Origin of the sequence: Streptococcus pseudopneumoniae (assembly GCF_001074565.1) — a bacterium.
Lineage (GTDB): Bacteria > Bacillota > Bacilli > Lactobacillales > Streptococcaceae > Streptococcus > Streptococcus pseudopneumoniae_J.
Genome location: NZ_JUQX01000034.1, coordinates 1 through 115,343, shown reverse-complemented (window position 1 = coordinate 115,343; position 115,343 = coordinate 1). Strand labels below are relative to the sequence as shown.

Annotated in this window: 108 protein-coding genes, 1 tRNA gene, 3 pseudogenes and 1 riboswitch; of the genes and pseudogenes, 88 read left to right on the top strand and 24 right to left on the bottom strand. The window is 39.7% G+C overall.

The annotated features are described in order from the left end of the window. Window positions 1–81: 81 nt before the first annotated feature. Window positions 82–882: a glycoside hydrolase family 25 protein gene (locus ADI74_RS05710; protein WP_049537639.1), complete on the bottom strand. Its 801-nt coding sequence runs from the start codon at window positions 880–882 to the stop codon at window positions 82–84. Window positions 883–1,037: 155 nt separating this feature from the next. On the opposite strand from ADI74_RS05710, the gene glmU reads away from it, so the two are divergent. The 7 genes from glmU to ADI74_RS05675 all read left to right on the top strand — a co-directional run bounded on the left by glmU (window position 1,038) and on the right by ADI74_RS05675 (window position 7,019). Further along, window positions 1,038–2,417 carry a bifunctional UDP-N-acetylglucosamine diphosphorylase/glucosamine-1-phosphate N-acetyltransferase GlmU gene (gene glmU / locus ADI74_RS05705; RefSeq protein WP_049537637.1) on the top strand — a complete coding sequence of 460 codons (1,380 nt, stop codon included), beginning with the start codon at window positions 1,038–1,040 and terminating at the stop codon, window positions 2,415–2,417. Window positions 2,418–2,426: 9 nt separating this feature from the next. Then, window positions 2,427–2,972 carry an NUDIX hydrolase gene (locus ADI74_RS05700; protein ID WP_049537635.1) on the top strand — a complete coding sequence of 182 codons (546 nt, stop codon included), beginning with the start codon at window positions 2,427–2,429 and terminating at the stop codon, window positions 2,970–2,972. 11 nt (window positions 2,973–2,983) lie between these two features. After that, entirely contained in the window at window positions 2,984–3,295 is a 312-nt protein-coding gene (gene macP / locus ADI74_RS05695) for a cell wall synthase accessory phosphoprotein MacP (protein ID WP_049537633.1), read from the top strand. A gap of 15 nt (window positions 3,296–3,310) precedes the next feature. Beyond that, window positions 3,311–4,003 (top strand): 5'-methylthioadenosine/adenosylhomocysteine nucleosidase, encoded by a 693-nt coding sequence (locus tag ADI74_RS05690; protein WP_049537631.1) that lies wholly within the window; start codon window positions 3,311–3,313, stop codon window positions 4,001–4,003. Window positions 4,004–4,079: 76 nt separating this feature from the next. Continuing rightward, on the top strand, window positions 4,080–4,574 hold the full coding sequence (gene rocS / locus ADI74_RS05685; RefSeq protein ID WP_000021247.1) for a chromosome segregation protein RocS: 495 nt from the start codon (window positions 4,080–4,082) through the stop codon (window positions 4,572–4,574). An 81-nt stretch (window positions 4,575–4,655) separates the two neighbouring features. Continuing rightward, window positions 4,656–5,246 carry a 3'-5' exonuclease gene (locus ADI74_RS05680; protein ID WP_049537629.1) on the top strand — a complete coding sequence of 197 codons (591 nt, stop codon included), beginning with the start codon at window positions 4,656–4,658 and terminating at the stop codon, window positions 5,244–5,246. Window positions 5,247–5,255: 9 nt separating this feature from the next. Further along, complete coding sequence (locus tag ADI74_RS05675; protein WP_049537627.1) at window positions 5,256–7,019, top strand: glycerophosphoryl diester phosphodiesterase membrane domain-containing protein; 1,764 nt, start codon at window positions 5,256–5,258, stop codon at window positions 7,017–7,019. 37 nt (window positions 7,020–7,056) lie between these two features. On the opposite strand, the gene ADI74_RS05670 is transcribed toward ADI74_RS05675, so the two are convergent. After that, window positions 7,057–7,356, bottom strand: a complete 300-nt coding sequence (locus ADI74_RS05670) for a YbaB/EbfC family nucleoid-associated protein (RefSeq protein WP_049537625.1) — start codon at window positions 7,354–7,356, stop codon at window positions 7,057–7,059. Window positions 7,357–7,543: 187 nt separating this feature from the next. Between ADI74_RS05670 and efeO the strand changes: the two genes are divergently transcribed. The 22 genes from efeO to lacG all read left to right on the top strand — a co-directional run bounded on the left by efeO (window position 7,544) and on the right by lacG (window position 28,189). Further along, complete coding sequence (efeO, locus tag ADI74_RS05665) at window positions 7,544–8,416, top strand: iron uptake system protein EfeO (protein ID WP_049537624.1); 873 nt, start codon at window positions 7,544–7,546, stop codon at window positions 8,414–8,416. Window positions 8,417–8,421: 5 nt separating this feature from the next. Next, window positions 8,422–9,636 (top strand): iron uptake transporter deferrochelatase/peroxidase subunit, encoded by a 1,215-nt coding sequence (efeB, locus tag ADI74_RS05660; RefSeq protein ID WP_049537622.1) that lies wholly within the window; start codon window positions 8,422–8,424, stop codon window positions 9,634–9,636. Then, entirely contained in the window at window positions 9,611–11,299 is a 1,689-nt protein-coding gene (locus ADI74_RS05655) for an FTR1 family protein (RefSeq protein WP_049537620.1), read from the top strand. The genes efeB and ADI74_RS05655 overlap by 26 nt, the downstream gene beginning before the upstream one ends. Next, window positions 11,300–12,031, top strand: a complete 732-nt coding sequence (tatC, locus tag ADI74_RS05650; protein WP_049537618.1) for a twin-arginine translocase subunit TatC — start codon at window positions 11,300–11,302, stop codon at window positions 12,029–12,031. Then, complete coding sequence (locus tag ADI74_RS05645) at window positions 12,015–12,185, top strand: twin-arginine translocase TatA/TatE family subunit (RefSeq protein WP_000512108.1); 171 nt, start codon at window positions 12,015–12,017, stop codon at window positions 12,183–12,185. Before tatC ends, ADI74_RS05645 begins: the two co-directional genes overlap by 17 nt. Before the next feature lie 363 nt (window positions 12,186–12,548). After that, window positions 12,549–13,256: an IspD/TarI family cytidylyltransferase gene (locus ADI74_RS05640; protein WP_000638516.1), complete on the top strand. Its 708-nt coding sequence runs from the start codon at window positions 12,549–12,551 to the stop codon at window positions 13,254–13,256. 4 nt (window positions 13,257–13,260) lie between these two features. Next, window positions 13,261–14,283: a ribitol-5-phosphate dehydrogenase gene (locus ADI74_RS05635; protein ID WP_049537616.1), complete on the top strand. Its 1,023-nt coding sequence runs from the start codon at window positions 13,261–13,263 to the stop codon at window positions 14,281–14,283. Between the two features lie 16 nt (window positions 14,284–14,299). Further along, window positions 14,300–15,157, top strand: a complete 858-nt coding sequence (locus tag ADI74_RS05630) for a phosphotransferase family protein (protein ID WP_049537614.1) — start codon at window positions 14,300–14,302, stop codon at window positions 15,155–15,157. Window position 15,158: 1 nt separating this feature from the next. Further along, a complete protein-coding gene (locus tag ADI74_RS05625; RefSeq protein WP_049537612.1) occupies window positions 15,159–16,037 on the top strand; it encodes a DMT family transporter in 879 nt (292 codons plus the stop codon). A gap of 11 nt (window positions 16,038–16,048) precedes the next feature. Continuing rightward, window positions 16,049–16,738: a CTP--phosphocholine cytidylyltransferase gene (locus ADI74_RS05620; protein ID WP_049537611.1), complete on the top strand. Its 690-nt coding sequence runs from the start codon at window positions 16,049–16,051 to the stop codon at window positions 16,736–16,738. A 193-nt stretch (window positions 16,739–16,931) separates the two neighbouring features. Continuing rightward, window positions 16,932–17,408 (top strand): PTS sugar transporter subunit IIA, encoded by a 477-nt coding sequence (locus ADI74_RS05615; RefSeq protein WP_000521966.1) that lies wholly within the window; start codon window positions 16,932–16,934, stop codon window positions 17,406–17,408. 37 nt (window positions 17,409–17,445) lie between these two features. Continuing rightward, window positions 17,446–17,751: a PTS sugar transporter subunit IIB gene (locus ADI74_RS05610; protein WP_000590551.1), complete on the top strand. Its 306-nt coding sequence runs from the start codon at window positions 17,446–17,448 to the stop codon at window positions 17,749–17,751. Between the two features lie 54 nt (window positions 17,752–17,805). Then, window positions 17,806–19,281 carry a PTS galactitol transporter subunit IIC gene (locus ADI74_RS05605; RefSeq protein WP_049478022.1) on the top strand — a complete coding sequence of 492 codons (1,476 nt, stop codon included), beginning with the start codon at window positions 17,806–17,808 and terminating at the stop codon, window positions 19,279–19,281. 107 nt (window positions 19,282–19,388) lie between these two features. Continuing rightward, window positions 19,389–20,285, top strand: coding sequence for an aldose 1-epimerase family protein (locus ADI74_RS10825; protein ID WP_080980361.1), 897 nt, complete (start codon window positions 19,389–19,391; stop codon window positions 20,283–20,285). Between the two features lie 284 nt (window positions 20,286–20,569). Further along, window positions 20,570–20,995 (top strand): galactose-6-phosphate isomerase subunit LacA, encoded by a 426-nt coding sequence (gene lacA, locus ADI74_RS05595; protein WP_049537609.1) that lies wholly within the window; start codon window positions 20,570–20,572, stop codon window positions 20,993–20,995. 148 nt (window positions 20,996–21,143) lie between these two features. Continuing rightward, a complete protein-coding gene (lacB, locus tag ADI74_RS05590; protein WP_001216921.1) occupies window positions 21,144–21,659 on the top strand; it encodes a galactose-6-phosphate isomerase subunit LacB in 516 nt (171 codons plus the stop codon). 10 nt (window positions 21,660–21,669) lie between these two features. After that, window positions 21,670–22,599, top strand: a complete 930-nt coding sequence (locus tag ADI74_RS05585; RefSeq protein ID WP_042902323.1) for a tagatose-6-phosphate kinase — start codon at window positions 21,670–21,672, stop codon at window positions 22,597–22,599. Window position 22,600: 1 nt separating this feature from the next. Further along, on the top strand, window positions 22,601–23,581 hold the full coding sequence (gene lacD, locus ADI74_RS05580) for a tagatose-bisphosphate aldolase (protein WP_042902322.1): 981 nt from the start codon (window positions 22,601–22,603) through the stop codon (window positions 23,579–23,581). Window positions 23,582–23,818: 237 nt separating this feature from the next. After that, window positions 23,819–24,655, top strand: a complete 837-nt coding sequence (locus tag ADI74_RS05575; protein ID WP_049537608.1) for a PRD domain-containing protein — start codon at window positions 23,819–23,821, stop codon at window positions 24,653–24,655. A 35-nt stretch (window positions 24,656–24,690) separates the two neighbouring features. Further along, window positions 24,691–25,008, top strand: a complete 318-nt coding sequence (locus tag ADI74_RS05570) for a PTS lactose/cellobiose transporter subunit IIA (RefSeq protein WP_001078327.1) — start codon at window positions 24,691–24,693, stop codon at window positions 25,006–25,008. After that, the gene (locus ADI74_RS05565) at window positions 25,008–26,702 is read left to right on the top strand and encodes a lactose-specific PTS transporter subunit EIIC (RefSeq protein ID WP_049537607.1); all 1,695 of its coding nucleotides are present in this window, start codon (window positions 25,008–25,010) and stop codon (window positions 26,700–26,702) included. Before ADI74_RS05570 ends, ADI74_RS05565 begins: the two co-directional genes overlap by 1 nt. Before the next feature lie 80 nt (window positions 26,703–26,782). Beyond that, window positions 26,783–28,189 carry a 6-phospho-beta-galactosidase gene (gene lacG / locus ADI74_RS05560; RefSeq protein ID WP_042902320.1) on the top strand — a complete coding sequence of 469 codons (1,407 nt, stop codon included), beginning with the start codon at window positions 26,783–26,785 and terminating at the stop codon, window positions 28,187–28,189. 39 nt (window positions 28,190–28,228) lie between these two features. Here the strand turns inward: lacG and ADI74_RS05555 are convergent, their stop codons facing one another. From ADI74_RS05555 to nrdH, 5 genes are all read right to left on the bottom strand, one after another. Next, window positions 28,229–28,996: a DeoR/GlpR family DNA-binding transcription regulator gene (locus ADI74_RS05555; RefSeq protein WP_042902319.1), complete on the bottom strand. Its 768-nt coding sequence runs from the start codon at window positions 28,994–28,996 to the stop codon at window positions 28,229–28,231. A gap of 140 nt (window positions 28,997–29,136) precedes the next feature. Then, the gene (gene nrdF / locus ADI74_RS05550; RefSeq protein ID WP_000451378.1) at window positions 29,137–30,099 is read right to left on the bottom strand and encodes a class 1b ribonucleoside-diphosphate reductase subunit beta; all 963 of its coding nucleotides are present in this window, start codon (window positions 30,097–30,099) and stop codon (window positions 29,137–29,139) included. A 2-nt stretch (window positions 30,100–30,101) separates the two neighbouring features. After that, window positions 30,102–30,332, bottom strand: a complete 231-nt coding sequence (locus ADI74_RS05545) for a hypothetical protein (RefSeq protein ID WP_049537606.1) — start codon at window positions 30,330–30,332, stop codon at window positions 30,102–30,104. Between the two features lie 57 nt (window positions 30,333–30,389). Further along, complete coding sequence (nrdE, locus tag ADI74_RS05540; RefSeq protein ID WP_044020835.1) at window positions 30,390–32,549, bottom strand: class 1b ribonucleoside-diphosphate reductase subunit alpha; 2,160 nt, start codon at window positions 32,547–32,549, stop codon at window positions 30,390–30,392. Between the two features lie 80 nt (window positions 32,550–32,629). Then, the gene (nrdH, locus tag ADI74_RS05535; RefSeq protein WP_000259240.1) at window positions 32,630–32,848 is read right to left on the bottom strand and encodes a glutaredoxin-like protein NrdH; all 219 of its coding nucleotides are present in this window, start codon (window positions 32,846–32,848) and stop codon (window positions 32,630–32,632) included. A 362-nt stretch (window positions 32,849–33,210) separates the two neighbouring features. Here nrdH and ADI74_RS05530 point away from each other — a divergent pair, with 362 nt between their 5' ends. The 5 genes from ADI74_RS05530 to ADI74_RS05510 all read left to right on the top strand — a co-directional run bounded on the left by ADI74_RS05530 (window position 33,211) and on the right by ADI74_RS05510 (window position 42,119). Continuing rightward, complete coding sequence (locus ADI74_RS05530) at window positions 33,211–33,474, top strand: phosphocarrier protein HPr (RefSeq protein ID WP_000146948.1); 264 nt, start codon at window positions 33,211–33,213, stop codon at window positions 33,472–33,474. A gap of 5 nt (window positions 33,475–33,479) precedes the next feature. After that, window positions 33,480–35,213: a phosphoenolpyruvate--protein phosphotransferase gene (gene ptsP / locus ADI74_RS05525; protein WP_000138129.1), complete on the top strand. Its 1,734-nt coding sequence runs from the start codon at window positions 33,480–33,482 to the stop codon at window positions 35,211–35,213. Between the two features lie 246 nt (window positions 35,214–35,459). Next, complete coding sequence (locus tag ADI74_RS05520; protein ID WP_049537603.1) at window positions 35,460–37,964, top strand: pneumococcal-type histidine triad protein; 2,505 nt, start codon at window positions 35,460–35,462, stop codon at window positions 37,962–37,964. Window positions 37,965–38,161: 197 nt separating this feature from the next. Further along, the gene (locus tag ADI74_RS05515; protein ID WP_049537601.1) at window positions 38,162–39,079 is read left to right on the top strand and encodes a metal ABC transporter solute-binding protein, Zn/Mn family; all 918 of its coding nucleotides are present in this window, start codon (window positions 38,162–38,164) and stop codon (window positions 39,077–39,079) included. Between the two features lie 7 nt (window positions 39,080–39,086). Next, window positions 39,087–42,119 carry a pneumococcal-type histidine triad protein gene (locus ADI74_RS05510; RefSeq protein ID WP_049537600.1) on the top strand — a complete coding sequence of 1,011 codons (3,033 nt, stop codon included), beginning with the start codon at window positions 39,087–39,089 and terminating at the stop codon, window positions 42,117–42,119. 36 nt (window positions 42,120–42,155) lie between these two features. Here ADI74_RS05510 and pepT read toward each other — a convergent pair whose 3' ends face one another. Then, a complete protein-coding gene (gene pepT / locus ADI74_RS05505) occupies window positions 42,156–43,379 on the bottom strand; it encodes a peptidase T (protein ID WP_049537598.1) in 1,224 nt (407 codons plus the stop codon). Window positions 43,380–43,734: 355 nt separating this feature from the next. Between pepT and pitA the strand changes: the two genes are divergently transcribed. The 6 genes from pitA (at window position 43,735) to hemH (ending at window position 51,277) form a co-directional block, all read left to right on the top strand. Then, window positions 43,735–46,293, top strand: a complete 2,559-nt coding sequence (gene pitA, locus ADI74_RS05500) for a PI-2 pilus tip adhesin PitA (protein WP_049537596.1) — start codon at window positions 43,735–43,737, stop codon at window positions 46,291–46,293. Further along, entirely contained in the window at window positions 46,293–46,844 is a 552-nt protein-coding gene (sipA, locus tag ADI74_RS05495; protein WP_049537594.1) for a PI-2 pilus system signal peptidase SipA, read from the top strand. Before pitA ends, sipA begins: the two co-directional genes overlap by 1 nt. A gap of 92 nt (window positions 46,845–46,936) precedes the next feature. Next, window positions 46,937–48,142 (top strand): DUF7601 domain-containing protein, encoded by a 1,206-nt coding sequence (locus ADI74_RS05490; RefSeq protein WP_152906310.1) that lies wholly within the window; start codon window positions 46,937–46,939, stop codon window positions 48,140–48,142. A gap of 16 nt (window positions 48,143–48,158) precedes the next feature. Then, on the top strand, window positions 48,159–49,157 hold the full coding sequence (gene srtB / locus ADI74_RS05485) for a class B sortase (RefSeq protein ID WP_049537592.1): 999 nt from the start codon (window positions 48,159–48,161) through the stop codon (window positions 49,155–49,157). Window positions 49,158–49,238: 81 nt separating this feature from the next. Beyond that, entirely contained in the window at window positions 49,239–50,105 is an 867-nt protein-coding gene (gene srtB / locus ADI74_RS05480) for a class B sortase (RefSeq protein ID WP_414717541.1), read from the top strand. A gap of 77 nt (window positions 50,106–50,182) precedes the next feature. Continuing rightward, window positions 50,183–51,277 carry a ferrochelatase gene (gene hemH, locus ADI74_RS05475; protein WP_049537591.1) on the top strand — a complete coding sequence of 365 codons (1,095 nt, stop codon included), beginning with the start codon at window positions 50,183–50,185 and terminating at the stop codon, window positions 51,275–51,277. A gap of 41 nt (window positions 51,278–51,318) precedes the next feature. On the opposite strand, the gene mscL is transcribed toward hemH, so the two are convergent. Beyond that, on the bottom strand, window positions 51,319–51,699 hold the full coding sequence (gene mscL / locus ADI74_RS05470) for a large conductance mechanosensitive channel protein MscL (RefSeq protein ID WP_000910210.1): 381 nt from the start codon (window positions 51,697–51,699) through the stop codon (window positions 51,319–51,321). Between the two features lie 79 nt (window positions 51,700–51,778). After that, window positions 51,779–52,216, bottom strand: a complete 438-nt coding sequence (locus ADI74_RS05465) for a GtrA family protein (RefSeq protein ID WP_049537654.1) — start codon at window positions 52,214–52,216, stop codon at window positions 51,779–51,781. A 28-nt stretch (window positions 52,217–52,244) separates the two neighbouring features. Next, window positions 52,245–52,341, top strand: a riboswitch (PreQ1 riboswitch). Between ADI74_RS05465 and ADI74_RS05460 the strand changes: the two genes are divergently transcribed. The 4 genes from ADI74_RS05460 to dapA all read left to right on the top strand — a co-directional run bounded on the left by ADI74_RS05460 (window position 52,339) and on the right by dapA (window position 55,429). Continuing rightward, window positions 52,339–52,848: a QueT transporter family protein gene (locus ADI74_RS05460; protein WP_049537589.1), complete on the top strand. Its 510-nt coding sequence runs from the start codon at window positions 52,339–52,341 to the stop codon at window positions 52,846–52,848. It overlaps the preceding riboswitch by 3 nt. A gap of 105 nt (window positions 52,849–52,953) precedes the next feature. Further along, window positions 52,954–53,026 (top strand) — tRNA-Thr (locus ADI74_RS05455). A gap of 339 nt (window positions 53,027–53,365) precedes the next feature. Next, window positions 53,366–54,442 carry an aspartate-semialdehyde dehydrogenase gene (locus tag ADI74_RS05450; protein ID WP_049537587.1) on the top strand — a complete coding sequence of 359 codons (1,077 nt, stop codon included), beginning with the start codon at window positions 53,366–53,368 and terminating at the stop codon, window positions 54,440–54,442. Window positions 54,443–54,493: 51 nt separating this feature from the next. Further along, on the top strand, window positions 54,494–55,429 hold the full coding sequence (dapA, locus tag ADI74_RS05445; protein ID WP_049537585.1) for a 4-hydroxy-tetrahydrodipicolinate synthase: 936 nt from the start codon (window positions 54,494–54,496) through the stop codon (window positions 55,427–55,429). A 44-nt stretch (window positions 55,430–55,473) separates the two neighbouring features. Here dapA and mnmE read toward each other — a convergent pair whose 3' ends face one another. Beyond that, window positions 55,474–56,847: a tRNA uridine-5-carboxymethylaminomethyl(34) synthesis GTPase MnmE gene (mnmE, locus tag ADI74_RS05440; protein ID WP_049537583.1), complete on the bottom strand. Its 1,374-nt coding sequence runs from the start codon at window positions 56,845–56,847 to the stop codon at window positions 55,474–55,476. Window positions 56,848–56,978: 131 nt separating this feature from the next. Next, window positions 56,979–57,161: a 4-oxalocrotonate tautomerase gene (locus ADI74_RS05435; protein WP_001117401.1), complete on the bottom strand. Its 183-nt coding sequence runs from the start codon at window positions 57,159–57,161 to the stop codon at window positions 56,979–56,981. A 133-nt stretch (window positions 57,162–57,294) separates the two neighbouring features. On the opposite strand from ADI74_RS05435, the gene ADI74_RS05430 reads away from it, so the two are divergent. The 35 genes and pseudogenes from ADI74_RS05430 to ADI74_RS05275 all read left to right on the top strand — a co-directional run bounded on the left by ADI74_RS05430 (window position 57,295) and on the right by ADI74_RS05275 (window position 87,903). Beyond that, the gene (locus ADI74_RS05430; RefSeq protein WP_049537581.1) at window positions 57,295–57,894 is read left to right on the top strand and encodes a thymidine kinase; all 600 of its coding nucleotides are present in this window, start codon (window positions 57,295–57,297) and stop codon (window positions 57,892–57,894) included. Next, window positions 57,884–58,363, top strand: coding sequence for a GNAT family N-acetyltransferase (locus ADI74_RS05425; RefSeq protein WP_049537580.1), 480 nt, complete (start codon window positions 57,884–57,886; stop codon window positions 58,361–58,363). The genes ADI74_RS05430 and ADI74_RS05425 overlap by 11 nt, the downstream gene beginning before the upstream one ends. 9 nt (window positions 58,364–58,372) lie before the next feature. Then, the gene (prfA, locus tag ADI74_RS05420) at window positions 58,373–59,452 is read left to right on the top strand and encodes a peptide chain release factor 1 (RefSeq protein WP_001028810.1); all 1,080 of its coding nucleotides are present in this window, start codon (window positions 58,373–58,375) and stop codon (window positions 59,450–59,452) included. Continuing rightward, window positions 59,452–60,288, top strand: coding sequence for a peptide chain release factor N(5)-glutamine methyltransferase (prmC, locus tag ADI74_RS05415; RefSeq protein WP_049537578.1), 837 nt, complete (start codon window positions 59,452–59,454; stop codon window positions 60,286–60,288). The genes prfA and prmC overlap by 1 nt, the downstream gene beginning before the upstream one ends. Then, entirely contained in the window at window positions 60,272–60,874 is a 603-nt protein-coding gene (locus ADI74_RS05410; RefSeq protein ID WP_049537576.1) for an L-threonylcarbamoyladenylate synthase, read from the top strand. Before prmC ends, ADI74_RS05410 begins: the two co-directional genes overlap by 17 nt. Window position 60,875: 1 nt before the next feature. Beyond that, the gene (locus ADI74_RS05405) at window positions 60,876–61,307 is read left to right on the top strand and encodes a GNAT family N-acetyltransferase (RefSeq protein WP_049537575.1); all 432 of its coding nucleotides are present in this window, start codon (window positions 60,876–60,878) and stop codon (window positions 61,305–61,307) included. Between the two features lie 60 nt (window positions 61,308–61,367). Further along, the gene (gene glyA, locus ADI74_RS05400; RefSeq protein ID WP_049537573.1) at window positions 61,368–62,624 is read left to right on the top strand and encodes a serine hydroxymethyltransferase; all 1,257 of its coding nucleotides are present in this window, start codon (window positions 61,368–61,370) and stop codon (window positions 62,622–62,624) included. A 7-nt stretch (window positions 62,625–62,631) separates the two neighbouring features. Next, complete coding sequence (locus tag ADI74_RS05395) at window positions 62,632–63,606, top strand: nucleoid-associated protein (protein WP_049537572.1); 975 nt, start codon at window positions 62,632–62,634, stop codon at window positions 63,604–63,606. Beyond that, entirely contained in the window at window positions 63,606–64,208 is a 603-nt protein-coding gene (locus ADI74_RS05390) for a lysozyme family protein (RefSeq protein ID WP_049537570.1), read from the top strand. Before ADI74_RS05395 ends, ADI74_RS05390 begins: the two co-directional genes overlap by 1 nt. Before the next feature lie 87 nt (window positions 64,209–64,295). Next, window positions 64,296–65,270: a DUF1002 domain-containing protein gene (locus ADI74_RS05385; RefSeq protein ID WP_049537568.1), complete on the top strand. Its 975-nt coding sequence runs from the start codon at window positions 64,296–64,298 to the stop codon at window positions 65,268–65,270. A 74-nt stretch (window positions 65,271–65,344) separates the two neighbouring features. After that, window positions 65,345–66,700, top strand: coding sequence for a 23S rRNA (uracil(1939)-C(5))-methyltransferase RlmD (gene rlmD / locus ADI74_RS05380; protein WP_049537567.1), 1,356 nt, complete (start codon window positions 65,345–65,347; stop codon window positions 66,698–66,700). 396 nt (window positions 66,701–67,096) lie between these two features. Continuing rightward, the gene (locus ADI74_RS11415) at window positions 67,097–67,225 is read left to right on the top strand and encodes a hypothetical protein (protein ID WP_275043588.1); all 129 of its coding nucleotides are present in this window, start codon (window positions 67,097–67,099) and stop codon (window positions 67,223–67,225) included. Between the two features lie 96 nt (window positions 67,226–67,321). After that, on the top strand, window positions 67,322–67,921 hold the full coding sequence (locus ADI74_RS05370) for a hypothetical protein (protein WP_049537565.1): 600 nt from the start codon (window positions 67,322–67,324) through the stop codon (window positions 67,919–67,921). A 251-nt stretch (window positions 67,922–68,172) separates the two neighbouring features. Continuing rightward, entirely contained in the window at window positions 68,173–68,697 is a 525-nt protein-coding gene (locus tag ADI74_RS05365) for a hypothetical protein (RefSeq protein WP_049537563.1), read from the top strand. Window positions 68,698–68,699: 2 nt separating this feature from the next. After that, complete coding sequence (locus tag ADI74_RS05360; RefSeq protein WP_049537561.1) at window positions 68,700–70,061, top strand: hypothetical protein; 1,362 nt, start codon at window positions 68,700–68,702, stop codon at window positions 70,059–70,061. 242 nt (window positions 70,062–70,303) lie between these two features. Next, window positions 70,304–70,439 (top strand): annotated as a pseudogene (locus tag ADI74_RS10815) (DUF4343 domain-containing protein); the annotation flags it as partial. Between the two features lie 130 nt (window positions 70,440–70,569). Continuing rightward, the gene (locus ADI74_RS05355; RefSeq protein WP_049537559.1) at window positions 70,570–71,187 is read left to right on the top strand and encodes a hypothetical protein; all 618 of its coding nucleotides are present in this window, start codon (window positions 70,570–70,572) and stop codon (window positions 71,185–71,187) included. 176 nt (window positions 71,188–71,363) lie between these two features. After that, window positions 71,364–71,981, top strand: coding sequence for an SAP domain-containing protein (locus tag ADI74_RS05350; protein ID WP_049537557.1), 618 nt, complete (start codon window positions 71,364–71,366; stop codon window positions 71,979–71,981). A 17-nt stretch (window positions 71,982–71,998) separates the two neighbouring features. Further along, window positions 71,999–72,104, top strand: a pseudogene (locus tag ADI74_RS11470) (hydrolase); the annotation flags it as partial. A gap of 113 nt (window positions 72,105–72,217) precedes the next feature. After that, a complete protein-coding gene (locus tag ADI74_RS05345) occupies window positions 72,218–73,099 on the top strand; it encodes a diacylglycerol/lipid kinase family protein (RefSeq protein ID WP_049537555.1) in 882 nt (293 codons plus the stop codon). A gap of 63 nt (window positions 73,100–73,162) precedes the next feature. Further along, on the top strand, window positions 73,163–73,654 hold the full coding sequence (locus tag ADI74_RS05340; protein WP_049537553.1) for a phosphoribosylanthranilate isomerase: 492 nt from the start codon (window positions 73,163–73,165) through the stop codon (window positions 73,652–73,654). Window positions 73,655–73,818: 164 nt separating this feature from the next. Then, complete coding sequence (locus ADI74_RS05335) at window positions 73,819–75,558, top strand: glycoside hydrolase family 13 protein (RefSeq protein ID WP_049537552.1); 1,740 nt, start codon at window positions 73,819–73,821, stop codon at window positions 75,556–75,558. 156 nt (window positions 75,559–75,714) lie between these two features. Next, window positions 75,715–76,590 (top strand): annotated as a pseudogene (locus ADI74_RS05330) (DUF4300 family protein). Window positions 76,591–76,611: 21 nt separating this feature from the next. Continuing rightward, the gene (locus ADI74_RS11215; protein WP_192833031.1) at window positions 76,612–76,764 is read left to right on the top strand and encodes a hypothetical protein; all 153 of its coding nucleotides are present in this window, start codon (window positions 76,612–76,614) and stop codon (window positions 76,762–76,764) included. 98 nt (window positions 76,765–76,862) lie between these two features. Beyond that, window positions 76,863–77,369, top strand: coding sequence for a YfbM family protein (locus ADI74_RS05325; RefSeq protein WP_049537549.1), 507 nt, complete (start codon window positions 76,863–76,865; stop codon window positions 77,367–77,369). A gap of 101 nt (window positions 77,370–77,470) precedes the next feature. After that, window positions 77,471–78,025 (top strand): hypothetical protein, encoded by a 555-nt coding sequence (locus tag ADI74_RS05320; RefSeq protein ID WP_049537547.1) that lies wholly within the window; start codon window positions 77,471–77,473, stop codon window positions 78,023–78,025. A gap of 641 nt (window positions 78,026–78,666) precedes the next feature. Next, window positions 78,667–80,127, top strand: coding sequence for an aminotransferase class I/II-fold pyridoxal phosphate-dependent enzyme (locus tag ADI74_RS05315; protein ID WP_049537545.1), 1,461 nt, complete (start codon window positions 78,667–78,669; stop codon window positions 80,125–80,127). Beyond that, window positions 80,128–80,988 carry a polyamine aminopropyltransferase gene (speE, locus tag ADI74_RS05310; RefSeq protein ID WP_000366713.1) on the top strand — a complete coding sequence of 287 codons (861 nt, stop codon included), beginning with the start codon at window positions 80,128–80,130 and terminating at the stop codon, window positions 80,986–80,988. After that, window positions 80,985–82,244, top strand: a complete 1,260-nt coding sequence (locus ADI74_RS05305; RefSeq protein ID WP_000088769.1) for a saccharopine dehydrogenase family protein — start codon at window positions 80,985–80,987, stop codon at window positions 82,242–82,244. Before speE ends, ADI74_RS05305 begins: the two co-directional genes overlap by 4 nt. Further along, window positions 82,244–83,371 carry a carboxynorspermidine decarboxylase gene (nspC, locus tag ADI74_RS05300; protein ID WP_049537543.1) on the top strand — a complete coding sequence of 376 codons (1,128 nt, stop codon included), beginning with the start codon at window positions 82,244–82,246 and terminating at the stop codon, window positions 83,369–83,371. Before ADI74_RS05305 ends, nspC begins: the two co-directional genes overlap by 1 nt. Then, window positions 83,368–84,453 (top strand): agmatine deiminase, encoded by a 1,086-nt coding sequence (aguA, locus tag ADI74_RS05295; RefSeq protein ID WP_049537541.1) that lies wholly within the window; start codon window positions 83,368–83,370, stop codon window positions 84,451–84,453. Before nspC ends, aguA begins: the two co-directional genes overlap by 4 nt. 9 nt (window positions 84,454–84,462) lie before the next feature. Next, window positions 84,463–85,338, top strand: a complete 876-nt coding sequence (gene aguB / locus ADI74_RS05290) for an N-carbamoylputrescine amidase (protein ID WP_049537539.1) — start codon at window positions 84,463–84,465, stop codon at window positions 85,336–85,338. A 144-nt stretch (window positions 85,339–85,482) separates the two neighbouring features. Continuing rightward, the gene (locus tag ADI74_RS05285; RefSeq protein WP_049537537.1) at window positions 85,483–86,220 is read left to right on the top strand and encodes a TraX family protein; all 738 of its coding nucleotides are present in this window, start codon (window positions 85,483–85,485) and stop codon (window positions 86,218–86,220) included. Between the two features lie 106 nt (window positions 86,221–86,326). Continuing rightward, window positions 86,327–87,025, top strand: coding sequence for a response regulator transcription factor (locus ADI74_RS05280; RefSeq protein WP_049537535.1), 699 nt, complete (start codon window positions 86,327–86,329; stop codon window positions 87,023–87,025). Continuing rightward, the gene (locus tag ADI74_RS05275) at window positions 87,025–87,903 is read left to right on the top strand and encodes a sensor histidine kinase (RefSeq protein ID WP_049537533.1); all 879 of its coding nucleotides are present in this window, start codon (window positions 87,025–87,027) and stop codon (window positions 87,901–87,903) included. Before ADI74_RS05280 ends, ADI74_RS05275 begins: the two co-directional genes overlap by 1 nt. A 38-nt stretch (window positions 87,904–87,941) precedes the next feature. On the opposite strand, the gene ADI74_RS05270 is transcribed toward ADI74_RS05275, so the two are convergent. The 3 genes from ADI74_RS05270 to ADI74_RS05260 form a co-directional block, all read right to left on the bottom strand. Continuing rightward, on the bottom strand, window positions 87,942–88,697 hold the full coding sequence (locus tag ADI74_RS05270) for an ABC transporter permease (RefSeq protein WP_049537531.1): 756 nt from the start codon (window positions 88,695–88,697) through the stop codon (window positions 87,942–87,944). 10 nt (window positions 88,698–88,707) lie between these two features. Beyond that, window positions 88,708–89,616, bottom strand: a complete 909-nt coding sequence (locus tag ADI74_RS05265; RefSeq protein ID WP_049537529.1) for an ATP-binding cassette domain-containing protein — start codon at window positions 89,614–89,616, stop codon at window positions 88,708–88,710. A 144-nt stretch (window positions 89,617–89,760) separates the two neighbouring features. Next, window positions 89,761–90,570, bottom strand: a complete 810-nt coding sequence (locus ADI74_RS05260; RefSeq protein WP_049537528.1) for a Cof-type HAD-IIB family hydrolase — start codon at window positions 90,568–90,570, stop codon at window positions 89,761–89,763. 253 nt (window positions 90,571–90,823) lie between these two features. On the opposite strand from ADI74_RS05260, the gene ADI74_RS05255 reads away from it, so the two are divergent. The 9 genes from ADI74_RS05255 to xerS all read left to right on the top strand — a co-directional run bounded on the left by ADI74_RS05255 (window position 90,824) and on the right by xerS (window position 105,178). After that, window positions 90,824–91,045 (top strand): hypothetical protein, encoded by a 222-nt coding sequence (locus ADI74_RS05255; protein WP_007521927.1) that lies wholly within the window; start codon window positions 90,824–90,826, stop codon window positions 91,043–91,045. Window positions 91,046–91,097: 52 nt separating this feature from the next. Then, complete coding sequence (locus ADI74_RS05250) at window positions 91,098–91,769, top strand: CPBP family intramembrane glutamic endopeptidase (protein WP_049537526.1); 672 nt, start codon at window positions 91,098–91,100, stop codon at window positions 91,767–91,769. A gap of 128 nt (window positions 91,770–91,897) precedes the next feature. Continuing rightward, window positions 91,898–95,173, top strand: coding sequence for an ATP-dependent nuclease subunit B (gene rexB / locus ADI74_RS05245; protein ID WP_049537525.1), 3,276 nt, complete (start codon window positions 91,898–91,900; stop codon window positions 95,171–95,173). Next, window positions 95,170–98,823 carry a helicase-exonuclease AddAB subunit AddA gene (gene addA, locus ADI74_RS05240; RefSeq protein ID WP_049537524.1) on the top strand — a complete coding sequence of 1,218 codons (3,654 nt, stop codon included), beginning with the start codon at window positions 95,170–95,172 and terminating at the stop codon, window positions 98,821–98,823. Before rexB ends, addA begins: the two co-directional genes overlap by 4 nt. Window positions 98,824–98,945: 122 nt before the next feature. Then, on the top strand, window positions 98,946–100,124 hold the full coding sequence (locus tag ADI74_RS05230) for a hypothetical protein (protein ID WP_049537523.1): 1,179 nt from the start codon (window positions 98,946–98,948) through the stop codon (window positions 100,122–100,124). Window positions 100,125–100,327: 203 nt separating this feature from the next. Then, on the top strand, window positions 100,328–101,179 hold the full coding sequence (gene ylqF, locus ADI74_RS05225; RefSeq protein WP_049537522.1) for a ribosome biogenesis GTPase YlqF: 852 nt from the start codon (window positions 100,328–100,330) through the stop codon (window positions 101,177–101,179). Further along, window positions 101,166–101,945: a ribonuclease HII gene (locus ADI74_RS05220; RefSeq protein ID WP_049537520.1), complete on the top strand. Its 780-nt coding sequence runs from the start codon at window positions 101,166–101,168 to the stop codon at window positions 101,943–101,945. Before ylqF ends, ADI74_RS05220 begins: the two co-directional genes overlap by 14 nt. 16 nt (window positions 101,946–101,961) lie before the next feature. After that, window positions 101,962–103,512, top strand: a complete 1,551-nt coding sequence (locus ADI74_RS05215; protein WP_049537649.1) for a ClC family H(+)/Cl(-) exchange transporter — start codon at window positions 101,962–101,964, stop codon at window positions 103,510–103,512. A gap of 595 nt (window positions 103,513–104,107) precedes the next feature. Further along, on the top strand, window positions 104,108–105,178 hold the full coding sequence (gene xerS, locus ADI74_RS05210) for a tyrosine recombinase XerS (RefSeq protein WP_049537518.1): 1,071 nt from the start codon (window positions 104,108–104,110) through the stop codon (window positions 105,176–105,178). A 73-nt stretch (window positions 105,179–105,251) separates the two neighbouring features. On the opposite strand, the gene ADI74_RS05205 is transcribed toward xerS, so the two are convergent. From ADI74_RS05205 to ADI74_RS05165, 9 genes are all read right to left on the bottom strand, one after another. After that, a complete protein-coding gene (locus tag ADI74_RS05205; protein WP_049537517.1) occupies window positions 105,252–106,241 on the bottom strand; it encodes a lipoate--protein ligase in 990 nt (329 codons plus the stop codon). 203 nt (window positions 106,242–106,444) lie between these two features. Continuing rightward, window positions 106,445–108,148: a dihydrolipoyl dehydrogenase gene (gene lpdA / locus ADI74_RS05200; protein WP_049537515.1), complete on the bottom strand. Its 1,704-nt coding sequence runs from the start codon at window positions 108,146–108,148 to the stop codon at window positions 106,445–106,447. A gap of 45 nt (window positions 108,149–108,193) precedes the next feature. Continuing rightward, window positions 108,194–109,237, bottom strand: coding sequence for a dihydrolipoamide acetyltransferase (locus tag ADI74_RS05195; RefSeq protein WP_049537512.1), 1,044 nt, complete (start codon window positions 109,235–109,237; stop codon window positions 108,194–108,196). Window positions 109,238–109,561: 324 nt separating this feature from the next. Beyond that, a complete protein-coding gene (locus ADI74_RS05190) occupies window positions 109,562–110,554 on the bottom strand; it encodes an alpha-ketoacid dehydrogenase subunit beta (RefSeq protein ID WP_000448724.1) in 993 nt (330 codons plus the stop codon). 16 nt (window positions 110,555–110,570) lie between these two features. Continuing rightward, window positions 110,571–111,539 (bottom strand): thiamine pyrophosphate-dependent dehydrogenase E1 component subunit alpha, encoded by a 969-nt coding sequence (locus ADI74_RS05185; RefSeq protein ID WP_049537510.1) that lies wholly within the window; start codon window positions 111,537–111,539, stop codon window positions 110,571–110,573. A 174-nt stretch (window positions 111,540–111,713) separates the two neighbouring features. Next, on the bottom strand, window positions 111,714–113,054 hold the full coding sequence (locus ADI74_RS05180; RefSeq protein ID WP_049537508.1) for an MATE family efflux transporter: 1,341 nt from the start codon (window positions 113,052–113,054) through the stop codon (window positions 111,714–111,716). A gap of 41 nt (window positions 113,055–113,095) precedes the next feature. Then, the gene (locus ADI74_RS05175) at window positions 113,096–114,364 is read right to left on the bottom strand and encodes a dihydroorotase (RefSeq protein WP_049537507.1); all 1,269 of its coding nucleotides are present in this window, start codon (window positions 114,362–114,364) and stop codon (window positions 113,096–113,098) included. A 12-nt stretch (window positions 114,365–114,376) separates the two neighbouring features. Next, complete coding sequence (locus ADI74_RS05170) at window positions 114,377–114,841, bottom strand: NUDIX hydrolase (RefSeq protein WP_001135768.1); 465 nt, start codon at window positions 114,839–114,841, stop codon at window positions 114,377–114,379. Between the two features lie 9 nt (window positions 114,842–114,850). Then, window positions 114,851–115,343, bottom strand: a 493-nt coding sequence (locus tag ADI74_RS05165; RefSeq protein ID WP_049537505.1) for a uracil-DNA glycosylase, incomplete at its 5' end; no start/stop codon positions are given.

Here is a 115,343-nt window from a genome sequence, read left to right as displayed (position 1 = left end):
AATCTTCTCTATTCTAACAATTATAACACAGACGGCAAAAAAATGAAAAAACAAGTGAAAAAGTTACGATTTTCACTTGTTTTATGGTCTTAAAAATAGCTTTCTGAAGGTTTCTTCTTTTTCCTTCAAAGTAGAAATCAGGTTAATATCTAAATGATGTTCAAATCCAGCAATTCTTCCTTTTGAAGTGTATTGATGGAGGTCGTAGTCTAAACTGGTATTGGGTGTTGTTTCAAAGTAACCTGAATCCGTCCCATAGGAAGGAATCCAAATAGCAGTAAACTTATCTGTATTGATACTGTGTTCTTGCATGAAGTAAACTCCAATATAGATGCTGATGTTTTTAGCACCTAAAGATTCCAGTTTAGCACGAAAGGCTTCAACCCCTTCGTTCATATCAGACATTGTTTTTTCTTCCACGTCCAACCAATAGTAACTAGGGTTGTAAGGAGAAGCAGCATTATAGAAAACTTCAGCGGCTTTTTCCATTTCTTCCTTGCTGGGGCTAGCTAGATAGGCATAGACTCCAACTGGGACATTACGCTTTTGAAATTCTGTAATATGACTTTTATAGGCTTTATCGATACCATTGGCATAAGCCGCATCATTTTTTTCAGTATGTTGAGCCCCATTGTGGACACGAACAATAACACCTGAAATATTTTGAGACAAGGTATCGTAGTTGATTTCCTCAGGTCTTTGCCAACCAGAGACATCAATAATAGGTTTGTCAAGATTATGCAAGGCCTGATTTTCAACCTGGACAGCATTTGGTTTTGACTTGACGGGATGGTCTTCATAAGTTGGTTTATTGAGGATCAAAATAGCTATAAATATAGTAAATAAAGTAAAAATAATAGCTGGATTAATCTTTTTTCTCATATCTAAATAGTTTAACGTAAATAGATAAAAAAATCAAAGAAAACATCAGAAAAAGTGAATATAACAGTCTCTTATCTCTATTTCCTTGTTTGTTTACTCCTTAGAAAATAAATTATGGTATAATATAAGGGAATTTTTACAGAAAAGAGAATAGTATGTCAAATTATGCCATTATTTTAGCAGCGGGTAAGGGTACTCGCATGAAATCAGATCTTCCCAAAGTACTTCATAAAGTAGCAGGAATTTCGATGTTGGAACACGTTTTTCGTAGTGTTGGTGCTATTCAACCTGAAAAAACAGTTACTGTAGTTGGTCACAAGGCTGAGCTGGTTGAGCAAGTATTGGCTGGTCAGACAGACTTTGTTACCCAATCAGAACAACTAGGAACTGGGCATGCTGTCATGATGGCAGAGCATATTCTCCAAAATCGCACTGGCCACACCTTAGTTATCGCTGGAGATACTCCTCTGATTACAGGTGAAAGCTTGAAAAACCTCTTGGATTTCCATATCAATCACAAAAATGTTGCGACTATCCTGACAGCTGAAGCAGCAAATCCTTTTGGATACGGTCGAATTGTTCGAAACGATAATGCAGAAGTTCTTCGTATTGTTGAGCAAAAGGATGCGACTGATTTTGAAAAACAAATCAAGGAAATCAATACTGGAACTTACGTATTTGACAATGAACGTCTTTTTGAAGCCCTTAAAAACATCAACACTAACAATGCCCAAGGTGAGTACTATATTACTGATGTGATTGGTATTTTCCGTAATGCGGGTGAGAAGGTTGGGGCCTATACTCTCAAGGATTTTGATGAAAGTCTTGGGGTAAATGACCGTGTAGCTCTTGCGACTGCGGAAGCAGTGATGCGCCGCCGTATCAATCAAAAGCACATGGTTAATGGTGTTAGCTTTGTCAATCCAGAAGCAACATACATCGACATTGATGTTGAGATTGCTCCTGAGGTCCAAATCGAAGCCAACGTTACCTTGAAAGGTCAAACGAATATTGGTGCGGAGACTATTTTAACAAATGGAACTTATGTAGTGGATAGCACTATCGGAGCAGGAGCTGTGATTACCAACTCTATGATTGAGGAAAGCTTGGTAGCAGACGGAGTGACTGTTGGTCCTTATGCCCACATTCGTCCAGGTTCAAGCCTAGCTTCCCAAGTACACATTGGAAACTTTGTTGAAGTAAAAGGATCTTCAATCGGTGAAAATACCAAGGCGGGTCATTTGACTTATATCGGAAATTGTGAAGTGGGTAGCCATGTTAACTTCGGTGCAGGTACGATTACAGTGAACTATGATGGGAAAAATAAGTACAAAACTGTTATCGGTAACAATGTCTTTGTTGGCTCAAACTCAACCATTATTGCTCCTGTAGAACTTGGGGATAATTCTCTTGTTGGAGCGGGTTCAACCATTACCAAGAATGTTCCTGCTGATGCCATTGCTATCGGTCGTGGACGACAAGTTAACAAAGATGAGTACGCAACTCGCTTGCCTCATCATCCCAAGAACCAGTAGGAGTTTGTCATGGAATTTGAAGAAAAAACGCTTAGTCGAAAAGAAATCTACCAAGGTCCTATTTTCAAACTGGTACAAGACCAGGTGGAACTACCAGAAGGAAAGGGAACTGCCCAACGTGACTTGATTTTTCACAATGGAGCTGTTTGTGTACTAGCCGTGACGGCCGAGGACAAAATTGTCCTCGTTAAGCAATACCGAAAGGCTATTGAGACGGTCTCTTATGAGATTCCTGCAGGTAAACTGGAAATTGGTGAAAATGCAGATCCAATGGCAGCGGCACTTCGTGAATTGGAAGAAGAGGTTGCCTACACAGCTAAGTTAGAACTCTTGTATGATTTCTATTCTGCGATTGGTTTTTGCAACGAAAAACTAAAACTCTACCTTGCTAGTGATTTGGCTAAGGTAGAAAATCCTCGTCCACAAGATGATGATGAAACCTTGGAGGTCCTAGAAGTAAGTCTAGAGGAAGCCAAGAACCTGATCCAGTCAGGTCATATCTGTGATGCCAAGACCATCATGGCAATCCAGTACTGGGAACTACAAAAGAAATAGAGGAGCAACCCATGGGAAAACCTTTATTAACAGACGAAATGATTGAACGTGCCAACCGCGGTGAGAAAATATCAGGACCACTCCTTCAAGATGATGAGGAAACAAAGATCCTACCAACGTCTTCACAACATTTTGGTTATTCACGTTCTAGAGACCACGGTTTTAGTCAAGATACACTTACAATCGAAGTAGAACCAACGATTCATAAGAGTCGTCGCATTGAGAACACTAAGAGAAATGTTTTTAATTCGAAACTCAATCGCATCTTATTTGCAGTCATCCTACTCTTGATTTTGTTAGTGTTGGCGATGAAACTCTTGTAATTGAAAGGACATGAAATGAAAATTGGAATCATTGCTGCCATGCCAGAAGAGCTCCTACACTTGACTCAGAATTTAGATAGAGCACAAGAAGTCCAAGTCCTCGGAAATACTTACTACACTGGCACTGTTGGCAAGACAGAAGTTGTCCTAGTTCAGAGTGGGATTGGAAAGGTCATGTCAGCTATGAATGTAGCGGTGTTAGCTGACCATTTCCAAGTGGATGCCGTTATCAATACAGGATCAGCAGGTGCAGTTGCAGAAGGGATTGCCGTTGGAGATGTAGTGATTGCGGATAAATTGGCTTACCATGATGTGGATGTAACTGCTTTTGGCTATGCTTATGGTCAGATGGCTGGTCAACCTCTTTACTTTGAATCCGATAAGAACTTTATCGCTAGGATTAAAGAGAATTTATCTCAATTAGAACAGAACTGGCACCTAGGATTGATTGCCACAGGGGATAGCTTTATAGCTGGAGATGATAAGATTGCTAGTATCAAATCCCACTTTCCGGATGTTTTAGCAGTTGAAATGGAAGGGGCAGCGATTGCACAGGCAGCTCAGGCTCTTGGCCTACCTTTCCTAGTCATTCGTGCCATGAGCGACAATGCCAATAACGAGGCTTCTATCTCTTTTGATGAGTTTATCATTGAAGCTGGACGTCGTTCTGCCCAAGTTTTACTGGCCTTTTTAAAGGTTATGGATTAAGCGGAAATTTGACAGTTTATTTAGCTTATGATAAGATTTAAATAAAGAAAAGCTAGAAAACGTTTCAGAGGATATTATGAGTATTGAAATGACCGTCAGCGAGATTGCAGAGGTCTTAGGACTATCTCGTCAGGCAATCAACAATCGTGTCAAAGAACTTCCCGAAGAGGACACGAAAAAAAATGACAAAGGTGTAACAGTAGTTACTCGAAGTGGCTTGATTAAGCTAGAAGAAATCTATAAAAAAACGATTTTTGAAGATGAACCAGTCAGTGATGATGTCAAACAACGCGAACTGATGGAAATCTTGGTCGATGAGAAAAATGCTGAAATTCTTCGTTTGTACGAGCAACTCAAGGCCAAGGACCAGCAACTGGCAGAAAAAGATGAGCAGATGCGCATCAAAGACCGCCAGATTGCAGAAAAGGACAAACAATTGGACCAGCAGCAACAGTTAACTCTTCAAGCTATGAAGGATCAAGAAAGCTTGAAACTCGAGTTGGACCAAGCAAAAGAAGAAGTCCAAGCAACCAAAAAAGGCTTTTTTGCTCGCCTGTTTGGAGGAAAATAAAGAAGCTGTTTGGGTTATTCACTAACCTAATAGCTTCTTTTCTTATTTATAGTTTAAATTGAGTCGGAATTGAGGTAAAAGATGGAAAAATTAAGAGATTATATCGCCTTTGACTTAGAATTCAATCAACACGAAGGAGTTACCCATTTAATTCAGGTATCAGCAGTTCGTTTTCAAGATGGTCAAGAGATAGGTGCCTTTGATTCTTATGTCCATACCAGCGTGCCTTTAAAGAGTTTTATTAATGGTTTGACAGGAATTACAGCTGAAACCTTGAAAGATGCGCCAAAAGTAGAACAAGTTTTACAGGACTTTCAGGCATTTGTTGGCAATTCACCTATCGTTGGTTACAATGCAGCTAATAGTGATTTGCCTATTCTCTTGGAGCATGGCTTGGACTATCGTGACCAGTACAAGGTCGACCTATATGATGAGGCTTTTGAACGTCGTAGTTCCGACCTACACGGCATAGCTAATCTCAAATTGCAAACTGTGGCGAATTTCTTAGGCTTTAAAGGTCAATCGCATAATAGTTTAGAAGATGCCCGCATGACGGCGCGTGTTTATGAAGCCTTTTTGGAATCGGATGAAGGAAAACTATTGTTAGAAGAACAAAGTAATCTATCTATGAATCCCTTTGGCGTGTTAGATTTATCTCAATTTCTAGACTAGGAGTGCCTAATGAAACCTGAAAAACCTAAAAAGCTAGGTTTTAGGAAGATATACTATAACCTAGATAAGATTTTATTTCTATTTTTCTTGATATTTATGATGGTAGAGTTTGTCTGGTTGCCATTGAATTCTTGGATTGCAGGGATGTTGCTCAGACAAACAGGATATTTGTTTATTTCTTACAATAACTTTCTTGCTATTGTTCAAGGCTCACCTTTTGTCAGTTTAGCCTTTCTCATCTTAATTGCAATCAATCTCTTGGTCGCTTATTTTCAGATTTGTCTTTTATTCATTGGGGCGCGTCACCTTCTCTACCATGAAAAGAGAACCTTGATTGAGTATAGTCGAAAAGTCTTTCAACAGAGTTTTCTATTTATGAAACGATTCAGTTTCTGTAAAATGGCCTTTGTCTTCTTTTACGTCGCTATGCTTTTTCCTTTCATCAGAAAAATTTTAAAAATCTACTACCTTAATAAGATTATTATTCCAGATTTTATCGTTACCTACCTTGAAGATAAGCATTGGCTAGTTGGTCTGCTGATTCTGTCCTCTGCTTGGATTTTACTCTATATTTCAGTTCGTTTCATGTTTGCTCTTCCCAAGATTCTCTTTGAAAAGAAAACAGTGAGAGAGGGAGTGAAATATAGCCTGCAAAAGACAAAAAAACACGTTATCTTTTATTCTTGGAACTTGCTTCTCATTATCATTAAAACCTACCTCTTTTTCTTTCTACTCTTAATTCCCATATTGTTTGCTCAAGTTGCAATGGATGAATTAACTCATAAAGAATCCCTAGTCCTAGGGGTAATCAATTATGTTTTGATTAAGAACTTCCATTATATGACCTTGACTTATTTTCTCGTTAAATTCGTTTCATTTTTAACTGGTGAAGAACTTGAAATCATGCCAAGAAGGAAGAAAGACCATTTGATGAGATGGGGAGTAATGGGCTGCGCTAGTATCGTTTTTGCTTTAGAGGGTTATATCTATCTTGAGTCTCCTGACACGAGTACCCCTTTGGTTATTTCTCACAGAGGAGTTTCCAATAAAAATGGAGTTCAGAATACAGTCGAGTCGTTAGAGAAAACAGCTCAACTAAAACCAGATTTGATTGAAATGGATATCCAGGAAACCAAGGATGGTCAGTTTGTAATGATGCACGATGCCAATCTCAAAAATTTAACAGGTATTAGTGCTACGCCGCAAGATTTGACTCTAGATGAATTAACAAATACAGATATTTACGAGAATGGTTATCAGACAAAGATTTCCAGTTTCGACGCTTATCTGGAACGCGCCAATGCATTAAACCAAAAATTGCTGATTGAGATTAAAACCAGTAGAAAAGATAGCCCTCAAATGATGGAACATTTCCTTGAAAAATATGGGACGACCATCAAAAAATATGGGCACCAGATTCAATCCCTTGATTACCAAGTGATTGATAAGGTTTTGAATTATGATTCTGAGATTCCGTCCTACTTTATTATGCCTTATAACAGTATCTTCCCAAGAACCAAGGCAACTGGTTATACCATGGAATATTCAACCTTGGATGAGTACTTTGTTAATAAACTTTGGACAACAGATCAAAGGTTATATGTATGGACTGTTAATGGTTCTGACGCTTTCGACAAAGCCATTCGTCTAGGAGCCAACGGTATGATAACAGATGACCTAGAAATGGTACAGTCACAGGTATTGATGGCTCAGGATGACCCTGAATACACTGATTTGATTCTTAAGAAAGCCATGGAATTTTTTGACTTCTAAGAAAAAAGAGAAACATTCGTTTCTCTTTTCTTATGGATTAGAAAGGCAATTTTCCAGCGAAAGCACCAAGTTTCTTCTTAGTCGTTTCGTCGATTTGGTCTAGCGCAGCATTGATAGCTTGAACAGTCATGTCAGAAAGAGTTTCGAGGTCTTCTGGGTCAACAACGGCTGGGTTAAAGTTGATGCTTACAACTTTCTTATCTCCAGTTAAGGTTGCTTGGACAAGGTCTTGAGCAGATTTTCCAACAAATTCCATAGCAGCAAGTTCTGCTTGACTTTGTTCCATTTGTTTTTGAAGTTTTTGTGCTTGACGCATCATGTTTTGCATATTCATCATAGTGGGTTACTGTTTCCTTTTTTCTATTTATTTTCTTACCTATTTTAACAATTTTAGGATTAAAAGTCTAATATTAGTTTAAAACTAAAACATTAAATTTTCTGACAATTTATTGAAAAATGAGTAAAGACATGTTATAATGGAACGAAAAATAAATTCAGGATTCCTGAACTGATAGGAGTAAATAATGAAAAAACTAGGTTTCGTTCTTTTATCTTCAGCCTTGCTATTGACTGCTTGTGCTAATAATCAATCTAAGCCAAGCAACACAAGTGATTCCTCTAAGGTAACAGCCTTGTCTGAAGACAAGCAAAAAATGCTTGATAAGGCAACCGCAGATTATAAGACTTTTGTACAAGAGCAAATTGATAAACTTTTGACAGATACGGAAGGCTTTGTCCAGCTTTTGAAAGACGGAAAACTTGAGGAAGCCAAGAAAGCTTATCCGCTTGTTCGTATGGCTTACGAACGCTCCGAGCCGATTGCTGAAAGTTTTGGTGAGTCAGATGTCAAGATTGACTTCCGTCTAGCAGACTATGTTGATGAAAATAAGACTGAAGAAGGTTGGTCTGGTTTCCACCGTATCGAGCGTATCCTTTGGGAAGATAATACAACTAAAGGAACTGAAAGTTATGGCGATCAATTAGTCAATGATATCAAAGAATTGAAGGCTAAGATTGCAACTGTGGATGTGGACTACAAGGTTATGTTGACTGGAGCAGTTGACTTGCTTAATGAAGTAGCGACAAGCAAGATTACAGGTGAAGAAGAAATTTATTCTCACACAGACTTGTATGACTTCCGTGCCAATATTGAAGGTGCTGAGAAGATTTTCCAACTCTTTAAACCTTTACTAGAAAAATCAGATGCTAATTTAGTTAAAGAATTAGAAGCTGATTTCAAATCTGTTAATAGCTTGTTGGACAAACATATGACGGACAAGGAGCACTACAAACTTTATACAGACTTAACAAAGGAAGACACCAAAGAATTGGCTGAAGCCGTGACAAAACTTGGTGAACCTCTATCACAAATGGGTAAATTTCTTGATGGAGAATAAGCAGTATGACTAAGAAAGACGAAAATTTTTTTGAGAAAAAAATGGACCGTCGAGAATTTCTAAAAAAAGCGGGTATTGGAGGTGCTGGACTAGCACTAGGTCTCTCCGGTGCCTCCGCTTTTTTAGCACCTAGGTTAGATAAGCAGGAAAAAATCTCGTACGGAAATGAAAAAATTGCTTTTTATGGCAAGCATCAAGCTGGGATTAGTACGCCCATGCAAAAAAATATCTATTTTGTCGTTTTGGACTTGCATACGACGGATAAGGATAAGATTATCCAGTTGTTCAAGGATTGGACGGATTATAGTGCCAAGTTGGTCGAGGGGGCATTGGTTAAAAAAGATGGTCAGAATGCCCTCTTGCCACCTAGCGATACGGGAGAAACCGTGGGGCTAAATCCTCATCGTTTAACGCTGACTTTTGGTGTGTCTGCTAGTTTCCTGAAAAAGATGAAATTAGAGCAAAAACGTCCTCAACTTTTTAAGGATTTACCTCCCTTCCCAAAAGAGCAACTACGTGAAAAATATACTGGGGGAGATATTGTTATCCAAGCCTGTGCAGATGACGAGCAAGTTGCTTTTCATGCTATTCGCAATCTTATCCGTAAAGGGAGAAATGCGGTGATTCTCCGTTGGAGCCAATCTGGTTTTGCTGCTATTGGAGATCGTCTGGAGACACCACGTAACCTTTTTGGTTTCAAGGATGGAACAGCTAATGTGACCAAAGAGAAGGATTTTGACCGAGTTGTCTGGGCTGATAGCAAGGACTGGATGGAAAATGGATCCTATATGGCCGTTCGCCGCATCCAAATGTTTCTCGATACTTGGGATCGAACCAATCTTGAAGAGCAAGAAAATACCTTTGGTCGCTACAAGGAAAGTGGGGCTCCCTTTGGTAAGAAGAATGAATTTGATGAAGTAGATTTAAGTCTTTTGCCAGATGATTCGCATGTTCGATTAGCCAAAGAGGTAGAGAAGCCACTCTTACGACGATCCTATTCATACTCAGATGGCATTGATGAAAAGACTGGACAATTTAACACGGGTTTACTCTTTATTTCTTTCCAAAAGGATCCAGATCATTTTGTCAAGGTTCAAACCAACCTCGGAGCTACAGACAAGATGAATGAGTATGTAACCCACATCGGTAGTGGTCTTTTTGCCTGCTTTGGTGGAGTAGAGAAAGGAGGCTATATTGGTCAGAAATTATTGGAAGACTAGTATTTGTTTCTTGACTTTGTCTTTTCTCTTGCTAGCTATCTTTCCTGTTAGTGCTAAGGAAAGTCTAAGTTCTTATTTTGTAAAGATTACGGATGCCTCTCAGGCTATAAAAAATGGAAATCAGTCACATGCTAAGGCTCTAGTTAGAGAAATGGCATCGGATTTTGAAAAAGTAGAACATGCTGATTCAGAAGCTGGAAAGGTTGTCAAGGAGAAACTTGCTCTGTCAGGAGAGATTAGTGAAGAAAATCTGACACAAATCTCTTCTGCCCTTCTAGCTTTTGAAAAAGAACAAAATCCGGTAGATCTTGATGCTGAAAAAGAAAAGCTTGTTAGTCGACTAAAACCACGTTTTGAGACTTTGGATAAGGCAATTTCTTCCAAAGACATAGAGCAAATTCGAGAAGCCTATAAAAAGATGAATTCCACTTGGACCATCAATGAAAGTGTGGTTCGTGACAATAGTACGGCCCATTATGGACTTGTTGAAACAGCTATCTCCTTCTTGCGTAGTAGCATAGAAACTGAGCCTACTGATTTTAACTCCATCCAGACTTCCTTTGAGGACTTAAAAAAGGCTATTAATGATTTTGTAACTGGAAAAGAAGTCGCAGAAGCATCCTCTGATTTAAGTCTCAAAGACGGTATTGCCCTTTTGAAGAAGGCTTTGGGACAATTTAAATCTGGAGATCAGACTGCAGGGGCAGCTACCATGAAAGAGTTTATCACAATTTGGCCAACAGTTGAAGGAACCGTTAGAACAACCAAACCTGCGCTCTACACCCGAGTGGAAAGCGAAACTCCTGTAATCATGGTCAAGGGAAGTGAGAAGGAATATCAAGAAAAATTAGAAAAACTGATTGCAGATTTATCACAAATTGATACCAGCGCAAGTTACAATTCCTTTGATGCTATGCTCATTCTCCTGAGAGAAGGGGTAGAGGCTCTCTTAATCGTCATGGCCTTGGTGACGACCTTGAAAGCAGCTAAGATGCGCAAAGGACTCAAGTGGGTATATGGTGGAGCACTATCAGGAATAGTTGCGAGTCTAGTGATTGCATTTATACTCCAAATTGCCTTTCCTGCTGTAACATCGGGGGCTAATCGTGAAATCATCGAAGGAGTTGTTGGGATTTTTGCGGTAGTGATGATGATTTTGATCGGAATCTGGCTTCACAGTAAATCCTCGGTCAAAAAATGGAATGACTTTATGGATTCCCAGATGAAAACGGTGACCAAGACAGGTTCATTCATTTCCATGTTTGCTCTAAGTTTTCTAGCTGTTTTTCGTGAAGGGGCAGAGACCATTCTTTTTTACGTAGGAATTTTACCGAGAATATCTCGTTTTGAGTTTATCCTAGGAATTTCTCTAGCTTTGTTAGTCTTACTGATTATTGCATTTCTGATGAACAAGGCGAGTCAATTCTTCCTACCTCATAAGGTCTTCTTCCTACTGACGTGGATGATTTATGCTCTTGCTTTCAAGATGCTAGGTGTTAGCCTACATGCTCTCCAGCTGACCAATATGGCACCTAACCACTTATTGCCAGGTTTCCCTACTATCGACCTCTTGGGCATCTATCCAAGTTGGGAAGGTTTAGGAAGTCAGCTAGTCTTTTTGATAATTGTTTTGGTTGTCACATTGAGACAGGGTGAAAAGTAGATGGATACAAAAGAATTGACAATTATTGAACATCTGGTAGAATTTAGAAAGAGATTCATTGCTGTTATAGCCTGCTTTTCTTTAGTCTTCTGTGGATCTTTATTGTTTGCAGATCAGCTTTACTATTATCTAACTCAGTCCTTTAATCAAAAGTTGATTGTATTAGGTCCAAATGATATTTTGTGGATTTATTTTCGTTTAGCGAGCCTAATGTCCTTTACTATTACGCTACCTTTTACAATTTATCAGATTTGGAGTTTTGTCAAACCAGGGTTGAAAATCGAAGAAGCAAGAGCAATCTTTGCCTATATTCCAGCTAGTTTTATTTGCTTTCTACTTGGATTAGCCTTTGGATTCTACTTTGTAACGCCTGCCTTACTTCAAGTGCTTTTAGGACTTGGGGAAGGATTATTTGAAACTCAATTAACAGCGCAGAACTACTTAGACTTTGTCTTCCAAACAACTATTCCTTTGGCTTTCATCTTTGAATTGCCAGTCATCATCGCTTTTTTAACGTCGATCGGCTTGATTGGACCAGGGCTCTTAGTTACCTATAGACGTTATGCCTACTTTATTTTATTGGTACTAGCTGTTATTTTGACACCAGCTGATTTTATTAGCGATCTAGCCATGACAATTCCTTTAATCTCGCTCTATGAGCTTAGTATTGTAATTAGCAAGAGGATAATAAAGAAAAAAATGAAAGGAGAAAAGAATGGGAATCTTACGTGATATCGGTGCTCCAGGATTGATTATCATCGTTCTAGGTGCGCTCTTAATCTTTGGACCAAAACGTTTACCAGAACTGGGTGAATCAATTGGTAAAATGCTGTCTGAGTTTAAAAAGGCAGTTAAAGGAGCTGGTGACCAAGATCAGGAAAAGTAACCTATTCCATAATCATACATAAAAACAAGAAAGTTAGGAACTGTAGCTGTGTAGACAAATTTGAACAGTTTCCTAGCTTATTTTTGTATTCTAAAAAATGTGTTTAAGTTTTCTTTAAGGTTTGTATTATATTCTAAAGAACTATATGTTAACCGAACGTTAAACGGAGAATATAGAGGATAATCTATTTTTATTTCTTAATCTGTTATGATATTTCCAGATTTAGTTACAAATTGTTCACTTTTTACGTTAAATAGTGTGTTAGTTCAACTAAATGGTGCTCTATCTTTTCTTCATGATGGAGGCAGATTATGATATAATAGATGGTAATGAGTTTTTAGAATAAACTAAAGGAGAACATAAATGATCTATGCAGGAATCCTAGCCGGAGGAACTGGCACACGCATGGGAATCAGTAATTTACCAAAACAATTCCTGGAGTTGGGTGATCGACCTATTTTGATCCACACAATTGAAAAATTCGTCTTAGAACCAAGTATTGAAAAAATTGTGGTTGGAGTTCATGGAGATTGGGTCTCTCATGCTGAGGACTTGGTTGACAAGTATCTTTCTCTCCACAAGGATCGTATCATCATTACCAAGGGTGGTGCTGATCGCAATACCAGTATTGAGAAGATTATAGAAGCCATTAATGCCTACCGTCCAATCACTCCAGAAGATATTGTGATTACCCACGACTCTGTTCGCCCCTTTATCACACTTCGCATGATTCAGGACAATATCAAACTGGCCCAAAATCATGATGCGGTTGACACAGTAGTAGAAGCGGTTGATACCATTGTTGAAAGCACCAATGGTCAGTTTATCACTGATATTCCAAATCGTGCTCATCTTTATCAAGGTCAAACACCTCAAACCTTCCGTTGCAAGGATTTCATGGATTTGTATGGTTCCCTATCTGATCAAGAAAAGGAAATCCTAACGGATGCATGTAAGATTTTTGTTATAAAAGGGAAAGACGTTGCCCTAGCTAAAGGGGAATATTCAAACCTTAAAATCACAACTGTGACGGACTTGAAAATCGCGAAAAGCATGATTGAGAAAGACTAAGGCTATGATTAATCAAATTTATCAACTGACCAAACCAAAGTTTATCAATGTAAAATACCAAGAAGAGGACATTGATCAGGAAAATCATATCCTGATTCGTCCAAATTATATGGCGGTTTGTCATGCGGATCAACGTTACTATCAAGGGAAGCGTGATCCAAAGATATTGGCTAAAAAACTTCCTATGGCGATGATTCACGAGTCTTGTGGAACTGTTATTTCAGATCCAACTGGGACTTACAAAGTCGGTCAAAAGGTAGTTATGATTCCAAATCAACCGCCTATGCAGAGTGACAAAGAGTTCTACGAAAACTACATGACTGGAACTTACTTCCTATCTAGTGGTTATGATGGTTTTATGAGAGAATTTGTCTCTCTACCAAAAGATCGTGTTGTGTCTTATAATGACATTGAGGACACAGTTGCTGCCATTACCGAGTTTGTGAGTGTGGGTATGCATGCGATGGATCGTTTCTTAAATCTTGCCCACAGCAAACGAGAGCGAATCGCTGTTATTGGAGATGGTAGTTTGGCTTTTGTGGTTGCCAATATTATCAATTACACTCTACCAGAAGCAGAGATTATCGTCATTGGCCGTCATTGGGAAAAACTAGAACTCTTCTCTTTTGCAAAAGAGTGCTACATTACTGATAATATTCCGGAGGATTTGACCTTTGATCATGGATTTGAGTGTTGTGGTGGTGATGGTACAGGCCCAGCTATCAATGATTTGATTCGTTACATTCGACCTCAGGGAACGATTCTCATGATGGGAGTGAGCGAGTACAAGGTTAATATCAATACGCGAGACTCTTTAGAAAAAGGTTTATTATTGGTCGGTTCGTCTCGATCTGGACGGATTGATTTTGAAAATGCAATACAGATGATGGAAGTTAAAAAGTTTGCAAATCGTCTGAAAAATATCCTTTATGTTGAAGACCCAGTGAGAGAAATCAAGGACATTCATCGTGTCTTTGCTACAGACCTAAATACTGCTTTCAAAACAGTGTTTAAGTGGGAAGTGTAAGAGATGGAGGCTAATTGTGGAGAAAATCATCAAAGAAAAAATTTCTTCTTTACTATCTGAAGAAGAGGAAGTCCTCAGCGTTGAACAACTGGGAGGCATGACCAACCAAAACTATTTGGCCAAGACAACCAATAAGCAGTATATCGTTAAATTTTTCGGAAAAGGGACCGAAAAGCTCATCAATCGTCAAGATGAAAAATACAATCTTGAATTGTTGAAAGATTTGGATCTTGATGTCAAGAATTATCTTTTTGATATTGAGTCAGGAATCAAGGTAAATGAGTACATTGATTCTGCCACAACGCTTGATTCCACTTCAATTAAGACCAAGTTTGAAAAGATTGTCCCGATTTTACAGACCATTCATGCATCAGGTAAAGAACTAAGAGGGGAATTTGCACCTTTTGAAGAAATAAAAAAATACGAATCCTTGATTGAGGGAAATATCCCTTACGCCAATTATGAAGCTGTGAGAAAAGAAGTATTCTTGCTAGAGAAAAGATTGGCTGATTTGGGTGTTGACAGAAAGTCTTGTCATATCGATTTGGTTCCAGAAAACTTTATCGAGTCACCTCAAGGTCGCTTGTATTTGATTGACTGGGAATACTCTTCCATGAATGATCCAATGTGGGACTTGGCAGCTCTCTTTTTGGAGTCTGAATTTACAAAGCAAGAGGAAGATGATTTCCTTTCCTACTATGAAAGTGACAAAACGCCTGTATCACGTGAGAAGATTCGTATCTATAAAATCTTGCAAGATACTATCTGGAGTTTGTGGACAGTGTACAAAGAAGCTCAAGGGGCTGATTTTGGAGATTACGGTGTCAATCGTTACCAAAGAGCTGTCGAAGGTTTGACTTATTATGGAGGTTAGGATGAAGAATAAAAATGGTGTTTCCTTTGGTCTGCTCTCTGGTATCTTCTGGGGATTAGGTCTAACAATTAGTGCTTATATCTTTTCAATTTTTACAAATCTTTCACCTTTTGTGGTGGCTGCTGCTCATGATTTCTTGAGTATCTTTATCTTGTTAGCTTTTCTTTTGGTAAAAGAAAGAAAAGTTCGTCTCTCGATTTTCTTAAATATTCGAAATGTCAGTGTAATTATCGGTGCTTTACTAGCAGGACCTATTGGTATGCAAGCCAATCTTTATGCAGTTAAGTATATAGGTAGTTCACTTGCGTCTTCAGTATCAGCTATCTATCCAGCAGTTTCAGTTTTGCTAGCCTTCTTCATTTTGAAACACAAGGTTTCAAAGAATACAGTATTCGGTGTTTTCTTGATTATTGCAGCGATCATTGCTCAAACCTACAAGGTTGAACAAGTAAACTCGTTTTACATTGGAATTCTTTGTGCCCTTGTCTGTGCCATCGCCTGGGGAAGTGAAAGTGTTCTTAGTTCCTACGCCATGGAAAGTGACTTGAGTGAAATTGAAGCACTATTAATCCGCCAAGTAACCTCATTCTTGTCATACCTTGTCATTGTCCTCTTTTCTCACCATTCATTTGTAGAAGTGGCAGATGGGCAATTGCTCGGTTTGATGTTAGTCTTTGCAGCATGTAATATGATTTCATACTTAGCTTACTATATTGCTATCAACCGTTTACAACCTGCAAAAGCAACTGGATTAAACGTAAGCTATGTCGTATGGACAGTATTGTTCTCAGCAATGCTTTTAGGTACACCACTCGATATGGTGACCATTATTACATCGCTTGTTGTTATGGCTGGTGTTTATATTATTATTAAAGAATAAAGGAGAATAGCGTGAAAGCAATTATCTTGGCAGCGGGGTTGGGAACTCGTCTGCGCCCTATGACTGAAAATACCCCTAAAGCCTTGGTTAAGGTCAACCAAAAACCTTTGGTAGAATACCAAATTGAATTTTTGAAAGAGCGTGGAATTGATGAGATTATCATTGTTGTCGGCTATCTCAAAGAACAATTTGACTACCTAAAAGAAAAATATGGTGTTCGTTTAGTCTTTAATGACAAGTACGCAGATTACAACAATTTTTACTCACTTTATCTCGTTAAAGAAGACTTAGCTAACAGCTATGTCATTGATGCGGATAACTATCTCTTCAAGAATATGTTTAGAAACGATCTAGAACGTTCTACCTATTTCAGTGTTTATCGTGAAGACTGTACAAACGAATGGTTCCTAGTTTATGGTGATGACTATAAGGTTCAAGATATCATTGTTGACAGTAAGGCAGGCCGTATTTTGAGTGGTGTATCATTCTGGGATGCTCCAACTGCAGAGAAGATTGTTGGCTTTATTGACAAAGCTTATGAAAGTGGAGAATTTGTTGATCTCTACTGGGACAATATGGTTAAAGATAACATTAAAGAACTAGATGTATATGTAGAAGAATTAGAAGGCAATAGCATCTATGAAATCGATAGTGTCAAAGACTATCAAAAACTAGAAGAGATTTTATCTTCTATTAACTAAGTAATCCCAAAAAAGAAGGCTGAGCCTTCTTTTTTTGTAGTTGAAATGGAGGGGTGTTTGATATTGATTGTATTTATCAAACAAAACACAATTTATAAAAAAATGAACAAAATAAAACAAAAAATCATTGACAACGATTTCATATAGTGTTATACTTATAGCATAAAAGTTAATTGAAAGAAGGGAAAACGTTATGGGATTAGATCATTTCTTTGACAAAGACCTCGTGTTTTGCTTAGAAGCGGATAATCAAGAACAACTCTTTGATCAGGTAGCAACCCTGTTGGAAGAACGAGAAATTGTAACTCCAACTTATCGTGAAGCCTTGATCACGCGTGAAAAGTCATTTCCAACTGGCTTAGATATGGAATTTCTGGGCAAGGATTTGCCAAATGTAGCGATTCCTCATACAGATATTGTTCATAATCTAGCTGAAAAAGTGGTGGTTGTTCGACTAGAAAAACCGGTAACTTTTCACAATATGATTGCTCCTGATAAGGAAGTAGCAGTATCCCTACTCTTCTTTATCATTAACAATTCAAGTTCGAGTCAAACCAATATTCTTGCTCAGTTGATGGACTTCTTTACTGGAAATGGTCACTTAGAAGATCTGGCAAAAATTTCTGAACCAGAAGCTCTCTACACTTACATTTCTGAAGCAACTGCTTAAATCGTACATTAAAATTACTAAATCGGAGGAAATCCTAATGATTAAAATTCTTGCTGCCTGCGGTGCAGGTGTTAACTCAAGTCACCAAATTAAAAGTGCTCTAGAAGAAGAACTTTCAAACCGTGGTTATGATGTTCACTGTGATGCCGTCATGGTGAAAGATGTAAACGAAGACCTTATCAAGGGCTACGATATCTTTACACCAATCGCTGCAACTGACCTTGGTTTTGAACCTGGTATTCCAGTAATTGAAGCTGGACCAATCTTGTTCCGTATTCCAGCAATGAGCGCTCCAGTATTTGACAATATTGAAGCAGCTATCAAAGAACACGGACTAAGCTAATTTATTCTTTATCTTGTTAACATTCATATAACTAAAAAAACGGGAGGAACTATTATGGATGTCATTATCGAACTAGCCAATAAGATTTTCAAGCCAGTCTTGGAAATGGGTGGTCCTATCATCATGCTGATCATCTTGACAGTATTGGCCTTACTATTTGGAGTGAAATTCTCCAAAGCGCTTGAAGGTGGTATTAAACTTGCCATCGCCCTTACTGGTATCGGTGCCATCATCGGTATGCTCAACGGAGCTTTCTCAGCATCACTTGCGAAATTCGTTGAAAACACAGGTATTCAGTTAAACATCACTGACGTTGGTTGGGCACCACTTGCTACGATTACTTGGGGATCTGCCTGGACACTTTACTTCTTGCTTGTGATGTTGATTGTCAACGTTGTGATGCTTGCAATGAAGAAAACGGACACACTTGACGTTGATATCTTTGATATCTGGCACTTGTCAATCACTGGTCTTTTGATTAAATGGTATGCAGACAACAACGGTGTAAGCCAAGGGGTTTCACTCTTCATCGCAACTGCAGCAGTTGTCCTTGTAGGTATTTTGAAAATCATCAACTCTGATTTGATGAAACCAACTTTCGACGACCTTCTTAATGCACCAAGTTCATCACCAATGACTTCAACTCACATGAACTACATGATGAACCCAGTTATCATGGTCTTGGATAAAATCTTTGATAAAGTATTGCCTGGTCTCGATAAATATGACTTTGACGCTGCAAAATTGAACAAAAAAATCGGTTTCTGGGGATCTAAATTCTTTATCGGTTTCATCCTTGGTATTGTTATTGGTTTGATGGGGACTCCACACCCAGTTGCTGGAGTAGAAGGAGCTGATAAATGGGAACTTGTTATTAAAGGTTGGTTGAGCCTTGGTTTGACTGCCGGTGTAGCTTTGGAACTCTTCTCACTTATCGGATCATGGTTCATCGCAGCCGTAGAACCACTCTCACAAGGTATTACAAACGTTGCTACTAAACGTCTTCAAGGACGTAAATTCAACATCGGTCTTGACTGGCCTTTCATCGCTGGTCGTGCTGAAATCTGGGCTTGTGCTAACGTACTTGCTCCAATCATGCTAGTAGAAGCTGTGCTTCTTTCAAACGTCGGTAATGGTATCTTGCCACTTGCAGGTATCATCGCTATGGGTGTGACTCCAGCTCTCTTGGTTGTTACACGTGGTAAATTGCTCCGTATGATTATCTTCGGAACACTCTTGTTGCCTCTCTTCCTTCTTTCTGGTACTCTTATCGCTCCATTTGCAACTGAACTTGCTAAAGGTGTAGGTGCCTTCCCAGAAGGTGTGAGCCAAACTCAATTGATCACTCACTCAACTCTTGAAGGACCAATTGAAAAACTATTTGGTTGGGCAATCGGTAATGCTACAACAGGTGATATCAAAGCAATCCTTGGTGCAGCAGTCTTCCTTGTATTCTATGTAGGTATCTTTGCTTGGTATAGAAAACAAATGATCAAACGTAACGAAGAATACGCAGCAAATGCTAAATAATTCGCTCCTATAAAATGTAAATTGTGAAAACTAGGTTGTTAATTTCCTACATTGGGAGTGACAACCTAGTTTTTCGTATAAAAATCTAAAAATAGTTGGAGAATATTATGGTAATTGAAATCAAATCAGATCAGTTAACGGTTCAGTTTAAAACCTTAGGTGGCGCCTTGTCGTCAATCAAGGACCGAGAAGGCATTGAGTATTTGTGGCAAGGTGATGCCACTTACTGGAGTGGACAAGCCCCAGTACTTTTTCCAATCTGCGGCTCTTTAAGAGAAGATACAGCCTTCTACAGTCATGAAGATGGAACGGAGACGAAAGGAAACATTCCTCGTCACGGTTTGGTCCGTAAAAAAGAATTTGAATTAGTTGATCAAACAGAAAACAGCGTAACCTTTGCTATCGAAGATGATGTGAATACTTATCAAAACTACCCTTATCATTTCCGTCTTGAAATCACTTATAAGGTTACTGGCAAGACAGTTCGTACTCAATACAAGATTTTCAATAAAGAAACCAGCAAGGTCCTGCCATACTTTATTGGTGGACATCCAGGCTTTAATTGCCCTCTACTAGATGGCGAAACTTATGAAGATTACTATTTAGAGTTTGAGAAAGAAGAGACTTGCTCTGTTCCACGTCCTTTCCCAGAAACAGGAATGTTAGACTTCCAAGATAGAAGTCCATGGTTGGATTCACAAAAGGAAGTGGCCCTCAGTTATGATCTGTTTAGTGTTGATGCAGTGACTTTGGATGAGTTGCAATCTAAAACAATTGCCCTTCGTTCTCGTAAGCATGAGAAGGGATTAAAAGTACACTTCCAAGAGTTTTCAAATCTCATCATTTGGTCAACTTTGAATAAGGGACCATTCATTGCATTTGAACCTTGGTCTGGATTATCTACATCTCTTGAAGAAGGAGATCATTTAGAAGATAAGAAAAACGTTCGTCTCTTGGAAGCTGGTCAAGTAGATCAGATTGGCTTTGATATTGAAATATTTTAGTTAAAAAACCACAAAAACAAACATTTACTGTTGACTTTTTATAAAAATAGGAGTATATTATGTTTGTAAGCAACAAATGATGTTTGTAACAAACAAACAATCACTTGTTATATTCTCTTTCGAGGAGAAAGTTTGTTTCCAGGAACTTGATATCCTAGACTTGGATAAGCTATCGAACAGCTTATTCAATTAAGTTGTCAATAAACTGCTAGAAAGTCTTTTGTACTTATAATACTAGTTATAAAGTCTTTACTGGCCTAGAAAAATAAAAAGGAGTATACAATATGTCTATTGTTATCGGTGCAGATGCTGCAGGTTTAAGATTGAAAGAAGTTGTGAAAGACTTCCTAGAAAAAGAAAACTTCCACGTAGTGGATGTTACAGCAGAAGGCCAAGACTTTGTCGATGTGACTCTTGCAGTTGCTGCAGAAGTGAACAAAGAAGAACAAAATCTTGGTATCGTGATTGACGCTTATGGTGCTGGTCCTTTCATGGTTGCAACAAAAATCAAAGGAATGGTTGCTGCAGAAGTATCTGACGAACGTTCAGCTTATATGACTCGTGGTCACAACAACTCACGTATGATCACTATGGGTGCACAACTTGTTGGTGATGAATTGGCTAAAAACATTGCTAAAGGTTTTGTTCATGGTAAATACGACGGTGGTCGTCACCAAATTCGTGTCGATATGTTGAACAAAATGTGCTAATACTCTTCAAAAATCAAGATAATCTGTTGTCAGCTCACTTTAGCTAACCTCAGTTATGCTTGCAGCTCGCTTCCTAAGCTAATCTTGATTTTTATTGAGTAAGGATAAATGATATTAGATTTATATAATTAATCGGAGGGAATAACTAATGAGAATTGCAATTGGATGTGACCACATCGTAACAGATGAAAAAATGGCGGTTTCAGAATTTTTGAAATCAAAGGGATATGAAGTCATCGACTTTGGTACCTATGACCACACACGTACTCACTACCCAATCTTTGGTAAAAAAGTTGGTGAAGCCGTTACAAGCGGTCAAGCTGATCTTGGGGTATGTATCTGTGGTACTGGTGTTGGTATCAACAACGCTGTAAATAAAGTTCCAGGAGTTCGTTCTGCCTTGGTTCGTGATATGACAACAGCTCTTTATGCAAAAGAACAATTGAATGCTAACGTTATCGGTTTTGGTGGTAAGATCACTGGTGAATTGCTCATGTGCGACATCATTGAAGCTTTCATCAATGCTGAATACAAACCATCAGAAGAAAACAAAAAATTGATTGCGAAAATTGAGCACGTTGAAACTCACAATGCTCATCAAGCAGATGCAAACTTCTTTACAGAATTCCTTGAAAAATGGGATCGCGGTGAATACCACGACTAAGAGGTGACGCATGATTTTAACAGTCACAATGAATCCATCCATTGATATTTCTTATCCTTTGGATGAATTAAAAATTGACACTGTCAACCGTGTGGTGGACGTGACCAAGACAGCTGGTGGTAAAGGTCTCAATGTTACACGAGTTCTTTCAGAATTTGGTGATTCTGTTGCTGCTACTGGTTTGGTCGGTGGTAAACTTGGTGAGTTTTTAGTAGAGCATATCGATGATAAAGTAACGAAACGTTTCTTCTCGATTCAAGGAGAGACTCGTAACTGTATCGCTATTCTACACGGTGAAAACCAAACAGAAATCCTTGAAAAAGGTCCCGAAGTTCTTGAACAAGAAGGGCAAGATTTCTTGGCTCATTTCGAAAATCTCCTTGACACTGTGGAAGTAGTCGCTATCTCAGGTAGTCTGCCAGCTGGGCTTCCAGTTGACTATTATGCAAGCTTAGTAGAACTTGCTAATCAAGCAGGCAAACCAGTTGTTCTAGACTGCTCAGGTGCAGCTCTTCAGGCTGTCCTTGAATCACCACACAAACCAACAGTTATTAAACCAAATAACGAAGAATTGTCTCAGCTTCTTGGGAAAGAAGTTTCTGAGGATTTGGATGAATTAAAAGAAGTTCTTCAAGAGCCTCTATTTGCAGGGATTGAGTGGATTATCGTGTCACTTGGTGCAAATGGTGCTTTTGCAAAACATGGTGACACTTTCTACAAAGTAGATATTCCTAGAATTCAAGTTGTCAATCCTGTTGGATCTGGTGATTCTACTGTGGCAGGGATTTCATCAGGACTTCTTCATAAGGAATCGGATGCAGAACTCCTCATCAAGGCAAATGTCCTTGGTATGCTTAATGCTCAAGAAAAAATGACAGGTCATGTGAATATGGCCAACTATCAAGCTCTATATGATCAATTAATAGTAAAAGAGGTATAAAATGGCTTTAACAGAACAAAAACGTGCACGCTTAGAAAAACTCTCTGACGAGAACGGCATTATCTCAGCCCTTGCCTTTGACCAACGTGGTGCTTTGAAACGCCTCATGGCTCAATACCAAACAGAAGAACCAACAGTGGCTCAAATGGAAGAACTCAAAGTCTTGGTTGCAGATGAATTGACTAAATACGCTTCTTCTATGCTTCTTGACCCAGAGTATGGTCTTCCAGCTACTAAAGCCCTTGATCCAAATGCCGGCCTTCTCCTAGCTTATGAGAAAACTGGCTATGACACAACTAGCACTAAACGCTTGCCTGACTGCTTGGATGTTTGGTCTGCAAAACGCATCAAAGAACAAGGCGCTGACGCTGTCAAATTCTTGCTTTACTATGACGTAGACAGCGCTGACGAACTAAACCAACAAAAACAAGCCTATATCGAACGCATCGGTTCAGAGTGTGTGGCAGAAGACATTCCTTTCTTCCTTGAGATCTTGGCTTACGATGAAAAGATTGCTGATGCAGGTTCAGCAGAATACGCAAAAGTGAAGCCACACAAGGTTATTGGTGCTATGAAGGTCTTCTCAGACCCACGCTTTAACATCGATGTCTTGAAAGTAGAAGTTCCAGTCAATGTGAAATACGTTGAAGGATTTGGTGAAGGTGAAATCGTGCATACACGTGAAGAAGCGGCAGCTTTCTTCAAAGCGCAAGACGAAGCAACAAATCTTCCTTACATCTACTTAAGTGCAGGTGTATCAGCTAAACTCTTCCAAGAAACCCTTGTCTTTGCTCACGAATCAGGCGCAAACTTCAACGGTGTTCTTTGCGGCCGTGCAACTTGGGCTGGATCAGTTGAAGCCTACATCAAAGATGGTGAGGCAGCAGCTCGTGAATGGCTACGCACAACTGGATTTGAGAACATTGACGAACTCAACAAAGTTCTTCAAACAACAGCGACTTCATGGACTGAACGTGTATAAGTTTTCCCCCCTAATCTTAGGAACATTGATCTAAATAAAAATTTTAAAAAAAGTTGAATGTAAAGGTTTACAAAAAAACTGACTTGTGCTATACTTAAATCACAAGTTAATACAAGGTGAGTGTTACTAAGTAATATTAGGCATGATCACAGGTGAATTAGAAATCAAAGGATTTTCTAGTTCATTTGTGGTCATTTTTTATACTCATATACCTTTAAGATATAAAAGGAGGTTGACATGTATCGAATTCTAAACCCAATGAATCACAATGTCTCGCTTGTCAGAAATGACAAAGGAGAAGAGGTGATTGTGATTGGTAAGGGGATTGCATTTGGGAAAAAGAAGGGGGATTTGATTGCTGAAGAACAAGTTGAGAAAATCTTTCGGATGAAGACAGAAGAGTCCAGAGAAAATTTTATGGCTCTCCTCAAAGATGTTCCGCTGGATTTTATCACAGTGACTTATGAAATCATTGATAAGCTATCAAAGAAATATCATTATCCGATTCAAGAGTATCTCTACGTAACCTTGACAGATCATATTTACTGTTCTTATCAAGCTCTAGCACAAGGAAGGTACAAGGATAGCAATCTGCCAGATATTTCTGCCAAGTATCCTATCGCTTTTCAAATCGCAAAGGAAGCTTTTGAAATCTATCGTCAGAAGTTGACAGATCATTTCCCGGAGGATGAAATTATTCGGATTGCTTATCATTTCATTAATGCCGAAGGTGAAAATGAAGTGGAACTTGTGGAGTCGATTGATAAGAGGAAAGAAATTCTCAGGAATGTCGAAGAAGTACTAAAGAGTTATGCAATTCAACGAACCAAAGAGAATAATCATTTCTATGATCGTTTTATGATTCATTTGAATTATTTCTTGGATTATTTAGACAGATCTAGAGATGATAACCAATCACTTCTGGATATGGAAGATCATATTAAACAATCCTATCCAAAAGCGTTCGAGATTGGTTCCAAGATCTATGATGTGATTACGCAATATACGGGTCTTGATTTGTATAAAAGTGAACGAGTTTATCTAGTTCTACATATCCAACGTTTATTGTCATAAAAATTTAATTAAAAATACATAAGGAGAATTCTATCATGAATAGAGAAGAAGTAACATTGTTAGGTTTTGAAATTGTTGCCTATGCTGGCGATGCTCGATCAAAACTATTGGAAGCCTTGAAGGCTGCTGAAGCTGGTGATTTCGCGAAAGCGGATACTCTCGTGGAGGAAGCAGGTGGTTGCATCGCGGAGGCACACCACGCGCAAACAAGTCTATTGACTAAGGAAGCAGCTGGTGAGGACTTAGCTTATAGTGTAACCATGATGCATGGCCAAGACCACTTGATGACAACTATCTTGTTAAAAGACTTGATGCACCATTTAATCGAACTCTACAAGAGAGGAGTTAAGTAATGAACAAACTAATTTCATTTATCGAGAAAGGAAAACCTTTCTTTGAAAAACTGTCTCGTAATATCTATCTTCGTGCTATTCGTGATGGTTTCATTGCAGGGATGCCTGTTATTCTCTTCTCAAGTATCTTTATCTTGATTGCTTTTGTACCAAACTCATGGGGCTTTAAATGGTCTGATGATGTTGTTAATCTCCTCATGAAACCTTATAGCTATTCAATGGGGATTCTAGCTCTCTTGGTAGCTGGCACAACAGCTAAGTCATTGACCGACTCAGTAAACCGTAGCATGGAAAAAACCAATCAAATCAACTATATGTCAACATTGTTGGCAGCGATTGTTGGTTTGTTGATGTTGGCAGCTGATCCGATTGAAGGTGGCTTTGCGACAGGTTTCCTTGGGACAAAAGGTTTGCTTTCGGCCTTTCTTGCTGCCTTTGTAACCGTAGCTATCTATAAGGTTTGTGTTAAGAACAACGTCACTATTCGCATGCCTGACGAAGTTCCACCAAATATCTCACAAGTCTTTAAAGATGTGATTCCATTCACTCTATCAGTGGTTTCTCTTTATGCTCTTGATTTACTAGCTCGTCATTTTGTTGGTGCAAGTGTAGCTGAATCAATCGGTAAATTCTTTGCACCATTATTCTCTGCTGCTGATGGTTATCTAGGTATTACCATTATCTTTGGTGCCTTTGCCTTCTTCTGGTTTGTTGGTATCCATGGTCCATCTATCGTTGAACCAGCAATCGCAGCTATTACCTATGCAAATGCTGAAGTCAACTTGAACCTTCTCCAACAAGGTATGCACGCTGACAAGATTCTTACTTCTGGTACACAAATGTTTATCGTTACCATGGGTGGTACTGGTGCGACACTGGTTGTTCCATTCATGTTCATGTGGTTAACAAAATCAAAACGTAACCGTGCAATCGGACGTGCGTCTGTTGTTCCAACATTCTTTGGAGTAAACGAACCAATCCTGTTTGGTGCGCCACTTGTCTTGAACCCAATTTTCTTTATTCCATTTATCTTTGCTCCAATCGCAAACGTATGGATCTTTAAATTCTTTATTGAAACGCTTGGCATGAACTCATTTACTGCCAACCTTCCTTGGACAACACCAGGTCCGCTCGGTATTGTTCTCGGTACAAACTTCCAATTCTTGTCATTTGTACTTGCTGCTTTGTTAATCCTTGTTGACGTAGCCATCTACTATCCATTCCTCAAGGTTTATGATGAACAAATTCTTGAAGAAGAACGTTCCGGTAAAGCCAATGATGAATTGAAAGAAAAAGTAGCAGCAAACTTCAATACTGCTAAAGCAGATGCTATTCTTGAAAAAGCAGGTGTAGAAGCAACGCAAAACACAATCACAGAAGAAACAAATGTTCTCGTTCTCTGTGCAGGAGGAGGTACAAGTGGTCTCCTCGCAAATGCTTTAAATAAAGCAGCGGAAGAATATAAAGTTCCTGTCAAGGCAGCAGCTGGTGGCTATGGAGCTCACCGTGAAATGTTGCCTGAGTTTGATCTGGTTATCCTTGCTCCTCAAGTTGCTTCTAACTTTGAAGACATGAAAGCAGAAACCGACAAACTTGGTATCAAACTTGCCAAGACAGAAGGTGGCCAATACATTAAATTGACTCGCGATGGAAAAGGCGCTCTTGCATTCGTACAAGCTCAATTTGAACAATAAAATTTTAGAAGTGAGATGGAGAATTAAGCCTCACTAGCCTCCTCTCCATCTTATTTCTTTTTAATTGAAAGGTGAAATACATGTCAAAAACATTACCAAAAGACTTTATTTTCGGTGGCGCAACAGCTGCCTATCAAGCAGAAGGTGCTACACATACTGATGGTAAAGGACCAGTAGCGTGGGATAAATATCTTGAAGATAACTACTGGTACACTGCAGAACCAGCCAGTGATTTCTATCACAAATACCCAGTTGACCTCAAACTTGCAGCAGAGTATGGTGTCAATGGTATCCGTATTTCAATCGCTTGGTCACGTATCTTTCCAACTGGTTATGGGAAGGTTAATGACAAGGGGGTTGAGTTCTATCATAATCTATTTGCAGAGTGCCACAAACGCCATGTTGAGCCCTTCGTGACTCTCCATCACTTTGATACGCCAGAAGCTCTACATTCAAATGGAGACTTCTTAAACCGTGAAAACATTGAACACTTTGTAGACTATGCGGCTTTCTGTTTTGAAGAATTCCCAGAAGTAAACTATTGGACAACCTTTAATGAAATTGGGCCAATTGGTGATGGTCAATACTTGGTTGGGAAATTCCCTCCAGGTATTCAGTACGACCTTGCCAAAGTATTTCAATCTCACCACAATATGATGGTTTCTCATGCGCGTGCAGTCAAGCTATATAAAGATAAAGGATGTAAAGGTGAAATTGGTGTGGTTCATGCCCTGCCTACTAAATATCCTCTAGATCCTGAAAATCAAGCAGATGTTCGCGCTGCTGAGCTGGAAGATATCATCCACAATAAATTTATCTTGGATGCAACTTATCTTGGACGCTATTCAGATGAAACGATGGAAGGCGTCAACCATATTTTATCCGTCAATGGTGGTAGCTTAGATCTTCGTGAAGAAGATTTCACAGCATTAGAAGCTGCAAAAGACTTGAACGACTTCCTTGGAATCAACTACTATATGAGTGACTGGATGGAAGCCTTTGATGGAGAAACTGAAATTATCCATAATGGTAAAGGTGAGAAAGGAAGCTCTAAGTACCAAATCAAAGGTGTTGGTCGTCGTGTAGCTCCTGATTATGTACCACGTACGGATTGGGATTGGATTATCTACCCTCAAGGTTTGTATGACCAAATCATGCGTGTGAAGAAAGATTATCCTAACTACAAGAAGATTTACATTACTGAAAATGGTCTCGGCTATAAAGATGAGTTTGTTGATAACACTGTTTACGATGATGGTCGTATTGATTACGTGAAGCAACACTTGGAAGTTTTGTCTGATGCGATTGCAGATGGAGCTAATGTAAAAGGATACTTCATCTGGTCATTGATGGATGTCTTCTCATGGTCAAACGGCTATGAAAAACGTTACGGTCTCTTCTATGTTGATTTTGAAACCCAGGAGCGTTATCCTAAGAAATCAGCTCACTGGTACAAGAAACTAGCTGAGACACAACTTATTGAATAAAATTCAACAAAAATTCCCCGCCAAAAGGCAGGGGAATTTTTATGGTTTTGATAAAAGAATGGTTGTTTGTTTCGACAAATCTTCAAATGTTTCCTGACTCAGTTTGGAATCTGAAACGATGGTATCAATCTCTGAGATATTGTAGAAAGTGTAAAAATCAAACTTATTAAACTTGCTGTGGTCTGCCAGTAAGTATTTTTTATTGGCATTGTTCAAGGCGATTCGTTGAACCTCGCCCTCTTCTTCACTGAAAGTAGCAATAGCTTTATCCTTGATACCATTACAACTTACAAAAGCTTTAGAAAACTGAAGATTGGCTAAATCCTGCAGGGTAAGTGTTCCCACAAAAGCTCCAGTGATAGAGCGATAATTTCCACCAATCAAAATCAAATCTGTTAGTTTTCGTTCGTTTAGGATGAGAAAAACAGGAAGGCTGTTTGTTACAACACGAATATTATCTATAGGGAGCTCGCGAGCAAAACATTCTAAGGTTGTTCCTGGCCCGATAAAAATAGTTTCACCTTCGTCAATCAAATGACCTGCAAAACGGCTAATTTCTTGTTTTTCAGCAATCTGCAAACCTTGTTTTTCGACGTTTGAGCGTTCGTTGTTTAAGAGAGAACCTGTACGAAGTTTTTCAGCGCCACCGTGCACACGAACCAGCAAATCCTTATCTGCCAATTCTTGTAAGTAGCGACGGGCTGTCATATCTGACACATCAAGACTCTCCATAATCTCTTTTACAGTAATAGTGCCTTTTGTGTTTACTGCTTCTAGAATACTATCTAGTTTTTCTTGCTTTAGCATCCTTATCACCTCGATTTCTACTATTATTATCTTACCATAAAACGCTCAATCAATCAAATAGAAAAAAAACAAAATAAAACAAAAACAAAAATATCATGGTTGTTTTAAACAAACCATGATATTTTGAATGATTGGTCAAATTAGTCTAAACCGTAGTTGTAGTCCTCGTCTTGCATGGCTTCAACTTCACCAAGGAGGTAACCATTTCCGACTTGAGAGAAGAAGTCGTGGTTAGAAGTTCCTGTTGAAATACCGTTCATAACGATTGGGTTGACATCATCAGCTGAATCTGGGAAGAGTGGATCTTGTCCTAGGTTCATAAGAGCCTTATTGGCATTGTAACGAAGGAAGGTTTTAACTTCTTCGGTCCAACCAACACCGTCATAGAGACTTTCTGTATAACCTTCTTCGTTCTCATAGAGGGTATAGAGCAGGTCGTACATCCACTCTTTGAGCTTTTCTTGCTCTTCTTCAGGTAATTCATTGAAACCAAGTTGGAATTTGTAACCAATGTAAGTTCCGTGAACAGACTCATCACGAATGATCAGTTTGATGATTTCCGCAACGTTGGCCAATTTGTTGTTACCGAGATAGTAGAGTGGGGTGAAGAAACCAGAGTAGAAGAGGAAGGTTTCAAGGAAGACACTGGCAACTTTCTTTTCTAGTGGGCTACCATTGAGGTAGATTTCATTGATAATTTCTGCTTTTCTTTGTAGGTAGGGATTAGTGTTGGTCCATTCAAAGATTTCTTCAATTTCAGCCTTGGTATTCAAGGTTGAAAAGATAGAAGAGTAAGATTTTGCGTGGACAGATTCCATAAACTGGATGTTGTTGAAAACAGCTTCCTCATGCGGTGTACGGATGTCCGAGCGAAGTGCTTGAACCCCTGTTTCAGATTGCATGGTATCCAAAAGGGTCAAACCACCAAAGACTTTTCCAACCAAGTCTTTTTCTTTGTTTGATAGTTTTCTCCAGTCGTCTAGGTCATTTGACAAGGGAATACGCGTATCGAGCCAGAATTGCTCTGTCAGTTTTTCCCAAGTTGATTTGTCGATGACATCTTCGATAGCATTCCAGTTAATGGCTTTGTAGTAAGTTTCCATGTTTATAATCTCTCGTTTTTTTGAATTCTTTTTTGAGACAAATACTTTCCTGCTACTGAACTACCTTTTCGTAGTGCATCAGAAGCGATTGTATTAGTTTCGTTTTCTAAATTTTCTTTATCTTTTTTAAGATCTGAGATTCTCTTTTTATCTTGTGAGTGTAACTTATTTAAAACAGAGTTTTTAAATCTCAAACTATCATTTTCTTTTTTTGTTTTACTGAATCCAAACATATACTTCTCCTAATTTGAAAAGTTAAGCTATAAATTTGAACAATTTAGAATAAAAAATTAAATCACACAGCTTTCACATTGGTTAGCACCAACTTCCCCACCGTCGTCTGTAAAGGTACGGACGTAGTAAATGGACTTGATTCCCTTGTTAAAGGCATAGTTACGAAGAATAGACAAATCACGTGTCGTTTGTTTGTTTTCTTTCTTCCATTCGTAAAGACCTTTTGGAATGTCACTACGCATGAAGAGAGTGAGCGAAAGCCCTTGGTCCACGTGCTCTGTTGCAGCAGCATAAACATCAATCACCTTACGCATATCCATGTCGTAAGCAGAAGTGTAGTAAGGGATAGTATCTGTTGACAAACCTGCAGCAGGATAGTAGATTTTACCGATTTTCTTCTCTTGACGTTCTTCGATACGTTGTGTAATCGGGTGGATAGAAGCAGAAACGTCGTTGATGTAGCTGATAGAACCATTTGGAGCAACAGCTAGACGGTTTTGATGGTAAAGTCCATCTGCTTGAACCTTTTCGCGAAGTTCAGTCCAATCAGTAGCACTTGGAATAAAGACATCTTTAAAGAGTTCTTTAACACGGTCTGATTTTGGAACAAACTCGCCTGTCACATACTTGTCAAAGTAGCTACCGTTAGCATAGTCTGATTTTTCAAAGTTGTGGAAGGTAATACCACGTTCGCGAGCGATATTGTTTGACTCCACTAAGGTCCAGTAGTTCATAAGCATAAAGTAGATGCTTGTAAATTCAATTGACTCAGGTGATCCGTACTCAATCAGTTGTTGCGCAAGGTAGCTATGAAGTCCCATGGCACCAAGACCAAAGGTGTGAGCCAAACTGTTTCCGTGGTCGATAGTAGGGACAGCTACGATGTGTGAACTATCTGTAACGAAAGTAAGGGCACGAACCATAGCACGAATAGAACGACCAAAGTCAGGTGAAGTCATCATGTTGACCACGTTGGTTGAACCAAGGTTACATGAAACGTCCGTTCCCATTTGAAGGAATTCTTGAGCATCGTTGATTAAGCTTGGTTCTTGAACTTGAAGAATCTCAGAACACAAGTTACTCATGATAATCTTTCCATCAACAGGATTTGCACGGTTAGCCGTATCAATGTTGACGACATAAGGGTAACCAGATTCTTGTTGCAATTTAGAGATTTCAGTTTCCAAATCACGCGCCTTGATTTTTGTCTTGCGGATATTTGGATTTGCGACCAATTCATCGTATTTTTCAGTGATGTCGATGTAGTTGAACGGTACACCATACTCAAGCTCTACAGAGTATGGGCTGAAGAGGTACATTTCTTCATTTTTACGAGCCAATTCGTAGAACTTATCGGGTACTACAACACCAAGTGAGAGGGTCTTAACACGAACCTTTTCATCGGCATTTTCTTTCTTAGTTGAAAGGAAAGCGATGATATCTGGGTGAAAGACATTGAGGTAGACAACCCCAGCACCTTGACGCTGACCCAATTGGTTAGAGTAAGAGAAACTGTCTTCGAAGAGTTTCATAACTGGTACGACACCAGAAGCAGCACCTTCATAACCTTTGATAGGAGCTCCGGCTTCACGAAGGTTGCTGAGGGAAATTCCCACACCACCACCGATACGTGAAAGTTGAAGGGCAGAGTTGATGGAACGTCCGATAGAGTTCATATCATCCGTCACTTGGATCAAGAAGCAAGATACCAACTCTCCACGACGCGCACGACCAGCATTCAAGAAGGAAGGAGTAGCAGGTTGGTAGCGTTGGTGGATGATTTCATTAGCAATATCAGTCGCAATCGCTTCATCCCCGTCAGCAAAATAAAGTGCGTTAAAGAAGACACGGTCTTCCATACTTTCAAGATAGTATTCACCGTCGTTAGTCTTCAAGGCATACTGGTTGTAAAACTTATAGGCAGCCATGAATGATTTGAATTGGAAGTTTTGGTCCTTGATAAATTGATGCAATTCTTCCAAAAACTCTGGACGGTATTTCTTAAGAAATGCAGTTTCAATGTAGTTGTGTTCAATGAGGTAGTTGATTTTATCAGTAATTGAATCAAAAACCATTGTATTTGGAACCACATTTTCTTTAAAGAAGGCATCCAAGGCTTCCTTATCTTTATGAAGCATGATTTGTCCATTAACAGGACGGTTGATTTCGTTATTGAGACGGAAGTAAGTTACGTCCTCAAGATGTTTTAATCCCATAAAATTTCCTTTATCTAATTACAAAAGAAAGGCCTCTAAGTTAACCCTAGAAGCAATCTCTTCTGGATGATGTACTAAGATTATGCTAATTGTTTCAGTTTTCCTGGTTGGAAGCCTGAAAAGACTTCAGTTGGTGTTTGGATAACAGGAGCAGCGCTGAAACCGAGCTCTTTAACTTGATCGATGTACTCTGGTTGCTCGTCGAGATTGATCTCACGATAAGCGACATTGTTGCTGTCCAAGAAACGCTTGGTCATCTTACATTGGACACAGTTGTTTTTAGAATAAACGGTTACCATTTTCGTAACTCCTCTTTCAAAATAGATTACTTTCTTAGTATATCAGAAAAAAAAACTTTGTCAAACTTTTTAAACTAAATCTTGTGCTAAAAAGTTACAGTTTCAAAAACAAAGCACAAGATATAGTGTTTTGTCAGAGTGTAAAATTGGTTTTTCATTGAACTATCAAAGTTTATCAAAACAAAAAAACTATATACTGTATATTGGTAAGATAAATAGAAGATTTTCAGCAAGTTATCAGAAAGGAAATAGAAGAAAGTCCATAAAATACTTGAAAAATTATCTAGAAGGTGATATAATACAGTCTTGTAAGGGTTATCACATATAATCCAAAAAAGAAATAACTAAAGGAGAGTCAAACTATGGCTTCTAAAGATTTCCACGTAGTGGCAGAAACAGGTATTCACGCACGTCCAGCAACATTGTTGGTTCAAACAGCTAGCAAATTTGCTTCAGATATCACTCTTGAATACAAAGGTAAATCAGTAAACCTTAAATCTATCATGGGTGTTATGAGTCTTGGTGTTGGCCAAGGTGCTGACGTTACAATTTCAGCTGAAGGTGCAGATGCTGACGACGCAATCGCTGCTATCACTGAAACTATGGAAAAAGAAGGATTGGCATAAGGAAAATGACAGAAATGCTTAAAGGAATCGCAGCATCTGACGGTGTTGCAGTTGCAAAAGCATATCTACTCGTTCAACCGGATTTGTCATTTGAGACTATTACAGTCGAAGATACAAACGCAGAAGAAGCTCGCCTTGATGCCGCTCTACAGGCATCACAAGACGAGCTTTCTGTTATTCGCGAGAAAGCAGTAGGTACGCTCGGTGAAGAAGCAGCTCAAGTTTTTGACGCTCACTTAATGGTTCTTGCTGACCCAGAAATGATCAGCCAAATCAAGGAAACAATCCGTGCGAAGAAAGTGAATGCAGAAGCAGGTCTGAAAGAAGTAACAGACATGTTTATCACTATCTTTGAAGGCATGGAAGACAACCCATACATGCAAGAACGCGCTGCGGATATCCGCGACGTGACAAAACGTGTATTGGCCAACCTCCTTGGTAAAAAATTGCCAAACCCAGCTTCTATCAATGAAGAAGTGATTGTGATTGCGCATGACTTGACTCCTTCAGATACAGCTCAATTGGACAAAAACTTTGTAAAAGCTTTTGTAACCAACATTGGTGGACGTACAAGCCACTCTGCTATCATGGCGCGTACACTTGAAATTGCAGCAGTATTGGGAACAAACAACATCACTGAAATCGTTAAAGACGGTGATATTCTTGCCGTTAACGGTATCACAGGTGAGGTTATTATCAATCCAACTGATGAGCAAGCGGCTGAATTCAAGGCTGCTGGTGAAGCTTATGCGAAACAAAAAGCTGAATGGGCTCTCTTGAAAGATGCTAAAACAGTAACTGCTGATGGCAAACACTTTGAATTGGCTGCCAACATCGGTACTCCAAAAGACGTTGAAGGTGTCAATGACAACGGTGCTGAAGCTGTTGGTCTTTACCGTACAGAGTTCTTGTACATGGATTCTCAAGACTTCCCAACAGAAGACGAGCAATACGAAGCTTACAAGGCTGTACTTGAAGGAATGAACGGTAAACCTGTTGTCGTTCGTACAATGGATATCGGTGGAGATAAGGAACTTCCTTACTTCGATATGCCTCACGAAATGAACCCATTCCTTGGATTCCGTGCCCTTCGTATCTCTATCTCTGAGACTGGAGATGCTATGTTCCGCACACAAATCCGTGCCCTTCTTCGTGCGTCTGTTCACGGTCAATTGCGTATCATGTTCCCAATGGTTGCGCTCTTGAAAGAATTCCGTGCAGCGAAAGCAGTCTTTGACGAAGAAAAAGCAAACCTTCTTGCTGAAGGTGTTGCAGTTGCGGATAATATCCAAGTTGGTATCATGATCGAAATCCCAGCAGCAGCCATGCTTGCAGATCAATTTGCTAAAGAAGTTGACTTCTTCTCAATTGGTACAAACGACTTGATCCAATACACAATGGCAGCAGACCGTATGAACGAACAAGTTTCATACCTTTACCAACCATACAACCCATCAATCCTACGCTTGATCAACAATGTGATCAAAGCAGCTCACGCTGAAGGGAAATGGGCTGGAATGTGTGGTGAGATGGCTGGTGATCAACAAGCTGTTCCACTTCTTGTCGGAATGGGCTTGGATGAGTTCTCTATGTCAGCAACATCTGTACTTCGTACGCGTAGCTTGATGAAGAAATTGGATACAGCTAAGATGGAAGAGTACGCAAACCGTGCCCTTACAGAATGCTCAACAATGGAAGAAGTCCTTGAACTTCAAAAAGAATACGTTAATTTTGATTAATCGAAAAGTCCTTGCAACTCAGTTGCAGGGGCTTTTTTAAAGAATTTTCAAGAAAATCTTTTTTATATAAAGTCCATTCTAGAGAAAGTAGCGGTGAAGAATAAAAAAATACTTAACTGGTTCATAAAATTCTTGACAAGTTGCAAATTTAGGAGTAAACTATTAACCAGTTAATTAATAGAGAGGAGTTTCTGCAATTTAGAAATGAATTGCAAATAGAAATATCAAAAAAGAAAGTGAGTTTCAATGAAAATTAATAAAAAATACCTTGCTGGTTCTGCGGCAGCTTTAATTTTAAGTGTCTGTTCTTACGAGTTGGGACTGTATCAAGCTAGAACAGTCAAAGAAAATAATCGTGTTTCCTATATAGATGGAAAACAGGCGGCACAAAAAACGGAGAATCTGACTCCTGATGAGGTTAGCAAGAAAGAAGGCATCAATGCGGAGCAAATCGTCATCAAGATAACAGACCAGGGCTATGTCACTTCGCATGGCGACCACTATCATTACTATAATGGCAAAGTCCCTTATGACGCTATCATCAGTGAAGAGTTGCTGATGAAGGATCCAAACTACCAGCTCAAGGACGAGGATATTATCAGTGAAATCAAGGGTGGTTATGTTATCAAGGTAGATGGAAAATACTATGTTTACCTTAAGGACGCATCCCATGCGGATAATGTCCGTACGAAAGAAGAAATCAATCGGCAAAAACAAGAGCATAGTCAGCATCGTGAAGGAGGAACTTCAGCAAACGATGGTGCGGTAGCCTTGGCACGTTCACAGGGACGCTATACCACGGATGATGGATATATCTTTAATGCATCCGATATCATTGAAGATACTGGTGATGCTTATATCGTTCCTCATGGCAACCATTACCATTACATTCCTAAGAGTGAGTTATCAGCCAGCGAATTGGCTGCCGCAGAAGCCTTCCTATCTGGTCGGGGCAATCTGTCAAGTTCAAGAACCTATCGCCGACAAAATAGCGATAACACTCCAAGAACAAACTGGGTACCTTCTGTAAGCAATCCAGGAACTACAAATACTAACACAAGTAACAACAGCAATACTAACAGTCAAGCAAGTCAAAGTGATGACATTGATAGTCTTTTGAAACAGCTCTACAAACTGCCTTTGAGCCAACGACATGTGGAATCTGATGGCCTTGTTTTCGACCCAGCGCAAATCACAAGTCGCACAGCTAGAGGTGTAGCTGTTCCTCATGGTAACCATTACCACTTTATCCCTTATGAACAAATGTCTGAATTGGAAGAACGAATCGCTCGAATCATCCCGCTTCGCTATCGTTCTAACCATTGGGTGCCAGATTCAAGACCGGAAGAACCAAGTCCACAACCGACTCCAGAACCTAGTCCGAGTCCGCAACCAGCTCCAAGTAATCCAATTGATGAAAAATTGGTCAATCAAGCGGTTCGAAAAGTAGGCGATGGTTATGTGTTTGAGGAGAATGGAGTTTCTCGTTATATACCAGCCAAGGAACTTTCAGCTGAAACTTCTACAGCCATTGATAGTAAACTAGCCAAGCAAGAAAGTTTGTCTCATAAACTCGGAGCTAAGAAAACCAACCTCCCATCTGGTGATCGAGGATTTTACAATAAGGCTTATGATTTACTAGCAAGAGTTCATCAAGACTTACTTGATAATAAAGGACGCCAAGCTGATTTTGAGGCTTTGGATAAACTCTTGGAACGTCTCAATGATGTCTCAAGTGATAAAGTTAAGTTAGTGGATGATATTCTCACCTTCCTAGCACCGATTCGTCATCCAGAACGTTTAGGAAAACCAAATGCGCAAATTGCTTATACTGATGATGAGATTCAAGTAGCCAAGTTGGCAGGTAAGTATACAACAGAAGACGGTTATATCTTTGATCCTCGTGATATCACAAGTGATGAGGGGGATGCCTATGTAACTCCACATATGACCCATAGTCATTGGATTAAGAAAGATAGTTTATCTGAAGCTGAAAGAGCGGCAGCCCAGGCTTATGCTAAAGAGAAAGGTTTAACGCCTCCTTCGACAGATCACCAAGGTTCAGGAAATAATGAAGCTAAGGGAGCAGAAGCTATCTACAACCGCGTGAAAGCAGCTAAGAAGGTGCCACTTGATCGTATGCCTTACAATCTCCAACATACTGTGGAAGTCAAAAACGGAAGCTTGATTATACCTCATTACGACCATTACCATAACATCAAATTTGAGTGGTTTGACGAAGGTCTTTATGAGGCTCCTAAGGGGTATACTTTAGAGGATCTCTTTGCGACTGTGAAGTACTATGTCGAACATCCAAACGAACGTCCGCATTCAGATAGTGGTTGGGGAAATGCAAGTGACCATGTTCAAAGAAACCAAAATGGTCAAGCTGGTAACAATCAATCGGAAAAACCATCAGTAGAGAAACCTCGTACAGAAAAAACTGAGGAAGAAAAACCACGCGAAGAGAAACCTCAGAGTGAGAAACCAGAGTCTCCAAAACCAACTGAGGAGCCAGAAGAAGAATCGCCAGAGGAATCAGAAGAACCTCAAGTTGAAACTGAAAAGGTTGAAGAAAAACTGAGAGAGGCTGAAGATTTACTTGGAAAAATCCAAGACCCCATTATCAAGTCTAATGCCAAAGAAACTCTCACAGGATTAAAGAATAATTTGCTATTTGGCTCCCAAGACAACAATACTATTATGGCAGAAGCTGAAAAATTATTAGCTTTGTTAAGGGAGAGTAAGTAGTCTTAGCAGTATTTTCTAACTCCTAAAAACAGGATAGGAGATCTAGAAAAGTTAAAATCGAAAAATGAGAGCAGAATGTCAGTTCTAGTTCTCATTTTTTTTCATAGAAATGTGCAAAATAACTTGACATATAATGTAAATAAAGATAAACTATTTACTAGTTAATTAAATGGTTAAATACTAGTTAAGGAGTAAAGATGAAAAAAAGAACGATCCTATTATTGATGGCCAGTTTGTTGGCTCTTGTCTTAGGAGCATGTAGTCAAAAAGAAAAACAAGAAGCAAAAGGGATGAAGATTGTCACAAGTTTTTACCCAGTCTATGCCATGGTCAAAGAGGTATCAGGTGACTTGAATGATGTTCGGATGATTCAGTCAAGTAGTGGAATTCACTCATATGAACCCTCAGCAAATGACATTGCTGCTATTTATGACGCGGATGTCTTTGTCTACCACTCGCATACACTGGAGTCTTGGGCGGGAAGTCTGGATCCAAATTTGAAAAAATCAAAAGTTAAAGTTTTAGAAGCCTCTGAAGGGATGACCTTGGAGCGTGTACCAGGCTTGGAAGATGTAGAAGCCGGTGACGGTATTGATGAAAAAACACTTTACGACCCGCATACTTGGTTAGATCCTGAAAAAGCAGGCGAAGAAGCGCAGATTATTGCGGATAAACTTTCGGAGCTTGATAGTGCCAATAAGGAAACTTATCAAAAGAATGCCAAAGACTTTATCGCTAAAGCTCAAGAATTAAGCAAGAAATACCAACCTATTTTTGAAAAAGCAAGTCAAAAGACTTTTGTTACGCAACACACAGCCTTTTCTTACCTGGCTAAACGATTTGGATTGAAACAACTTGGTATTGCAGGGATTTCCCCTGAACAAGAACCAAGTCCGAGACAGTTGACAGAAATCCAAGAATTTGTCAAAACCTATAAGGTTAAAACCATCTTTACTGAGAGCAATGCTTCTTCTAAAGTCGCTGAGACCTTGGTCAAATCAACAGGAGTTAGTCTGAAAACACTGAATCCTTTGGAAGCAGACCCCGAAAATGACAAAACTTACTTAGAAAATTTAGAAGAAAATATGAATGTTCTTGCAGAAGAATTAAAATGAGGAGATTATGAAAATTAATAAAAAGTATCTTGCGGCGGGATCGGCTTTAGTCCTTTCCATAAGTCTTTGCATCTATGCATTGAACCAACATCAGGTAGAAGAAAACAAAGATAATAATCGTGTATCTTATGTCGATGGGAAACAAGACTCTCAAAAAACAGAGACTCAGACACCAGATCAAGTTAGCAAAAAAGAAGATATTCAGGCAGAACAAATTGTCGTAAAAATTACCGATCAAGGTTATGTGACTTCACACGGTGATCATTTCCATTATTACAATGGAAAAGTTCCTTTTGATGCGATTTTCAGTGAAGAACTTTTGATGAAAGATGCGAACTATCAACTCAAAGACGCTGATATTGTCAATGAAATCAAAGGTGGCTACATTATCAAGGTGGATGGTAAGTATTATGTTTACCTTAAGGATGCGACACATGCTGATAACGTTCGTACGAAGGACGAAATTGAACGCCAAAAACAAGGTCATACTCACGATGCACCAACTTCTAACAGTGCAGTGACCCTTGCACGATCACAAGGACGCTATACTACCGATGATGGATACATCTTTAATCCATCTGATATTATAGAGGATACTGGTGATGCTTATATCGTTCCTCACGGTGGACATTACCACTACATTCCAAAGAGTTCCTTGTCAGCTAGCGAATTAGCAGCTGCTCAAGCCTACCTATCTGGAACTAGAAAACAACCGAGTGAGACTGACTATCGTCCAAGCCAAAATGGAACCAGTCAAACCACTAATCCTGGTCAACAAACTGAAAAACCAAACAATTCAGACGAGAGCTTACAGAGTCTATTGCAGCAACTCTATGCTCTTCCAAGTAATCAACGTTATGCTGAATCAGATGGCTTGATTTTTGACCCTGCTAAGATTTCAAGTAGAACACCAAGTGGCGTAGCGATTCCTCATGGAAATCACTATCATTTCATTCCGTATACAAAGCTTTCTGCTTTGGAAGAAAAGATTGCGCGTATGATTCCTCTTGCTAGCGACAGTGGGCAACCAGCACCTTTGGAAAAACCAAGCAAACCCGTAGAACATCCTGGGCAGCAAGACCATCATCATGACCAAGACGGTGACCATGGAAGTCAGGATACAAACCATGAAGATCATGACCATCATCATGACGAAGAACATGATCATGACTTTGCAGCTGAACGCGTTATCAGTGAGGATGAGCAAGGTTTTGTAGTTTCTCACGGAGATCACGCTCATTATTTCTTTAAGAAGGACTTGACTGCAGCTCAAATCAAAGCTGCCCAAAACCACTTGAAAGAAAATCATCAGTCTGAGCCTGTTCAACCACTTGCCAAGACTGTGGAAAGTTTCTCGAGAGATGCGAGCGATGAAGAAAAAATCAAGTATATCTCACAGACCTACGGGGTTCCGCTCGAAGCGATTCGCATTTCAAATGGATTCTTTGTCTTTGGAAATCCGGATCAAGCCTATGATCCAACCCATATCCATCCCTATGCCGTTCGTAAGGAGCGTGTTCGTATTCCACTGCAGACAGGTGATCCTGAACTTGATTTCTTGAATGAACTTTTTACAACTGCTTTACGTGACAATGTATCTCCTTATAGTTTGCAGGTTGAAAATGGTAGTTTTGTCATTCCTCATGGTGATCACAATCACTACATTAAGGTTCAGACAAAGGGCTATGAAGTAGCCTTAAAGAACAAAATTCCTACTTTACAATCAAGCTACCAGCCTGGTGCATTTGACGAGCAGAGTGTTCTTTCTAAAGTTGATCAACTGTTAGCAGATAGCAGAAATCTCTACAAAGACCAACCTATCATGCAGAGACGGGTTGAACTTGCTTTGGGGCAATTTACTGAAAACATGAAAAAACTGGCGACCAACTCAACCGCTGGTTACCTAGCGGCCTTGGATCTCTTTGATAAGCAATATATCCATGTGGATCAAAGTGTGGCACCGGTTGAAACTTCACCTTTAGATAAGAAGTACCAAGCCCTTGTAGATAAGATCAATACACTGGATACGGACACTTATGGCTTGTCTAAGAAAGATCTTTTGGTACATTTGCAGGAAGCAAAACTAGCACAAGATGAGACAGAGTTGGATGCGATTGAAGCGAAACTGCAAGCCTTGCAAGATTTCCGCGATCGTACAGGAGTTACAACAGTAGAGTACATCAAGTACTTCTACGAACATGTATCTGATGGCCGTCTTAGAGAAGAACTTCGGAACCGTGTTGCCAAATTGACATGGGAACTTTACCAGTCACAATCTTTCCTCAAAGCGACCGACTTGAACAAGTTATTCCCAACTATTTACCAAACTAAGCTAGAAGTTGAAGAAGCTCTCAGAGAAGAACCCGTTTTAACAAAAGCTGGCAAAACCATTCTGGATACAGAAAAAGTGGATAGCCAAACTGCTAAGATCGCCATCTATGAATTCCTAAAAGAACTCTATGGTGATTTTATGCCAGAAGAGTGGGTTAGCCATGTTAAGAAGGAAGAAGTGGAAACTCTCCTAACAAAAGCTGACCAACTCCTAGCGCGTGTCAAAGAAGACGGGGTCAAACAATCACTAGCTGAAGAAGCAGCTAATATCAAAGCAGCCGCAGAAAAGGGAAATGCAGACCTTGACGAAGCTAAAACACAGCTTGAGAATCTTTTGAATCGTATTGCAGCAACTATCCAACGAGAGGAAAAACAAGCAGAACAGGATCCACAAACCGTGATCATCTACCAAAAACTCTATAATGTCTTGCTTTCTCTTCACAAGTACTTAGAGGATAATAAAGGATCCGATGCTGACTTTGAACGTGTTGATGCCCTATTTGATCAACTTTCAGCCAAAAGCAGTGATAAAGAAGGTCTCCTCGCTCTAGCTAAAGAGATCATAAGCTTGAACCAAGAACTCCGTTCAAAAGTAAGTGAAACTGCTAGCCAATCTAAGTCTGAGAAAGACAGCGAAACAGCTACTTCTCAAGCGTCAGAAAAGCAAGCGCAAACTGCGACTGAGCCAAGTGTTCAACCAAAGGAATAAAAAGAAAGGCGAAGTAGCTGAGCTACCTCGTCTTTTTTAGTCTTTATAAGCTACAATGCCAATGATAGTATCCACTGCACGCTCCATGGTCTGAAGGCTGACGTATTCAAAACGTCCATGCATGTTTTCACCACCAGCAAAGATATTTGGAGTTGGGATACCCATAAAGGAAATCTTAGAACCATCTGTGCCACCGCGAATCGGTTCAATGATTGGTGTGATTCCCAGATCTTCCATAACGGCTTTGGCAATGGTAACGGGCGTCATGTCTTTCTCAATGACTTCTTTCATGTTGTAGTACTGGTCAGTCAAGTTTAAGGTCACTCGATTATTTCCAAGCTCTTGATTCATCTTGTCAGCAATGTCCTGCATGGCTTCCTTACGAGCTTCAAAGGCATCTTTTTCAAAGTCGCGAATGATATAGCTTGCACGCGCTTCCTCTACATTACCTGACACATCCATGAGATGATAGAAACCTTGGTAACCATCTGTAAGCTCTGGTCGGTCATTCTCAGGAAGTTGATTATGAAAATCAATCGCCAGCTGAAGGGCATTGACCATCTGTCCTTTGGCAGTACCAGGATGAACATTGCGCCCTTGGAAATGAAGTTCAGCAGCAGCTGCAGAGAAAGTCTCGTACTGAAGTTCCCCTAGTGGTCCTCCATCAACAGTGTAAGCAAAGTCCACATCAAAATCAGCTGCGTCAAATTTATTGGCACCGACACCGATTTCTTCGTCAGGTCCAAAACCAACTCGAATCTCACAGTGTTTGATTTCAGGATGAGCAGTCAAGTACTCGATAGCGGTCATAATCTCAGCGATACCTGATTTGTCATCAGCGCCCAGCAAGGTCGTGCCGTCAGTTGTGATAAGCGTTTGGCCATGATATTTTTCAAGACTCTTGAAGTCAGCAGGATCGAGTTTAAAACCAGAAGTACCTAAGTCGATGACTCCACCATTATAGTTTTCGATAACTTGAGGTTTCACACCTTCAGCATTAAAATCAGCAGTATCCATGTGGGAGATGAAGCCAATTTTGCGAGTGAGCTTTGGATCATTGGCAGGCAGTGTTCCGATAGCAAAACCATTTGGTAAGTAGTAGACATTTTGCAAACCAACACGTTTCATTTCAGGAATAAGAATGTTGGTCGCAAAATCTACCTGACTTTGCGTACTTGGAGTAGTAGTAGAGTGTTCGTCAGATCGCGTATTGACCTTAACATAGGTCAAAAAACGTTCTAAAAGGTTCGGGTAATTCATAAAAACTCCTTTATTTCTCATAAAATAAAGCATACTATTCAAGAAAAACCGATTATGAAATTTCATGACTTTTGAAAAAATATAATAATTCAAATTCAAAAGATTTTCATAGATATAATTGGATTTTTTAGAATAAAATATATACATTTGTATTTTATGAGATTTTTTTATTCTTTTTTCATTTTACCATAGAATAGTTTGAAAGACAAAGAAGAATCATACTTTTTTATTTATTAACATAATATAAAATTAATCATATTAGTTGAGACTGCGTGAAGTTTATTGTACAATAAACTTGCGAATGTCTAGATTGATATAACAACAGATTCAAAGTATCTTGTTTAAGGAGAATAAAATGAACATTCACTTCGAGTTTAAGAAAGTTCAAATTATTGTACGCCGTTTAGTTACACTGTTAGCTATTCTCTTTTTGTGTGCTCCTATAAGTCTGTTAAATGCAGATTCTACCATAGAACCCCAGACAAGTCTTCATAAAACAATTACTCCGATATCAGGACAGGATGACAAGTATGAGTTGTCATTGGATATCACGTCTGCACTTGGTGCTGAGATACAGTCAGATCCTTTAGATGTCGTATTTGTAGCGGACTTATCTGGAAGTATGGCTTTACGGGATGTCAACTCCTCTAATGGGGCTTTGATTAGTCGGCTTCAAGCTCTGAAAAATACACTCCAAGGCGAAAACGGTCGTCGTGGTTTGATAGATACAATCCTTTCAAACTCTAACAACCGTCTATCAATTGTTGGATTTGCTGGGAAAATAGACAACCAACGTTACAATGGTTATTATCAATGGCCAGCTTGGGCGGGGTACTTTTCTGGTATTTCCTCTCATGATGATGCTAAGACAGTATTAAACTGGAGCAATGATGTTCAAGGAGCTAAAAGAATGGTTTCTAGAATGTCTGTTGATAATAGTGGTGATTCGATTGGTTACGAAGGAGGAATAGGTACAGGTACAAATATTGGAGCAGGACTTCAGTCAGCAACAGAATTACTTCAGTCAGCCAGATCAAGTGCAAAAAAGGTTGTTATTCTTTTGTCAGATGGTTTTGCGAACATGTACTACGATACTAGAGGCTATACAATCTACAATTGGAGCAATAATGATGGTGTCACAGAAATAGCTCCATCGTGGTATCAAACCAATCTAAACACGTTTACTGAAACAGTTTCTGGTTATCTTGCTCCCAAGATTGATGGATTTTATTCTATCAAATTCCGTTATTCTAATAGTACAGATAGTATTTCTAAACTAAAAGAGTACATTGGTAGTTATAATTCTTCCATTCCTAATGAAATCCTATCCGCAAATAATGAAGACCAGTTACGAGACAGTTTTAAAGATATCACAGATAAGATTCTGCCTCTGGGGGTCCACCATGTGACTATCAAGGATGTTTTGTCCAAATATGTTCAACTTCTTCCCAATAACAGTTCAAATATTCGAGTTGTAAAAATCGAAAACGATAAACAGGAAACCTTGGGATCAGATAAGGTTACGCTGGAAACAAGGAAGAATGAAAATGGTCTAGTCGAAGTAACAGCAAATTTTAATCCTAACTACATTCTTGATGATAGTGTGAAGTACGCCCTCAAATTTACTGTTACATCCAGTCAGGAAGCCTTTGATACCATCGCTGGTGATAAAAAATTAGAGGCTGGTGATGCTGAGGGATCTGATGTCAATAAACTCTACTCCAATAAAGGTGCCAGTGTCACTTATTCTTATGGAATAGGGGCCTCTCTAACCAAGACCAAAGCTTACTCTGACAAACCAACCTTCAAGCCTTCGGATCCATTAACGGTTCCAGTGGAAGTCGAATGGCAGGGTGTGACAGGTGTGAGAACCGTTATAACAGCTAAGCAACCAAGTAATGTTGAACTCAAATTGGTTCAAAAGAACAAGAATGGGGGTTCAGACAATCAGGACTATCGAAAGACTAATGTAAATGTTAGAACAAATATCTTTAATGAAACGAGGAACTTTGAAAAAGTTGCTAAAGGATATCAATACGATTTAATAGCACCTGATGTTCCCGCATTTACTAAAGAAATTAAAAATGTTGGTACAGAATCTAGACCATCCTTTAAGGTCATCTATAAGCAATTACCAAGTCTGACCATCAAGAAAGTGTTGAAATCTGAAAATAACTTGAACAAAGAGTTTAGGATTAAGGTAAAACTAACCTCACCTGATTCTAAACCATTGAATGGAACTTTCGGCGAGATAAATGTTGTGAATGGAGAAGCGGAGATTCGTGTCAGTAAACGGAAACGTTGGAAAGGTGTTCTAAGTTATCTTCCTCGAGGAACACATTACAAGGTTGAAGAAGAAGCGGCATCAACGAATGGTTACAACGTTACATATGAGAATCAAGAAGGAGATTTGAATATAGATGAAACCAGCACTGTAACGAATCACAAACTTCCGAGTTTATCAGTCACTAAGAAAGTAACGGGAGCCTTTGCCAATCTATTAAAATCCTTTCAAATCACCATTAACTTAAAGGATGCTCAAAATAGACCATTGAATGGGTCCTATAGCGCAACAGTAGATAATCAAAGAACAACTCTACAATTTACTAATGGTAAATCGTCTGTTGATCTCAAGAAAGACCACACAATCAAAATTGATGGACTTCCACTCGGTAGCCATTTCAGCATTGAAGAAGAAGCTAGCTCTTCTCGAGGTTATCAGGTTTCCTATGAAAATAAAGAAGGAACCCTTGATTCAGATAAGGCTGCAACAGTCACTAACAATAAAAATAGTGTACCTGAGACTGGGATTGACCTTTTGACTAGTAGGCTGGTGCTAGGAGTGGTACTTCCTTTGGGACTGATCTTCTTTACAATTTTACTTGGACACCTTGTGGTGAATAGGAGAAAATAATGCTACTAAAAAAGAAACATAAGAAAACAGTAACACAAGTCAATCGGGATAAGTCTCCGCCGAGTGTATGGGGAGATATTCTCTATTTAGTCAGCAAACTCCTGATGATTGGGTTTGTACTAGCCACACTTTACTTTCTCGTCTTTGGACTATTGAGATACAATGACGATGGCATGAAACCAGCCTTAAAAGATGGTGACTTGGTTGTCTACTATAGGCTGGATAAACGTTATTCGATTGGTGATTTGCTCGTCTATAGTTATAAGGGCAAGGAAAGAGTGGCGCGTGTCATTGCGACCGAAGAAAGTACGATCGATATAAATGAAAATGGTCTCATCATCAACGGTTCTCCTCAACAAGAGCAGGATATTTACAAAGAAACGCTGCTCTACAAGGAAGGGGCAACCTTCCCCATGAAAGTCCCAGCAGGACAACTCTTTGTCCTCGGAGACAAACGAACAACGGCTGTAGATAGTCGTGCTTTTGGAACCATTCCTATACAGGATACCCATGGCAAGGTGGTAACAGTCCTAAGGCGACGGGGCTTTTGATGACAATAAATGAAAAAAGAAAATAAAAGAACAAAAGGAATAATCATGAAAAAACAGTCTTAAAAAAAGTTTTTACTGCAAGTATTGCAGCGATGACAGCAGTATCAGTTTATAGTGGTCTGCCAACTTTTGCAGACGATACTACAGCAACTGCAATGGCGAATGGTGAGGTAAATGCTAAAGTAGCAATTAATAAAACTTTAAATATCGCACAAGGTATTACAACACCTAACGTGACATTTAGATTTACTTTTACTCCTAAAACAGGGACCTCATCAAATAATGCTCCTTATGAAATAGCATCAACTTCAGAAGCTAACAAAGGATATATTTCTGAAAGAACTGTAACATACTCAAAAGATGATCATGAAACTACAGAACAAATTAAAAAAGATACTGGAGATATTTTTAATGGTGTTTCATATGATCATGCTGGAGAGTATGTGTATTTGGTAAAAGAAACTCCGAATACATACACTCCTATCAAAGATAAAAACAACCAAGATATTGATGCAGTTCGATATGATACTAAATCATATGATATGCACGTAATTGTTAAAAACAAACAAACTTCTGGCACTTATATTTCTTCAGTATATTTCAAAGAAACTGATAAAGTTGGAGCTGGAAAAGTTGAACCTTCAACAAATACAGGAACATATAAGTACGATTTGTTTGATAATACTTATACAAAAGATGGTGGTAAAATAGATCCCAAAGATCCTAAAGATCCAAATGATCCCACAAAAGATAAGACTGATAGGAATAAAAAATCTGTAACAATCTTGAAAAAAGTAGATGGGGCTACAGCAGATAAAACAAAAGACTTCAGATTTAAATTAACTGTAACTTTACCAAAAACAAATGCTAGCGCAGCAACGCCTGTAACACAACTTACTGTTCACTATGGTGAACATAATGAAACTGTTAATGTAAATGGAGATAAAGTTACATTCGCTAAAGATTTCACATTGAAACATGGGCAAGATTTTACAATAGATAATTTACCAGCAGGTTCTCATTATACCTTAGTAGAAACAGGCACTCCTGGTTATACTGCTTCAGCATCTTACACAGAAAATGGGGTTGTAAAATCAGGTGTTGCAGGAGTTCAAGCTACAGAGTATAAAGTTGAAAATGTTCTTGTCGGTGAAAAATTGAATGACAACACTATTACCAATAAATTCCAAGACGTTACCCCTACAGGTCTCTTGATTGACAACCTTCCTTTCATCTTGATGATTGGTCTTGGCTTGGCTGGATTTGTTGTTTTGTCTAAAAAACGCAGACAAGCTTAAGCAACTGGTTTTACCTATGAAAATCAAGCGTGAGAAACCAAAAAGGAGACTGTCTAGGCGTCTGGTACTTGCTGTAGATGCGTTGATAAATCATATCTTGCTTCTCTTGGCAGCCTTAGTCTTTCTCTTTGGTTTCTACGCTCTTTGGGATTCCAATCAGGTCTATTCTCAGGCTTCGTCTAGTGAGTATGAAGCCTATAGGCCAGTGAGTACCAGTGAGAAAGATGAGCTTGCTAGTTTTTCTGGCTTTCACAAGCTTCAGCAAGTCAACCCAGAAGTACTCGGTTGGATCAATGTCTATGGCACCAATATTGACTATCCCTTAGTCCAAGCCAAGGACAATGAAAAATACCTGAACAAAGATTCCAAGGGAGAATTTGCAGCTACAGGAGCTATCTTTCTAGAGGCTCGAAATGAATCCAAGTTCGAAGACTTTAATACCATCATCTACGGACACCATGTAGAAAATGGGGTTATGTTTGGAGATGTAGCAAAGTTTTCTGATAAGGAATTTTTCGACCAGCATCGCTACGGCAGTATTTACTATAATGGCGTTGAAAAAGGTCTTGAAATCTTTGAGATGCTCGAGGTGGACGCCTATGACTTTAACATCTACGATCCAGGTATTAATGGAGATGAGCGGCGCCAAGAATATATCGATCACTTACTCTCGGTTGCCATCCACAAACGAGACATTACACTGGGGCCAAATGACCATATCATCCTCCTCAGTACCTGTTTCCTAGACGTTACAAATGGGAGACATATCGTAGTTGCCAAGATTTCGGATACGGTTCCAAAGAACACCTTCCATACGAAAAAATCAAAACCATTCCCTTACAGTGTCTTTGATGATTCGTCGCTCGGACGATTTCTCTCATCAATTCCTTTGTGGATATGGTACATCATCTTATTTATCTTGCTCTTGCTATTGATCTTCTTGCTCATCATCCTCTACTTGATCTTGCGACGAAGAAGAGAAGCAAAAGAAGAGGCAGATAGTATTACTGACTAAACTACTGATAAAAGAGAAAGGGACAGTCTCTCTTGCTCTTTTATTTTCAAGGCTAGAAAGGAGAAAGAAGTGAATATTAAAATGTCTACGAGTCGCAAAGTCATAAAGGTCATTCTATCTATCTTTTTAGCTATATTCTGTCTTTTTACCGGTGATAGGGTCCTTGCGAGCGACTACGATCACTATAATCCCATTGAAAAAGATGCGAGCAGTACTGGTTTTGAAACCCTGCAGCACTTGAATAAGGATGTTTGTGGTTGGATTAGCCTTGATGGAACCAAGGTAGACTATCCCCTCTTGCAGAGTCAGGACAATGTTAAATACCTTGACCGAAATGCCTTTGGTGATTATACTGTGTCGGGTTCTATTTTTCTAGACTATCGTTTTAATCCAAATTTTACCGACTTTAATACTATCATATACGGTCACTCCATGGCCTCTGGTGCTATGTTTGGTGAGATACAAAAGTTTGCTAACCAAGAGTTTTTTGAAAATCACCGTTATGGCTCTATCTATTATAATGGTCGTGAACGAGGGCTTGAGATTTTTGGGATTTTAGAAGTAGACGCTTATGACACGGAGATTTATCGAACCCTGAGTTCCAACGATGAGGAACACCAGGCTTACTATCAATATCTGCTAAGTAAAGCCAAATACAAGCGAGATGTTTCCTTGACATCAACGGATAAGATTGTTTTGTTAAGTACCTGTTTTCTTAACATAACTAACGGACGACATATCCTCTTAGCTAAAATAACGGATGCGCCGGTAAAAGTAGCACAGGATAAGAGTGGGGAAGCAGTAGGAACACGGTATTTCGATCACGGAATTCCCAGCCATTGGATTTACATCCTAGCCTTTCTACTCCTGCTTATCGTCCTCTTACTTCTTATCCTCATCATCCTAATCATGAGACGAGATAAAAAGACTAAAGACAAAAAGAAATAGTAGACGTCGGAAGCGTTTACTATTTTTTTCTTTCATGATAGAATAGATAGTGAAAATAATAACATAAGGATGATAACATGAAAAAAGCCATATTAATGATGACCTTTGGATCTCCAGAGGAGATTAGTTTTGAAGGAGTAGCAGAATTCTTTACAAACATTCGTCGTGGAGTTAGACCCAAAGATCACGAGATTCAGACTCTCTATGACAACTACGTCCTTATAGGTGGGACGCCCTTACAGCGGATTACACGTGAGGAGGTCAGTCTAGTCAAGGAGCGGTTAGGAGAAGAGTATGGCATCTACTTTGCCAACAAATTTTCTCGCCCCTTTATTCCTGATGTGATCAAGCAGATGGAGGCTGATGGCGTTGAAGAGTGTATTTGTTTGATTTTAGAACCTCATTATTCCTTTTACTCAGTCATGGGGTATGAGAAGTTTCTGGAAAGCCAGCAAATCCGATTTTTAGTCATTAAGGATTGGTATCAGCAACAGTCTTTGCTGGACTTTTGGACAGATGAGATTAGCAAAATTTTACGGAACGATGTGAGAGAAGAGTCCTTTAAGGTGATTTTCTCAGCCCATAGTGTTCCAATTTTTGCCTTGGACTTTGGAGATCCTTATATCGATCAGATTTTCGATAATAGCAGGCTCATTGCTGAACAACTCGGCCTAATGACAGACCAGTATACCAATACTTGGCAGAGCGAAAGTGATATTGGAATCCCTTGGATTAAGCCAGATGTCTTAGAATATTTACGAGAACAAAAGCAACATCCAGAACATTATATTTTTGTTCCGATTAGCTTTATCAGTGAGCACATCGAAGTCTTGTTCGATAATGATGTGGAATGTTATGATTTGTGTCAAGAATTAGGTGTCACTTACCATCGTCCACCGATGCCCAATACGGATAGCCGTTTAATTGTTGCTTTAGTTGCTACTGTAAGAGCCAACGAACACAAAGAATTTAAAGCTTTTCTCCCAGAAGAAGAAACCTTTGATGAGTTAGCGCCTTCGGCAACTACCAAGGACATCATGAAAGAGACAGACGACCTTCAGATACCAGAATTTGTCAAAAAACTCATTGAGAAAAAAGGTCGTGAAAATGTGAAGATGCCGTACTTAATTAAGAAAATGCTAGAAAAGGCTGGGAAGTTACCAAAAGAGTAAAGAAAAAAGGATTTAGCTTTAAGCTAGATCCTTTATCTGTTTTATTTTTTCTCAAGAAGAGCTTTGATTTCTTGAAGAACTTCAAGTTCAGTTGGAGCAGCAGGTGCTTCCTCAACCACTTCCTCTTTCTTACGAAGGTTTTGAGCTTTTTCAATACCTTTGATAACGAAGAAGAGAACTGTACCCACAACAAGGAAGTTGATAACAGCGCTCAAGAAGCTACCGTAACCAACACCATTCCATGAAAGTTCAGCAATACGTTCAACGTTCGCAGCTTTCAAAGCTGGGTTCAAGATAAGTGGAGTGATGATATCGTTAACGAGTGAAGTCACGATAGCACCAAAAGCAGAGGCGATGATTACACCGACAGCAAGGTCAACGACATTACCGCGAAGCAAGAATTCTTTTAGATCCTTTAACATTTTCATAAATTCCTTTCCTAATTTTCTAACTTATTATATCCTAAATTGTGACAAGAGGCAACCTGGATGCTTAAGGAGATCAGTTGCTCCTTTTAAAAATATAGATTTTACTGAAAATATAATTAAGCACAATAATCAAAATTTGTGCTAGGATAGTTTCAACCGTATTAACCCTGTCTATATTATATTCGACAAACTGACCAATAAGATCAGGAAAGGTTGTAACGAAGATATAAGTTAAAAGAACATCAAGTCCAAGTGTTGAGAGACGAGCTAAGAAAAACTTAGCCAGGCGAGTTGGCCAATTTCTTCTCTCTTGTTTAAAGACGATTGTATCATTTGTAAAAAAGGCAAAGAGAATCCCGATAAGATTTGCGAGTACGGTTGCCAGGATTTCCTGGTGGCTGATGTGGTAAATAACCAAACGCGATAAGATAGAAACCAGAGTAGTAGCAGCACCGAAAAATAGGTAGGAGAGGATTTCGTTATCGAAGAATGCCTTTATTATTCTTTTCATGTTTTTAGTATAGCATAATGTCATATATTGTGCTATACTAGTAAGGTTGATATTCTCAACCCTTGGTGCTTAACTTCTTTCACCAAGCATATTTTACGCGGGAAACCGCCAAAGGAGAAAACATGAAAAAATTAACTGTTCGTGACATGGCAGATATTGCTATCGTTGCTGCTATCTATGTGGTTTTGACCATCACCCCACCCCTTAATGCCATTAGCTACGGTGCCTACCAGTTCCGTATTTCTGAGATGATGAATTTCTTGGCCTTTTACAATCCCAAATATATCATCGGTGTGACGATTGGTTGTATGATTGCTAATTTCTTTAGTTTTGGTCTAATTGATGTCTTTGTCGGCGGGGGATCTACTCTAGTTTTCCTTAGTCTAGGTGTTTGGCTCTTTAGCAAGTATAAGGAAGACTATCTGTTTAATGGTTTGATTCGAAAAGATCATTTCTTCTTTTCAATCCTATTCTCTATTTCAATGATTACCATTGCAGCTGAACTTCATATCGTTGCTGAAGCTCCATTCTTCTTTACTTGGTTTTCTACAGGGATTGGAGAGTTTGCATCCCTTATCGTTGGTGCAATCCTAATCGGGAAATTAGGACGCCGAATCGATCTAACAAGATAAGAAGTTTATAAGCTAGATTCTTGCTAGATCTAGCTTTTTTCATTTCAGAAAATTAAAAGAGAGCGCTTGACAAGAGCATAGAACTATAGTATACTTTTTAGGTAAGCTGATTTAGCTCAGTTGGCAGAGCGCATCCATGGTAAGGATGAGGTCGCCGGTTCAATCCCGGCAATTAGCATGAAATAGACAGGAAAACTCTTGATATTTGAGAGTTTTTTATATTTCCCCCGCATTAGCCTTGACAAAGTCAGCAAAGCATAGTAGAATAAAACCTGCGATGAGTCGATAGGTAGTCTTCGGACTACTATTGAGCATAAGGAGGTCATAACGCAGGAGCGGACCTTGATGAGTTGTGTGAACCTGCTCATCACATGAAGATGCCTCTTAGTCCCTAGTTAATGACTAGGGATTTTTAATTTTCAGAAAATATAACCCAAAAATACTTTTCAATTTTTAGAAAAAGTAGTATAATACATCTATTATAGAAATTTTTAGAAAATTCCAAAAGAGGTTTGTTATGGGATATACAGTTGCTGTTGTCGGTGCTACAGGTGCCGTTGGTGCTCAAATGATCAAAATGTTGGAAGAATCAACTCTTCCAATCGATAAGATTCGCTACCTTGCGTCTGCACGTTCTGCAGGAAAGGTCTTGCAATTCAAAGGTCAAGATGTGACCATTGAAGAAACAACAGAAGATGCTTTTGAAGGGGTTGATATCGCTCTCTTCTCAGCTGGTGGATCAACTTCTGCCAAATACGCACCTTATGCTGTTAAAGCAGGGGCAGTAGTAGTAGATAACACTTCTTACTTCCGTCAAAATCCTGATGTACCATTGGTAGTGCCTGAAGTGAATGCCCACGCTCTTGATGCTCACAACGGAATCATCTCTTGTCCAAACTGTTCAACCATTCAAATGATGGTAGCTCTTGAGCCAGTTCGTCAAAAATGGGGCTTGGACCGTATCATCGTTTCAACTTATCAAGCAGTTTCAGGCGCTGGTATGGGAGCCATTCTTGAAACTCAACGTGAATTACGTGAAGTTTTAAATGATGGCGTGAATCCACGTGATTTGCATGCGGAAATCTTGCCTTCAGGTGGAGATAAGAAACATTATCCAATCGCCTTTAATGCTCTTCCACAAATTGACGTCTTCACTGATAATGACTACACTTATGAAGAGATGAAGATGACAAACGAAACTAAGAAAATCATGGAAGACGATAGCATTGCCGTTTCAGCAACTTGCGTGCGTATTCCTGTCTTGTCAGCTCACTCTGAGTCTGTTTATATTGAAACAAAAGAAGTAGCCCCAATCGAAGAAGTGAAAGCTGCGATTGCTGCCTTTCCAGGTGCAGTTCTTGAAGACGATGTGGCTCACCAAATCTATCCTCAAGCAGTCAATGCTGTCGGTTCACGTGATACATTTGTCGGACGTATCCGTAAAGACTTGGATGCTGAAAAAGGAATCCATATGTGGGTAGTTTCTGATAACCTCCTTAAAGGTGCCGCTTGGAACTCTGTACAGATCGCAGAAACGCTTCATGAGCGTGGTTTGGTCCGTCCAGTAGCTGAGTTGAAATTTGAATTGAAATAATGGTTTAGGAGTTCGAATGAACTCCTTCTTTGAAATAGAGAGGTGTTTCTCATGTCTTACCAAGATCTAAAAGAATGTAAAATCATTACTGCCTTCATCACTCCTTTCCATGAAGATGGCTCCATCAACTTTGATGCCATTCCAGCCTTGATTGAGCATTTATTGGCCCACCATACTGATGGTATTTTGCTGGCTGGAACGACTGCTGAAAGTCCAACCTTGACCCACGATGAAGAGTTGGAACTCTTTGCTGCTGTACAAAAGGTTGTCAAGGGACGCGTTCCTTTGATTGCGGGTGTAGGTACCAATGACACACGTGACTCTATCGAGTTTGTCAAAGAAGTAGCAGAATTTGGTGGTTTTGCAGCTGGGCTTGCTATCGTGCCATACTACAACAAACCTTCACAAGAGGGTATGTATCAGCACTTCAAGGCTATTGCTGATGCCTCAGATTTGCCGATTATCATTTATAACATTCCAGGACGTGTGGTTGTCGAATTAACTCCTGAAACCATGCTTCGTTTGGCTGACCATCCTAATATTATCGGTGTTAAAGAATGTACCAGCTTGGCAAATATGGCTTACCTGATTGAGCATAAGCCAGAGGAATTTTTGATTTATACAGGTGAGGACGGAGATGCTTTTCATGCCATGAATCTTGGTGCGGATGGGGTTATTTCTGTTGCCTCTCATACAAATGGAGATGAGATGTACGAGATGTTCACTGCTATTGCAGAAAGCGATATGAAAAAAGCCGCAGCTATTCAGCGTAAATTCATTCCTAAGGTCAACGCCCTCTTCTCTTATCCAAGTCCTGCTCCAGTTAAGGCAGTTCTGAACTACATGGGATTCGCAGCTGGACCAACTCGTCTGCCTCTAGTTCCAGCACCAGAAGAAGATGCCAAACGCATTATCAAGGTTGTTGTAGATGGTGACTACGAAGCGACTAAGGCAACCGTAACAGGAGTCTTAAGACCAGATTACTAATAAAGACAATAAAATCCATGACCGCTAGAACGATCATGGATTTCTTATTTTCCTAAACAGAATTGGCTAAAGAGTTGGGTGATGAGTTCATCTGGAGCAGCATCACCCGTGATTTCTCCGAGAATTTCCCAAGTACGAGTCAAGTCAACTTGAAGCAAATCAACTGGCATCCCCAGTTCCAGCCCTTCATTAACAGCTTGTAAGCTTTCAACGGCCTTTTCAATCAAGGAAATATGACGAGCGTTAGACAAGTAAGTGGCATCTTGCTCAACCAAACCAGCATTTTCAAAAAAGAGGTCGTTAATACGTTCTTCGATCTTATCAATGTTTTGATTTTTAAGAACTGAAATACGGATGATATCTTCTGGTAGTTCAGAAGTTTCAATCGCTTCAGGAAGATCAGTTTTATTAAGTAGAATAATGCGGTTGGTATCTTGGCTGATTTCTAAGAGTTGGCGATCTTGGGCGGTCAGTGGTTCACTGGCATTTAGTACTAGTAGTACCAAGTCAGCTTCCTTGAGGGCTTTTCTAGAACGTTCGACACCGATTTGTTCCACGATATCATCTGTATCCCGGATACCGGCTGTATCAATCAATTTGAGAGGAACACCATTGATGTTGACGTATTCTTCGATGACATCACGGGTAGTACCAGCGATGTCCGTCACGATAGCCTTGTCTTCACGCAGAAGGTTGTTGAGCAGGCTCGATTTCCCAACATTTGGACGTCCGATGATAGCCGTTGAAATTCCTTCACGGAGGATTTTGCCGCGACGGGCTGTTCGAAGGAGATTGGTTAGCAATTGCTCAAATTCCATAGTCTTCTCGCGAACTACAGCAGTAGTGGCTTCCTCAACATCGTCATACTCAGGATAATCAATATTGACCTCGACTTGTGCAAGTGTATTGAGGATTTCTTGGCGGGTATTATTAATGAGGTCAGAAAGGGAGCCGTCCAATTGCTTAACTGCAATATTCATAGCCTTGTCTGTCTTGGCACGGATGATGTCCATCACCGCCTCAGCCTGAGTCAAATCCACACGACCATTGAGGAAGGCACGCTTGGTAAATTCACCAGGCTCTGCCATACGTGCTCCTTCACGGATCGCTAGTTGGAGGATTTCGTTGGTTACGGCAATCCCACCGTGGGTGTTAATCTCGATAATATCCTCACGAGTGAAGGTCTTTGGTGATTTCATAGCTCCTACCATAACCTCATCCATCACTTTACCAGTCAAAGGGTCGATAATGTGGCCGTAGTTAAGAGTGTGGCTAGCAACCTTGCTCAAGTCTTTACCTTTAAAAATCTTCTGCGCAATGGCAAAACTGTCTGTTCCACTCAAGCGGACAATACCAATGGCACCTTCTCCAAGCGGTGTCGAAATTGCAGCGATGGTATCAAATTCACGTGTAATCATATTTCTTCCTTTAAAACACTTTTCTTGGAAATATCTCCAAGCCTCTTTTCAAATTGTAACAAATTTAAACCATTTCTTCAATGGATGTACTTGGAGATTGAAAAAGCCTAAGCAAATTCGCTTAAGCTTGCTTATTTGGTACGCATTTCACCTTGAGGAAAATATGTTCCTTCAGGCATGTCGTTGATAATGACATGAACAGCAGACTGAGGTGCTCCTGTGTTGCGGACAACTGCTTCAGTAACCTCCTTAGCAAGAGCTTTCTTTTGCTCGAGCGTACGTCCTTCAAACAAATCGATGCGAACAAATGGCATAATAGCTTCCTCCACTAGTTTTTGATTTCTTCTATTTTACCACATTTTGCCGTTTAAAGCTTCAGAAAATTATGATATACTATAATGTAGCAAAAATGTAGCAAAAATTTAGAAATGGACGTGAAATAGAAGCATGGCACAGTTGTATTATCGTTATGGGACCATGAACTCTGGTAAGACGATTGAGATTCTCAAAGTGGCCTATAACTACGAGGAGCAAGGAAAGGGAGTTGTGATTATGACTTCGGCTCTGGATACGCGTGACGGTGTTGGCTATGTGTCGAGTCGAATCGGCATGAAACGCCCAGCCATTGCGATTGAGGAAACGACGGATATCTTCGGCTATATCCGAAACTTACCTGAAGAACCTTACTGTGTGTTGGTTGATGAGGCCCAGTTTCTCAAGCGTCACCATGTTTACGACCTAGCTCGTGTTGTTGATGAGTTAGACATACCTGTCATGGCTTTTGGTTTGAAGAATGACTTTCGTAATGAATTGTTCGAAGGTTCCAAATACCTCTTGCTCTTAGCAGACAAGATTGACGAAATCAAGACCATTTGTCAGTACTGTAAGAAAAAGGCGACTATGGTGTTGCGTACGCACGATGGTGTGCCAGTCTATGATGGCGAACAAATTCAGATCGGTGGAAATGAAACCTATATCTCAGTCTGCCGAAAACATTATTTTGCGCCAATGATAGCATCTAACAAGGAGCATAACTATGACAATTGAACTAAGAGATGTTACAATGGAAAATTATTTTGATGTTTTGAATTTGGATGTCAAGGAATATCAAAAGCAATTCATTGCAACCAACGCAATTAGTTTAGCTGAAGCATACGTCTACACTAAAAATGGAGATTTTGTAGCTCCATTGGCAGTTTATGATAATAATGCAATTATAGGTTTTGTGATGATAGCTTATGATAAAAAGATCGGAATTAGGAGTGGAAATTATTTACTATTTCGTTTTATGATTGATAAGAATTTTCAAAATCAAGGATATTTTAAACCAATTATGGATAAAGTGCTAGACTATGTTCGAACAGCGCCAGCAGGTTTAGGCAATAAACTTTGGTTGTCTTATGAGCCAGAAAATGAACATGCAAGATCTTGTTACCTCAGTTATGGATTTAAAGAAACTGGGGAAATATTTGAGAACGAAGTAGTAGCAATCTATGATTTAACAATTGAGAACTAAGGAGAAAAAATGAACATCTATGATCAACTACAAGCTGTAGAAGACCGTTATGAAGAGTTAGGAGAGTTGCTTAGTGACCCGGATGTGGTTTCTGACACCAAGCGTTTCATGGAGCTCTCAAAAGAAGAGGCTTCTACTCGTGATACGGTAACAGCCTACCGTGAGTACAAACAAGTCCTCCAAAACATCATTGATGCAGAAGAGATGATTAAAGAATCAGGCGGAGATGCGGACTTGGAAGAAATGGCCAAGCAAGAGCTCAAGGATGCCAAGGCTGAAAAAGAAGAATACGAAGAAAAACTAAAAATCTTGCTTCTTCCAAAGGATCCAAACGATGACAAGAACATCATCCTTGAAATTCGTGGGGCAGCTGGTGGAGACGAAGCAGCACTTTTCGCCGGAGACCTTCTAACTATGTACCAAAAGTATGCGGAAGCTCAAGGGTGGCGCTTTGAAGTCATGGAAGCTTCTATGAACGGTGTTGGTGGTTTCAAAGAAGTGGTTGCCATGGTTTCTGGTCAGTCAGTTTATTCTAAACTCAAGTATGAGTCTGGTGCTCACCGTGTGCAACGTGTCCCTGTGACAGAAAGCCAAGGCCGTGTCCATACATCAACTGCGACAGTCCTTGTCATGCCTGAAGTTGAAGAAGTTGAATACGATATTGATCCAAAAGACCTTCGTGTTGACATCTACCACGCATCGGGTGCTGGTGGACAGAACGTCAATAAGGTTGCGACTGCTGTTCGTATCGTTCACTTGCCAACCAATATCAAGGTTGAGATGCAGGAAGAACGTACTCAGCAGAAAAACCGTGAGAAGGCCATGAAAATCATCCGTGCGCGTGTTGCTGACCATTTTGCTCAGATTGCTCAAGATGAACAAGACGCTGAGCGTAAGTCAACTATCGGTACTGGTGACCGTTCAGAACGGATTCGTACTTATAACTTCCCACAAAACCGTGTCACAGACCACCGTATCGGCTTGACTCTCCAGAAACTAGATACCATCTTGTCTGGTAAATTGGATGAAGTCGTGGATGCCTTGGTTCTTTATGACCAAACACAAAAATTAGAAGAATTAAACAAATAATGAAATTAGCTCAATTATTTTCAGATTTTGAAGAAGAGTTGTTCAAACAAGGAGAGGAAGCTGAAAGCCTCTCTTTTGTCTATCGTAGCCTAAAAAATCTATCTTTTACAGACTTTGTCTTTGCCCTTCAGAAAGAAGTAACAGAGGAAGAAAAAAAGTTTGTGGAGGAAATTTACAAGAAATTAGCAGCACATATACCTGCCCAGTACATTATCGGTCATACAGATTTCTTTGGAATGCAGTTAAAAGTAGATGAGCGAGTTTTGATTCCTCGTCCAGAAACAGAAGAGTTGGTGGAACTCATCCTCACAGAAAATCCTGAGGAAAATCTTAATGTCCTAGATATTGGGACTGGAAGTGGCGCCATAGCTCTTGGATTAGCTAAAAACAGACCAGATTGGTCTGTAACAGCAGCAGATATTTCCCAAGATGCCTTAGAGCTTGCATCAGAGAATGCTAGCAATCAAAATCTTAATATATTTTTTAAAAAATCTGATTGTTTTGCAGAAATTTCTGAAAAATATGATATAATTGTATCCAATCCACCCTATATCTCTCGAGAAGATGAGTTAGAAGTCGGTTTGAATGTTTTACATTCGGAGCCTCATCTAGCTCTCTTTGCAGATGAGGATGGCCTAGCTATTTACCGCAGAATTGCGGAAGATGCAAAAGACTATCTCACAGATGGTGGTAAGATTTACCTTGAAATTGGATACAAGCAAGGTCAAAGTGTTCCTGCGCTTTTTAGGAAACATCTTCCTAAAAAACGAGTACGAACACTCAAGGACCAATTTGGTCAAGATAGGATGGTTGTAGTTGATGATGGACAGGATTAGACAAGAGTTGGAAAAGGGCGGAGCTGTTGTTCTGCCTACAGAGACGGTTTACGGTCTTTTTGCTAAGGCCTTAGATGAAAAAGCTGTCAACCATGTTTACCAACTCAAAGGTCGTCCTAGAGACAAGGCGCTCAATCTTAATGTCGCTTCTCTAGAGGATATCTTGCACTTTTCTAAGAATCAGCCAACCTATCTTCAAAAACTTGTAGAGACTTTCTTGCCAGGTCCCTTGACCATCATTCTCGAAGCCAATGACAGAGTTCCCTATTGGGTCAATTCTGGTCTTGCAACTGTTGGATTTCGGATGCCAAGTCACCCCATTACCCTTGATTTGATTCGAGAGACAGGTCCCTTGATTGGACCGTCTGCCAATATCTCAGGTCAGGCAAGTGGAGTGTCCTTTGATCAAATCCTAGAGGATTTTGACCAAGAGGTTTTGGGGCTGGAAGACGATGCTTTTCTAACTGGACAGGATTCAACTATTTTGGATTTGTCTGGGGACAAGGTGAAAATCTTACGCCAAGGAGCCATTAAGCGAGAAGATATTCTTGCTCAGTTGCCAGAGATTTCTTTTGAGGAGGAATGAGATGCTAAGAGATATACAAGAAACAGATGTGAAAGCCATTTGTGACATCAACCAAGAGGTTCTGGGTTATTCTTTTAGTCCAGAGGAAACGGCTAGTCAACTAGCTAGACTGTCTCACGATTCCCATCATTTCCTACTTGGCTATGAGGATGCAGCCAGTCATGTCCTACTTGGCTATGTCCACGCTGAGGTTTATGAATCCCTTTATTCCAAAGCAGGATTTAATATCTTAGCCTTAGCAGTTTTACCTCAAGCACAAGGGCAAGGTATCGGTAAAAGCTTACTGCAAGGGTTGGATCAAGAAGCAAAAAGACGAGGTTATGGGTTTATCCGCTTAAACTCTGCCGATCATCGTCTGGGTGCTCATGCATTTTATGAAAAAGTTGGTTATACCTGTGATAAAATGCAGAAACGGTTTATTCGCATCTTTTAGTTTATTTTCTTATTGGAGAACCAAACTAAAGGACCAGTTACACTATAAAGGAGAAGACCTATGATTTTTGACAAAGATGATTTTAAAGCATACGATGCTGATCTCTGGAATGCTATTGCCAAAGAAGAAGAACGCCAACAAAACAACATTGAGTTGATTGCTTCGGAAAACGTTGTTTCCAAGGCTGTAATGGCTGCTCAAGGGTCTATCTTGACGAATAAATACGCCGAAGGCTACCCAGGACGCCGTTACTATGGTGGGACTGATGTAGTAGACGTGGTGGAAACTCTAGCTATTGAACGTGCAAAAGAAATTTTCGGTGCTAAATTCGCCAATGTTCAACCTCACTCAGGAAGCCAAGCCAACTGTGCGGCTTACATGGCCTTGATTGAGCCAGGTGATACGGTTATGGGGATGGATTTGGCAGCAGGTGGACACTTGACCCACGGAGCTTCTGTCAGCTTCTCTGGTCAAACCTACAACTTTATTTCTTATAGTGTGGATCCTGAAACGGAACTCTTGGACTTTGATGCTATCTTGAAACAAGCCCAAGAAGTAAAACCAAAATTGATCGTAGCTGGTGCTTCAGCCTATTCTCAAATTATCGACTTCTCAAAATTCCGTGAAATCGCAGACGCTGTCGGGGCTAAGCTCATGGTAGATATGGCTCATATCGCTGGTTTGGTCGCTGCTGGTCTGCATCCAAGTCCAGTTCCATACGCTCATATCACAACAACAACGACCCACAAAACCCTTCGTGGACCTCGTGGTGGTTTGATTTTGACTAATGACGAAGAACTTGCTAAGAAAATCAATTCAGCTATTTTCCCTGGTATTCAGGGTGGACCTTTGGAGCATGTTGTTGCTGCTAAGGCTGTTTCCTTCAAAGAAGTTTTAGATCCGGCTTTCAAGGAATATGCTGCTAATGTCATCAAAAACAGCAAGGCTATGGCGGCTGTCTTCTTGCAAGACCCTGATTTCCGTATCATTTCTGGCGGAACTGAAAACCACCTCTTCCTAGTGGATGTGACTAAAGTTGTAGAGAACGGAAAAGTGGCTCAAAACTTGCTGGATGAGGTTAATATTACCCTAAATAAAAACTCAATCCCTTACGAAACTTTGTCACCATTCAAGACAAGTGGGATTCGTATCGGAGCAGCAGCCATCACTGCACGTGGATTTGGTGAAGAAGAATGCCGTAAAGTGGCTGAACTCATCATTAAAACTCTTAAGAATGCAGAAAATGAAGCTGTATTAGAAGAAGTGAGAAGTGAAGTCAAAGCGTTGACAGATGCCTTCCCATTATACGAGGACTAATACTTTTATGGACATTTATATTAAGAAAGCCATTATCCATCAGTTCAGCTCAGATGATACGGAGTTGTTCCTAGCGGATAAGTTTCTCAATATTACTCCAAAAATCGAAGAATACCTACGCAAAAAAATCGAACGTGTGTATTCAGATGAAGCCAAGACTGGGATTTTCGAAGAAGAAAATCCCTTCTTCAATCACATTACTGACGATTTATTGGAGACATCAGTAACACTGGCTAATCTCTGGAAAGAGGAGTTCAGTATTTCTGAAAATCTAAAGACCAATGACTTGATTTTTGTGCAATTTTCTAAAGAAGGCGTGGAACATTTCGCTTTCTTGCGAATTGCTCTACGGGAAACCTTGACCCACCTTGGGGGAGAAGTTGATAATCCAATCAAGCTAACTCAGAATAACTTGCCTGGATTTGGAACGGGGGCTGATGAGGCCTTGGTGGTCAATCTTCAAAGTCGCAAGTACCATCTCATCGAAAAACGTATCAAGTACAACGGGACTTTCTTGAACTATTTTTCAGAAAATCTCCTAGCTGTCGCCCCTAATATTTCACCCAAGAAATCCATCAAGGAGCTTGAAAAAACGGCTCAGAGAATTGCAGAATCCTTTAATACAGATGATTTTCAGTTTCAATCCAAGGTCAAATCAGCGATTTTCAACAATCTTGAAGAAAGCAATGAATTGTCGCCTGAAAAATTGGCTAATGACCTTTTTGACAACAATCTGACAGCTCGTTTGAGCTTTATCGACCAAGTCAAGGAAGCCGTACCAGAACCAGTCCAGTTTGATGAAATTGATGCCAGTCGTCAGCTCAAGAAATTTGAAAACCAAAAACTTTCTTTGTCAAATGGAATCGAGCTCATCGTTCCCAATAACGTCTATCAAGATGCAGAGTCTGTTGAGTTTATCCAAAATGACAATGGAACCTATTCTATCTTAATCAAAAATATCGAGGATATTCAAAGTAAATAATGTTTAAATTTATAAGAAGAATGCTAGTGCTAGCAGTCCTTCTTTTTGCTGGATACAAAGCCTACCACATTCGTCAGGATGTAAAGCAAGTCATGACCTACCAACCTATGGTTCGGGAAATCCTTAGTGAAAGAGATACTCCAGCCAATGAAGAGTTAGTGCTTGCCATGATTTATACCGAAACGAAAGGAAAAGAGCGGGACGTCATGCAGTCTAGTGAGTCTGCTAGCGGTACAACCAATACCATTAATGATGATGCCGCTAGTATTCGACAAGGAATTCAAACTCTAACAGATAACCTTTATCTTGCACAAAACAAAGGAGTGGATGTCTGGACAGCCGTTCAAGCCTATAATTTTGGACCTGCCTATATAGACTTTATCGCTCAGAATGGCAAGGAGAATACACTAGCATTAGCCAAACGCTATTCCCGAGAAACGGTCGCTCCTATCCTTGGAAATACCACTGGGAAGACCTACACCTACATCAACCCAATTTCTATCTTTCATGGTACAGAACTCTATGAAAATGGTGGAAATTATTACTACTCGAGACAGGTACGCTTTAACTTGTACATCATGAAATTCTTTAATTTCTTCTAAGCATCTGGTTTGACCAGGTGTTTTTTCACTATAAGTTTTCTTTAAGATTGTTTTATTACCCTAGAAAGGTAAAGGAGGGAATATCCTATGAGAAAGAAACTCTTTCTAACAAGCGCTGCAGTATTGTGGGCCGCAACAGCTATGACGAGTGTCCACGCAGCAACAGATGTTCAAAAAGTAATCGATGAAACCTATGTACAACCTGAATATGTTCTAGGCTCTTCCCTAACTGAAGACCAGAAAAATCAAACTCTTAGCAAACTTGGCTATGACGCATCAAAAGACACCAAAGATATCAAAACTATGACACCTGATATCTATTCGAAAATCATGAATGTGGCTAATGATGCTAGCCTACAGCTCTATTCGTCAGCTAAGATTCAAAAGTTAGGTGATAAGTCGCCTCTAGAGGTCAAGATTGAAACGCCTGAAAATATCACCAAGGTGACGCAGGATATGTACCGTAATGCAGCGGTGACGCTGGGAGTTGAGCATGCCAAAATCACAGTTGCAGCACCCATTCCAGTTACAGGTGAGAGCGCCCTAGCTGGGATTTACTACTCGTTAGAGGCCAATGGTGCTAAAGTACCGCAAGCCAATAAGGACTTGGCCCAAGAAGAACTAAAAGCCTTGTCCGATATCAATGCTGAAAACAAGGACAAGTCAGGCTACGATGCCAATAAGCTCAATGTGGCTTTGGCAGATATCAAGGCAGGAATCGCAAAGGCAAAAGAAGCCAAAGGAAATCTGACAGAAGAAGATGTCCGCAAAATCGTTGAAGACACGCTAAAAAACTACAAACTCGATCAGGTTATAACAGGAAACCAGGTCAATATCATCATCAATTTTGCCCTCAACCTCTCAAAGAGTGACATTTTGAACAATGCTGATTTCACTAAAACCCTAAATGACCTCAAGGAAAGCATTGTATCTCAAGCTGGAGATAGTTTTAAAAATATCAATCTCAACTTTGATGCCAATAAAGCGCTAGAAGAGGGGGGCAACTTCTTTAGCTCTCTTTGGCAAGCCATTGTCAACTTCTTCAAGAGTTTTGGTGCTTAGGTCATTTCATGATATAATAGATGGTAACAGAAATGTTGCCGTCTTTTTTTGTCGGCTAATAGAAAGTGAAAAATATGTTAAAGAAAAATGATATTGTAGAAGTTGAGATTGTTGATTTGACTCATGAAGGTGCTGGAGTTGCTAAGGTAGAAGGTTTGGTTTTCTTTGTAGAAAATGCTCTACCAACTGAGAAAATCCTCATGCGTGTCCTTAAAGTCAATAAAAAGATTGGCTTTGGAAAGGTTGAAGAATACCTTGTTCAATCACCTCATCGTAACCAAGACCTTGACCTAGCTTATCTACGTTCAGGAATTGCTTACTTAGGGCATCTTACCTATCCAGAGCAGCTCAAGTTTAAAACCAAGCAAGTCAAGGATAGTCTCTACAAAATTGCTGGCATTAGAAATGTAGAGGTCGCTGAGACACTAGGTATGGAACATCCAGTCAAATATCGCAATAAGGCGCAGGTGCCCGTTCGTCGAGTGAATGGTGTCTTGGAAACTGGCTTTTTCCGTAAGAATTCGCATGACCTTATGCCACTCGAAGATTTCTTTATCCAAGATCCAGTGATCGATCAAGTTGTAGTAGTCCTACGTGACTTACTTCGTCGGTATGATTTGAAACCTTATGACGAAAAGGAACAGTCTGGCTTGATTCGGAACCTCGTTGTGCGTCGTGGTCACTATTCAGGGCAAATCATGGTCATTTTGGTAACCACTCGTCCTAAAGTTTTCCGTGTTGACCAATTGATTGAACAACTAATCAAGCAGTTCCCAGAGATTGTCTCTGTCATGCAAAATATCAACGACCAAAACACCAATGCGATTTTTGGGAAAGAATGGCACACACTTTACGGTCAAGACTATATTACCGACCAAATGTTGGGAAATGATTTCCAAATCGCTGGCCCAGCTTTCTACCAAGTCAATACCCAAATGGCTGAAAAACTCTATCAAACAGCTATTGACTTTGCGGAGTTAAGAGAAGAGGATGTGGTGATCGATGCCTACTCAGGAATTGGAACCATTGGTTTATCCGTTGCGAAGCATGTCAAGGATGTTTATGGTGTTGAAGTGATTCCAGAAGCGGTTGAGAATAGCAAAAAGAATGCTAGTATAAATGGCATTACCAACGCCCACTATGTCTGTGACACAGCTGAAAATGCAATGAAGAATTGGCTCAAGGAAGGTATTCAACCAACCGTCATCTTGGTCGACCCACCACGCAAGGGCTTGACCGAAAGCTTTATCAAAGCAAGCGCCCAAACAGGAGCAGACCGTATTGCCTATATTTCCTGTAATGTCGCAACCATGGCACGTGATCTCAAACTTTATCAAGAGTTGGGATATGAATTGAAGAAAGCACAGCCGGTGGATTTGTTTCCTCAAACGCACCATGTTGAGTGTGTATCTTTGCTTGTAAAAGCCTAGAAACATTTTATAGAAGGACTATATGAGGTCGCTGGTAACAGTGACCTTTTATCTTTAGTGTGGATATATGAAAGTGATCAAGAATAAATCATTAATGTGGAAGGCTTGAATTTGGTGCAACTTGAGATGGAAGGGAAAGATCAGCTTCGGCAGGATAACCATATCAATTTCTACATTATCCAGTGCGAACAAAACCCATTCACCTGCAAAATATTTTGATGGGAATCTGGAGAACTATTTAGCAGAAAGGCTAGACCACGAGCAGGGAGAAACAGCCAGTTTGGCAGTGTAATAATCGATATAGGATTAAAGGCCAGATTGGATGTTTAAACAATCATATCGTGGCAAAAGCTAGAGCATGGAGCAAATCTTCTCCATAAGCACTATGCAAAGCAGATGTATCAGATACTGGATTTAGATAAATTTGATGGAGTTATCATGAATCAAGTTCTAGCCCACATCAGTATTTCAGAAGCTGGACAAATTGTAGTAACTTTCCTTGAAGGAACTGAGGTAGATTTATAAGAGACTGTGACTGGGAAGTTGCAGTCTTTTTAGGTGTTTAATGGTATAATGAGATTATAAATGTGGATTTTGTTTAAATTCTCTGGAGGACACATAATGTTGAATTTAGTAAAAGGTCACCAAGTTAGCTTGGTAGAAAATCTGTTTGAATCATTTACAAAGTTAACTGAACATCATTTGATGGCGAATGTACACGCAGAAAAAATATTAGAGGTTTTTCAACACTTTATTGCGATTCATGACGAACCCTTGTTTTTTATTTTGGAATTGCCTGTCAGTATTGATAGAGAAAAAGTGGTAGCAAAGAATATTATCAAAGAATCCCATAAGGATGTTTATTATATTGATGGCTGTTCAAGAGAGGAATGCCTAGCACTGTTGATTAGATACGGTGATTTGCTTATTAATGATGGACTAAGTCAGTTTGGATTTGGTGGGCATCAAAGTAATGATGAGATCATGCTTGATGGCTATAATGTTGTGACAATTTATAGTGAAGAACTATCGAAATTTAATGACTTTTTTGAACCTCATAATATTCAATTTGTAGAAGAACTAGTGACAGCTTGGAAAACTTTTTCTAAGACCTCACCAGGAATCTCTGAAATCTATGAGAGTAATGGAAAAACTGTTTATGATTTGCCTGCAGAATTAGCTGAATGGGGAATATATTTAGCTGAGACTCGAACAGAATAGGTATAGTTATAGATTAGAAAGAGAATATTTCAATTCCTATAATACCCAAAATTTAACTTTAGTAAATTTATAGAAGGAAAAGCTAGATGTAAGCACACGTTGATGTGTGAGTATTTCTCGTGAATGATAAAGGATAGGGTATAATTCATTACACTGTTTTTGGATAAATATTGTTAGACTGTAACTTTTATGTTTCAGTTTTTCAATTTAGACATGGTATAATTAAAATAATAAAATAAAGAGGATTTTTTATGAGTAAAGAACTAGTATTTCAAAGTGTAGAATCACTACAACAAGTTGTAAATGTAATTAATGAGGCGGCGGCAGCTCTTAATGATAAAACACGTACAATAAGAGAGAGTCCAATCCCAGAAGTTTTAGCTGGAGCATTGGGAGCAGGTATTGGTGGGGTAGGTTCATTTGCAGCTCTTTATGGTTTAGGTACTGTAGGGTTATCAGCTGCTGGTATTACTTCTGGCCTTGCAGCTATTGGCAGTGTTGTTGGAGGTGGTATGGTAGCTGGAGTATTTGTAATGGCTGCTCCAGTCGTTGTATTAGCCGGAGGCGGTATATTGTTAGCTTCTAATCTAAAAAATAAACAACTTAAACAGGAAAAAGAACGATTATATAAAGAAGCTTTGCAAAAACATGAAGCTATTATACAAGCTCTGAAAACTGAGGCAGATGCTGATAAGGAACGCCTAGATTATTTACAGAGTTTAAATATCCTTTTAACTCAAGCAATTAAGGATTTGAAAAATGATTTAGGTGAATAACAATGAGTAAATTCATTTATTCTGATGAAGAACAAAAATTCAATAATATTTTAACTTATCAAACAAAAGAGTTAGATTTAATAAAAAGACCTGAGATGTCTATTGCAGAAGAACGTATAGTGGAAAGTGAAAAATTATTGAGAGAGCTAGGCTATACTCTGACTGATTTACCAATAATAGATACCAAAACTAAAAAACAAACTATCGTTGTACCTAAATGGGAAGACTTAGTAATAAAAGCGGAGTGCGAAGTTGGTTCAATGAATGAACTAGATGAACTCTTCACAAACGAAGAATTGGAATTTAATCAAACAACTATTCAATCATTTCAAGATGATTTTAACAACATTCATATACTTGATAAAATTGATATATCGATTTGTGCAGGAGCTGGAATATTAGCAGCGATTATTGATATTCTTTTAATTGGCATACCTAAGAAGACTCCGCATGGTTTAAAAGGTGGCCCCTTATCTAATTATGTAAGAGATTGGTTCAATCAACGATTCCCTGAAGAAGAAATGGAAAAGTTGGCAAATTCAAAGGTCAGTAAAGTCCCTTTTGATGCTCAAGATAATCGTCATACTAAAGTAAATGTTAATGGACTATCTGCATACTATCATAGATTGTTATCTCTTGGACATGATCCACTTCTTGGTTTAGTAATTGGTGTATGTGATATTCTAAATGGTAAGATGACTACCATTGATAAAACTGGGAAAATAGTATCTCAATTTATGGAGAATTACACAGATAGAAAAGAAAGTGATATTTTTGCAGCAATAGCAAAACAGATAATTCATTTTAAATCTGATATAACGACATCAATGGGATTACCTGCACCATTGATGGGATTATTTAATTTGCTTCAGTTTGGAAAAATTGGTGACGAGGATCAAACAATAGCAGAAATAGTACAAGGAATGTATTACGAAGGCTATGATTTCATTCATTTTAGTAGTATGGCTATTTCCACAATGATTATTGAAGTTATAATTAGAATTGGATACGCCCTTAAGAAAATCAACGAAGGACATTCAATAAAAAATTCTATTCCTTTTTCGTTGGATAGAGAGAAACATCCCAAATTACATACGATGCTATTTATTGGACATTCTATAGCCGCATCTGCTAATGCAGGGAAAATCTACTTTACAAAAAATCCAATGACAATAAATTACGCACAATGGATTGCTTTTGCAAAATATTCATACTCTCAGTTAAAGTGGGTGCTTATTGAGAAATCCGAATTGAGAGCTTCATATGTTTCTGATAAGATTTATAAGGAAACTCAGGAAGTTTATGATAAAGTAAATCTTACCTTTAATAACTTCAGTAATGATAGGGTAGTTATATTTGATTAAATTAATAAACTTAGATAAATGGTAAACAATGAAAAAAAGTCCATACAATCTATTGTCAATGATTCCAATATTTGGAACATTTTTAAAATTTTCAAGTAAGGGTGAAATGAGATTATGTAGCTTACTGTATCAAGATTTATTAGATGAAGGGATTAATCCAAATGATATATTCTTACTTCTTAAAAAAATATTCTGGTAAAGTAGTTACAAGAGAACGTTTCTACATCTGTTATAGATATAATATTTGTGAAGTTGTAGAATTCATAGACCAGTGGCGTTGTTTTGGGTTAGATGCTCAAATATTAGAGGTGAGACCCTATACAGGTTAGTTATCATGCACATTTTGATTCAAGTGTAATTGATGAAGTGATATCATGTTGAAAAGATTTACCTATAGCTTATGGGCTATCTGCTTTAAACTAAATCAATTTTCATAAAACTAGTTTAATTTAGATAATAAAAAAATTGATTGTTCAATTATTAAACTAAAAAAAAAGTAAGGCTTAATATGGAAAATAAAAAGAAAAAGAATGTGGAAAAAGTATTTGAAGGATATATTGAAATAATCTTCGGAAAAGATTGTTTGAAAGACATTGAACCATTATATAAAAAAGTAAAAGAAAATAGAGATAATAATGTAAAATGTGGTAAATACGGTGATGATCCAGCAACAATTGAACTAATATTATATCTCAGACATAAAATGAGAGAAAACAAATTAATATTTTCCGAACCAATATCAAACTATTTAAAAGAGATACCAAAAACGAAGGAAGATTGTAAAGAACTCCTTGAAAATTTCCTTGAAAATGACGGTAAAACTAGAAGTTGGTTAACAGAGGAATATAAGAAACGTTTTCCTTGCTCTTATGAGTCAGAGCCAGAATCTCACAAAAAAACTTATACGGACGATGGATGGAATTATTTTGAATATCTGAACCAGAACAATCAGAATTATGATTATGATATTGAATGGTTTTACGTTGAAAAAAATGAAGTAGGTCATATATACTACAATGAGTTGGATCATTATTTAACTTATTTGCTAGGTGCTATACGAAGAGGTAAACCAGAGAAGATAAAACAAGGAAAAAATATTAAAAAAGATCTTGAGAAGATTGATTAGAGCTTATCTGTAAGCCTATATGTCTTTATTTATAAAAAAGTAAACACATAAGTTAAATTTATAATCTTATGGAAAATCTGGTTTAAAATCTTGCTTATTTCTTCCTTACAAAGGTAGTAAAATTTCACTCTTTTAAGATGTAAACCAAAATTGTTTTTGAGGAAGGAGGTGGTATATTGACAGAAAGCAGACCTGAGTTTGATACAATCAAATCCTTTGATGAGTTCAAAAAATACTATTGGTATCGTGTTGAACTTTCACAGATATGCAAGTCATTAGGACTTGAATATAGAGGCACCAAACAAGAACTCAATCATATTATTGAGCAGTACTTTAAGGGGAATTTGATTAAAAAATCATCAATAAAAAGGAAAAAGAAACAAGTAGAAGTTGTTGCCTTAGATACTCCCTTACTTGAATGTGGATTCTCCTTTAATTCAGACTTTAGAGAATATTTCTCAACTTTAACAGAGATTTCACCCTTTAAATTTACTGCTGATATGGCTACAGCTTGGAGAAAAGTAAAAAGAGAAAATGATTTGAGTTTTACAATCCAAGATATGCTAAAAGTTTATTATGGAAATTCAGATTATGCCAAGTATGATCATTCGGTTTGTCAATGGAACCAGTTTTTAAAGGATTTCTGTGCAGACGAAAATAGTCGCAATTACTCGAATAAACTAAAAGTAGCTTCTATTCTTTGGAAAGAAGTTAGAAATTCAAGTAATGAAAAAATTTATTCAAAGAATCTTTTGACCGAATATGCTGATAGAATAAAAGACTATTGTAAGTAGAAACGCCATCTCACTTGGTGGCAGAGGCAGCTTATGGTATTCCTTATTGGATAAAGGATAAATCTTATTCTGATTTGGATGAATCCTTAAAGGTGATGGGAAAATAGAATAAAATTATATTAATCTCCGGTACGTCTGATTTCTATTTTCTGAGATTTCATTATATAATAGCATTATATGTAATGACTGATGTAGTTACACTAACATTTCTATTTAAAAATTAAGGAGTATTATCAATGAAAAAAGCAATGTTAATTATCAACCCTACCTCTGGTGGGGAAAAGGCTTTGGATTATAAAGAAAAGCTGGAGAATAAAGCAAAAGAATACTTTGAATATGTTGAAACCAAAATTACCGAAAAAGCTTTGGATGCAACAAATTTTGCTGAAGAAGCGTCTCGTGAGCAGTACGATGCAGTGGTTGTTTTTGGTGGAGACGGGACGGTCAATGAAGTTATTTCAGGTATTGCTGAGAGAGACTACATTCCTAAGTTAGGGATTATCCCTGGTGGTACTGGTAACCTCATTACCAAACTGTTGGAAATCAATCAAGACATCGATGGTGCGATTGATGAACTCGATTTTAACTTAACCAACAAGATTGATATCGGTAAAGCAAATGATAACTATTTTGGTTATATTTTTAGTATCGGTTCTCTGCCTGAGGCGATTCACAATGTTGAAATCGAGGACAAGACAAAATTCGGTATTTTAGCCTATGCTGTAAATACCATGAAGTCCGTGATGACGGATCAGGTCTTTAACATTAAGATTGAGACAGAAAATGGAAATTATGATGGTGAAGCTAGTCATGTTTTGGTTCTCTTGACAAATTACTTCGCTGACAAGAAAATCTTTGAAGAAGACAAAGATGGCTATGCCAATATTTTGATTCTAAAAGATGCTTCTATATTCTCTAAATTATCCGTCATTCCTGATTTACTAAAAGGAGATGTTGTTGGCAATGATAATATTGAGTATATCAGAGCACGTAATATTAAGATCTCTTCAGATAGTGAATTGGAGTCAGATGTTGATGGCGATAAATCGGATAACCTACCTGTAGAAATCAAAGTCCTAGCTCAGCGAGTAGAAGTATTTTCAAAACCGAAAGAGTAGAAATTAAAAATTAGTTTATTTTTCACTGCGAAATCGAGTTTCATATCAACGATTGGAGGAGGAATGAATTCTCTATTTGATGAATTTCGAACAATTTGTTCTCATTTAAACCAAATCGGAATCACTCCGACGCTCATGGGGTCTTTGGGATTTGAATACCGTTCAAATGAAGAATGGGGGCCGTCTGACATTGACATTCATGTGCCTGGTGACCCTAGAGGTTGGGAAGCACCTGATCATCTCAGAATTTATGAGTGGGACAAGATAATGAAAGTTATGAACCGCTTAGGCTACACCTTGATAGATATCCATGAGCATGAATTCCAAAAGGATGGCGTGAGTGTTGAATTCGGAAGTATCGATTCTTTACCTGATTTTGCAGGAGTTTCGGAATCGGATATAGAGCTGATTCATCTCGAAAACACCACTTTTCGCGTTCCAAGTATAGAACAGTATTTAAGTATTTACAAGGCTTCTTCCCAAGATTCCTATCGAAATGATCACAACAACAATAAGGATTTTAAGAAGATTGATTGGCTGGAAAGACATTTGTAAATCATCATTTAAAAAGTAGTAAGTTGTGAGATTTACTGCTTTTTATTTTGCAAAACAAACCATCAAAACTACAGACAAGCCTTGCAAATAAAATTTTAAAGTAGTATACTAGAACCACGGTTGTGAAAACGTTTGCGTTATAAGTGAATTAGGAGATAAATACATTGGAATTAACAGCCATTTACCACAGACCAGAGTCGGAGTATGCTTATCTTTATAAAGATAAGACAATGCACATTCGTATCCGGACCAAGAAAGATGATATTGAAAGCATCAACTTGCATTATGGAGATCCTTTTATCTTTATAGAGGACCGTTATGAAGTAATCAAGGAGATGAGCAAAGTTACCTCCGATGCTTTATTTGATTACTGGCAAGCGGAAGTTTCGGTTGACTATGCACGACTCCAGTATCTTTTTGAACTCAAGGATAAGCATTGTCAGAAGATCTTATATGGCGATAAGGGATGTGTTGCAAGCACGCTTGAAAATCTTCATTATGAAGGAAATGGCTTTAAAATCCCGTATATCCATGAGATTGATGCTTGCCATGTTCCTGACTGGGTAGCAGAGATGGTATGGTACCAGATTTTCCCAGAACGCTTTGCTAATGGCAAGCCTGAGATTTCTCCAGAAGGTGTCCTAGCTTGGGATTCCTCTATCAAACCAAAGATGAGCGATTTCTTTGGTGGTGATTTACAAGGTATCATTGACCATCTGGATTACTTGCAAGACTTGGGCATTACAGGTCTTTATCTCTGTCCGATTTTTGAATCTCCAAGCAATCACAAGTACAATACGACGGATTATTTCGAAATTGACCGTCATTTTGGAGATAAGAAAACCTTCCGTAAACTGGTGGAGGAGGCCCATCAGAGAAGCATGAAAATCATGCTGGACGCTGTTTTCAACCATATCGGAGACCAATCTCCACAGTGGCAGGATGTTCTCAAACATGGTGAAGATTCTATTTATAAAGACTGGTTCCATATTCAAGACTTTCCAGTCGTTAAAGAAAATCTTGTTAATAAAAGAGAACTATCCTACCACACCTTTGCCTTTGAGAGCTATATGCCTAAGCTCAATACGGCAAATCCTCAAGTAAGAGACTATTTGTTGAGCGTTGCGACCTATTGGATTGAAGAGTTTGATATCGATGCTTGGCGCTTGGATGTGGCCAATGAGGTCGACCACCAATTTTGGAGAGATTTCCGTAAGGCTGTCTTGGCTAAAAAACCTGACCTTTATATTCTGGGGGAGGTCTGGCACACTTCTCAGCCTTGGCTAAATGGTGATGAGTTCCACGCAGTTATGAACTATCCTCTCTCTGATAGTATCAAGGATTATTTCTTGCGAGGGGTTAAGAAGCCTTATCAATTTATCGATGAAATCAATGGTCAGTCTATGTACTATAGACAGCAGATTTCGGAAGTGATGTTCAATCTCTTGGATTCGCACGATACGGAGCGCATTTTGGCTACTGCCAAGGGAGATGTTCAATTTGTGAAGTCTGCCCTTGCTTGCCTCTTTTTACAAAGGGGGACACCGTGTTTCTACTATGGAACTGAGTTGGAGTTAGATGGAGGACCAGACCCAGATTGTCGTCGTGTCATGCCTTGGGAACGTGTTTCCGATAGTAATGAGATGCTTCATTTCATGAAGAAATTGATTCAGCTTCGCAAGGATGTTTCAGACATTATACAACATGGAAGCTATAGCCTGAAAGAAATCAAGACAGATGTGGTATCTCTGGCATGGGATTATGATGGGCAAAAAATCCAAGCTATTTTTAACCAATCAAGTGAAAACTATCTTGTAGGTCGTGATACTATAGCGCTGACCAGTCATTGCCAAGAATTGGACCAGCAACTGGTGATTTTGCCTAAAGGTTTCGTCATTCAATAAAAAATAAGATTAAAAAGACTGTAATGAATGGGTGATTCGTGCAGTCTTTTTTTGACTTATGTAGTATAATATAGCTAAGTCAACGATTACTAGCTGCATGATTAGCAAATGGTGTTTAAAATGAAAAAGAGACTTGTACCTTAGAAAGAGAATTGCATGAAACGAATGAGAAAAGTAGTAGTCTTGGGACTGTGTTTCCCCTTATTACTTGGATTGGCTTCTTGTCACCAAAATAAACCGAGGACTGAAGCTACAAATCAGACACAGGCCAATTCAGATAAAGTTCCTTGGACGGCTTCATATACCAATTTAAACAGTCAAGTCAGTACCGAAGAGGTCAAATCTCTCTTATCAGCTCACTTGGACCCAAATAGTGTTGATGCATTTTTCAATCTTGTTACAGACTATAATGCGACTGTCGGCTCCACTGGCTTAAGTGGTGATTTTTCCTCCTTTACGAAGACAGAATACGATGTAGAGAAAATCAGCAGTCTCTGGAATTAAGAAAAGGGTGACTTTGTCGGGACCAACTGCCGTATCAATAGCTATGCGCTCTTGAAAAATTCAGTCACGATCCCAAAACTTGAAAAGAATGACCAGCTACTTTTTGTGGATAATGACGCTATTGATAAGGGAGAGGTGTTTGATGCAAAAGATAAGGAAGAGTTTGATATTCTATTTTCTAGGGTGGAGACAGAAGCAACGACGGATGTAAAAGTACACGCGCAGAAGATGGAGACTTTCTTCTCCCAGTTTCAATTTAATGACAAGGCTCGAATGCTGTCTGTTGTGTTGCATGATAATCTTGACGGAGAGTTTCTTTTTGTCGGGCATGTTGGTATTTTAGTGCCAGCTGAGGAGGGTTTCTTATTTGTAGAGAAACTGACTTTTGAAGAGCCTTATCAAGCTATTAAGTTTGCGAGCAAGGAAGATTGTTACAAGTATCTATCCACCAAATATGCTGATTACACAGGTGACGGTCTAGCTAAACCTTTCATCATGGACAATGAAAAGTGGGTTGAAGGTTATTAAGGTAGGCAAGGGAGAAGCAGTATGGAGACAGTAGTAGCGCTTTTAGTTGTCATTCTGATCGGATTCTGGGCTGTAAACATTCTCAAACCTCGTAAGACAAATAATAAAGAGCGATTTTTAGGCTATATGCAGCGCTATGATATTGACGGTGAGGGCTATCAGTCAGAAGTCTGAGAAGTGACTGAGGATGAGAAGGAGAAATAACGAGGAGTGTCCAAAAACAGTAGATTTCTTGCCTTTTTCAAGAAAGGGGACTAATAGGAGGAAACTTTATGGGAATGATTGCTAATTATCGATATCTATCTGACAATGAATTAAGCCAAATAGAGCCAGATTCTCGTCAGGAAGAGGAATTGTTTGACTTAGTAGAGGATTATCCTAAGGAAAATGAGACGTTGATAGATATTGACAAAATGTGGGACGCCTTACTCTTTGTTATGACAGGCTTTAGTAGTTCAGAATTTATGGATGACGATCCTTTGAGAGAAGCTGTCTTGGGAGTGACCCCTTTAGAAAATGTGTCAGAATATATAGCCTATACTGAACACTCAAAAATAGCTGAGAGTGTTCAAGCTTTAGAGAATTTTGACATGGATGGGGCTCTGGCAGACTTTAGCATGGAAGCGTGCAAGAAGGCAGATTTGTATCCCGATATTTGGGATTATCTTGATGAAGAGGAAGAAATCAAGGATGAAATTCGAACCTGCTTTGTAAAAATGAAGGACTTTTATAAGAAAATCTTAGATCTCAAGGGAAATATCTTAGTGACTATTTGTTAAGTATTTTTACTATCCATTTAGTCTGTTGAAATACATAAAAATTGATTATAGAACTTGTGATCTTAATAAATTTTAAATATTTAACATGGAGGTTTTAAGAGATGGAAAAAATTGAATGGGACAAGGTTAAGACTCGCTTAGATGCTTTGCTCGTCATTGATGAGTATCGAACAGATCCAGACAAGACCTGGCTTCGATTGATAGTTAAAACTGAGGAAAGCTATGGAATCCGTTATCTCATTGACAACGGTTCTGGTGATTCTCTAGATGTGATATTTACTGATAAAATGATTCTTGTAAAAGGCTTTGATCATGAAAGCAATTTAAGTCAATTTGCTGCGGATGAGTGGAATCAAGACATCATAGACGGATTTTATAAAGGACTGGATGAAAAGTATCAAAATCTTTATTCAGAAGAGCAAAAAGATGAAACAACCTTCTTTATCTGGTATGACGGTCAAGAGCATCAAAATACCTACCAAGATCAGGATGGTGGTGAATGGTTACTATCTTATTTCTTTGATAGTTTTGAGCGATTTCATGAGTTTGTGACGGACTATTATTCAATTACCGTAGATGAGGACTTACTTAGAAAACTTTACAATCAAGGACATCTTTCAGGATTAGAATTAGAGCAGTTGATTCCTACTTCCTAGACTGAGGTTTTTATGAAGCCGAACAAAAAAAGTTATTTATGTCGAGTCTTAGCCTATTAAGATGAAAATCGGTATAGTAAGACCGCCAGTCTAAATGTTATGGTTGTGGTTCATTTTTCTTATACCTATAACATTTTAAAACGATTTCTTTTTATCGTTAAATACCATTTTGCGAACAAAAAATGAAATTCTTAAAAAAACTTTCACAAAATACTTTACAAGCTTTTGTAAACATGATATAGTTATAAGGCTTAGAAAATGAGAAGATGTTTTCTAGCAAATATAAACCCGAGTAAAAAATGCCTACGGACAGGCAGGGTTGAATGCCGAAGCGTGGTTGAAAAGCCACATTATTGATAGGGTTAAAAGCCTACTTTTATAAGTTGATGTTAGGACGCTTGTCCTAATTCATAAATTTTAGTGTGGTGAAAGCACACGTCATCTTGTGAAACGATCAATAAAGTACGTAATATTTGCTACTAGAGAGTTAGGAAACATCGGGAACAGACATACTCAACAGAAACCAAAATAAACACGTCAGAAGATTGCAGAGCAGGTGAAAACCTGCTCTTTTTTCATAAGTCAACCTTTGGTCGCCCTCATCACTTTGAGGAGTTAAAAATACGGTAAAGGAGTATGTCTTGAAAAAGTTAGATCAAAATCAGGCCCCTATTTATGAGGGGCTGGTAAAGTTACGAAAAAAAAGAATTGTACCTTTCGATGTACCAGGTCACAAACGTGGACGTGGTAACCCAGAGTTGGTCGAACTCTTAGGGGAAAAATGCGTTGGTATTGATGTCAATTCTATGAAACCATTGGATAATCTAGGCCATCCTATTTCGATTATTCGGGATGCAGAGGAGCTGGCTGCGGATGCTTTTGGAGCAGCGCATGCCTTTCTCATGATTGGCGGAACAACCTCATCCGTGCAAACCATGATTCTTTCCACCTGCAAGGCAGGAGATAAGATTATTCTGCCACGTAATGTCCACAAATCTGCTATCAATGCGCTGGTTCTATGTGGTGCTATTCCCATCTATATCGAGATGAGTGTGGATCCTAAAATCGGCATCGCTTTAGGACTTGAAAATGACCGTGTTGCGCAGGCAATTAAGGAGCATCCAGATGCCAAGGCCATTTTGATTAACAATCCTACTTACTATGGAATTTGTTCAGATCTCAAGGGTTTAACAGAAATGGCTCATGAAGCAGGCATGCTTGTTTTAGTGGATGAAGCCCATGGAGCACATCTGCATTTCACAGATAAATTGCCGCTATCTGCTATGGACGCTGGCGCTGATATGGCGGCGGTTTCTATGCATAAGTCTGGTGGGAGTTTGACCCAAAGCTCTATTTTACTTATTGGGAAGCAGATGAATCCTGAGTACGTTCGTCAGATCATTAACCTGACCCAGTCAACATCCGCCTCCTACTTGTTAATGTCTAGTTTGGATATTTCACGTCGCAACCTAGCCCTTCGCGGGAAAGAGTCTTTTGAGAAGGTCATTGAGCTATCTGAGTACGCTCGTCGTGAAATCAATGCCATAGGTGGCTACTATGCTTACTCTAAAGAGTTAATAGACGGTGTGTCTGTCTGTGATTTTGATGTGACCAAGTTGTCAGTTTACACTCAGGGTATTGGTTTAACAGGTATCGAAGTTTATGACCTCCTACGAGATGAATACGACATTCAGATCGAGTTTGGTGATATTGGCAATATCTTGGCCTATATTTCGATTGGTGACCGTATCCAAGACATCGAGCGTTTGGTTGGCGCTTTGGCTGATATTAAGAGACTTTACTCACGAGATGGGAAGGACTTGATAGCTGGAGAATATATTCAGCCCGAGTTAGTGCTGTCTCCACAAGAAGCCTTCTATTCAGAGAGAAGAAGTTTGACCCTGGACGAATCTGTTGGACAAGTCTGTGGAGAATTTGTCATGTGCTATCCTCCAGGGATTCCTATCTTGGCTCCTGGTGAACGCATTACACGAGAAATTGTAGACTATATCCAATTTGCCAAAGAACGTGGTTGTTCCCTCCAAGGAACGGAAGATCCAGAGGTCAATCACATCAACGTCATTAAGAGAAAGGAGAACTAGATGGATTTATGGTTTTCTGAAGTTCATACTCCAGATGTCAAATTGTCCCTGAGAACAGCCAAACAACTCTACGCTGGTAAAAGTGAATGGCAGGATATCGAAGTCTTGGATACGCCAGCTTTTGGGAAAATACTGATTTTAAATGGGCATGTCTTATTCTCAGATGCAGATGATTTTGTTTACAATGAGATGACCGTACACGTTCCCATGGCTGTCCACCCAAATCCCAAGAAAGTCTTGGTTATTGGGGGTGGTGACGGTGGTGTTGCCCAAGTATTAACCCTCTATCCTGAACTGGAGCAAATCGATATTGTGGAACCGGATGAGATGCTGGTTGAAGTCTGTCGTGAGTATTTCCCAGACTTTGCTGCAGGGCTAGATGATCCCCGTGTTACCATTTACTACCAAAATGGACTACGCTTTTTACGAAACTGTGAAGATGACTACGATATTATCATCAACGATGCGACAGATCCATTTGGACATACGGAAGGGCTCTTTACCAAGGAATTTTATGGGAACAGTTACAGAGCCTTGAAAGAAGACGGCATCATGATTTATCAGCATGGTAGTCCTTTCTTTGACGAAGATGAGTCAGCTTGCCGAAGTATGCACCGTAAGGTCAATCAAGCCTTTCCAATCAGTCGGGTCTATCAGGCCCATATTCCAACTAGCCCAGCTGGCTATTGGTTGTTTGGATTTGCATCGAAAAAATACCACCCTGTCAAAGATTTTGACAAGGAAGGCTGGAAAAAACGCCAGCTTTTCACAGAATACTACACTGCAAACTTACATGTGGGGGCCTTTATGTTGCCCAAGTATGTTGAGGACATTTTAGAAGAAGAGGAAGGAAAAAAATGAGTCGTTTACTAGTTATTGGATGTGGGGGCGTTGCCCAAGTTGCTATTTCAAAGATTTGCCAAGATAGCGAAACCTTCACAGAGATTATGATTGCTAGCCGTACCAAGTCAAAATGCGATGACTTGAAGGCTAAATTAGAAGGCAAAACAAGTACAAAGATTGAGACAGCTGCCCTTGACGCTGACAAGGTTGAAGAAGTGATTGCTTTGATTGAAAGCTACAAGCCAGAAGCCGTTTTGAACGTAGCTTTACCATACCAAGACTTGACCATTATGGACGCTTGTTTAGCGACTGGAGTTCACTATATCGACACAGCTAACTACGAGGCAGAGGATACAGAAGATCCTGAGTGGCGTGCCATCTACGAAAAACGCTGCAAGGAACTTGGTTTTACAGCCTACTTTGATTATTCATGGCAGTGGGCTTATCAGGAAAAATTCAAAGAAGCAGGCTTGACAGCTCTGCTTGGATCTGGTTTTGACCCAGGGGTAACCAGCGTCTTTTCAGCCTATGCTCTCAAACACTATTTTGATGAAATCCACTATATCGACATTTTAGACTGTAATGGTGGTGACCACGGTTATCCATTTGCAACAAACTTTAACCCAGAAATCAATCTCCGTGAGGTTTCTGCACCAGGTTCTTACTGGGAAGATGGAAAATGGGTAGAAGTTGAAGCTATGTCTATCAAACGTGAGTATGATTTCCCTCAAGTTGGTCAAAAAGACATGTATCTCCTCCACCATGAAGAAATTGAATCACTTGCCAAAAACATCCCAGGTGTTAAACGCATTCGTTTCTTTATGACTTTTGGCCAATCTTATCTAACGCACATGAAATGCTTGGAAAATGTCGGACTCCTTCGTACAGATGCTATTAACTTTAACGGCCAAGAAATCGTACCAATCCAATTCTTGAAAGCCTTGCTTCCAGATCCTGCAAGCCTTGGCCCACGCACTGTTGGAAAAACAAATATCGGCTGTATCTTTACAGGTGTCAAAGATGGCGTTGAAAAGACAATCTACATCTACAATGTTTGCGACCATCAGGAGTGCTACGCAGAAGTTGGTTCACAAGCTATTTCTTACACAACAGGAGTTCCAGCTATGATTGGGACAAAATTAGTTATGAACGGAACTTGGAAACAACCTGGAGTTTATAACCTTGAAGAATTAGATCCAGATCCATTCATGGAAGCTTTGAATGAGTACGGATTGCCATGGGTTGTGGTAGAAAACCCACAAATGGTGGACTAATGAAGCTAGAACATGTACCAACACCAGCTTACGTCATTGACTTAGCAAAGTTAGAAGCCAACTGTCGCATTTTACAATATGTACAAGAAGAAGCTGGTTGCAAGGTTTTGCTTGCCCAGAAAGCATATTCCCTCTACAAAACCTATCCCTTGATTAGCCAGTACCTATCTGGTACAACTGCAAGTGGTCTCTATGAGGCCAAGCTAGCTAGAGAAGAATTCCCGGGGGAAGTCCATGTATTTGCTCCAGCTTTCAAGGATGCGGACTTGGAGGAATTACTTGAAATTACAGACCATATTGTCTTTAATTCGGAGAGACAGTTGCGTAAACATGGGCCTCGTTGTCGTGAGGCTGGTATTAGTGTCGGTTTGCGTATCAATCCTCAATGTTCAACCCAAGGAGATCACGCGCTCTATGACCCTTGTGCACCAGGTTCTCGTTTTGGTGTAACACTTGATAAAATTCCTAGTGATTTGTTGGATTTAGTGGACGGACTTCATTTTCATACTCTTTGTGAGCAAGGGGCAGATGATTTAGAGACAACTTTGAAAGCAGTAGAAGAGCAGTTTGGTTCTTACTTACATCAAGTTAAATGGCTCAATATGGGTGGCGGACATCATATCACAAGAGAAGACTATGATGTGGATTTGCTGATTTCTGAAATCAAGCGTATCCGAAATACTTACAATCTTGAAGTCTATATCGAGCCAGGCGAAGCCATTGCGCTCAATGCAGGTTATCTGGCAACTGAGGTATTGGATATTGTCGAAAACGGTATGGAGATCTTGGTTTTAGACGCCTCTGCGACCTGCCATATGCCTGATGTACTTGAGATGCCCTATCGTCCACCTTTGAGAAACGGCTTTGAGCCACAGGAAAAAGCCCATACTTATAGACTCTCTTCTAATACCTGTCTGACGGGTGATGTGATTGGCGATTATAGCTTTGAAAATCCAATCCAAATCGGTGATAGACTTTATTTTGAAGACATGGCTATTTACTCATTTGTTAAAAATAATACCTTTAACGGTATTGGATTGCCAAGCCTCTATCTTATGGACAAGCAGGGAGACTGCAGCTTAGTCAAAGCTTTCGGCTATCAAGACTTTAAAGGGAGATTATCATGATAGAAACTCCGAAAAAACTAGGCTATCGTATGCCTGCAGAATACGAACCCCATCATGGTACTTTGATGATTTGGCCAACTCGACCAGGTTCATGGCCCTTTCAAGGAAAGGCTGCAAAAAAAGCATTTAGCCAAATTATAAAGACCATAGCAGAAGGGGAAACTGTTTATCTTTTGGTGGAGCAGGACTATCTATCTGAAGCCCAATCTTATCTTGGAGACAAGGTCGTTTATTTAGACATTCCCACCAATGATGCCTGGGCTAGAGATACAGGCCCAACCATTCTCGTCAATGATAAAAGAGAAAAGTTGGCAGTCGATTGGTCTTTCAATGCCTGGGGTGGTGCAGTCGATGGCCTCTACCAAGATTATAAAGATGATGACCAAGTAGCCAGTTGTTTTGCTGAGGTCTTGGAAATGCCTGTTTACGATGCCAAACCTTTTGTACTGGAAGGAGGCGCGATCCATAGCGATGGTCAAGGAACCATTCTTGTGACTGAAAGTTGTCTTCTAAGTCCTGGACGCAATCCCCACCTGTCTAAAGAGCAAATTGAAAACACCTTATTAGAGAGTCTTGGTGCTGAAAAAGTTATTTGGCTTCCTTACGGTATTTATCAGGACGAAACCAATGAACATGTTGACAATGTTGCTGCCTTTGTTGGTCCTGCGGAACTTGTCTTAGCTTGGACAGATGATCAAAACGATCCCCAGTATGCTATGTCTGTAGCTGATTTAGCTCTTTTAGAGAAGGAAACAGATGCAAAAGGGCGTCCCTTCACTATTCATAAATTGCCAATCCCAGCGCTTCATCAAGTTGTAACCGAAGAGGATTTGCCAGGCTACATCTATGAAGAAGGGGAAGAAGAGCGTTATGCAGGTGAACGTCTTGCAGCTTCCTATGTCAATTTTTATATTGCCAACAAATCTGTCTTGGTTCCCCAGTTTGAGGATGTAAACGACCAAGTGGCCCTAGATATCCTCAGCAACTGTTTCCCAGATCGTAAAGTTGTCGGAATACCAGCTAGAGATATTCTTTTAGGTGGTGGCAATATCCACTGTATCACCCAACAAATCCCTGAATAGGAGAAAAAGATGAGAAATGTAAGAGTTGCAGCAATCCAGATGCAATGTGCCAAGGATGTAGCAACAAATATCCAAACAGCGGAGCGTTTAGTACGTCAAGCTGCAGGTCAAGGTGCACAAATCATTCTCTTGCCAGAGTTGTTTGAACGTCCCTATTTCTGTCAGGAACGCCAGTATGACTACTATCAGTTTGCCCAGTCGGTGACAGAAAATACAGCTATTCAGCATTTTAAAGTGCTTGCTAAGGAACTGCAGGTTGTTTTACCAATCAGTTTCTATGAAAAAGATGGTAATGTCTTATACAATTCTATTGCTGTCATTGATGCGGATGGAGAAGTATTAGGAGTTTATCGCAAAACACATATACCAGACGATCATTACTATCAGGAGAAATTCTTCTTTACGCCTGGTAACACTGGTTTCAAGGTCTGGGATACTCGCTATGCTAAGATTGGGATCGGCATCTGTTGGGATCAATGGTTTCCTGAAACAGCGCGCTGTCTTGCATTAAATGGTGCAGAATTGCTCTTTTATCCAACAGCTATCGGTTCAGAACCAATTTTGGATACAGACAGTTGTGGTCACTGGCAACGTACTATGCAAGGACACGCAGCAGCAAATATTGTTCCAGTCATTGCAGCCAATCGTTATGGATTAGAGGAAGTCACTCCAAGTGAGGAAAATGGTGGACAGAGTTCTAGTCTTGACTTCTACGGTTCCTCCTTTATGACGGATGAAACGGGAGCTATTCTAGAGCAAGCCGAAAGACAAGGAGAAGCTGTTCTGTTAGCAACTTATGACCTTGATAAGGGAGCAAGCGAGCGTCTAAACTGGGGCTTGTTTCGAGATAGAAGACCAGAAATGTACCAACGAATTACGGATTAGAAGATACATTTCATAGTAAATTTTTGACATTCACGCCTGTCTTACAAAAATGTAAGATAGGCTTTTTAAATGTAAGATAGGTGTACGATTATGCGTGGAAATGTATGCTATACTCTATGTAGATCAAAAAGAAAGAGGTTTATTATGAAAAAATGGAATGCGACGCAGTTGAAGTACCTGATGGCGGCAGTAATGATTCTAGACCATATCCCTCATATTACAGGAATCGTTTCTCCTCTGTGGGAAGGTATTCTTCACGCCTTGACTCGTTGTGTGGGAGTTTGGTTTGCCTATATGGCTATGGAAGGATTCATCCATACTCGAAATCTGAAAGACTATCTCATCCGTCTCTGGAGTTGGGCTCTTATCATGTTCGCGGGTAATAGCCTACTCAATGCCCTGTTTGCCTCTAAGGGAGTAATGGTAAATAATAATATTTTCTTTACTTTGGCCATCGGTGTCACCATGCTTTGGATTGGTTTTCCCAGAAAAGAGCTGGATAAAAAAGAGAAATTGTGGCGTCGGATTGGAGTTGCTGGTCTCTTGATTTTCGGTTGTCTTTTTACTGAGGGTGGCATCACCATGCTACCATTTCTATTGATAAGTTACTCTTGTCGAAATTGCAAGGGATTGCGAAATCTCCTCTACGCCTTTCTGTGGGCCTTCCTATTAGTGACTTCCATCCAAATTTACGACACTTGGCACCAAACACTGGAAATGATGCTTTACAATTCTGACTGGCTCTTTATCACCGTATTTCCTTTTATGGCCTTGTATAAAGGGGAACGTGGTGAACAAACTATATGGAATAAGTATTTCTTTTATATTTTCTACCCAGCTCATCTATGGATTATAGCCTTGATTGCCTATTTGGTTAAGTAGATTCAATATCCATTAGCTCCTTCTTGCTTAAAATGTGAGAGGAGCTTTTCTGTATCTGGAATTCCTAACAAAACATGTTATAATAGTTTTAGAAAGGACGAGGTTTATGGCGAGCATTCTTGTAATTGAAGATAATAATGAAATCCAGGAAATTTTAAGAACCCTTCTTACTGAAGAACACGAGGTGATACAAGCCTTTTCTGGCACAGAAGGTATCATGCAATTTGATAAAGGTGGCATTGATCTCGTTTTACTAGATATCATGCTCCCTGGGAAAAATGGTGACCAAGTCTTGCAAGCTATTCGACAAACTAGTCAGACTCCGGTCATCATGCTCACTGCTTTGGGTGATAAAAAGCTCATCAGCCAATACCTACTAGACGGCGCCAATGACTATATAGTAAAACCTTTTGATTTAGATGAAGTCTTTGCCAGAGTCACTGTGCAATTACGCCAAAGTGGTGAACATCAGTCAGGAGATCGAAGAGAAATTGATAACCTCGTACAAAACTTTAAAAATATCCAGTTCGATACGGATAGTTTTGAAATAAGCAATTCTACTGAAACTATTCGCCTTGCAAAAAAAGAGTGTCAAATTCTCCAAATGTTGCTCCATCATCCTAAAAAAATCTTCACCAAGGAAGAACTCTATGAGTTGATTTGGGAAGAAAGTTACCTGCCTGGAGACAATACGCTCAACACCCATCTAAGCAATCTCCGTAAAAAACTGCATCAACTGGATCCAAATCATGAGTACATCGAAACCATTTGGGGAGTTGGTGTTCGATTAAAAGGAGACAAATAATGAAATACATTTTGATATCAATATTACTCCTTACTAACATTATTTTGGCGATTTCTTTGATTCGCTATCATATAGCAATTAGAGACTTAAGCAAACAAATTGAAGAAAAGATTCGCTCTGGTAGCATGAAGAGGATCGGGGTAAATTTCTTTTCAAAGACCATTTTGCGTCTACATAACCAAATTGAGAATCTATTTCAAGAAGTTGAACAGAATCAGATCATCATGAAGCATGAAAAACGTACCCTAGATATGGCAATCAGTAACATCGCTCATGATATTCGGACACCTTTGACAATCGCTTCAGGATATACTCAGCAACTAATAAAACACCCCGATAATAGTGCAGAAACCTTAAATAAAATAGCCCATCATCAGGAACTGGTTTCCAAACGTTTGGAGGCTCTCCTCGAATACCGTCATTTGATGGAAGGAGCAGTCAAGCCGAAACTGGAAGAACTTGATTTATCAACTTTTATAACGAAAAAGACTTTAGCTTATTACGACGTTTTTCAATCTTCACAGATTGTTCTTGATTTTAATGTTGAACCAGGATTGAAAACGACGACTGATGAGGACTTGCTTGATCGAATTATACAAAACCTTCTTGGAAATGTTCTCAAGCACGGCAAGGAGAAAGCTCGACTTTCTTTGAAAAAGGAAGAAAATAGGCTTATTTTACAAATCGATAATCTTGTCAAAAAACCTATCAAGAATATAGACAATCTCAGCAATCGTTTTTATTCTGAAAACATGTCGGATACTGAAGAATCCTCTGGTTTAGGTCTCTATATTACCGAGGAATTAGTTCATCTTCTTGGAGCGGATATGAAGCTAGTTGCTGATGGAGAATGGTTTTCGGTCTTTATCTATTTTTAACAGAAGAAACCTCCTCTATATCCTAGAGGAGGTCCTTTTTATAAGCTTTTCTTCTTGAAAATAATCAGTCCACTGAAAGAGAAGAAAAGTATGACCGTTACGCAAACCGTGATGGTATAGAGAATAGCTTGACCATTAGTAGTCATAGCATAGGCAAAATCTAGAATTAAATATCGTAGAATTTCAATGTCTGGGAAAACAAGCATTGGCATAGAAAGTAGGATAGAGCTGACCAAATAACCAATAAATACCGCTAGATAAGAGTGACTAACATAGAGAATGAAGGAAACGATGGAAAGCCAAGCTAGAAGGCAGAGAAATTGAAGGGAAATCGTCAAGAGGAGATTAGTAACAAAACCATCAGGCATTGTACCAAGTCCGTTTAGTAGAGTCGCGGGAATAAAGGCAATCACAAGACTGGTGATGAGTTGTAAGAGAGCGATACTTGCTAGAACAAAGAATTTAGCAAGGAAAAATTCTGTACGAGAAACGCCGACTGTCAAACTATTTTTATAGAGTTTGCCGATTAGATCAACTCCAAGAACGAGGCATGCCAGGACGATGCAGAGAAAAACGAGGTTTGAACCATTGCTAGACGCGTTGATAAGAGCTTGGACGCCGTCCCAACCTTTGGTCGGAAATTCTGTTTCAGGTGTAGTATTTACTGACATTAGATGTCCTGTAGCTCCGATAGTAGCACCCATTAACATAAGTACAAAGAGAATGAATTCTGTAATCCAGAATCCTTTGGAGCGGAAAAGACGGTAAAAATCTGCTTGAATGGTGTGTATCATGATTTTTCTCCTATTCTACTAATTGGGTGAAGTATTCTTCTAGGTTTTGACGGGCAAAGTAAATCTCATCAATAGCAACATCGGCCAAAGTTAGTTGCTTAAGAATCTGTTTGACATCTTGTTCATTACCAAAGATATGGATTTCATTTTCAGGATTAACAACCTTAAATTGGAGTTGGATTTGTTCTTTCAATACCTGACAAGCTCTTTCTTTATCGCTTGTTTTAAGCACAATATAATCCTCACTCAGTGTTTCAAATTCAGCTTTACTGATTTCACGGATAATCTTACCTTGATCCAGAATACCAAAGCGATTAGCTAAGAGATAGAGTTCTGACAAGATATGGCTAGAGATGAGGATGGTTATTCCTTTTTCTTGATTGAGCCGCTGGATCATGAGACGAAATTCTTTGATCCCAATTGGGTCGAGACCGTTAATGGGTTCATCAAGAATTAAGAAATCAGGTTTGGATAGGAGGGCGATGGCGATGCCAAGTCTTTGTTTCATTCCTAGTGAGAAATCACGAAAGACTTTTTTCCCTGTATCAGACAAACCTACATAATCCAGTGTTTCTTGAATGACTTTATCAGCATTTGGAATATGGCGAATCATACAATAATATTTCAGATTCTGGTATGCTGTTAAGTGATTATGGGCTACAGGCGATTCGATAACTGAACCTACTCGAGATAAAGCTTTGGTCCACTCATTTTGTTCTTGACTAGAAAAGAGGGAAATAGTTCCTTTATCCGCAAACAGTAGTTGTGTAATTATTTTGATAAGAGTAGTTTTACCTGCTCCATTTTTTCCAATTAGACCATAAATATCTCCCTCTTTTATGGTTAGACTAAGGTCTTGAAGAATAGCTTGTTGGCCAAATTGTTTGGTCAGTCCATGAATTTCGAGTACTGTTTTCATGATTTTCTCCTTTTGATTTATTTTTCTAACTTTAGTATAAGGTATAGAAATCAAAGAAACATCAAGTAATTCTAAAGAGTTTCTAAAGTTTTCTGATTTTTAAAATGTCAAAAACCCAGTTAAGGATTTAACTGGGAATTTTCTCTATAAAATATACTTCTCAATGGCACGTGCAACTCCATCTTCTTCGTTGCTTGCTGTTACAGCATCGGCTAGGGATTTGACATGGTCACTGGCATTTCCCATAGCAATACCAAACCCTGCAAACTGGAGCATTTCGATATCGTTATTAGCATCTCCCATGGCCATGATTTCTGAGGAATCAATCTTCAAAATCGCTGCTAGTCGTGAAAGAGCAGTAGACTTTGTCGTTCCAAGTGGCATGGCTTCATAAATGACAGGCTGCGAACGAACTCCACTGAATCGTTGACAGAGTTCCTCAGCGAACCGTTGCTCAAAATCGTCTGTTTGCTCTTTTGTTCCTAAAAACATGCCTTGGAACATACGATATTTACCACTGGTGGCTTCCTCAAGGGAAATTTCAGTCAGGTCTGAAAAGACTAGCTTGGCATCATTTTGAACGATTTGATTAGGCTTGCCACCGAGGACAAAATAATGCTTCTCATCAAAAAGAGTCAACTGGACGTCGCTTTTTTCTGCTAAGTCATAGAGGTATTCAATGTCAGATGGACTGAGTTCTTGCCAGTCAACTAGACTCCAGTCACTGGTCTGATGGGTTGAGCAACCATTATTGACAATGACGTACTCGTTCTGTAGGTCAAATCCTAGTTGTTTATAGTAGGGGAGGACACCGAAAAGCGGGCGACCTGTACAGAGAACCAGTTTGACACCTTTTTCAATGGCTTGGTGAATGGCAGTGATGTGGGCTTGCGGGATTTCCTTGGCTTCATTGAGGAGGGTTCCGTCCATATCCAAGGCTAGTAGTTTAATCATAAGACTTCCTTTTCTAGGTGTTTTGCTTTTATTATAGCATATTTTGAGGGAAATAAGGATTACTATGTCAATTTAGGACGTTTGGATGACAATTCAAGATTTGAAGAGGATATTTTGTAAAGATATGCTATACTAAAGTTGTCAAAGTTGCAACTAGACAAATATTAAAAAAACTAACTTAAAATAGTTTTTTATAAGTCGGTATGAGTAGCAGATTACTCAACTAATCTGAACAATAGTGGAGGAATACATCATGGTTTTAATGAAAAAAAATATAAATCTAACAAATGAAGAATTAGAGATGATACAAGGTGGAGCAAATCGATATGGTAAAGAGGCTAATGGTTATTACGGTTGGCAAATGGCGTCGGTATTGACTATGCCAGTTCATGGATTTTGTCCCAGTGGCACTTATGATTTAGGATATATTGGCGGAGGCAATCATCTTTGCAAAGGAAGTGCTGCGAGATTTTAAGTAAAATTTATTAGTAATATGAAGAAACAAGGGGAGAAAGCTGAGGCATAGTATGAAAAAACGAATTATTCAAATTTTACTAGCATTATCCTTAATTTTTTACAAATCAACTTGGTTTCGGTGGATTTTTAATCACTTTGCAGCTAGATTTGTACCTGCTAGTCGAGAATATTTCTTACTTCTTGCTTTTTTAGAGCTCAGCGTAACTCTTCTAACAGTACTTTATTTACTAGTGTTCGAAGGTAAAAAAATGCTGGAGTTGAAATGGAAATGGAGATATCCAGTTTATTTGCTTCTTGCTTATGGAGTCAATTATCTTTCAGATTCTGTGTTTTCTTTTTTAACCCCAGCAACGTCCAATCAAATCGCTTTAAATGAATTGATTGAGATGACAGGTCGACAAGAGTTACTATATTTTTTGATTCTTACTTGTCTACCAGGACCAATTGCAGAAGAAATGGTTTATCGGGGAGTTCTTATGAATACTTTTTTGAAAGATTCACCTTGGTATGGAGATGTTTTACTATCGGCCTGCACCTTTGGCTATGTGCATGTCAGTTCAGGTTTAACACCACTCGCCTTTTTCACCTATGCAAGTGGAGGAGCGATTTTAGCATTACTCTACCGAAAAACTCACTCTCTCTATTATCCCATTTTGCTCCATTTAATGGTTAACATTACAGCATTTTGGTACTTATGGATAAATCTATTTTCAGCAAGTTAGTGCTTATCATTCAATGCCGGAACTTTCCGGCATTTTTTCTTCAGAAGTTTTAAGAACTCTCTATTTATAGGATTAGCAGTCAAAAAATGGTATAATAAAAGGTAATGAAAAATTCCAACGAGGCAGAGATGAAATTACTTTATACTGATATTCGGACTTCTTTGACTGAAATCCTAACCAGAGAGGCGGAAGAGCTGGTTGCTGCAGGCAAGCGAGTCTTCTACATCGCCCCCAACTCTCTTTCATTTGAAAAGGAACGTGCTGTGCTGGAATGCTTGTCCCAGCAGGCTTCTTTTGCGATTACTGTCACACGCTTTGCTCAAATGGCTCGTTATCTGGTTTTAAATGACTTGTCTACAAAGACCAGTCTTGATGACATCGGCCTTGGAATGGCCTTTTATAAATGCCTTGCTGAACTCGATCCCAAGGACTTACGTGTTTATGGTGCGATTAAGCAGGACCCTCAATTTATCCAGCAGTTGGTTGAACTTTATCATGAGATGACGTCTGCTCAAATGAGCTTTTTGGACTTGGAAAGTTTAACGGATGAGGATAAACGAGCAGATTTACTCTTGATTTTTGAGAAAGTAACAGCCTATCTCAATCAGGGTCAGTTGGCTCAGGGAAGTCAGTTGTCCCATTTGATTGAGGCTATTGAGAATGATAAGGTAAGTAGTGATTTCAGTCAACTTGCCTTGGTAATTGACGGATTTACCCGTTTTTCCGCCGAGGAGGAGCATGTGGTGGATCTGCTCCATCGTAAAGGTGTTGAGATTGTCATTGGTGCTTATGCAAGCAAGAAAGCCTATATCAGTCCGTTTACTGAAGGTAATCTCTATCAAGCCAGTGTGGAATTTCTTCATCATTTGGGGGCAAAATACCAAACACCTGCTCAGGATCGTTCTAAAACTCATGAGAAGATAGATAGTTTTGACAAGGCCTCTCGTTTGCTGGAGTCCTCTTATGACTTTTCAGAACTCGCTTTAGATGTCGATGAGAAGGACCGTGAACATCTGCAAATCTGGTCTTGTTTGACGCAAAAAGAGGAGTTGGAGCTGGTGGCTCGCGCTATTCGTCAGAAATTACATGACAATCCAGACTTGAGTTACAAGCATTTTCGCATTCTCTTAGGGGATGTGGCTTCTTACCAGTTATCCTTAAAGACCATATTTGACCAGTACCAGATTCCATTCTATCTTGGTAGAAGTGAATCCATGGCCCATCATCCTTTGACTCAGTATGTCGAATCTATTTTGCGTTTGAAACGTTACCGTTTCCGTCAGGAGGATTTGATTAATCTCCTCAGAACTGGTCTGTATACTGATCTCAGTCAGGCTGAGATTGATATTTTTGAGCAATACCTCCGCTATCTTGGTATCAATGGCTTGCCAGCCTTTCAGCAGACCTTCACTAAATCCCACCACGGAAAATTCGATTTGGAACGCTTGAATGCCCTTCGTCTGCGAGTTTTGGAGCCACTTGAAACCTTATTTGCCAGTCGGAAGCAAAAGGCAGAAAATCTCTTGCAAAAGTGGAATACTTTTCTAAAAAATGCTGCTTTAAGCAAGCAGATGCAAGACTTGACAGCTACTATGGACACTCTAGAACAGGAAAGACAAGCCGAAGTTTGGAAAACCTTTTGCCATGTTTTAGAACAATTTGCGACCGTTTTTGCCGGTTCACAAGTTAGTCTGGAGGATTTCCTAGCCTTACTCCATTCTGGAATGAGTTTGTCCCAGTATCGCACCATTCCAGCAACAGTGGACACTGTTCTGGTGCAGAGTTATGATTTGATTGCACCTCTGACCGCTGACTTTGTCTACGCTATTGGACTGACTCAGGATCATCTGCCAAAAATCGTGCAAAATACCAGTCTGTTAACAGACGAAGAAAGACAAAGCCTAAACCAAGCGACTGAAGAGGGAGCACAATTACTGATTGCAAGCAGTGAAAACCTCAAGAAAAATCGCTATACTATGCTTTCCTTAGTCAATGCTGCTCGTAAGCAGTTGGTCTTATCAGCTCCAAGTCTCCTCAATGAAAATGAGAGTAAGGAATCAGCCTATCTTCAGGAACTGGTGAGTTTTGGATTTAGCCGAATAGAGAAGAAAATTCATCAAAAAAGTCTGTCTAAGGATGATATGGGTTCTTATCATAGTCTCTTGTCTAGCTTAGTTGCCTATCATCAGCAGGCAGGTTCTAGTGAAAATGAAAAAGATGTGACCTTTGTCAAGGTTCTAGCGCGTGTGATGGGGAAAAAACTTGATCAAAAAGGCCTTACAAATCCTGCACTCCCAACTAGCCCAAGCAGCAAGCCATTAGAAAAAGAGACCTTGCAGGCTCTCTATCCCGCTGACAAGGAGTTTTACCTGTCTACCTCTGGTTTGACAGAGTTTTACCGCAATGAATACAGTTATTTCCTCCGTTATGTCTTAGGTTTGCAGGAAGAATTGCGCCTTCGTCCAGATGCTCGCAGTCACGGGAATTTCTTGCATCGTATTTTTGAACGTGCCTTGAAACTGCCTGCAGAAAATCCGTTTGACCAACGTCTGGAGCAAGCTATTCAAGAAACCAGCCAAGAACGCGAATTTGAAGCTATTTATCAGGAAAGTTTGGAAGCCCAGTTTACCAAGGAAGTTCTGCTTGATGTCGCGCGAACTACGGGCCACATCCTTCGTCATAATCCAGCTATCGAAACCATCCAAGAGGAGGCAACATTTGGTGGCAAGGATCAAGCCTTTATTCAATTGGATAATGGTCGCAGTGTCCATGTGCGAGGCAAGGTTGACCGAATCGACCGTTTGAAAGCTGATGGAGCGCTAGGAGTGGTGGACTACAAGTCTAGTCTGACTCAGTTCCAGTTTCCTCATTTCTTTAATGGGCTTAATTCCCAACTGCCAACCTATCTTGCTGCCCTAAAAAGAGAAGGGGAGCAGAACTTTTTCGGTGCCATGTACTTGGAAATGGCTGAGCCTGTCCAATCTTTATTAGCTGTTAAGAGTCTGGCAGGAGCAGTAGTAGAAGCCAGCAAATCAATGAAATACCAAGGACTCTTTTTAGAGAAAGAAAGCAGTCATTTGGGAGAATTTTACAACAAAAACAAGCCCAACCAGCTGACAGACGAGGAATTCCAGCTCTTATTGGACTACAATGCCTATCTTTACAAGAAGGCAGCTGAGAAGATTTTACAAGGCCATTTTGCCATTAATCCATACACAGAGAATGGCAGAAGTATTGCCCCGTACGTTCAGCAACATCAAGCCATTACAGGTTTTGAAGCCAATTACCACTTGGGACAAGCCCGTTTCCTTGAGAAATTAGAGTTGTCTGACGGCAAACGACTGGTCGGAGAAAAACTCAAGCAAGCTTGGTTTGAGAAAATGAGAGAGGAGTTGAATCGATGAAACCTATTTCTTTTTTAACTGAGGAAGAGATTCAAAAATTGCAAGAAGCAGAAGCGAATTCGAGCAAGGAACAAAAGAAAACTGCCGAGCAAATCGAAGCCATTTATACGGCAGGGCAAAATATCCTTGTTTCAGCGTCTGCTGGTTCAGGGAAGACCTTTGTCATGGCAGAGCGCATTCTGGACCAATTAGCCCGTGGTGTAGAAATCAGTCAACTCTTTATCTCGACCTTTACCGTCAAGGCTGCTACAGAACTCAAGAAACGCTTGGAGAAAAAAATCAGCCAGCAAATCCAAGAAATCGATGATGTTGATCTCAAACAACACTTGGGACGTCAGTTGGCAGATCTACCAAACGCGGCCATTGGAACCATGGACTCCTTCACGCAAAAATTCCTTGGCAAGCATGGTTATTTGATTGATATCGCACCGAACTTCCGTATTTTGCAAAATGAAAGCGAACAGTTACTCTTAAAAAACGAAGTTTTTCATCAGGTGTTTGAAGAGCATTACCAAGGTGAGAATAAAGAGAAATTTAGTCGTTTGGTGAAAAACTTTGCTGGGCGTGGCAAGGATGAACGTGGTCTGCGCCAACAAGTCTACAAAATCTATGATTTCCTCCAATCCACCAGCAGTCCACAAAAATGGTTGAACGAGTCTTTTCTCAAAGGGTTTGAAGAAGCTGATTTTACTAGTGAAAAAGAAAAACTGTATGAGAAAATCAAGCAGGCGCTTTGGGATTTGGAAAGCTTTTTCCGTTATCATCTGGATAATGATGCCAAGGAGTTTCCAAAAGCTACCTATTTAGAAGCTGTTCAACAGGTTCTGGATCAAATTGGCTCCTTAAATCAAGAGTCCGATAGCCAGGCTTATCAAGAAGTGCTTACTCGTGTTGTCGCCATCTCTAAGGAGAAAAATGGTCGAGCTCTGGCTAATTCTAGTCGTAAGGCCGATTTGAAAACACTGGCTGATGCCTATAACGATGAGAGAAAGGTCCAGTTTGCTAAACTAGGACAACTGTCAGACCAGATAACCATTCTCGACTATCAAGATCGTTATCATGAAGACACCTGGGATCTAGCTAAAACCTTCCAAACCTTTATGAGTGATTTTGTGGAGGCTTATCGTGAACGTAAACGTCAGGAAAATGCCTTTGAATTTGCTGATATCAGCCATTATACCATTGAGATTTTAGAGAATTTCCCACAAGTCCGCGAGGCTTATCAGGAACGGTTCCACGAAGTCATGGTCGATGAGTATCAGGATACCAACCACATTCAAGAACGGATGCTGGAATTGCTGTCGAATGGTCATAATCGCTTTATGGTGGGGGATATCAAGCAGTCCATCTACCGTTTCCGTCAGGCAGACCCGCAGATTTTCAATGAAAAATTCCAACGCTATGCGCATAATCCTCAAGAAGGCAAGTTGATTCTCCTCAAGGAAAATTTCCGTAGCAGTTCAGAAGTGCTATCAGCAACCAACGATGTTTTTGAACGCCTCATGGACCAAGAAGTCGGCGAAATCAACTATGATAGCATGCACCAGCTTGTTTTTGCCAATACTAAACTAACTCCCAATCCAGACAACAAGGCAGAATTTCTCCTCTACGATAAGGACGATAGTGGGCAAGAGGAGGAAGAGAGCCAAACAGAAACGAAACTCACTGGGGAAATGCGTCTGGTTATCAAGGAAATCCTGAAGCTCCATCAAGAGAATGGTGTAGCCTTTAAGGAAATTGCCCTTTTGACTTCCAGTCGCAGTCGTAATGACCAGATCCTCCTCGCTTTGTCTGAGTATGGGATTCCTGTCAAAACAGACGGAGAACAAAATAATTACCTCCAATCCCTAGAAGTGCAAGTCATGCTAGACACCCTTCGTGTCATCCACAATCCCCTGCAAGACTATGCCTTGGTTGCCCTTATGAAGTCTCCTATGTTTAGCTTTGATGAGGACGAGTTGGCACGCTTGTCCCTTCAGAAAGCAGAAGATAAGGTCCAAGAAAATCTCTATGAGAAACTGCTTAATGCTCAAAAACAAGCAACTGAACAGAAGGCCTTAATTCACACAGCTTTAGCTGAAAAACTAAGTCAGTTCATGGATATCTTGGATTCTTGGCGCTTATATGCCAAAACCCACTCCCTCTATGACTTGATTTGGAAGATATACAACGATCGTTTTTACTATGATTATGTCGGAGCTTTGCCAAATGGTCCTGCCAGACAAGCCAATCTCTATGCGTTAGCTTTGAGAGCAGACCAGTTTGAAAAGAGTAATTTCAAGGGCTTGTCTCGTTTTATTCGAATGATTGATCAGGTTTTGGAGGCTCAGCATGATCTCGCAAGCGTAGCCGTCGCTCCGCCTAAGGATGCGGTAGAACTTATGACCATTCACAAGAGCAAAGGTCTGGAGTTTCCCTATGTCTTTATCCTCAACATGGATCAGGACTTCAACAAGCAAGATTCGATGTCAGACGTCATTCTCAGCCGTCAAAATGGGCTTGGTGTCAAACACATTGCCAAGGTGGAAACAGGAGCAGTGGAAGCACACTATCCTAAAACCATCAAACTCTCCATTCCTAGTCTAACTTATATCCAGAATGAGAAAGAACTGCAATTGGCTAGCTATTCAGAGCAGATGCGTCTGCTGTATGTTGCCATGACGCGAGCTGAGAAAAAGCTCTATCTTGTCGGCAAGGGGTCTCGTGAAAAGCTAGAAGCCAAGGAATATCCATCAGCTGAGAGCGGAAAATTAGATAGCAATACTAGACTGCAAGCCAAGAATTTCCAAGATTGGGTTTGGGCTATCACTAAAGTGTTTGCCAAAGATCATCTCAACTTTAGCTACCGTTTCGTTGGTGAAGACCAGCTGACCAGAGAAGCTATCGGAGAGTTGGAAAACAAGAGTCCTCTACAAGATAGTTCTCAAGCAGACAATCGTCAGTCTGAAACGATTAAAGAAGCCCTTGAAATGCTGAAAGAAGTGGAAGTTTATAATACTCTTCACCGCGCAGCCATTGAACTTCCAAGTGTTCAAACCCCAAGCCAAATCAAGAAATTCTACGAACCTGTTATGGATATGGAAGGTGTTGAGATTGCAGGTCAAAGTCAGTCAGTAGACAAGAAAATCAGCTTTGATTTACCAGATTTTTCAACTAAAGAAAGGGTGACAGGAGCTGAGATTGGTAGTGCAACACACGAACTGATGCAGAGAATCGACCTCAGTCAGCAACCAACACTTGATAACCTGAAAGATACTCTGCACCAAGTTCAAACCAGCCCAGCTGTTAGAGACAAGATCAATCTTTCTAAAATCCTAGCTTTCTTTGATACGCCACTCGGTCAGGAGATTCTCGCTAATACTGACTATCTCTATCGTGAGCAACCTTTCTCCATGCTCAAACGCGACCAAAAGAGTCAGGAAGACTTTGTTGTTCGTGGAATCTTGGATGGCTATCTTCTTTATAAGAATCGTATCGTTCTTTTCGACTACAAAACAGACCGTTACGATCAACCAAGTCAACTCATAGACCGCTATCGTAGTCAGTTAGCCCTATATGGAGAAGCCTTATCACGAGCCTATTCGATTGAAAATATTGAGAAATACCTGATTTTACTCGGCAAAGATGAGATTCAAGTTGTAAAAGTATAATTTATACTCTTCGAAAATCTCTTCAAACCTCGTCAGCTTCACCTTGCTGTACTCAAGTACAGCCTGCGGCTAGCTTCCTAGTTTACTCTTTGATTTTCATTGAGTATTAGAAAGGAGACCTCATGCCACTTCCAGTTAGAAAATCCCTGCATGACGCAGTTTTACAGGCTTCAAAAGCCGATACTTGGGATCAAGCAACCAAGGAATGGAATGAAGTTTCCTTGATTTTTAATGGCATTGGGCGTAGCAATTGTATCTGCGGAAATGCCATTAAATATGCTTACGAACTCTTTAACAATGTCACAGGACAACGTCTCTTTCCTATCGGCAGTGACTGTGTTCGCCATTTTCATCGATTAAGTCTTGACCAGCAACTAGAAGAGGAAGAAAAACTACTCAGAAAAGTTGAAAACTTAACTAGAAAAGCTCAGAAAAAGGAAAAAATCAAGGTCAATAAAGTCGATTTTGACGAACGACTTCTAAAATGGTTTTGGGATAAAGGTGTTTTCAAAGCCAATCGTGGCAATCAATTTGCACCTGAGAAAGATTACCAGATCTTCCTAGAAGTCTTTCAAGGTGGAAGTTGGACCAAGGCAGAGCCGATAAAGAAGGATCGTATGGAAGAAGTACTGGAAAAGTGTATCAAACCTTTTCTACTTGGCAAGACTGATGACCAACTCTACCTTGTCAAACTAGGCAAGGAGAAAATCGACTACGAGCAGCATTTACGGATTCAAGCAGAGAAAGAACGCAAGAAGAGAGATAAAATCGCCAAGCAATACGCTGACAACCTCATTCTTGCCATGGGACCTGCAGAACGAGCCTATCAAGATTATTTTGGCTTTACAGAAACTCTCACCCGAGAAGAACGAAAGTGGGAAAAAATTCTCTTTGGAAAAAATAGAGAAGAACGGGCTGTCAAGGCAAAGCAAAATCAAAAAGAACTTGAAAAAGAGCAACGAATTGCGAACCAAGATCCTATTGAACGAAAGCAAAAACAAATTTTGCTAATAAATTCTTATTTTCGTAATTTACCAGATGAAAAAGCCAGGTTCTCTCGACTCTTGCTGGAGTATCGAAAATATGGTGAAGTGGCCTTTTCAGAAGATTACTTATCTGAGCATCTCGTCGACTTTTTCTACAAAATGAAAGCCTTTGAGTTTGAGATTGCACCAGATCAAGTTGCTGAATTTTTAAAAGAATGTTTAAGAGCTGATTATTTATCCCCAGCACAAATTTTCTGGAGTGAAAGGATTGTCAAAAATTGTATCAGCCCTTTTCTCTCAAGGATAATCTTATAAGAAAAACACCTATCATCATTATAACTTGCTAGGTGTTTTTCTAATGCTTTGATATAACAATACATTATTTATGCAAATATTTCTACTTTATATACTCATTTTTGTAGACAAAAGCCTATGCAAAGAGGGACCATTTATGATAGAATAGATGGTAAGAAAGAAAACGTTTTTATCACGTTTTTTTAGTCGGAAGGGGAATTATTATGGCTACTATTCAATGGTTTCCGGGCCACATGTCTAAGGCTCGGAGACAAGTTCAGGAGAATTTAAAATTTGTTGATTTTGTGACGATTTTGGTGGATGCTCGCCTACCTTTATCTAGTCAAAATCCTATGTTAATCAAGATTGTGGGTGATAAACCCAAACTCTTGATTTTAAATAAGGCTGATCTGGCCGATCCAGTAATGACAAAAGAATGGCGTCAGTACTTTGAATCACAAGGGATTCAAACTCTGGCAATCAACTCCAAAGAGCAAGTTACCGTAAAAGTTGTGACAGATGCAGCCAAAAAGCTTATGGCTGATAAGATTGCACGCCAGAAAGAACGCGGTATAAAAATTGAAACTTTGCGTACCATGATTATTGGAATTCCAAATGCTGGCAAATCAACTCTGATGAACCGTTTGGCTGGGAAAAAGATTGCGGTGGTCGGCAATAAACCAGGTGTTACCAAGGGGCAACAATGGCTTAAAACCAATAAAGACCTTGAAATCCTTGACACACCAGGGATTCTTTGGCCTAAGTTTGAAGATGATGCTGTCGCACTGAAATTAGCCTTAACTGGAGCAATTAAAGACCAGTTGCTTCCTATGGATGAGGTAACCATTTTTGGTCTCAATTATTTCAAAAAACATTATCCAGAAAAGCTAGCTGAACGCTTCAAACAAATGAAGATAGAAGAAGAAGCGCCTGTTATCATCATGGATATGACACGTGCCCTCGGTTTCCGTGACGACTACGACCGTTTTTACAGTCTTTTCGTGAAGGAAGTTCGTGATGGAAAACTCGGTAACTATACCTTAGATACATTGGACGACATCGATGATGACGATTAAAGAAATCAAGGAACTTCTTGCTACGGTCAAAGACTTAGACAATCCCATTTTTCTTGAACTGGAAAAGGATACTCGTTCTGGAGTTCAAAAGGAAATCAGCAAGCGGAAAAAAGCCATTCAGGCTGAACTTGAAGAAAAACTTCGTCTAGAAAACATGCTTTCCTATGAAAAAGAACTTTATAAACAAGGATTAAGCTTAATAGCAGGCGTTGACGAGGTTGGCCGTGGTCCTTTGGCTGGACCTGTGATCGCTGCAGCGGTAATCTTGCCTAAAAATTGTAAAATTAGAGGCCTCAACGATAGTAAGAAAATCCCCAAAAAGAAACATTTGGAAATTTTTCAAGCCGTTCAAGACCAAGCTCTCGCAATCGGCGTTGGAATCATGGATAATCAAGTTATTGACCAAGTCAATATCTATGAAGCAACTAAGCTTGCTATGAAAGAAGCAATCTCTCAGCTCAGTCCCCAACCTGAGCACCTCTTGATTGATGCCATGCAGCTTGATTTACCGATTTCCCAAACAGCCATCATCAAGGGAGATGCGAACTCGCTCTCTATCGCAGCCGCATCAATAGTTGCCAAAGTGACACGGGATAATTTAATGAAGGATTATGACAACCAGTATCCTGGATATGATTTCGCTTCTAATGCTGGATATGGAACAGCAAAACACTTAGAAGGTCTTGATAAACAAGGAGTTACTCCCATTCATCGGACTAGTTTTGAACCGATAAAATCACTGGTCGCAGCAAACAAAGAAAGTTAAATTGGAGGAAATGATTATGGAGGAACAGTCAGAAATACTCAGCTCCAAGAAAGAATTTGCCTTTGCTTCAAGTACCATATTATCCCAAGTTGGGCGAGGAATCATCGTCGGGCTAGTTGTCGGGCTAATCGTTGGATCTTTTCGTTTCTTAATTGAAAAGGGCTTCCACCTAATACAAGGCCTCTATCAAGATCAAGCGCACCTAGTGCGCAATCTTTTTGTCCTTGCTCTATTCTACATACTCATCTGCTGGCTCAGTGCTAAATTAACTCGCTCAGAGAAAGATATCAAAGGCTCTGGGATCCCACAAGTTGAGGCCGAATTAAAAGGACTCTTGTCGCTTAATTGGTGGAGTGTTCTCTGGAAGAAATATGTTTTAGGCACCCTTGCAATTGCCAGCGGACTCATGCTGGGTAGGGAAGGGCCGAGTATTCAACTTGGAGCAGTTGGAGGTAAGGGAATTGCTAAATGGCTCAAATCGAGTCCAGTTGAGGAACGTTCCTTAATTGCCAGTGGAGCAGCCGCTGGTTTAGCTGCAGCCTTTAACGCCCCAATAGCAGGCCTTCTCTTTGTAGTAGAAGAAGTCTATCATCACTTTTCAAGATTTTTCTGGGTTTCCACTCTAGCAGCCAGTATTGTAGCAAACTTTGTTTCGCTCCTTATGTTCGGCCTAACGCCCGTATTGGATATGCCTGACAATATCCCTCTCATGACTCTGGATCAGTATTGGATTTATTTGGTTATGGGTATTTTTCTCGGCATTTCTGGTTTTCTTTATGAAAAAGCTGTGCTTAATGTCAGCAAAGTTTATGACTGGCTTGGTCAAAAAATCCATTTAGATAGAGCTTATTATCCAATCTTAGCTTTTATCCTTATCATACCAGTAGGGATTTTTATGCCGCAAATGCTTGGTGGTGGGAACCAAATTGTTCTTTCTTTAACTGAGCAACACTTTAGTTTTCAAGTCTTACTTGCCTACTTCCTCATTCGTTTTATTTGGAGTATGATGAGTTATGGTAGTGGACTACCAGGTGGAATTTTCCTACCTATTCTGGCCCTTGGTTCCTTACTTGGTGCACTAGTTGGCGTCATTTGTGTTAATCTTGGACTTGTAAGCCAGGAACAATTTCCAATATTTATCATTTTAGGAATGAGTGGCTACTTTGGAGCAATATCCAAGGCTCCCCTAACAGCCATGATCCTTGTAACCGAAATGGTTGGTGACATCCGAAATCTCATGCCTCTCGGACTTGTTACTTTGGTAGCCTACATTATCATGGATTTACTAAAGGGTGCCCCAGTATACGAGGCCATGCTTGAGAAAATGATGCCAGAAGAAGTGACAGACGACGGAGAAGTAACTCTTATCGAAATCCCTGTTTCAGATAGAATAGCTGGAAAACAAGTCCATGAACTCAACTTACCACAGAATGTACTCATTACAACCCAACTCCATAATGGTAAAAGTCAAACAGTTAATGGCTCAACCAGGATGTATCTGGGTGATATGATTCACCTGGTGATTCCAAAAAGTGAAATTGGAAAAGTCAAAGATTTGTTGTTGTAGATTAAGAATATATGTTACATAATTTTGGTTATGTAATTCATGAAACGTGGAAATTTTGTAGATTCATATCATACACAAAAGACTTGGTTTTTATGAAAAACAGAACCAGGTCTTTGTTTTATTTTAAAAACTTAAATTTTTGTACTTTTCCCAAGAAAGTAGATGAACCCTTGGTTTGTCTGAATTTAAGGCGTAATGTAAACTCTCTAAAAATGTACTTTATAAATGAAATGTACTTTATTTTAAGGAAAAATAAAGTACATTTTTGATCTAGCAGCTTAGATGTATAAAATACAATTTCAACCTTTATTAAACCCTTATAAGCCTACAAATCTTGAACAATCAAGGTTTAGGTTTTTGGTAATAGTCATTTTCACTAAAATGTACATTTGAAAAATTTCCAGTATTCACTTAAATAAAGTACATAATTGAGGATAATTGGCTCTAAAAAAATTTTTGGCTATCTATTTTATGGGTTTTCTCAATCAAGAATATCACCAAACACATACAACATCTTTCCGAAAAACTATAATTTTCTTGAAAAATACATATGTCTATGCTATACTACTAGTAGACTTAATTATGGAGAAAATACATGAAACGTGAGATTTTACTGGAACGAATCGACAAACTAAAACAAATCATGCCCTGGTATGTTCTGGAATACTACCAATCTAAGCTTGCTGTTCCATACAGTTTTACAACCTTGTATGAATACCTCAAGGAATATGACCGATTTTTCAGCTGGGTTTTAGAGTCTGGGATTTCAAAAGCTGATAAAATGGCTGATATTCCTTTATCGGTCTTGGAAAACATGTCAAAGAAAGATATGGAATCCTTTATCCTATATCTAAGAGAACGACCTTTGCTAAATGCTAATACAACCAAACAAGGCGTTTCACAGACAACTATCAATCGGACCTTGTCAGCACTTTCCAGTCTATACAAATATCTAACTGAGGAAGTTGAAAACGACCAAGGGGAGCCTTATTTCTATCGTAATGTAATGAAGAAAGTTTCAACCAAGAAAAAGAAAGAAACACTTGCTGCCAGAGCTGAAAACATCAAGCAAAAGCTCTTTCTAGGTGATGAAACAGAAGGTTTTCTAACCTATATCGACCAGGAGTACCCACAACAGCTCTCAAATCGAGCTCTTTCATCATTTAACAAAAATAAAGAACGTGATTTAGCTATTATTGCCCTTCTCTTGGCGTCTGGCGTCCGCTTGTCCGAAGCTGTAAATCTGGATCTAAGAGATCTCAATCTCAAAATGATGGTCATTGATGTCACTCGAAAAGGTGGCAAACGTGACTCGGTCAATGTCGCGGCCTTTGCAAAACCTTATCTAGAGAATTATCTCGCCATTCGAAATCAACGTTATAAGACGGAAAAGACGGATACAGCTCTCTTTCTGACCTTATATCGTGGCGTTCCCAATCGTATCGATGCTTCTAGCGTGGAAAAGATGGTTGCTAAGTACTCTGAGAACTTCAAAGTCCGTGTAACTCCCCACAAACTGCGCCATACCCTGGCAACTAGGCTCTATGATGCGACTAAATCGCAAGTTTTGGTCAGCCATCAGCTAGGACACGCCAGTACACAAGTCACTGACCTCTATACCCATATCGTCAATGATGAACAAAAGAACGCTTTAGATAGTTTATGATTATTACATATTATAAATTATGTAAATTTATATTCAAAAAAGAAGCTAGTCATACAACTAACTTCTTTTCTTTTTATCCTACTACCGCTTCAGCGATTTCTTCTCGGCTGATACCCGCGAAGTAGCGTGTAATATCAATAGTTTCTAAGGCCTTTAGAACATCTTCGCGTTCGTATTTCACTCCACGGACGACATCTTCTACTGCTGCAACGTCCTCGATACCAAAGAAGTCACCATAAATCTTGATGTCTTGGATTTTTGATTCGAGAACATTGGCAAAGATTTCTACTTTACCACTAGTGAATTTTGTTCCACGACGGACGTTAAATTCAGGTGATTTACCGTAGTTCCAGTCCCAAGTACCAAACTTGGTATCCTTGATACGATTGATTTCGGCCAATTCTTCTTCTGAAAAGACATATTCAGTCATCTCTGGGTACTCTTTTTTCATGTATTCCAATAGCAAATCACGGAATTCTTCAACTGTGATTTTTTCTGGTAATTCATTGACAATATTGGTTACACGAGCACGGACGGATTTCACACCTTTTGACTCAAATTTGTCCTTTGAAACCTTGAGGGCGTTAGCAAGGACTGTCAAATCAACGTCAAAGAGCAAGCAACCGTGGTGCATGATACGTCCATTGATATAGGCTTGGGCATTGCCACAGAATTTCTTACCGTCAATCTCAAGGTCATTACGGCCTGTGAACTCAGCTTTAACACCAAGTTGAGCCAAGGTATTGATGACTGGAGTTGAAAAACTCTTAAAGTCAAAGGCCTTGTTTTCATCTTCTTTTGAAATGATGGTGTAGTTGAGGTTGTTTAAATCGTGATAAACAGCTCCACCACCACTGATACGGCGGACTACCTCAATGCCATTTTCTCGAACATAATCACGGTTGATTTCTTCGATAGTGTTCTGGTGACGCCCAACAATGATAGATGGCTTGTTAATCCAAAGTAGGAAGATTTGATCTTCATCCAAAAGATGTTTAAAGGCATATTCTTCCAAGGCGATATTAAAGGCAGTGTCGTTTGAATGATTGATAATGTATTTCATAGTATTTCCAAAAATTTAGTTTTTAAATTCTGTTCATAGCAATCAAATTTTCTAAAGTGGTAAAAAGAAATGTAACGTGTTATCGTGTTATCGTTACATTTCTCGGAAAAATTGAGACAATAGGCTCAATTTTTAGGTATGGAACTCTAATAGAGGTCGCTGCCGTCCGTGCTACTTTAAGAAAATTTAGTTGAAAATCTTATTTATTTTTTCTTAGGTGAATGGATGGCCATTCCTAGAACATCTGCAAATGCTTCGTACATCACTTCAGAGTAGGTTGGATGTCCGTGGATGGTCTTAAGCATTTCTTCAACAGTGATTTCCATTTCGATGATGCTTGATGCCTCATTGATCAATTCTGCAGCTGCAGGACCAATGATGTGCACACCAAGGATTTCTCCGTATTTCTTATCTGCAATGACTTTTACGAAACCTTGAGCAGCATCCGATGCAATAGCACGTCCGTTCGCAGCAAAGTTGAATTTACCGATGGCTACATCGTATTTCTCACGAGCTTGTTCTTCAGTTAGACCTACTGCTGCTACTTCAGGAAGAGTGTAGATGGCTGCAGGAGTCAAGTTCAATTTGGCAACAGCATGGTTTCCTTTGAGGGCATTTTCAGCGGCAACTTCACCCATGCGGAAGGCTGCGTGAGCCAACATCTTGGTACCATTGATATCACCTGGTGCATAGATACCTGGAACAGAAGTTTCCATGTATTCGTTGACCTTGATGCGACCACGATCCAATTCAAACTCAACATCGCCAATACCTTCAAGATCTGGCACACGGCCGATTGAAAGAAGAGCTTTGCTTGCGATGATATCGTCTTTTCCTTCAACTTTAATACGAAGTTGACCATTTTCCTCGATGATTTCTTGCAGTTTTGTACCTGTTAAGATGGTCATTCCTTTACGCTCAAGGATCAAGCGAAGATTCTTAGAAACTTCCGCATCCATAGCTGGAACGATACGGTCCATCATTTCAATAACAGTCACTTTTGAACCAAATGTCATGAAGGCTTGACCAAGTTCGATACCGACAACACCACCACCGATGATAACAAGGCTTTCTGGAACTTCGTTCATTTCAAGAATGTCGTCACTTGTCATCACGAGTGAAGATTCCATACCAGGAACATTTATCTTGCTGACTTTTGAACCACCAGCAAGGATGATTTTCTTGGTTTCAAGCAATTCCGAACCATTAACCAAGACATTCTTGTCTTTAGTGATGGTACCAATTCCTTTATGAACAGTAACTCCGTAGCTGCGAAGAAGACCCGCAACGCCACCAACCAAAGTATTGACAACCTTAGACTTGGTTTCAAGGAGTTTATCCATATCTACAGTGAAGTTTGGATTTTCGATGACGATACCACGGTTTGCCGCATGACCGATGTTTTCGATGATTTCAGCATTGTGAAGGTAGGTCTTAGTTGGGATACATCCACGGTTCAAGCAGGTTCCACCGAGTTCAGATTTCTCAACAAGGGCAACCTTCCCACCGAGTTGGGCAGCTTTAATGGCTGCTACATATCCAGCAGGACCTCCACCAATCACAACGATATCAAAGGCATCATCGCTCTTACCGTCGTCGTTTGAGGCACTAGCTGCAGGTGCAGGTTTTGATTCTGGTGCAGCCGCTCCAGCTGTTGGGATGTTTTCCCCTTCTTCCCCTAGGTAACCGATAACTTCAGTTACTGGAACAGTTTCACCATCTCCTTTGAGGATGGCAATCAAGTATCCATCTTCTTCAGCTTCCAATTCCATGCTGACTTTGTCAGTCATGATTTCCAAAAGGATTTCTCCTTCTTTTACAAATTCACCGACTTTTTTATTCCATTGGACTATTTGTCCTTCTGTCATATCCACGCCGGCTTTTGGCATAATTACTTCTAAGGCCATGTCTTACTTCCTTTATCTATATCTCTAAAAATAAATACTGTATTTTTAAACCAACATTGAGATTGGATTCTCAATCAAGGTTTTCAAGTCTTTCATAAACTTAGCACCAGCCATACCATCTACGACACGGTGGTCAATGGTTAATCCTAGACTCATGATTGGTCGGATAACAATCTCACCATTGACAACAACTGGTTTCTCGATTGTCGAACTTACACCCAGAATAGCTGAGTTGGGTTGGTTGATGATCGGGCCAAAGGACTGAACGCCAAACATTCCCAAGTTACTGATTGTAAATGTTGAATTTTGAAGTTCACTTGGAGCTAATTTACCATCCAAGGTACGACCAATGACATCTTTGAAGGCTACAACCAACTCTGAAAGGCTCATCTTTTCAGCATTGTAAACAACAGGCGTCATCAATCCATTATCCATCCCAACTGCCATAGCAAGGTTGACATAATTATGAGTGATAATAGTCTTGCCGTCTTCAGTCAATGAAGCGTTAATGTAAGGGTGTTTCATCAATGTCTTAACAACAGCCAGTGAAAGAAGATCTGTAACCGTAATTTTCTTACCAGTTGCTTCCATAATAGGATCAAGAACCTTCTTACGAAGGGCCAACATTTCTGACATATCGACATCATAGTTGAGTGTGAAGGTTGGCGCAGTTAGGTAGGATTCAACCATACGTTGGGCGATAACCTTACGCATTGGTGTCATTGGAATACGCTCAATCTCACCATAAGGAGTGATAGTATCTGGAACTTCTTCCGCTTTTTCAATTTGAGCAGGAGACTTGATGGTGTCGTTTTCGATATTTTCAGGAAGTAAGGCCAAAACATCCTTCTTCATGATCTTACCACGATGACCCGTTCCTTGGATTTCCTGCCAAGCAATGTTATGTTCGAGGGCAATTCGTTTTGCAAGTGGCGAAATGCGAACCACGTTTGTGTCTTTATAAGTTTCCACGTCTTCTTTGTGGACACGACCGTTTGCACCTGAGCCAGAAACATCGTAGAGATTGATCCCTAAATCATCCGCTAACTTTCTAGCCGCAGGAGTCGCTCTTAGCTTGTCATCAGCCATGACCTCTCCAATTCTATACTAAGATATTAAGGACGCAGAGGGCAATGAAAAAATAGGAGATTGACGATGTGTTCGATGAACACAAGGAAATCTTTCTTTTTTTCGCAGACCTCCGTCCGAATTCAATTACATGATACTAAGGGCGTTTAAAAGCGACCGAAAAATAGGAAATCGACGCAGACTTTGATGAAGCCAAGGAGATTTATCTTTTTTCCGAGCTTTTAGCCCGTGCTCTAATCTAAGTTATTAAGGACGAAGAGCTCTGCACCTAAAAGATACAAAGTTATCGTCTGATTTTATTTACATAACTTATCTTATGTAACTCTATTCTTTGTTATAAGTCTTACGGATGGCATCTTTGATGCTTTCAACAGTTGGAATCATTGCATTTTCTAGATTTTGCGCGTAAGGCATTGGCACATCTTCTCCTGCACAACGGCGGATTGGTGCATCTAGATAGTCAAATGCTTCTGATTCAGAAATAATTGCTGAAATCTCTCCGATATAGCCACTTGTTTTGTGGGCGTCGTTGACCAGAACAACTTTACCAGTCTTCTTAACTGAGTTAATGATAATATCCTTATCAAGCGGTACAAGGGTACGTGGGTCCACAATTTCAACCGAAATTCCTTCTTCTGCCAATTCTTCAGCAGCTTGAACCACACGGCGAAGCATTTTCCCATAAGTAACAACTGTTACATCTGTACCTTGGCGTTTGATTTCCCCAACCCCAAGTGGGATTGTATAGTCTGGATCAACTGGCACTTCCCCTTTTTGGTTAAATTCTGACTTGTACTCAAGAATGATAACAGGGTTATTATCACGGATAGAAGACTTGAGAAGTCCTTTCATGTCAGCAGGCGTACCAGGCGCTACAACCTTAAGTCCAGGAATATGAGTAAACCAAGACTCTAGGGATTGCGAGTGCTGGGCAGCAGAACCAACTCCGTTACCAGCTGCACATCGGACAGTCATTGGAACCTGACCTTTACCACCAAACATATAACGTGTTTTGGCAGCTTGGTTGACGATATTGTCCATGGCAATAACCGAGAAGTCCATGAAGGTCATATCGACGATTGGACGAAGTCCCGTCATGGCTGCTCCCGCTGCCGCTCCAGAGATAGCAGCTTCAGAAATAGGACAGTCACGGACACGTTCTGGGCCAAATTCTTCAAGCATTCCAACAGAAGTTCCGAAGTCTCCTCCGAAGACACCGACGTCTTCTCCCATCAAGAACACATTTTCATCGCGACGCATTTCCTCAGACATAGCAAGGATAATGGTGTCACGGAAGGACATTGTTTTTGTTTCCATTTTTATCTCTTTCTCCTTAGTCTGCGTAAATATCTTCAAATGCGGATTCAAGCGGTGGGAATGGGCTTTCCTCAGCAAATTTAACAGAAGCTTCTACTGCTTCCTTGACTTGTGCTTGGATTTCTTCCAATTCTTCAGCGCTTGCAATATTATTTTCAATAAGGTAATTGCGGAGTTTTTCAATTGGGTCTTTTTGTTTCCACAATTCTACTTCTTCACGTGTACGATATTTACCAGGGTCAGATGATGAGTGACCGAGCCAGCGATAAGTTACACTTTCAATCAAGACTGGACCATTGCCACCACGAACATGATCTACAGCTTTCTTAAATCCTTCATAAACATCAATGACATTGTTTCCATCTTCGATAAACATTCCAGGAATTCCATAAGCTGCGCTACGGTGATGGATATGTTCCACGTTAGTCATTTTCTTGATATCCGCAGAGATACCGTAACCGTTGTTAATGCAATAGAAAATAACTGGAAGGTTCCAGATAGAAGCCATGTTCACTGCTTCGTGGAAGACACCTTCGTTAGTCGCGCCATCTCCAAAGAAGCAAACGACGATTTTTCCAGTGTTCTGCATTTGTTGACTGAGGGCTGCACCAACAGCGATTCCCATACCACCACCTACGATACCATTGGCACCGAGGTTACCAGCATCAAGGTCAGCAATGTGCATGGAACCACCTTTTCCTTTACAGGTTCCAGTGTATTTCCCAAGGATTTCAGCCATCATTCCGTTGAGGTCAATCCCTTTGGCGATAGCTTGACCATGACCACGGTGATTTGAGGTGATCAGGTCATCTGGGTTGAGGGCCAGCATAGCTCCGACGTTAGCAGCTTCCTCTCCAACAGAAAAGTGAGTCATACCGGGAACTTTTCCCTTTTTCACTAACTGAGCAATTTTTAAGTCCATGCGACGGATTTCTTCCATCTTACGGAACATCTCTAGCAAAAGATTTTTATCTAAAGTTGACATAATCTTGCCTTTCTAACATTGTTCTTACCTTACTATTTTACCTTTTTTAGTATACACTGTCAAAGTATTTATTAAGAAAAATTCACAAAACACAAAAAAGAAATCCCCGAAAAACAGGGATTTTCTTTGATAAGAATATTTTTTCACAAAGTTTTTCAAGTAATTTTCCAAAAATTAGTTGATTCTTTTCATAATCGTTTGCAAGCGCCATTGATAGAGGATAGCACTAACGACTAAACTTGCTATTAAACCAATCCAGTAAGAATAGGCTCCCAAAGTTGTTACTTGGTCTAAGAATAAGCCTAATGGAATGGACACCGCCCAGTAAGCAATGACTCCAAGATAAAAAGGAACAACCGTATCCTTGTAACCTCTGAGTATTCCTTGCAAAGGAGCTGCAACAGTGTCAGCTAATTGGAAAAATAGACTATAAGTTAGGAAGGTAGATGTTAATTTAATGAAGTCAGGATTATTTCCATATAAACTTGCTACGACATCTCTCAAGATATAGAGGAAACTTAAGGTAAAACCTGCAAATATCAAAGCTATCCAACGACCAATTTTGATATAGGACTTGGCATCATTAAAACGCTTAGCTCCAACCTCATAAGAAACAACTATGGCCATGGCAGAAGAAATGCTCACTGGAAAGGCATACATGAGAGTTGAGAAGTTCATGGCTGACTGGTGGCTGGCAATAATCATAGACGAAAATTTTGCCATAATCAAACCAACGGCAGAAAAAATAATCACCTCAGCAAAAACTGTACCACCGATTGGTAAGCCCAAACGAATCCCTTCTTTGATCTTTTCTAGATCAAGCGGAAGTGGTTTTTCCAAATGAAACTCTTTTAACTTTTCCTGCTTTAAAAGGATGATGACAGAGATTCCGAGAAGACACCAGTAAGCCAGGGAAGTACCTAATCCTGCTCCTGCTCCCCCTAACTCTGGAAACCCAAAGGCACCATAAATTAACAAATAGTTAAATCCACAATTTAAAGGTAGTAATAAGAGCATGAGGTACATAGATAGCTTGGTCAGACCGAGTGAATCAAGTAGCGATCGGACAACACTAAAAAGCAACAAGGGAATAATTCCGATAGACAAGTACCAAAGGTAAGAAACCGAAACAGCTGCCACTTGAGCTTCTAGTCCGATATGGTTTAAGACAGGCGGCGCTAAGAATACTACCATGCCAAGCAAGACCAAAGACAGTCCGAAAGCCAAGTAGATAAATTGGTAAAAGTCAGATGCCACTTCTTCCTTTTTACCTCGTCCTAGATGATAGCCTATGATGGGAACCATAGCCGAAACAATCCCTGTCAAAAAAGTGAAGAAAGGATTCCATAGACTCGTTGCAGTTGAAACGCCAGCCAGGTCCATGGTATTGTAATGCCCCGTCATGGTTGTATCGACGAAAGAGGCAGAATAATTGGCAAACTGATAAATCAGGATAGGGAAAAATATCTTAAGAAATAAGACAAACTTATCTTTAAATTGATGGGTTCGATACATATACGCTCTCTATTCTTATAGTTTATAGAGCAGAGTCCCACCTATTTTTGGTAGACGATTTGTCCCTTACAGATAGTATATTTGACCTGCCCTTTTAAGGTTTCGCCGATAAATGGAGAATTAGCTGATTTTGAAGCAAAGTTTGGACCAACAGTACGATCAGCCTTGTCATCAAAGATGGTGATATCCGCTGGACCAGTTTCAGCCAAGTAGCCTGCTTCAAAGTTGTAAAGTTTGGCTGGATTGACAGTCATTTTTTCTAGTAATTCCATCAAGCTTAGCTCACCAGCTTCCACCAAATAAGTCAAACCAAGAGAAAGAGAGGTTTCCAAACCTGTCATACCAGATGGCGCTTTGGTGATATCTTCTACATTTTTTTCATCTGCATGGTGAGGCGCGTGGTCCGTTGCGATAACTGTGATAACACCTGACTTGAGACCTTCGATAACGGCACGGCGGTCTGACTCCAAACGAAGCGGAGGATTCATTTTGGCATTGCTACCTTGAGTTAAAAGAAGAGTTTCTGTCTTAGAAAAATGTTGTGGTGCCACTTCTGCTGTGACTTGCGCTCCCAAACCTTGAGCGAATTCCACTACCTTGACACTTTCTTCCTTAGACAAATGCTGGATATGAACATGGGCCTTAGTTGCATAGGCAATCATGACATCACGCGCAATCATGGCGTATTCTGCTACCCCTGTCGCTCCACAGATCTTGAAGTGATCTTTAGCGATGTTTTCATTAAAGCCAAGAATACCGTTCAATCCGGGATCTTCCTCATGTAGACAAACAAAGGTGCCAAGTTTTTTAGCAGTTTCCAAGGCTTCTTTGAGAACTTTGCTACTTTCAAGCGGAATTCCATCATCTGAAAATCCAACGGCTCCAGCTTCTAAAAGTGCCTTAAAATCAGTCAAGTCTTGGCCATTAAAGTTCTTGGTAATAGTCGCAACCGTCTTGATATTGATTTTCTCTTTAGCAGCTGACTGAAGAACTTCTTGCAAGGTCTCCACGTCTGAGATGGTTGGATTGGTATTAGCCATCATGACAACCGTTGTGAAACCACCTGCCGCTGCCGCTAGTGCACCGGTATGAATATCCTCCTTGTGGGTTTGACCAGGCTCACGGAAGTGAACATGAATGTCCACTAAACCAGGCGCTACTACTAGACCAGTCGCATCTAGGACTTGCGCTCCGTCTGCCTTGATTTCGGGAGCAATCTTGACAATTTTTCCATCTTTGACTAAAACATCACACACTTGATCCAAACCAGACTTGGGATCCATTACACGGCCTTTTTTGATTAGTAGCATCTGCTTTCTCCTTTATTCATAAAAATCAACTTGGGTATCCAATAATTTATCCCCATCATAAACAAACTTAGCTGAGAAGAAGGGTTTGTCCTCTAAAAGCCACTCAACAAAGGTGTGGTCCCCTTCCCAAGTTGGCTTGCTCAAGACTTCATCATAGGGAACCCATTCCAGCGTCCCCTCATTGCAGTCAATCAAGTCACCCTCAAACTCTGTCACCTTAAAAACATAGGTGTACCAGTCTAAATCTGGTGTGAATTCTGGAAAAGTGATAACGCCTTTTAGAACAGGTTTGGCTTTCAGACCTGTTTCTTCGAGGATTTCACGCGCCGCGCATTCCTGAGGTGTCTCCCCTCGCTCTAACTTACCACCCACACCAATCCATTTGCCTTCATGGACATCATTGGGCTTTTTATTGCGATGGAGCATGAGTAGTTCTTTTCCGTTATCAATGTAGCAAATCGTCGCTAACTGAGGCATCTTCTCTCCTTATCTAAGCCAATCGATTGGCTCTTGTCCTGTCTCTTTTAAAAATGCATTAGCCTTAGAAAAAGGCTTGGAACCCCAAAATCCTCTGAAAACAGATAAAGGACTGGGATGGGCTGATTCGATAATCAAGTGGTGAGGATTGGTAACCAAGGACTTCTTCTTGCGTGCATAAGCGCCCCAGAGTACAAAGACCACTGGCCTATCCAGATTATTGACCACCTGAATCACAGCATCTGTAAAGGGCTCCCATATCTGTCCAGAATGACCATTGGCCTGCCCAGCAGGAACGGTCAAGCAAGCATTGAGAAGTAAGACTCCTTGCTCAGCCCAAGCCGTCAAATCATGGGATTTCTTAACTCCGATGTCATCTGCTAATTCTTTCAAGATATTTTGCAAGGATGGCGGGGCTGGAATAGCATCGGGTACAGAAAAACTCAAGCCCTGAGCCTGTCCTGGTCCATGATAGGGATCCTGCCCTAGAATCACCACCTTA

Coding starts and splice junctions, on each gene's coding strand:
- ADI74_RS05215 (WP_049537649.1), top strand. CDS start 101,962: ATGGAGGAACAGTCAGAAATACTCAGCTCCAAGAAAGAATTTGCCTTT.
- ADI74_RS05680 (WP_049537629.1), top strand. CDS start 4,656: ATGGAAAAATTAAGAGATTATATCGCCTTTGACTTAGAATTCAATCAA.
- macP (WP_049537633.1), top strand. CDS start 2,984: ATGGGAAAACCTTTATTAACAGACGAAATGATTGAACGTGCCAACCGC.
- ADI74_RS05690 (WP_049537631.1), top strand. CDS start 3,311: ATGAAAATTGGAATCATTGCTGCCATGCCAGAAGAGCTCCTACACTTG.
- ADI74_RS05405 (WP_049537575.1), top strand. CDS start 60,876: ATGCTAAGAGATATACAAGAAACAGATGTGAAAGCCATTTGTGACATC.
- ADI74_RS05450 (WP_049537587.1), top strand. CDS start 53,366: ATGGGATATACAGTTGCTGTTGTCGGTGCTACAGGTGCCGTTGGTGCT.
- ADI74_RS05545 (WP_049537606.1), bottom strand. CDS start 30,332: ATGTTTGGATTCAGTAAAACAAAAAAAGAAAATGATAGTTTGAGATTT.
- lacA (WP_049537609.1), top strand. CDS start 20,570: ATGTCTATTGTTATCGGTGCAGATGCTGCAGGTTTAAGATTGAAAGAA.
- pitA (WP_049537596.1), top strand. CDS start 43,735: ATGAACATTCACTTCGAGTTTAAGAAAGTTCAAATTATTGTACGCCGT.
- ADI74_RS05575 (WP_049537608.1), top strand. CDS start 23,819: ATGTATCGAATTCTAAACCCAATGAATCACAATGTCTCGCTTGTCAGA.
- ADI74_RS10825 (WP_080980361.1), top strand. CDS start 19,389: ATGGTAATTGAAATCAAATCAGATCAGTTAACGGTTCAGTTTAAAACC.
- ADI74_RS05610 (WP_000590551.1), top strand. CDS start 17,446: ATGATTAAAATTCTTGCTGCCTGCGGTGCAGGTGTTAACTCAAGTCAC.
- ADI74_RS05700 (WP_049537635.1), top strand. CDS start 2,427: ATGGAATTTGAAGAAAAAACGCTTAGTCGAAAAGAAATCTACCAAGGT.
- ADI74_RS05320 (WP_049537547.1), top strand. CDS start 77,471: ATGGAAAAAATTGAATGGGACAAGGTTAAGACTCGCTTAGATGCTTTG.
- ADI74_RS11215 (WP_192833031.1), top strand. CDS start 76,612: ATGGAGACAGTAGTAGCGCTTTTAGTTGTCATTCTGATCGGATTCTGG.
- ADI74_RS05220 (WP_049537520.1), top strand. CDS start 101,166: ATGATGACGATTAAAGAAATCAAGGAACTTCTTGCTACGGTCAAAGAC.
- ADI74_RS05270 (WP_049537531.1), bottom strand. CDS start 88,697: ATGATACACACCATTCAAGCAGATTTTTACCGTCTTTTCCGCTCCAAA.
- rexB (WP_049537525.1), top strand. CDS start 91,898: ATGAAATTACTTTATACTGATATTCGGACTTCTTTGACTGAAATCCTA.
- ADI74_RS05265 (WP_049537529.1), bottom strand. CDS start 89,616: ATGAAAACAGTACTCGAAATTCATGGACTGACCAAACAATTTGGCCAA.
- ADI74_RS05365 (WP_049537563.1), top strand. CDS start 68,173: ATGAGTAAAGAACTAGTATTTCAAAGTGTAGAATCACTACAACAAGTT.
- ADI74_RS05410 (WP_049537576.1), top strand. CDS start 60,272: ATGATGGACAGGATTAGACAAGAGTTGGAAAAGGGCGGAGCTGTTGTT.
- glyA (WP_049537573.1), top strand. CDS start 61,368: ATGATTTTTGACAAAGATGATTTTAAAGCATACGATGCTGATCTCTGG.
- lacG (WP_042902320.1), top strand. CDS start 26,783: ATGTCAAAAACATTACCAAAAGACTTTATTTTCGGTGGCGCAACAGCT.
- aguA (WP_049537541.1), top strand. CDS start 83,368: ATGATAGAAACTCCGAAAAAACTAGGCTATCGTATGCCTGCAGAATAC.
- ADI74_RS05205 (WP_049537517.1), bottom strand. CDS start 106,241: ATGAAATACATTATCAATCATTCAAACGACACTGCCTTTAATATCGCC.
- ptsP (WP_000138129.1), top strand. CDS start 33,480: ATGACAGAAATGCTTAAAGGAATCGCAGCATCTGACGGTGTTGCAGTT.
- srtB (WP_049537592.1), top strand. CDS start 48,159: ATGAAAATCAAGCGTGAGAAACCAAAAAGGAGACTGTCTAGGCGTCTG.
- mnmE (WP_049537583.1), bottom strand. CDS start 56,847: ATGATTACACGTGAATTTGATACCATCGCTGCAATTTCGACACCGCTT.
- ADI74_RS05370 (WP_049537565.1), top strand. CDS start 67,322: ATGTTGAATTTAGTAAAAGGTCACCAAGTTAGCTTGGTAGAAAATCTG.
- ADI74_RS05570 (WP_001078327.1), top strand. CDS start 24,691: ATGAATAGAGAAGAAGTAACATTGTTAGGTTTTGAAATTGTTGCCTAT.
- ADI74_RS05430 (WP_049537581.1), top strand. CDS start 57,295: ATGGCACAGTTGTATTATCGTTATGGGACCATGAACTCTGGTAAGACG.
- ADI74_RS05185 (WP_049537510.1), bottom strand. CDS start 111,539: ATGTCAACTTTAGATAAAAATCTTTTGCTAGAGATGTTCCGTAAGATG.
- ADI74_RS05255 (WP_007521927.1), top strand. CDS start 90,824: ATGGTTTTAATGAAAAAAAATATAAATCTAACAAATGAAGAATTAGAG.
- ADI74_RS05170 (WP_001135768.1), bottom strand. CDS start 114,841: ATGCCTCAGTTAGCGACGATTTGCTACATTGATAACGGAAAAGAACTA.
- addA (WP_049537524.1), top strand. CDS start 95,170: ATGAAACCTATTTCTTTTTTAACTGAGGAAGAGATTCAAAAATTGCAA.
- ADI74_RS05355 (WP_049537559.1), top strand. CDS start 70,570: ATGGAAAATAAAAAGAAAAAGAATGTGGAAAAAGTATTTGAAGGATAT.
- aguB (WP_049537539.1), top strand. CDS start 84,463: ATGAGAAATGTAAGAGTTGCAGCAATCCAGATGCAATGTGCCAAGGAT.
- lpdA (WP_049537515.1), bottom strand. CDS start 108,148: ATGGCCTTAGAAGTAATTATGCCAAAAGCCGGCGTGGATATGACAGAA.
- ADI74_RS05190 (WP_000448724.1), bottom strand. CDS start 110,554: ATGGAAACAAAAACAATGTCCTTCCGTGACACCATTATCCTTGCTATG.
- ADI74_RS05250 (WP_049537526.1), top strand. CDS start 91,098: ATGAAAAAACGAATTATTCAAATTTTACTAGCATTATCCTTAATTTTT.
- ADI74_RS05565 (WP_049537607.1), top strand. CDS start 25,008: ATGAACAAACTAATTTCATTTATCGAGAAAGGAAAACCTTTCTTTGAA.
- ADI74_RS05385 (WP_049537568.1), top strand. CDS start 64,296: ATGAGAAAGAAACTCTTTCTAACAAGCGCTGCAGTATTGTGGGCCGCA.
- ADI74_RS05425 (WP_049537580.1), top strand. CDS start 57,884: ATGACAATTGAACTAAGAGATGTTACAATGGAAAATTATTTTGATGTT.
- ADI74_RS05275 (WP_049537533.1), top strand. CDS start 87,025: ATGAAATACATTTTGATATCAATATTACTCCTTACTAACATTATTTTG.
- ADI74_RS05260 (WP_049537528.1), bottom strand. CDS start 90,570: ATGATTAAACTACTAGCCTTGGATATGGACGGAACCCTCCTCAATGAA.
- speE (WP_000366713.1), top strand. CDS start 80,128: ATGGATTTATGGTTTTCTGAAGTTCATACTCCAGATGTCAAATTGTCC.
- sipA (WP_049537594.1), top strand. CDS start 46,293: ATGCTACTAAAAAAGAAACATAAGAAAACAGTAACACAAGTCAATCGG.
- pepT (WP_049537598.1), bottom strand. CDS start 43,379: ATGAATTACCCGAACCTTTTAGAACGTTTTTTGACCTATGTTAAGGTC.
- ADI74_RS05345 (WP_049537555.1), top strand. CDS start 72,218: ATGAAAAAAGCAATGTTAATTATCAACCCTACCTCTGGTGGGGAAAAG.
- ADI74_RS05180 (WP_049537508.1), bottom strand. CDS start 113,054: ATGTATCGAACCCATCAATTTAAAGATAAGTTTGTCTTATTTCTTAAG.
- ADI74_RS05230 (WP_049537523.1), top strand. CDS start 98,946: ATGCCACTTCCAGTTAGAAAATCCCTGCATGACGCAGTTTTACAGGCT.
- tatC (WP_049537618.1), top strand. CDS start 11,300: ATGGATACAAAAGAATTGACAATTATTGAACATCTGGTAGAATTTAGA.
- ADI74_RS05625 (WP_049537612.1), top strand. CDS start 15,159: ATGAAGAATAAAAATGGTGTTTCCTTTGGTCTGCTCTCTGGTATCTTC.
- glmU (WP_049537637.1), top strand. CDS start 1,038: ATGTCAAATTATGCCATTATTTTAGCAGCGGGTAAGGGTACTCGCATG.
- nspC (WP_049537543.1), top strand. CDS start 82,244: ATGAAGCTAGAACATGTACCAACACCAGCTTACGTCATTGACTTAGCA.
- ADI74_RS05460 (WP_049537589.1), top strand. CDS start 52,339: ATGAAAAAATTAACTGTTCGTGACATGGCAGATATTGCTATCGTTGCT.
- lacD (WP_042902322.1), top strand. CDS start 22,601: ATGGCTTTAACAGAACAAAAACGTGCACGCTTAGAAAAACTCTCTGAC.
- rlmD (WP_049537567.1), top strand. CDS start 65,345: ATGTTAAAGAAAAATGATATTGTAGAAGTTGAGATTGTTGATTTGACT.
- ADI74_RS05710 (WP_049537639.1), bottom strand. CDS start 882: ATGAGAAAAAAGATTAATCCAGCTATTATTTTTACTTTATTTACTATA.
- prmC (WP_049537578.1), top strand. CDS start 59,452: ATGAAATTAGCTCAATTATTTTCAGATTTTGAAGAAGAGTTGTTCAAA.
- ADI74_RS05510 (WP_049537600.1), top strand. CDS start 39,087: ATGAAAATTAATAAAAAGTATCTTGCGGCGGGATCGGCTTTAGTCCTT.
- ADI74_RS05325 (WP_049537549.1), top strand. CDS start 76,863: ATGGGAATGATTGCTAATTATCGATATCTATCTGACAATGAATTAAGC.
- ADI74_RS05175 (WP_049537507.1), bottom strand. CDS start 114,364: ATGCTACTAATCAAAAAAGGCCGTGTAATGGATCCCAAGTCTGGTTTG.
- ADI74_RS05360 (WP_049537561.1), top strand. CDS start 68,700: ATGAGTAAATTCATTTATTCTGATGAAGAACAAAAATTCAATAATATT.
- ADI74_RS05340 (WP_049537553.1), top strand. CDS start 73,163: ATGAATTCTCTATTTGATGAATTTCGAACAATTTGTTCTCATTTAAAC.
- efeO (WP_049537624.1), top strand. CDS start 7,544: ATGAAAAAACTAGGTTTCGTTCTTTTATCTTCAGCCTTGCTATTGACT.
- ADI74_RS05490 (WP_152906310.1), top strand. CDS start 46,937: ATGACAGCAGTATCAGTTTATAGTGGTCTGCCAACTTTTGCAGACGAT.
- ADI74_RS05640 (WP_000638516.1), top strand. CDS start 12,549: ATGATCTATGCAGGAATCCTAGCCGGAGGAACTGGCACACGCATGGGA.
- nrdF (WP_000451378.1), bottom strand. CDS start 30,099: ATGGAAACTTACTACAAAGCCATTAACTGGAATGCTATCGAAGATGTC.
- rocS (WP_000021247.1), top strand. CDS start 4,080: ATGAGTATTGAAATGACCGTCAGCGAGATTGCAGAGGTCTTAGGACTA.
- nrdH (WP_000259240.1), bottom strand. CDS start 32,848: ATGGTAACCGTTTATTCTAAAAACAACTGTGTCCAATGTAAGATGACC.
- ADI74_RS05635 (WP_049537616.1), top strand. CDS start 13,261: ATGATTAATCAAATTTATCAACTGACCAAACCAAAGTTTATCAATGTA.
- lacB (WP_001216921.1), top strand. CDS start 21,144: ATGAGAATTGCAATTGGATGTGACCACATCGTAACAGATGAAAAAATG.
- ADI74_RS05515 (WP_049537601.1), top strand. CDS start 38,162: ATGAAAAAAAGAACGATCCTATTATTGATGGCCAGTTTGTTGGCTCTT.
- ADI74_RS05305 (WP_000088769.1), top strand. CDS start 80,985: ATGAGTCGTTTACTAGTTATTGGATGTGGGGGCGTTGCCCAAGTTGCT.
- mscL (WP_000910210.1), bottom strand. CDS start 51,699: ATGTTAAAGGATCTAAAAGAATTCTTGCTTCGCGGTAATGTCGTTGAC.
- xerS (WP_049537518.1), top strand. CDS start 104,108: ATGAAACGTGAGATTTTACTGGAACGAATCGACAAACTAAAACAAATC.
- ADI74_RS05555 (WP_042902319.1), bottom strand. CDS start 28,996: ATGCTAAAGCAAGAAAAACTAGATAGTATTCTAGAAGCAGTAAACACA.
- ADI74_RS05615 (WP_000521966.1), top strand. CDS start 16,932: ATGGGATTAGATCATTTCTTTGACAAAGACCTCGTGTTTTGCTTAGAA.
- ADI74_RS05520 (WP_049537603.1), top strand. CDS start 35,460: ATGAAAATTAATAAAAAATACCTTGCTGGTTCTGCGGCAGCTTTAATT.
- efeB (WP_049537622.1), top strand. CDS start 8,422: ATGACTAAGAAAGACGAAAATTTTTTTGAGAAAAAAATGGACCGTCGA.
- ADI74_RS05530 (WP_000146948.1), top strand. CDS start 33,211: ATGGCTTCTAAAGATTTCCACGTAGTGGCAGAAACAGGTATTCACGCA.
- ADI74_RS05605 (WP_049478022.1), top strand. CDS start 17,806: ATGGATGTCATTATCGAACTAGCCAATAAGATTTTCAAGCCAGTCTTG.
- prfA (WP_001028810.1), top strand. CDS start 58,373: ATGAACATCTATGATCAACTACAAGCTGTAGAAGACCGTTATGAAGAG.
- ADI74_RS05280 (WP_049537535.1), top strand. CDS start 86,327: ATGGCGAGCATTCTTGTAATTGAAGATAATAATGAAATCCAGGAAATT.
- ADI74_RS05670 (WP_049537625.1), bottom strand. CDS start 7,356: ATGATGAATATGCAAAACATGATGCGTCAAGCACAAAAACTTCAAAAA.
- srtB (WP_414717541.1), top strand. CDS start 49,239: ATGTCTACGAGTCGCAAAGTCATAAAGGTCATTCTATCTATCTTTTTA.
- ylqF (WP_049537522.1), top strand. CDS start 100,328: ATGGCTACTATTCAATGGTTTCCGGGCCACATGTCTAAGGCTCGGAGA.
- ADI74_RS05675 (WP_049537627.1), top strand. CDS start 5,256: ATGAAACCTGAAAAACCTAAAAAGCTAGGTTTTAGGAAGATATACTAT.
- ADI74_RS05435 (WP_001117401.1), bottom strand. CDS start 57,161: ATGCCATTTGTTCGCATCGATTTGTTTGAAGGACGTACGCTCGAGCAA.
- dapA (WP_049537585.1), top strand. CDS start 54,494: ATGTCTTACCAAGATCTAAAAGAATGTAAAATCATTACTGCCTTCATC.
- ADI74_RS05285 (WP_049537537.1), top strand. CDS start 85,483: ATGAAAAAATGGAATGCGACGCAGTTGAAGTACCTGATGGCGGCAGTA.
- ADI74_RS05645 (WP_000512108.1), top strand. CDS start 12,015: ATGGGAATCTTACGTGATATCGGTGCTCCAGGATTGATTATCATCGTT.
- nrdE (WP_044020835.1), bottom strand. CDS start 32,549: ATGGGATTAAAACATCTTGAGGACGTAACTTACTTCCGTCTCAATAAC.
- ADI74_RS05465 (WP_049537654.1), bottom strand. CDS start 52,216: ATGAAAAGAATAATAAAGGCATTCTTCGATAACGAAATCCTCTCCTAC.
- ADI74_RS05585 (WP_042902323.1), top strand. CDS start 21,670: ATGATTTTAACAGTCACAATGAATCCATCCATTGATATTTCTTATCCT.
- ADI74_RS05390 (WP_049537570.1), top strand. CDS start 63,606: ATGTTTAAATTTATAAGAAGAATGCTAGTGCTAGCAGTCCTTCTTTTT.
- hemH (WP_049537591.1), top strand. CDS start 50,183: ATGAAAAAAGCCATATTAATGATGACCTTTGGATCTCCAGAGGAGATT.
- ADI74_RS05195 (WP_049537512.1), bottom strand. CDS start 109,237: ATGGCTGATGACAAGCTAAGAGCGACTCCTGCGGCTAGAAAGTTAGCG.
- ADI74_RS11415 (WP_275043588.1), top strand. CDS start 67,097: ATGTATCAGATACTGGATTTAGATAAATTTGATGGAGTTATCATGAAT.
- ADI74_RS05395 (WP_049537572.1), top strand. CDS start 62,632: ATGGACATTTATATTAAGAAAGCCATTATCCATCAGTTCAGCTCAGAT.